The organism is Curtobacterium sp. SP.BCp (assembly GCF_051903255.1).
Taxonomy (GTDB): domain Bacteria; phylum Actinomycetota; class Actinomycetes; order Actinomycetales; family Microbacteriaceae; genus Curtobacterium.
Window position 1 is genome coordinate 553,106 of record NZ_CP194338.1, and the last position, 111,767, is coordinate 664,872.

Below are 111,767 nucleotides of genomic sequence, written 5' to 3' on the forward strand. Positions count from 1 at the left end.
GATCTCCGGGAACCACGTGCCCACGTCCCAGATCTCGCGGCGCCCGGGGCGTCGGGTCGCGATCGGGCCGCGGCGCCAGGACGTCGGCCGTCCGACGGACCAGTGCTCCGGTGCGCCGTGGTACATCCGTGGGACGACGAACCGCACCGCCAGTCGCTCGTCCGGTGGCGTGGTGGGATCCTCGAGTGCGTGCTCGACGAAGTCTGCCAACGCGGCCAGACCGCCCCCGAGCGCCTGCGAGGTCCGGTACTCCGGGACGATCAGGGCGATGGTCTTCATGCGTTGATCCTGTCGTGTTCGGGTGAGGTGCGCTGGGGAAGGTGTCCTCGGGTCCGGTACAGGGCGGCGACGCTGCACCACTGCACGACCGCGCCGGTGGCGGTGGTTCCGAGCGCGGCTCCCAGGACGGCGCCGAGCCCGAACGGAGCCACGAGTGCCACGCTCGCGACCCGGACGGCAGCGAGTGTCGCTCGGATGGCCAGGATCCTCCGATCGGACGCGGAGACGCGGTGGAGTGCCTCCGCGGGAGCCGCGGCGACCTGCAGGAGGAGCTCAAACGCCACGAGCGGCATCACCGGATGGACGATGCTCCAGGTCTCACCGAGCAGCGACTCTCCGACGCGGTCCGGGAACAGCGCCAGCAGGACGAGGAACGGTGCGGCGAGGGCGGTCATGCCGAGCGTGTCCCGCACGAGCCGTCGGAGTCCGTCGGGCGCCGACGAGTGAGCGACAGCGCGTGGGAGCAGGACGGATCGGATCGCGGTGAGGACGACCGTCACCGGTCCGGCCAGGGTGCCGGCGCCACGGGTACCGGCCGCGATCGGGAGACCCCCGACGGCCGTGGCGATCCACGTCGAGGCCTGGACCGTCCCGCTGCCGATGAGAGTGTCACCCATGAAGGACGCGCTTCGCCAGGCGTTCATCGGCGAGCGCTTCCAGACGGGAGCGACGTCAGAACGGTGGACGACCGCTGAGGCGTACCCGAGTGTCGAGCCCACCACGGCCCACACGGTGAATGCGGTGAAGGCGTCCCAGGCGCCGCACAGCGCGCCAGTCGCTGCGATTCCCGCGCCGACGGTGGTTCCGAGTTCGATGAGGGCTACGAGACGCACCCGGCCTCGCGCGATCTGGGCAGCACGTACACATTCACGGAGGACGGCCCCGTGAGCGGCGACTGCGACTACTCCGAGCCACGGGAGAGCGAGCGCCGTTGCAGCGATCGCGATGATCGCAGCACCGACGAGTGCGATGCAGGATGCTCGACCGAGGCTCCGGATGTCCTCGGGTCGACGTGCGAGCACGACGAGCGGATCGACACCGCCGGAGCGTGCAACCGCCCCGAGGAGGAGCAGCACCGATGCCGCGATGCCGAACCGTCCTGTGTCCGCCACCGTCGAGCTCCGTGCGACGGCTACGGCGATCACGAGCCCCGAGGCGCTGGTGAGACAGGTGATGAGCAGCGAACCAGCCGCGCGGCTCCGGAGGACCCGCGCGGCCACGGACCTCACACGCACAGCGATTCCCGGGTGTCGTGCGATCGCTCCGGCGGCGCGGCCGGCTCGATGCTCGAGGGTCGCCGGGCCCAGAGCCGCAGGGCTAGGAACACCGGCGTCACGGAGACCAGTGTCTGCAGAGCGTTGATGGGTGCATCGGGCGTCGTGACGAACCACCCCAGCGGGCCACCGAGCACGATCGCGAAGGTCACGATCGCGAAGGGACGGTCGACGAGCCGGTGCCACGGCCGGAGGCCCAGCACGATCACCGCGTAGCCGGCGTAGATCAGGGCTGTGGCGAGGCCGCCCCAGAAGAACCACGCGGTCGCCACCGGGAGGAAGTGGTCGGCCGAGAACGAGGATCCGCCCATGAACACGTTGACCAGGAAGCCCGAAGAAACCGAGGGCCGGTCCGGGTCGAGGAAACGAGGGACGAGTCCGTAGCGGAGCACGTCCCACAGCCCGGGCTGTCCGAGATCGTGGCCCGGGCCGTACTGCTGGGCACGCACGATCAACTCGTCGAAGCGGACCCGGTCGAACGCCGAGACGGAGTCGTCGACATCCACACCGTTGGCCACTCGCTGCTCGTTCCGGATCGCGAACACGGTTGGCCAGATGACCGCGAGGACCGCCACGCTCGCCGCGATCCACGTCCACGGTACGAGACGTGTGAGGAAGAGCAAGGTGAGGAGCAGTACCAGGAACGCCGTTGGACGTGCGGTCAAGTTCGAGAGGTACGCCGCGAGCGCCTGGGTCGCGACGAGCAAGGTCATCCACCGGAGCGCCGCCCAGCGGCTGAGGCCGCCCAGACTGTGCGCCGAGATGATCAGCGCGACCGAGACCCATGCCCATGACACGAACGGAGACAGGAGCGAGAGGACGGCGGTCGGCCCTGCGCCAGCCACCTGCGATGAGAGCGTCCCACCGCCGAGTCTCAGAGACGACAGGTTGGCGAGGACGGACACGACCGTCACGATCCTCGCGACCACGGCGACTCGGCCCCCGTGCCACGGAGGAATGCTGGGACCGGTGTCGGTGACGATGCGGCCCGAGCTCCGCCCGGCGATGAGGACGAGCGCGACGGCGAGCTCCACGACGAACGCGGAGCCGACGGCGAGCGCGCCGGTCTGTACGAGGAAGTCGAGCTCCGGGTTGTCGTTCAAGATCGCGAGTGGCAAGAAGAGGAATGCGTACGGGGCGGCGACGGCCGAGCTGGTCGGGAACCGCAGCGCGAGCCGCACCCCGAGCGAAGCCGCGCCCGTCACGACTTCCGTCGCAGACCGAGCGTCTCGTGGTGCGCGTGCGCCGTGCCGAGGATGAACGCGACGACCCGTCGCGCGGTGTCGGTGATCGCGTACTCCGCCGGACCGGTGACCGGTGCCGCGCCTCGCAGAGCGCGGACGAGGCGAGTCGCCTCGAGCACGGCGGTCCGCTTGACACCCGCCGTGATCATGTCGCCGGTGTCCAGCGCCTCGGGCCGCTCGATGCGGTCGCGCAGGGTCACCGCGGGGAACCCGAGCACCACGGATTCCTCACTGATCGTGCCGGAGTCCGAGAGGACCACGAACGCAGACCGCTGCAGGGCGTTGTAGTCGTGGAAGCCGAAGGGCTCGTGGAAGCGCAGGCAGGGGCGGCGGTCCGCCTCGTCGTCACTGATCCATCGTCGGGTACGCGGGTGCGTCGACACGAGGACCGGCACGTCGTATTCATCCCCGACGGCCTGCACGGCGTCGAGCAGGGCAGTGAGGCGCTCCGGATCGTCGACGTTCTCCTCCCGATGAGCACTCACCAGCACGTAGCCTTCGGGGGCGAGCCCCGTGCGGGTCAGGATGTCGTTCGAGGCGATCGCATCCTGGTGCTCGGCGAGGACCTCCCGCATCGGCGATCCGGTCAGGACGATGCGCGACGGGTGGATGCCCTCGGCGAGCAGGTTCCGGCGTGCGTGTTCGGTGTAGACGAGGTTGTAGTCGGCGATGTGGTCGACCATCCGACGATTGGTCTCCTCAGGGACGTTCTCATCGAAGGAGCGGTTCCCCGCCTCCATGTGGAAGACCGGGATGCGCATCCGCTTCGCGATCAGTGCGGCGACGGCACTGTTCGTGTCGCCGAGGATGAGCACGGCGTCAGGCCGCTCGGCACGGAGTACCTGCTCAACGCGCACGAGGATGCTCCCGAGCACGGCTCCGAGCGACGAGGTGTCCACGTCCAGGTAGTGATCGGGCGAGCGAAGACCGAGGTCATCGAAGAAGACATCGCTCAGCTGGTGGTCGTGGTTCTGACCGGTGTGGACGAGCACGTGCTCGCAGGTGCGGTCGAGCAGCTTGATCACAGCCGAGAGCCTGATGATCTCGGGGCGGGTCCCGACGATCGTCATCACCTTGGTCGGGCGGTCGGTGCTCTGCCTGGAGGCTGTGGTCACGTCGGTCATGCGATGTCCTGGTAGGTGTCGGGTCGGGTTGGGTCGAAGAGGTCGTCGGTCCAGAACGCCGTGATGAGCGGTTCGTGGCCGATGTTGGTGATCGAGTGGCTCCACAGGGTCGGCATGTCGATCGCGACGGGGTCGTCACCGGACACATCGAAGACGCGGCGCTCCTCACTCAGCACACGACGGGTGACGATGCGAGCACGCCCGCTGATCACCACGAAGCGCTCGAGCTTGCGACGGTGGAAGTGGTTGCCCCGTGTGATGCCCGGGATGGTGGTCGATATCCCGGTCTGCCCGGTTCCGCCGTGGACTCGGACGAGTTCCGTGAAAGCCCCTCGAAGGTCGCGCGAAGACCGCAGGGGCATCTCCGGACGCACGTCGAACGCGAAGGAACGGTACGTGTTCAGGAGGTCTCGATCGAAAGCGGTGAGCAGCTCGGGGATCTCCCCGGTGTCGTAGATCGACGCGAGGTTCGTGAGCCGATCGGCGAGTGCGGGGATCGAGAGACGGGTGCCGCGGGCCTCGAGTTCTCTTGCGTCGATCACGCCGGCCAGGGCCTCGGCGACGTCTTGCGCATGGACGAACACGCGCTCCGCATCCGAGCCGACGGGCATCTCGAGTCCGCGAGCGAGTCGGTGGCAGAACGTCGAGGTGACCGTGTTGTGCTCCGGCGCGCCGTGCTCGCCGAACACGTTCTCGATGATGACGTCGACGAATTCGGCACCCCATCGCTGTGCAGCTTCAGCCAGGATCTGCGCGGCTCCTGCCTTGCCTTCGCCGTACGGCGTCGGCTGGGATGCCTGCACGGAGTTCGCGTGGACGACCCGAAGGGGGCGGGCGCCTGCATCGTCGAGCGTGCGGACGAAGCGCTGTGCCAGGTCGACGTTGCCCTCGCGGAGCGCCGCGTCAGGGCCGCGCGTGATGCCCGATACGTGGATTGCCTCCGCCGTTGCAGCGAGACCGACGTGTGTCGGCAGCGATGATCGGAGATCGACGTCCTGGAAGGGACGTCCGAGTGCGTGCAGGAGCGCGCGGAGGTGCCAGCCGACGAGCCCGCCGCGTCCGCTCACGGCAACGAGGCCGCTGTGGCGGGCACGGGTGCCGCTCACGCCGCGATCCTGCTGACGACCCGGCCGGCCTCCTCGAGCTGGTCGCGCACCTGCGGGAGGCTCAGGAGCAGCTCCTCGACACCGGCGACGTCGAGCCGCTCGGCCGTGTGCGAGTCGTAGGCGACACGATCGGTCTGCGACGGGTCGCCCTCTTCCATGTAGGCGGCGTAGTTGAGGTCACGGATGTCGGCGGGGATCCGGTAGTAGCCGCCCATGTCCTCAGCCCGCGACAGCTCCTCGCGGCTCGCGAGGGCTTCGGAGAGCTTCTCGGCGTGGCGCGTGCCGATCACGCGGAAGGGCTCTCCCTCGAGGCCGAAGAGGTTTGCGAGTGCAGCTGCGAGAGCGCCGATGGTGCAGGACGCGGCCTTCTTGACGAAGAGGTCGCCCTGGTTGGCGTGCACGAAGGCGTGTTCGACGAGGTCGACCGACTCGTCGAGCGACATCATGAAGCGCGTCATCTCAGGGTTGGTGATGGTGAGCTGCTGTCCGCGACGGATCTGCTCGATGAAGAGCGGGATGACCGATCCGCGCGAGTACATGACGTTGCCGTACCGCACGCACGACACCGTGGTCGACGCGTCAGGGTTGTTCAGGCCGTAGGACAGCGCGACCTTCTCCATCATCGCCTTGCTGATGCCCATCGCGTTGACCGGGTAGACCGCCTTGTCGGTGCTGAGGCAGACGACGGACTTGACGTTGGCAGCGACGGCCTCGGTGACCACGTTCTGACTGCCGAGGACGTTCGTCCTGACGGCTTCGAGCGGGAAGAACTCGCACGACGGAACCTGCTTGAGCGCGGCGGCGTGGAAGACGTGGTCGACCCCGCGCATGGCGCGACCCACGCTCTCCGGCTCGCGGACGTCTCCGAGGTAGAAGCGGGCGCGCGGGTCCGAGAGCTCGTGGCGCATCTGGTCCTGCTTGGCTTCGTCCCGGCTCAGGATGCGGACCTCTCCGACGCCGCGAGCGAGCAGGCGCTTGGTGACGGTCTTGCCGAAGGAGCCGGTACCGCCCGTGACGAGCACGCGCGAGCCGATGAGCGAGTCGGTGTTGAGGGTCATGTTGGGTCCTGTCTCGAAGAAGGGCCGCCTGTCGCGGCTGTCATTATTCTAGCATTTGACATTTCAACTCGGGAAGCCCTACGTCGCGACTCGTGATCCGCGGTTCATCGAGAGATCGGCTTGGGACAGCTCGGGTGAGTCGCCGTACCCGTACCCGTACCGGTTCTGCTTCGGTTGCACCATGCCGACGACGACGCCGAGTGTCCGGGCGCCCGCTCGGTCGAGGATCTCCGTCGCTTCGCGGAGCTCGGTCGTCCGGGACTTGCCGGCCGCGGTGACGAGCAGTGCGCCGGACGTCGCCGCGGCGAGGATGGCTGCGTCTGTCACCGGTAGCAGCGGGGGTGTGTCGATGAGCACGTGGTCGTACTCCTGCCCGAGCACCTTGAGGAGCTCCGCCATGCCTTCTGAGGCGAGCAGATCGGCCGGGTTCGGAGGAGTCGGACCCGCTGGGAGGACGCTTCCCTTCGAACCCCATGGCTGCAGGACGTCTTCGAGTTCAGCGCGACCGATGAGGACATCGGTGAGCCCTGCACCGTTCTCGATGTCCAGACGTGAGCCCACTGCGGGCCGCCGCAGGTCGCAATCGACGACCACGACTCGCGACCCGCCCTCCATGAGTGCCGCAGCGAGGTTCAGGGTCGTGGTGGTCTTGCCCTCGCTGGCTTGGGCTGACGTGACGACGAACGCATGTTGATCGTGTTCGGTGTCGACGAAACGCAGGCTTGTCCGGAGCTCACGGAACGACTCTGCGAACTGGCTCCGCGTGTTCCCCTGTACGTACACCGGCGCGCGGCTCATCTCCCGGTTCTTCGGGATGACGCCGAGGAGCGGGCGGTCAGTGCTGTTCTCGACTGAGGTCCGGTTGCGGACCTTGGTGTCGGTCAGGTCCCGGAGCAGCGCGGCGAGGATGCCGGTCGCCAGCCCGCCGCCGATGCCGAGCAGGAGAGAGCGGGTGGTCTGCGGCGTGGCAGGTTCCGTCGGCTCGAGTGCGGGCTGCACGGTTCGGACCGAGACGGGGCTGGGTGCGTCAGTCTTCGGTGCTTCGAGGTCGTCGGTCACGAGTTTTGTGAAGCTGGCGGCGATGGCGTTCGCGGTGTCGGCGGCGCGTCGGGGCGAATCGTCGCGCACCGTGATGTTCAGGAGGACGGATTCGTTCGGGGAGAAAGCGCGTACGGAGCGCGCGAGGTCGTCCGCAGTCATGTCGAGTCCGAGCTCGTCGATGGCCGGCTGGAGTACCCGTGGCGTGGAGACGATGTCGACGTAGGAGTGCACGCGCTGCTGGGCCGCGTTGCCGCCCTGCACGAGGTCGGTCGCCGACCCGCTGTCTGCTGATGCGACGGTGATGTAGAGACGGGTCGTCGCGTCGTACTCGGGCGTAGCGAGGCTGATCGACCCCCCGGCCGCGGCGAGGCCGGCGGCGAGGAAGCCGATGACGACGGCCCAGCGACGGCGGAGGGAGCGGAGGATGTCCGGGATTTCCATGAATGCTCCAATCGAGAAGGTTGAACTATTCTAGCATGTGATATTTCAAACTGGCTGGTCGCAACGAAAAGGGCCACCCTCACGGGTGGCCCTTGCTCGCGCCTCAGGTGGTCGGATCGATCAGTCGATCGTGTTGCCACTGCCCTGATCGTCGACGGCGGGTTCGCCGTCAGTCACGTGCACCTTGTTGTTGGCTCCGAGGAGCAGGATCTTGTCGACCTTCTCGACTCTGATGTCGAGGTTGTCCCCCTCGACGGTCAGGGTGTTCGTCGCGCCGATCGTGTACTTGCTCCCGGACCCGACCACGGAGACCGACTCGCACCCGTCTTCGAGGGAGTGTTCCCCGCCCTCGTGGTCCAGGACCGCCTGCGTCCCGTCGCAGGCGTTCTGGTAGGCGGCCGGCGTGTACTCGTCGCTCGGCGCCGCCTTCTCGGAGGCGGTCGGCTTCGGGGAGGGCGAGTTGTCGGAGTCCGCGGTGCACCCTGCCAGCAGGAGTGCGGCAGACGTCGCGAGAACGACGGCGGCGATGGATCGGGTGTTCATGATCGGGTCCTCTGATCGTTGTGTGTCCAGGCGTCCGGGCGGGGTGGGTGTGGCCCCGCCCGGGCGGGTGGTGGGTGTTAGTTGGTGGTGGGGGTCATCGTGTGTTCGATGCGGTCGGTCTGGCCGTCGGCGTTGTCCTGGGTGATGACGACGGGGAAGACCTGGTTTCCGAGCTGGCGGGTGATGGACCAGGTGCCGGTGGCCTTGACGGTGGTGGTCAGGGCGTAGTCCGGGTAGTCGGTGCCGAACGGGTAGAGCGTCACGGTCGTGCCGGGGCGGGCGGTGCCGGTGAAGGTGAACGCCTGACCGGGGGTGTGGGTGAACGACGTGGTGGTGTCGGTCAGGTCAGCGGGGTCGCCGAGCCAGCCGGTGGGGGCGAGGAAGATGTTCTCGATGAGGTTGACCTTCGACGCGTCGGGGCTGTCCTGCTTGACGGCGAGTTCACGGTAGGTGGTGTTGCCCAGGGTGCGGGGGATGCTCCACTGACCGGTGCTGTCGGCCACGACGGTGATGTTGTAGCCGGCGTAGGCGGGGTTGGTGAACCCGAACGGGTTCAGGGTGACCTGCGCGCCCGGGGTGGCCCGGCCGGTGAAGGTCTGCATGCCCGGGGTGAAGAAGTCACCGGCGGTGAAGTTCATCGTCAGGTCCGCGGGCTCGCCGACCTCGGCGAAGGGGCGCATGTTGAGCTTGTTGAGCTCGTTCGTGACGCCCTGCTGCGCGGTCTGCTTGATGGAGAACATCGCGTAGGTGGTGTTGCCCAGGCCGCGGCTGATCTCCCACTCACCGAACTGGTTCACCGTGGTGGTCAGGTTCGCGGACGCGTAGCCGGCTTCCCAGCCGAACGGGTTGAGGGTGATCGTGGTGCCCGGGGTGGCCTTGCCGGCGAAGACCTGCGCGCCGGGGGTGAAGGTGCGGTCCGGGTGCGAGGTGAACGTCACCGACGCGGCCGTGACCGGGAGGGACAGGCTCGCGGTGTCGGTCGAGGACAGCGCGCCCTTGCTCTTCGCGGTTGCGGTGATCACGATGTTGCCCTGCCCGAGGCCGGTCAGGGTGCGGCTGAAGGTGCCGTCGGTGTTCGTGACGTCGAACGAACCGAACTCGCGGCCGCCCGAGGTCAGGGTGATCTTCGCGCCCCGCGACGAGGTGCCGGTGACGGTGACGGTGCCGTTGGTGTTGGTCGCGGTGACCTCGACGGCCTGACCGAAGTCCGCCGTGACGGGCGTCTCCGGCGAGGTCTCGCCGTCGATCGACTGCGTGATCGTGTAGTCCTGCAACCCGAACGCGCCGGTCAGTGCCAGCTCGAACGCTCCGTTGACGACCTGCGGGGCGCCGATCACGGCGTTGCTGCTGTCACGGATCGTGACCGTCGCGCCGTCCCGGGCCGTGCCGACGATCTTCGCCTTCTGCGTCACGTCCGCATCGAACACGACCTCCGCGGCCGGAGCCGGCACCGCGGTCTCACCCTCGTTCAGTACGACCGTATCGGTCTGGACGTTGCCGCCCTTGGACTTCTGCGTGACCGTCAGTGTGTGCTCCGAAGCGTTGAGGTCCTCGGTCGTGGTGAGGTTCCACTGCGAGCTCTGGAACACGTTCGCGCTCCCGACCAGCTTCGATCCTTCGTGCACCTCGACTCGCGAGCCGGGCTCACCGGTACCGCTCATCTTGAGCTTGCCGCCCGTGTGCGCGAACCCGTCTTCAGGGCGGGTCACGACGAGCTGCTTGCCGTAGTCGATCGAGACCGCGGTCTTGCCGGTCTGCTCACCGCCGTAGGACTGGACCACATCGAAGTCGTAGGCGCCGGCCTTGTTCGGAGCCGGGAGTTCAACCGCCCAGTCACCCGAGTTCGGCACCTCGTCCGAAGCGACGATCATGTTCCCGTTCTCATCCAGCGCCTGCACGATGGCACCGGGCTGCGCCGTGCCTGAGAGCGTGACGAGGTCGTCGCGGTCCGCACCGAACTCGTGCTCGACGGTCAGATCGGCGATCTTCAGCTCGACGTCGAGGTCGAACTCGCCGGTCTTCTTCTGGTCGACGTACTGCTCGAGGTGCACGGGGTTCTTGCCGAGCTTGAGGCGCTCGAGCTCGTACGTCCACTCGCCGTCCTCACCGACCTGGACCTCGACGGTCTCGTCGGCGCCCCAGGAGATCGTGACGAAGGATCCGGCCTGTGCGCGACCAACGAGGACCGCGGTACGACCATCGACGTCACGCGACTCGATCTGCGCCGAGAGCCCGGGGGCGGCGACGATCTCCCAGGGGGTCGTTCCGGAGTTGGTGAACTCAGGATACCCGACGGATGACGCTCTCCAGTTCGTGATCTCGCGTCCTGGTTGACTTGCGACGTGGAGATGCCCGTCCTCGAACGAGAACGTCGTGCTGGCCGATGGGTTGGTGCAGTAGGAGGGAACGCTCACGGTGAGCAGATTGTTGCCCTCGACGATGCAGCTCCCCGAGCGGGCGTCGCGCAGTGTCTTATTGAGCGAGTTGTAGATCCACTGCGCGCTGTGACTCTTCGCTTCCTCGAAGGTCGAGAAGAGCCGGCTGCCCGAGGTAATGCCGCTGTTGGACCAGAATCGTCCGTCCGGCAGCTTCCCCACAAGCGGGGCGGGCGCCGAGTCGAACTCGGTGTCGATCGCCCGTGCCGAGGGCCTCGAGTCGGCTGCAGGGGCAGCGGACGCCGAAGCGGCACCGAAGGACAGGCCGGAGGTCAGGGTCGCGATGGCGAGCGCTCCAGCGCCCAGGCCCTTCGCGAGCTTCTTGTTGCGTGACATGGAGGGGTCCCTTTCAAGGGGATCGGGGCCGCGTGGGTTGTACGGGGCGATCGGGTCGCCCGCGGCTCGCGGTCTTCAGCTTGGCGGGAGAACCCCGCATCTCGTTAAATATATCCCATTGGCATCTGAAATACAAACCGCCGCGATAGCTGCGAATTGAGCCACTCGGACGCAGCTTTCAGTCACTGAGCGTCAACACATGGGACGTGCAGTAGGCATCGACCTCGGAACCACCAGCTCGGTCGTCAGCGTGCTCGAGGGCGGCGAGCCCACGGTCATCGCGAACGCCGGGGGCCTCCGCACCACGCCGTCGATCGTCGCCTTCACGAAGGACGGCGAGGTCCTGGTCGGCGAGACCGCCAAGCGCCAGGTCGTCTCGAACGTCGACCACACCGTCGCTGCCCACCGTCTCGGACTTCGTCCCGACGTGGAAGGCCATGGAGGAGCTCTACCGCGCCGGGACCGCCCGCTCGATCGGCGTCAGCAACTTCCAGGCGCACCACCTCAACCGCCTCGCGGCCGAGACGACCATCACCCCGGCGGTGAACCAGATCGAGGTGCACCCGTACCTCACGCAGGACGAGCTGCGCGCGTACGACCGCGAGCACGGCATCGCGACCGAGGCGTGGTCCCCCATCGCGCAGGGACTCGTCCTCGACGACGAGACCATCACCCGCATCGCCGGCAACACCGGCAAGACCCCGGCGCAGGTCGTCCTCCGCTGGCACATCCAGCGCGGCGACATCGTGTTCCCGAAGTCGGTCACCCGCACCCGGGTCGAGGAGAACTTCGCGATCTTCGACTTCGAGCTCTCCGACGAGGACATGACCGCGATCACGTCGCTCGACAAGGGCCACCGCACCGGCCCGGACCCGGACACGTTCGACTACGTCCCGGCCTGATCCGGGACGACGCCAGGTCCGGAATGACAGAGGGGCGGTCGGGAGACCGCCCCTTCGTCATTTCGCCCGCGAGGCGGTGACGGTGAACTTGTCGGTCCGGACCACCTGGCGCGTCGCGCCGACGACACGCTCCAACACCGGCCGGTAACGCAGGTGCGAGTTCCAGACGCACCACAGTTCCCCGCCGGACTGGAGGATCGTGGCCGCGTTCCGGAACATCGCCTCGGCGGCGTCGGTGGTCACCGTGGTGTCCGCGTGGAACGGCGGGTTGCACAGCACGAGCTGGGCGCAGCCGTCCTGGAGCTCGTCGCCCGCGTCCGTCCGCACGACCTGCACGCGGTCCGCCACACCGTTCGCCGCCGCGGTCGCCTTCGTCGACGCCACCGCGGTCTGCGACACGTCCGTCGCGATGAGCTTGATGCCGGGCCGCTGCCGCGCGAGCGACACCGCGATGACGCCGTTCCCGCAGCCGAGGTCGACAGCGGTCCGCGCGGTCGGGACGGCGTCGCGCACCACGTCGAGGAGCACGCGCGTGCCTTGATCGAGCGACGTTCCCGCGAAGACCCCGCCGTGCGCGACGAGCGTCAACCCGAGTTCGTCGTTGTGGACCGAGCGCGGCCACGGGTTCGACGTGTCCGCGCGGACGGCCGAGGCACGAAGAGGGTCCTGCGCGACGAGCAGCCGCGACTTGCCTCGCCCCCGCGAGGCCGTCACCTCGCCGAAGTACCGACGGAGGACGTCGTTCTGCCCGAGGTTCATGTGCTTCGACACCCCGCCGCAGAGCAGCACCACGTCGGGTGCGGCGTACCGGGCGACCGCGCGGGCGATCTCGTCGAGCCGGTCGTTCGACTTCGAGAGGCGCAGCAGCACGAGCCGTGCGTCGGTGAACGCCCGTTCGAGGGAGTCCGGATGGTGGAAGCCCCGCCGCCCGAAGACGCCGGCGTTGGCCTCGAGCGCGCGGACCCCGACGAGGGAGTCCTGCACGACCCGGACGTCCGACGCGCCGTGCACCGAGATGACCCCGAGCGTGAGCACACCGTTCCGGTCGTCGACGACCGCGACCTCACCCGGCTGCCGGAGCGCATCGCCGTGGACGTGCGGCGCCTCGTCGAGGATGAAGCGGTCGGTGCCGTCGATCGTGATCAGGTCCGGCGCGTCGTCGTCGCGACGGCGGAAGAGGTCGGCGAGGTCCGGTGGCACGGCGCCACCCTACCCAGTGCGCCCTAGTGCGGAGGACGCCAGAGGACGATCTGCGTGTTCCGCTGCGGGCGCATCCCGGCGCGCAACGGCACCGCACCGCCGGTCGCCGAGGCCGCGAACACACGCGCGCCCGGCCGGTTGATGAGCTGATCGGCGAGGGCCGTCTCGAGTTCCGACACCCGCGAGCGCAGCGCCCGGTTCTCGTTCTCGAGTTCGAGCACCCGACGGATGCCCTCGAGCGAGACGCCCTCGGAGCCGAGCCGCGCGATCTCCCGCAGCTGGGCGATGTCGCGCATCGAGTACCGCCGCGAACCACCGCGGGTGCGGCCGGGCACGACGAGGCCGAGCCGGTCGTACTGCCGGAGCGTCTGCGGGTGCATCTCCGCGAGCTCGGCCGCCATCGCGATGGCGAAGACGGGCGAGTTCTCGTCCATGTCGGTCATCGACCGCCCCTCTCGTTCTCCTCGTGGTGCACAACAGTGTGGAGGCTCGGTGCGGCTCCGTGACGGAGCCGCACCGAGCCTCCCGACCGGTTCATGACGCTAGCCGCGCGCCTTGGCGAGGAGGTCCTCGCGGGGGTCCTCGTCGGGCAGCGCAGCTGCCAGGGCCTCGACGGCCTCGCGCTGCTTGTCCGACAGGTGGGAGGGCACCGCGACCTGCACGGTGGCGAGCAGGTCGCCCGTGCCCTTGTTGCTGGCGACGCCGCGACCCTTGACCCGCAGGACGCGACCCGACGGGGTGCCGGGGGCGACCCGCAGCTTGACGGGCTCGCCGCCGAGCGTCGGGACCTGGATCGTCGCGCCGAGCGCCGCCTCGACGAACGTCACGGGGACGTCCACGCGGAGGTTGAGCCCGTCGCGCTCGAAGACCGGGTGCTTCCGGACCGAGACCGTGACCACGAGGTCGCCGGCCTCACCGCCGTCGGGGGACGGCTGCCCGCGCCCGCGGAGACGGATCTTCTGCCCGTCCGCGACCCCGGCCGGGATCCGGACGTTCACCGGACGACCGTTGCCCTGCGAGAGCTTGACGGTGTCGCCGGCGATCGCGGTCGCGAAGTCGAGCGTCGTGGACGCCGTGACGTCCTGACCCTTCGATGGTCCACCGAAGCCGCGGTAGCCGCCGTTCGACTGACCGAAGCCGCCGCCGCCGAACATGCCGCCGAGGATGTCCTCGAAGCCGCTGGCGCCTCCGCGACCGTTGCCCGGCTGCCCGAAGCGGACGCGCTGACCGCCTCCACCGCCGCCGAACATGCCGCCGAAGACGTCCTCGAAGCCGCCCTGGGCACCCGGGCCGCCCGCCGTGAAGCGGGCGCCCGAGCCCATGGCGCGGACCTGGTCGTACTCGGCGCGCTGCTCCTTGTCGGAGAGCACCGAGTAGGCCTCGCTGATCTCCTTGAAGCGGGCCTCGGCGGCGGCGTCACCCGGGTTGGAGTCCGGGTGGTACTGCCGCGCGAGCTTCCGGTAGGTCTTCTTCAGCTCAGCGTCGCTCGCCGTCTTGTCGACGCCGAGGACCTTGTAGAAGTCCTTGTCGAACCAATCCTGACTGGCCATCCGTACCTACCTCCTCCCGCGCTCAGGCCGGGACCGCGACCGCGACCTTGGCCGCACGGAGGACCCGCTCGCCGAGCTTGTAGCCCGGCTCGACGACGTCCGCCACGGTCTGCGCGGTCGCACCCGGCGTCGGGAGCTGCACGATCGCCTCGTGGATGTTCGGGTCGAAGGCCTCACCCTTCTCACCGATCTGCACGAGCTTGAACTTCTCGAAGCCGCCGCGGATCTTCTGACCGATGACCTGCATGGGCCCCTCGGCGAGGTCGCCGTGGGCCTCGGCGCGGGTGAGGTCGTCGAGCGCCGGCAGGAGCGCCCGGACGACCTCGGCGATGGCGACCTCGCGGTTCGCCTCACGGTCACGCTCGACGCGCTTCCGGAAGTTCACCAGCTCGGCCTGCGCACGGAGCATGTCCGCCCGCATCTCGGCGACCAGGTCGCGGTCCTCGGCGCTCAGCTTGTCCTCGGCGATGCCTCGGGCGGCGTCGTCGAGCAGCGCCTGGTCCTCCGGGGAGAGGTCGCTCTGCGGCCCGCCGGCGGCGGGGCCGTCCGTGGGGACTTCCACGTCCGGCCCCTCCGCCTCGATGAGGTCCTCGGGCTCCTGCGCGTTGGTGGCGTCGCCCTCGACCTGGGGCTCTGCATCCTCGGGCACGTTGTCCTTCGGTGCGTTGTCCTCGGGGTTCGGCATCGTTACTTCTTGTCCTTGTCGTCCTCGTCGTCCACGACCTCGGCGTCGACGATGTCCTCGTCGTCCTGCGTCGCCTGGTCACCCGCGGGCTGCTCGCCACCGGCCGCGGCACCCGCGTCCTGCTGGCTGTAGATCGCCTGGCCGAGCTTGCCCTGCGACTCGTTGAGCTTGTCGAACGCGGCCTTCACTGCGTCGTCGTCCTCACCCGCGAGCGCCGACTTCAGGGCGTCGACGTCGGCCTGGACCTCGGACTTGACGTCCGCGGGGAGCTTGTCCTCGTTCTCCTTGATGAGCTTCTCGATCGAGTAGACGAGCTGCTCGGCCTGGTTGCGACGCTCGTTGGCCTCACGACGGGCCTTGTCCTCGGCCGCGTGCTCCTCGGCCTCGCGGACCATGCGCTCGATGTCCTCCTTCGGCAGCGACGAACCGCCGGAGATGACCATCGACTGCTCCTTGCCGGTGCCCTTGTCCTTCGCGGACACGTGCACGATGCCGTTCGCGTCGATGTCGAACGTGACCTCGACCTGCGGGACGCCACGGGGCGCCGGCGCGATGCCGGTCAGCTCGAAGGTGCCGAGCGGCTTGTTGTCGCGGGTGAACTCGCGCTCGCCCTGGAAGACCTGGATCGCGACCGACGGCTGGTTGTCGTCGGCGGTCGTGAACGTCTCGCTCCGCTTGGTCGGGATCGCGGTGTTGCGGTCGATGAGCTTCGTCATCAGGCCGCCCTTGGTCTCGATGCCGAGTGACAGCGGCGTCACGTCGATGAGGAGGACGTCCTTGCGCTCGCCCTTCAGGACACCAGCCTGCAGCGCGGCACCGACGGCCACGACCTCGTCCGGGTTGACGCCCTGGTTCGGCTGCTTGCCGCCCGTGAGCGACTTGACGACCTCGGCCACGGCGGGCATGCGGGTCGAGCCACCGACGAGGACCACGTGCGCGATGTCGCTGACCGAGACACCCGCCTCCTTGATGACGTCGTTGAACGGCTTCTTCGTGCGGTCGAGCAGGTCGGAGGTCATCTGCTCGAACTGCGCACGCGAGATGGTCTCGTCGAGGTTGAGCGGACCCTCCGCCGTGAGCGTGAGGTACGGGAGCTGGATGCTCGCCGACATCTGCGACGAGAGCTCCTTCTTCGCCTGCTCAGCGGCCTCCTTGAGGCGCTGCTTCGCGATCTTGTCGGTCGAGAGGTCGACGCCGTGCTCGTCCTTGAACTTCTTGATGAGGAAGTCGACGATGCGCTGGTCCCAGTCGTCGCCACCGAGGCGGTTGTCGCCGGCGGTCGCGCGGACCTGGATCGTGGAGAAGTCGTCGTCCTTGCCCACCTCGAGCAGGGAGACGTCGAACGTGCCGCCACCGAGGTCGAAGACCAGGATGAGCTCGTCTTCCTTGCCCTTGTCGAGGCCGTACGCGAGCGCTGCCGCGGTCGGCTCGTTGATGATGCGGAGGACGTTGAGACCGGCGATCTCACCGGCGTCCTTCGTGGCCTGGCGCTCGGCGTCGTTGAAGTACGCCGGGACGGTGATGACCGCGTCGGTCACGTCCTCGCCCAGGTACTGCTCGGCGTCGCGCTTGAGCTTGCCGAGGGTGCGGGCCGAGATCTCCTGCGGCGTGTACTGCTTGCCGTCGATGTCGACCTTCCAGTCGGTGCCGATGTGGCGCTTGACCGAGGCGATGGTGCGGTCGACGTTCGTGACGGCCTGGCGCTTGGCGGTCTCGCCGACCAGCACCTCGCCGTCCTTCGTGAAGGCGACGATCGACGGCGTGGTGCGGAGGCCCTCGGCGTTCGCGATGACCGTGGGCTCGCCGCCCTCGAGCACGCTGACGACCGAGTTGGTGGTTCCGAGGTCGATGCCTACTGCACGTCCCATGTGTTGGTGCTCCTTCGTTTGGTGCGGAAGTGGTTGGACTTGCGTCCGATGGACTCAACCCTACTCCGGACTGGAGGCGCGTCAAGCGCGCCAGCTGAAAGTTGCGTCCGAAGCACTCATGTTTCTCGTTCGTCGATATCGCGGAACCCGTTCGCTCGTCGCCTGTAGCATCCGGAATGCCACATGACAGTGAGCGATACCCGGGGGGCCTTGTTGACCAATCTTTCTCGTGTCCCAGGACTCCTGGCGACCACAGTGGCCGTCGCTGGGCTCATCGGCCCCGTGACGATGAGCGGTCCGGCCGCCGCATCCGATGCGCCTGCGTCGGAGTCGGCGAAGGGCACCCGTGTATCGGGCGGGATCAGGAACTTCTCGGTGACCCCGAACGAGCGGAGCGTGCTGATCAGTGCCGATCCGCAGGTCACCCTGAACCCGTTCGGGTTCACCAACCCCGCCTACGCCGGCTACAACATCACCGTCGTGGCCGACAGCACCGGTCAGTGGAGCATCCCCCGCACCCTGGGCAACACCACCTACCGTGAACTCGCCGTCAAGCAGGACAGCCCCGACGCGTCGAAGGTCAACCTCATCGAGAACATCTTCCTCGCCCCCACCGGCTGGCTCGGCGACCCCGCTGACCTGACCGACACCACCACGTCGTTCACCCACACCCCCGGTCAGGCGTTCACCTTCACCGGCACCGCCCGCCCCGGCACGACCGTGACGCTCTACCCGTTCGGCACCGACTACCCGGACTACGCCCTGACCACCACCGTCAAGGCCACCGGCACCTGGTCCATCACCCGCCAGCTCGGAAACCAGGTCTTCCCCGTCGTCATCACCCAGGACAACGCCGACGGCCAGACCGACCGCATCGAACACACGATGACCCCCACCACCAACTAACACCCACCACCCGCCCGGGCGGGGCCACACCCACCCCGCCCGGCCCGCTCACGCTTCGCATGCTGAACATCGTTGGCGAACGTGAAGTTTTGGTTGAGCAGCGGGGTCTCCCTCGATCAACACGACGGTGCGTTCGACGTTCGTGGGAACCGCGACTCCGGGTCGGTTCCTCGCGGACCACGGTCGCGACCGCGGCGGCACGCACGCGGGCCTCGAGGTGAAGCAGACCACGAAGTCGGGGAAGACCTCCACAATCTGCTCGACCTTCACTGTCGACCGCAACGCCCAGTAACACCCTCGCAGCTCCGCACGGTGCCTGCGCGAAGGTGGCGGTGTCGGGCAACGACTCGATCGTGCACCTCGGTGTCGTCGACGAGCTGATCGTCGAGAGCGCCATCAGCCGCATCACCGTTGGGACTGTAGGGAAGGTCACGATCAGCGGCAACGCGAACGACGTCCTCTGGACAAGGGGACTTCGAACCTCGTCCAGGCCCTCGAGGCGGAGTGGTTCAGGTCAATGTCGAACGGCCGTGCGGCAACCACTGGTTGCCGCACGGCCGTTCGTGTTGGTACCGGATCAGGCCGGGACGTAGTCGAACGTGTCCGGGTCCGGGCCGGTGCGGTGGCCCTTGTCGAGCGACGTGATCGCGGTCATGTCCTCGTCGGAGAGCTCGAAGTCGAAGATCGCGAAGTTCTCCTCGACCCGGGTGCGGGTGACCGACTTCGGGAAGACGATGTCGCCGCGCTGGATGTGCCAGCGGAGGACGACCTGCGCCGGGGTCTTGCCGGTGTTGCCGGCGATGCGGGTGATGGTCTCGTCGTCGAGGACGAGTCCCTGCGCGATGGGGGACCACGCCTCGGTCGCGATGCCGTGCTCGCGGTCGTACGCGCGCAGCTCGTCCTGCGTGAGGTACGGGTGCACCTCGATCTGGTTCACCGCCGGGGTGATGGTCGTCTCGGCCGCGAGGCGGTTGAGGTGGTGCGCCTGGAAGTTGCTGACGCCGATCGAGCGGGCGGTGCCGGCGCGGTAGAGCTCCTCCATCGCCTTCCACGTCGGCACGAAGTCCGAGACGGTGGGCAGCGGCCAGTGGATGAGGAAGAGGTCGGTGTAGCCGCCGAGGAGGTCTGCCGACTTCTTGCCGTTCTCCAGCGCTGCCTCGGGGTCGTGGAAGCCGTTGTTGAGCTTCGAGGTGACGAAGATCTCCTCACGAGGGATGCCGGACGCCTCGATGGCCTCGCCGACCTCCTTCTCGTTGCCGTACATCTCGGCGGTGTCGATGTGGCGGTAACCGACCTCGAGTGCTGCGAGCGTCGCCTCCTTGGTGTCGGAGGGGTCGATCTGGAAGACGCCGAAGCCGAGCTGCGGGATGGTCTTGCCGTCGTTCAGGGTGATGTTCGGAACGGTCATGTCGCCATGCAACCAAAGCCCGCCCAGCGTGCATTCCAGCAACTCCCAGCCGGGCGCGTCACCCGGTCCGGGGGCGGTCAGTCCAGCGCAGAACGGATGTAGGCGAGGAGTGCGGCACCGTACGCGTCGGCCGCATCGGGAGCGTCGAAGGTCTGCGGGGCCCCGTCGATGGTCGCGGTGACGGTCAGCGACGAGCCCGAACTCGCGAGCGACACGAAGGCGCTCCCGAGCAAGGACCGCAGCTGGTCCTCCCGCGGCAGCCACAGCGACTCGGCGGCCTCGACCGAGTCGAGCGCCCACTCCGTCGTCCCGTTGAACCCGAGCACGGTGCCGGAGGGGTAGTCGTGCCGCTCGACGGTCATCTCGGAGACGGTGTAGACGTCGTCGTCGACCCCGGGCTTGTCGATGACGAAGCGGTCCCCGGTCGACGGGTGCCAGCGGAGTCCGGCGTCGCGGAGGGCTGCGGCGAGAGCAACTGTGATCACGCGCCCCAGCCTGCCACCCACCCCCGTGCAAGCTCCGCGTACTAGCATCGCCGGGCACCCCCTCGTGTGATCGCCCAGGCGGTCGCGCGCGCGACGTGACGACGCCCGGCTGACCGGTGTCGTGCCTCCAGGCCGGTACCCGGCCGCCTGGCGGACACGCAGCCGGCGTCCCGACCGAGCGGACCACCGGTCCCGCCCGCCCAGAGAAGGACCCGCATGACCCTCGACCGCGAGGAACTCCGCGACGACTGGACCGTGACGATGGCAGGCGGCAGTGGCGCCCCTGACGGCGTCGCCGGTCGGAGCATCCCGGCGACGGTGCCGGGGCAGGTGCACACCGACCTCGAGCGGGAGGGCCTGCTCGCCGACCCCACGTTCGACCGCAACGAGGCGGACGGCAAGTGGGTCGGACGCGCTGACTGGGCCTACCGGCGCACGGTCGACGTCGATCCGCGGGGGCACGAGCGCGTCGACCTGGTGTGCGACGGACTCGACACGGTGTCGACGCTGACGGTCGACGGTGTGACCGTCGGGGCCACCCGGAACATGCACCGGCGCTACCGGTTCGACCTGCGCGACGCGACCGGTGGGTCCAACACGCGTACGGAGCGGGAGCTCGAGATCCTGTTCGAGTCGCCCTACCGCGAGGCCGGACGCGTCGCGGCCAGGGCCGGGAGCATGCCGGGCCCGTACGACGAGCCGTTCCCGTACGTGCGGAAGATGGCGTCGAACTTCGGCTGGGACTGGGGGCTGACGGCGGTGACCAGCGGCCCGTGGCGGCCGGTGGCGATCGAGCGCTGGTCGACGGCGCGACTCCGAGAGGTGCGTCCGCTCGTCGACGTCGAGGCGGGGGAGGGCGTGCTCGACGCGCACATCACCGTCGAGCGGTCCGGGCCGTCCACGAGCGGGACGAGCACCGCCGACCTCGACCAGGACGGCGAGGACGACGACCTCGTGCTCGTCGTGACCGTGAGCGGCCCGGACGCCGAGGGCGGGACGACCCGGCAGCGCTCGCGTGCGCAGCTGACCCCGAAGGACGACGAGACCGTCGTGACCGTGCGGGTCCCGGATGCGCAGCGGTGGTGGCCGCGCGGCTACGGCGAGCAGCCACTCTACGACGTGACCGTCGAGCTGCAGACGGTCGAGGGCGAGGTCCTCGACCGCGACGTGTTCCGGACGGGCTTCCGGTCGACGCGGATCGACACGGCGTCCGACACCATCGGCAAGCCCTTCGGCGTGTACGTCAACGGGACCCTCATCGACGTCCGCGGGGTGAACTGGATCCCCGACGACGTCATCGTCTCGCGTGTGACGCGGGACCGCTACGAGTCTCGACTGGGCACCGCTGCCGCGCTGCGGGCGAACCTCGTGCGCGTCTGGGGCGGCGGCATGTACGAGTCGCGCGACTTCTACGAGGTGTGCGACGAGCTCGGACTGCTCGTCTGGCAGGACTTCGCGTTCGCGTGCTCCGCCTACCCGGAGACCGAGCCGATCCGGAGCGAGGTCGTCGCGGAGGCCCGGGACAACGTCGCCCGGCTCTCGCGGCACCCCTCGCTCGTGGTCTGGAACGGCAACAACGAGAACATCTGGCTGCACGACGTCGACGGCTGGGCCGAGGCGCTCGGGGACCGCGGCTGGGGCCTGGACTACTACCTCGACCTCCTGCCGACGATCGTCGACGCGGTGGACCCGACGCGCTTCTACACGGTGGGCTCGCCGTGGTCCGGTGACGAGGACCTGCCGGCGAACGACGTCGACCACGAGACCCACCACTCGTGGGAGGCCTGGAACCGCCTGCCCGACAGCGCGTACCGCGTGTCGGTGCCGCGGTTCGTGTCCGAGTTCGGCTGGCAGGCGCCGCCCGCGTGGCGGACGCTGCGTGACGCGGTGTCCGACCCCGAGCTGACCGTGGGCGCACCCGGCGTCGTCCACCACCAGAAGGCGGACGACGGGATGGGCAAGTTGGCGCGGGGGATCGCTCCGCGCTTCGGCAGCGTGGACGCTGCCTCCTTCGACGCGTGGCACTACCTGACGCAGCTCCAGCAGGCGCGCGCGATCGCGACGGGCGTCGAGCACTGGCGGACGCACTGGCCACGGAACACCGGGGTCGTCCTGTGGCAGCTCAACGACCTGTGGCCGGTCGCGTCGTGGTCGGCCGTCGACTCGTCGGGGCGCCTCAAGCCGCTCGCGCACGAGCTGCGGCGGCTCTACGACGACGTGCTGCTGACGATCCGGCCCGTCTCGTCGGTCGCCGGCCCGCGGCCGGCGGCTCCGGCCGGCGCGTCGCCGGACGACCAGCCTGGAGGCACGGATCGCCCGTCCTCACCGGCGCACGTCGACGAGGCGGCTGAGCTGGGCGAGCTGGCGGACACGCTGTCGCTCGGGTCCGGGGGCGTCTCGCTCGGGGTGTCGCCAGGAGCGTTCGGTTCGTCGCCCGTCGAGGTCGCGGTCCGGTCGACCAGGTCCGTCGGCGACGGGGTCGTGCGGGTCCGCCGCATCACGCTCGCCGGTGCGGTGCTCGCCGAGGTGACGCTGCCGGTGCACCTGTCCGCCGGGGTCGCCGTCGTCGCGCTGCCCGAGTCGGTCGGGGTCGTGGACGATCCGCGGAACGAGCTGATCGTCGCCGACCTGGACGACCACCGCGCCGTGTGGACGCCGGCGCCCGACCGTGAGCTGCGGTGGGAGCCCGCGCGCTTCTCCGCGTCGACCGAGGTCGACGGAGCGACGATCCGGGTGGTGGTGGAGGCCTCGACCGTCGTGCGGGACCTGCTGCTCCAGCCCGACCGGGTGTCGCCGGACGGGGTCGTCGACCGGGGCTTCGTGACGCTGCTCCCTGGCGAGCGGGCGGTGTTCCGCGTGCGCGGGGTCGAGCCGGCGGACGCGGGGGCGCTGCTCGACCGTCCGGTGCTGTGGTCGCTCGCGGATGTCCTCGCTCCCTGACGCCCTCACTCCCCGAGCCTGTGCGAACGGTGTCCGTTCGGGCCCCTCGCCTGTGATTCCCGGAGAGACCGAGTTACCATGAACGGACCACGAGCTTCCGCCGCGTGTGTCGAAGAAGACCCGAGCACGGCGACCAGTTCACCATCGAAGGAGTCATGATGTTCGCAGGCCTCACCGGCATCCATCTGCTGATCATCCTCGGGATCGTCATCCTGCTGTTCGGGGCGACCAAGCTCCCGGCGCTCGCGAAGGGTCTCGGCCAGTCGATCAACATCTTCAAGAAGGAGATGGGCACCGAGGACAAGCAGGCGTCCGACGCCACCGCCCAGAACACGACCGCGCAGAACACGGCTGCGCAGCCGGCGGCCCCGGTCGTGAACCCCGGCCCCTCGGTCCAGCCGAACGCCGACTCCAAGCAGTAGGACTCCCAGCCCCGTCCTGTCGGCAGCCCCCGCGACCACTCCGGTCGCGGGGGCTTCGTCGTGCGTGCGGTCGTGTGCGCGACGTCGGCGGTGCGGGGTTGGATGAGCGCATGACGACGCCCGCCGCTCCGCTCCGCGACGACCGCCGCGTGGTGCTCGTCGTCGCGATCCTCGCGTCGTTCGTGGTGGGGTTGGACGCGAGCGTCGTGAACGTCGCGCTCCCGGCGATCCGGCACGAGCTCGGGGGCGGCCTCGTCGTGCAGCAGTGGGTCGTCGACGCCTACATGGTGACGCTCGGGTCGCTCATCCTCGTCGCCGGCTCCCTGTCGGACCTGTTCGGCCGGGTGCGGATCATCACGCTCGGGTTGATGGTCTTCGGGGTGGCCTCCATCGTGTGCGCGGCGGCGCCGACGGGCGAGGTGCTCATCGTCGCGCGGGCACTGCAGGGTGTCGGGGGTGCGCTCGTCACACCGAGCTCGCTCGCGCTCATCATCGCGGCGTACCGCGGTGCGGCGCAGGGCAGGGCGATCGGCTCGTGGACGGCGTGGTCGAGCGCCGCCGTGATCGTCGGCCCGGTCATCGGCGGGGTGATCGTCGACGCGATCGGTTGGCGGTGGATCTTCGTGCTCACCGCGGTGCCGATCGCGGTGACCATCCCGCTCGTGGCCCGGATCTCCGGTGACGTCCGGCCTCCCGGCAGGCCGCGGGTCGACGTGGTCGGGGCGGTGCTCGCGGTGGTCGGCATCGGCGGGGTGGTGCTCGGGCTGATCGAGCAGGAGCGCCTCGGCTGGTCGTCCCCGATCGTGCTCGGCGCGCTCGTGCTCGGCGGGCTGGCGCTGGCGGCGTTCGTGCCGTGGGAACGGCGGACCCCGCAGCCGCTCGTGGACCTCGGGCTGTTCCGGGCGCGGAACTTCGCGGTCGGGAACCTGGCGACACTGTCGATCTACGGTGCGCTCGGCATGGTCGGCTTCGTCGTGACCCTGTTCCTCCAGGAGGTCTGGGCGTTCCCGGCCTGGGTCGCCGGGATCGCCACGCTGCCGCCGACGATCCTGCTCCTGCTGCTCTCGACGACGGTGGGCTCCTTCGCCGGCCGGTACGGGCCGCGGTGGTTCATGGCCGCGGGTCCGGCGATCGCAGCAGTGGGTTCGTTCCTCATGGTGCTCGTCGGCGACGACCCGGCGGCCTACTGGTGGACGGTGCTCCCCGGGCTCGTGCTCGTCGGCGTCGGGATCTCGCTCATGGTGACGCCGCTGACCAGTGCGGTCCTGGGATCGGTACCGGAGTCCGAGGCGGGCATCGGCTCGGCGGTCAACAACGCCGTGGCCCGGATCGCCAGCCTCGTCGTGGTGGCGCTCGCCGGTGTCGTGCTCGGCGGCGCGATGAGCACGGTCGGGTTCCACCGTGCGGTCGTGGTCATGGGCGTCCTGCTGCTCGCCGGCGCGATCGTCAGCGCGGTCGGGATCCGGAACCCGGTGCGGGAAGAAACCGTGCCGAACGGAAGTTGAGTGCAGTAGACTCAACCTCAGACCAACGCAACGAAAGGACGGAACGCATGGCGAACCTCCAGGGCGCTCCTGACTCGCAAGAGCGACAGAAGACCGCCCTCGAGCAGTACGGCGTCGACCTCACCGCGATCGCCCGGAGCGGCAAGCTCGACCCGGTGATCGGTCGCGACGCCGAGATCCGGCGCGTGTCGCAGGTGTTGACCCGCCGGACGAAGAACAACCCCGTGCTCATCGGCGAGCCCGGCGTCGGCAAGACCGCCGTGGTCGAGGGGCTCGCGCAGCGCATCGTCGCCGGGGACGTCGCCGACTCCCTCAAGGACAAGCGGCTCGTGTCGCTCGACATCTCCGCCCTCATCGCCGGCGCGAAGTACCGCGGCGAGTTCGAGGAGCGGCTCAAGGCCGTGCTCAAGGAGATCAACGACTCCGACGGGCAGGTCATCACCTTCATCGACGAGCTGCACACACTCATGGGCGCCGGTGGCGGCGAAGGGTCCGTCGCAGCGTCGAACATGCTCAAGCCGATGCTCGCGCGCGGTGAGCTCCGGCTCATCGGTGCCACGACGCTCGACGAGTACCGCCAGTACATCGAGAAGGACGCCGCACTCGAACGACGGTTCCAGCAGGTCTACGTGGGCGAGCCCAGCGTCGAGGACGCCGTGGCCATCCTCCGCGGGCTCAAGGAGCGGTACGAGGCACACCACAAGGTGACGATCAACGACTCCGCGCTCGTCGCCGCTGCGAGCCTGTCGAACCGGTACATCTCCGGTCGTCAGCTGCCCGACAAGGCGATCGACCTCATCGACGAGGCGGCGTCGCGACTCCGGATGGAGATCGACTCGTCGCCGGTCGAGATCGACGAGCTCAAGCGCACGGTGGACCGGTTGCGCGTCGAGGAGTTCGCACTCAAGCAGGAGAAGGACGACGCCTCGAAGGCGCGGCTCGAGACCCTGCGTGCCGAGCTCGCGAGCCGCGAGACGCTGCTCGCGGAACTCGAGCAGCGGTGGCAGGCCGAGCGCGCGTCGCTCAACCGGATCGGTGAGCTGAAGCAGCAGCTCGACGAGCTGGGCATGCGTTCGCAGCGGGCACAGCGAGAGGCCGACTACGAGACCGTCAGCCGGCTCGAGTACGGCGAGAAGCCGCGCATCGAGGCCGAGCTGGCCGCCGCCGAGCAGGCCGAGAGCGCCGAGCGGATGGTGAACGACAGCGTCACCGACGAGGACATCGCGGCCGTCATCGCGCAGTGGACCGGCATCCCGATGGGGCGCCTGCTCCAGGGCGAGACCGAGAAGCTGCTGCACCTCGAGAACGAGCTCGGCCGCCGGATCATCGGGCAGCGCTCGGCGGTGAACACCGTGTCCGAGGCCGTCCGCCGCACCCGCGCGGGCATCTCGGACCCGGACCGCCCAACGGGCTCGTTCCTGTTCCTCGGACCCACCGGCGTCGGCAAGACCGAGCTGGCCAAGGCGCTCGCCGAGTTCCTGTTCGACGACGAGAAGGCCCTCGTCCGGATCGACATGAGCGAGTACGGCGAGAAGCACTCGGTCGCGCGGCTCATCGGCGCCCCGCCCGGCTACGTCGGGTACGAGGCCGGTGGGCAGCTCACCGAGTCCGTCCGGCGTCGGCCCTACTCGGTCGTGCTGCTCGACGAGGTCGAGAAGGCCCACCCGGAGGTCTTCGACGTGCTCCTGCAGGTGCTCGACGACGGCCGGCTGACCGACGGGCAGGGGCGGACGGTCGACTTCCGGAACACGATCCTCATCCTGACGTCGAACCTCGGGTCGCAGTTCCTCACCGACACCTCGTTGACGCCGGAGCAGCGCGAGGAGGGCGTGCGCGAGCTCGTGTCACAGGCCTTCCGGCCGGAGTTCGTCAACCGGCTCGACGACATCGTGGTGTTCCAGGCGCTCACCTCGGAGGACCTCGGGCAGATCGTGTCGCTGTACGTCGACCGCCTCGCGCGCCGGCTGTCCGACCGTCGGCTCGAGCTCGCGGTGACGCCGTCGGCACGGACGTGGCTCGCTGAGCGCGGGTACGACCCGGTGTACGGCGCGCGTCCGTTGCGGCGGCTCATGCAGCGGCAGATCGACGACCGGCTGGCGCGGGCCATCCTGGCCGGCGACGTCCGCGACGGCGACACCGTGCGGGTGGACGTCGCTGCGGGTGGCGACGAGCTGACGGTCGAGCCGTTCGACCTCGGTGAGGTCGTCGAGGGCGAGATCGTCGAGGAGTAGCGGGAGACAGCTCGTGCGCTCCGAGGGAACCAGGATCCGGGCGCAGCACCGTGGAACGGCGCGGTGTGGTGTCCGGAACCTGGTTCCGTGTCGGCGTGGCCAAGGGTGACCGCCTGGAGGCCCGGGGAACGTTCCTGGAACGCGCCCCGCCTCGCTCGCAGGCTCGCTCGGCGAGACCGGGGCACAGCGCTGGCGCGCTGTGAACGCCCCCGCCTCGCCCGGCCTAGATTCCAGGGCATGCCTGAGATCCGCGCCATCCGTCGCCTCACCGACGCCGTCGAGCACGCGGACGTGCTCGACAAGGCCGTCGACATCGACCGCAGCGTCGTCCGCGCGCTCGCACGCCCGAAGGCGCTGCGACAGCTGCTGCACGGCGTGCCCTTCGGGCACCCGCTCCACCCCCTGATGGTGCAGGTGCCGCTCGGGGCCTGGATCTCGGCGGCGGTGCTCGACCTGATCGGCGGGAAAGGCAACGCGAAGGCCGCGAAGACCCTCGTCGGTGTGGGGCTGGTGTCGTCCGGGAGCGCGTCCGTTGCCGGGTACGTGGACTGGTCCGAGCTCGACCGCGAACAGCTCCGGACCGGATGGGTGCACCAGGCGGTGAACTGGGTCGGGATCACGCTCTACGGGCTGTCGTGGATGCAGCGGAAGCGCGGGAACCACGGCGCCGGGAAGCTGCTCGGGTTCGCGGGGCTGACGGTCGTCGGGGTCGGCGGGTACCTCGGTGGGCACCTGGCCTACCGGCAGCGTGCGGGTGTCGGGTCGAGCGAGCACGTCCCCTTCGACGACTGACCACTCTGTCCTGACGGGTCGCTCCGGCGACGGACGGGAGGCCCGTGGCGGGATCGCCACGGGCCTCCCGTCCGTCGTGTCCGGCGGGTGCAGATCATGCCTGGTCATGACCAGTTCGTCAAGGCTGCGTCCCGATCTGTTCGACATCCGTGATCGCCCGGAAACATGCGGATCGCGACTGTCCACAGGCTTGCGATCCGGTGTTGACATCCCTGCGTGATGGGTCTTTACTCACCATTACGCAACGTCCTTTCATAAAGGTCGGACCAAGGGAGTCAACGTGACACGCACGCGTTTCGCCGCACTCGGTGCGCTCGCCCTCGCAGGCGCGCTCGCCCTCACCGGGTGCTCCGCCGGAAGCAACGGAGCTTCCGACGGCGGCACGAAGTCCATCGGCACACCCGACGGCAAGGGCAAGACCATCACCGTGTGGATCATGAACGGCGACCTCAGCCCGAAGATCCTCGACGTCGCCGAGAAGCAGTTCACCAAGGACACCGGCGCCAAGGTGAAGCTCCAGCTGCAGCAGTGGGACGGCATCACGACCAAGCTCACGACGGCGCTCGCGCAGCAGGACGCCCCGGACGTCGTCGACCTCGGCAACACACAGGTGCCGGTGTACGCCGCGACCGGCGGCCTGATGGACCTGTCGCCCTACAAGAAGGAGCTGCAGGACGGGCAGACGTGGCTGTCCGGGCTCGAGGGCCCGGCGACCGTCGACGGGAAGCTCTACGGCGCCCCGCTGTTCGCCGGCAACCGCGCGGTCATCTACAACAAGAAGACGTGGGCGGACGCCGGGGTCACCGACGTGCCGAAGTCGTACGACGAGCTCACCGCCGACCTCGACAAGGTGAAGGCGAAGAACCCGCAGGCCGACTTCTCCGCGTTCTACATGCCCGGCCAGTACTGGTACGGCGGACTGCAGTGGGTGTGGGACGCCGGCGGACAGATCGCCACCGAGAAGGGCGGCAAGTGGACGGGAGCGCTCGACTCCGCCGCCGCCGTCAAGGGGCTCACGGCGTGGAAGGACTTCCAGAACAGCTACTCGGCGAAGTCCACGCAGGACATCAACACCGACAAGCCCGCCGAGTCCGACGTCTTCGCCCAGGGCAACACCTCGGCGATCCTCGGGTCAGCGTGGGAGATCGGGTCGATCACCACGGCCAAGCCCGAGCTCAAGGACCAGATCGGGACGTTCCCGATGCCCTCCGCGACCGAGGGGAAGACCCAGCCGGTGTTCCTCGGCGGGTCGGACCTCGGCATCCCGTCGAAGTCGCAGAACCAGGACCTCGCGCTGTACTACACGAAGATCCTGACCTCGAAGGAGTTCCAGAAGGACCAGGTCTTCGGCGTCGACGGGTGGGAGCCGAACTCGACGCAGCTGCTCGACGCGGTCGCCGGTGACGTGGACGAGCTCCACAAGCCGTACTTCGAGGCCGCCTCGACGAGCCGTCCGACCCCGGCGACACCGGGCTGGGCCACGATCGAGGGCGACTCGAGCTTCCAGACGATGTTCGCCGACATCGCCACGGGGCGGAAGACACCGCAGCAGGCAGCCGAGGGCTTCTCGGAGCACCTCACGTCCGCGCTCAACGCGCAGCAGTAGTCGATGACCTCCACTGCAGAGCGGGTGTCCGGTCCGGCCTCGGCCGGGCCGGACACCCGGCGTGGCGGTCTGCGACGGGGCCGTCCGGTCGGAGCGGGTCCGTCGGGGTCGGGCTCGGCGGGCGGTCGCGGTGGCCGGCGGCGGTCGCTGACGGCGTCCCGGGCCCCGCTCGTGCTGCTGGCGCCGGCCGCGGTCCTGTTGCTCGCGCTGGTCGTGTACCCGCTCGTGCGGCTGCTGGTGATCTCCTTCCAGGACTACGGCCTCCGCGCGATCTTCACCGGGCAGGCCGGGTTCGCCGGGATCACGAACTACACGAACGTCCTCACCGACGCCAGCTTCTGGCCGGTCATCCTCCGGACGGTGCTCGTCACGGGGGCGATGGTCGTCGGGACGATCGGCATCGGCATGGCGGTGTCGCAGCTGCTCACCCGGCTCGGCGTCGTCATGCGCACGGTGGTCAGCGTCGTGCTCGTGCTGGCCTGGGCGATGCCGAACGTGGCGTCCAGCCTGGTGTGGCAGTGGCTCTTCCAGCCGTTCTACGGTGTGCTCAACTGGATCATCACACAGCTCGGCGTGTTCGGGGACCACACGCAGGACAACTGGGCCTCGACCCCGGGGCAGTCACTGGCGATCGTGCTCTCGCTCGTCATCTGGCAGGCGGTCCCGTTCGTGGCGCTCACGCTGTACGCGGCGCAGTCGCAGATCGCGCCGGAGTACTACGAGGCCGGTGCGCTCGACGGCGCTTCGGCGTGGGCCATGTACAGGGCGATCACGCTCCCCGCGCTCGTGCCGACGCTGCTCCTCGTGACGATCCTGTCGGTGATCTGGGACTTCAACGTCTTCAACCAGATCTGGCTGCTCACCAGGGGCGGACCGGAGGACACCACGCTCACGCTCGGCATCTGGACGTTCGTGAAGTCGTTCGTCTCGAACGCGTACGGGCAGGGCGCCGCGATCGCCGTCATCTCGACGCTGATCCTCGGTGCGCTCACCAGCTACTACATCCGCCGGCTCGTCCGCAGTGGAGAGGAAGACCTGTGACGACGACCACCACCCCCGGGGTGACCGGGGTGACCGCCTCCGAAGCGCAGCCCCACGTGGCGGGGGCGAGGCGTGCCTCCAGGCCGGGCGGGCGTGGTCGGGGCGGTGAGCCGGGCGGCGCGCGTCGGCGGAAGCCGCGAATCGTCGCGAACACCATCGCGGTGGTGTTCTGCCTGGTCTGGGTGTTCCCGATCTACTGGATGGTGAACACGGCGTTCAAGCCCGCGGACGAGGTCACGACGCTGACGCCGATCTGGCTGCCGCTCCGACCGACGCTCGAGAACTTCACCCGGGCGCTGACCCAGGACGGGTTCCTCGTGTACCTGCGCAACTCGGCGATCGTCGTGGTGGCTGCGGTGCTGCTGTCGATCGTGGTCGGGTTCCTGGCCTCGGCGGCGCTGTCGCGGTTCCGGTTCCGCGGGCGGCGCGCGATCCTCGTGGCGATCCTGTTCGTGCAGATGATCCCGTCCGGGGCGCTCCTCATCCCGCTGTTCCTGTCGTTCCAGACCCTCGGGCTGCTCAACAGCTACATCGGGCTGATCCTCGCGTACGTCGCGAGCGTCCTGCCGTTCTCGATCTGGGTGATGCGCGGGTTCTTCGTGGCCGTGCCCGTCGAGATCGAGGAGGCAGCGAAGGTCGACGGCGCGGGGACGTTCCGCATCCTCTGGAGCGTCCTGTTCCCGCTCGTGATGCCGGGGGTGATCGCGACGAGCGTCTTCGCGTTCATCGCCGCGTGGAACGACTACCTGACGGCGTACGTGATGCTCAAGGACCAGGGGATGTACACGCTGCCGGTGTGGCTCGCCGGGTTCTCCACGAACAAGGGGACCGACTTCGGCGGGCTCATGGCGGCGTCCGTGCTGTTCTCGATCCCGGTGGTGGTGTTCTTCCTGATCGTGCAGCGGCGGCTGGTGAGCGGGATGACCGCGGGGGCCGTCAAGGGGTAGCCGGCACCGGTGCTCGTACCCGAACGCCCCGTCCTGCTCCCTGCAGGGCGGGGTGTTCTCGTGCGCCCGGGTGCTCGCGTGCGGGTGCCGCACCGACGCCAGCTGGTCGCAGAACGTGTCGGCCCGCTCGGCCCCGGGCGGCGTGTTGTGCGCCCAGTGCGGGTGGCGCGGGCGCCCGGGGAAGCCTGCGGACGTGTTGGTTTCGCAACGAAACGGTTGCGAACGTGTGACTTTGCGGCGTACAGTGCTCGAAACCCACGGGAACGAAGGAGTTCGGGCATGTACGCAACCGAGCGGCACGACGCCATCGCCGCCTCGCTGCTGTCGGCAGGGCGCGTCTCCGTCGCCGAACTGGCCGAGCACTTCGACGTCACGACCGAGACCGTCCGACGTGACCTCGACGCCCTCGAGTCCGCCGGCGTCCTGCGCCGTGTGCACGGGGGAGCGGTGCCGGTCGGCCGGTCGAGCGTCGTCGAACTGAGCGTCGCCGAACGTGAGGGGCAGCACGGCTCCGCGAAGACCGCGATCGCCCGCGCTGCCATGCGTCTCGTGCCGCCGACGTTCACCGGGTCGATCGCCCTCGACGCCGGCACGACCTGCGCCGCCGTCGGCGCCGAACTCGCCCGGTGGGAACCCGCCACGGCCGGGGCGACGATCACCGTCATCACGAACTCGGTCCCGATCGCCGGCGTCCTGCAGCACAGCGAGCACGTCGAACTGCACCTCCTCGGCGGCCGGGTGCGCGGCGTCACCAGCGCCGCGGTCGGCACGGCCACGGTCGAGCAGATCGGCGCGCTGCGACCCGACATCGCCTTCGTCGGGACGAACGGCCTCTCCGCGGGCTTCGGGCTGAGCACCCCGGACGAGTACGAAGCAGCGGTCAAGGGCGCCTACGTCCTGGCCGCTCGGCGGAGCGTCGTCCTCGCGGACGCGGCCAAGCACGGGGTCGAGGCCCTCATGCGCTTCGCCCGGCTCGACGAGGTCGACACGATCGTCACCGACCAGGAGCCCCCGGCGGACCTCGCCGGTGCGCTCGCCGAAGCGGACGTCGAGGTGGTCGTCGCATGAACCAGAACCCGAGCCACGACGCGCGGACCAGCACGCGCATCGTCACGGTGACGCCGAACCCGAGCCTCGACCGCACGATCGAGCTCGCCGGTGAACTCCAGCGCGGCGCCGTCCAGCGCGCCACGCGGTCCACGGCGGAGCCGGGCGGCAAGGGCGTCAACGTCTCCCGCGTCGTCGTGGCGAGCGGTGGCGACACGATCGCGGTCCTGCCGGGCGACGAGCTCGACCCCGTGCTGCTCGGCCTCGCGACCCGCGGCATCCCGACGGCCGCGATGCCGATCGGCGCGCCGCTCCGCTCGAACGTCACGGTCACCGAGCCCACCGGCACGACCACGAAGCTCAACGAGCCCGGGCCGTCCCTCGCCGGACGCCTCGAGGAGTTCGCCTCGCTCGTCGCCGACGCCGCGGGGCCGACCCCGACCGGACCCGGTGCACGCTGGGTCGTCCTCGCCGGGTCGCTGCCGCCGGGACTCCCGGACGACGCGCTCGCCGAGCTGGTCCGGGCCGTCCGCGCCCGCCACGGTGAGGACGTCCGGATCGCCGTCGACTCCTCGGGCGTCCCGTTCACGGCCCTGCTGCAGTCCGGCGAGCGGATCGACCTCGTCAAGCCGAACGCCGAGGAACTCGCCGAGGTCGTCGGCGGCGACCCCGACGAGTACGAGCGGGACCTCGACGCCGCGGCCGCCGCAGCGGAACGACTCCGGTCGCGGGGTGTGGACACCGTCCTGCTCACCCTCGGCAGCGCCGGCGCCGTCCTCGTCGGCCCCGACGGAGCGCACGCCGCCGCCGCCCCGACGATCGTCGCCCGCTCGACCGTCGGGGCGGGGGACTCCTCCCTCGCCGGGTACCTGCTCGCCGAGGTCGCCGGAGCGCGGCCGGAGGAACGCCTCGCCCAGGCCGTCGCGACCGGAGCGGCGGCAGCCGCACTCCCGGGCAGCGACGTCCCCGCACTCGACCACACCGATCCCACCGCCATCGCGGTCCGAGCACTGCGGCCCGCGACACCGACGGCACCGGCACCAGCTGCACCGGCACCGGTCTGAACCGCGACGACCACCCGCACGACAACCCGTCCGACCCCCACCCACCAGCACGAAGCACGGCCCGCGCCCCCGGCGCCACTGCAAAGGAGCAACCCATGTCCGCAGACACGACGCAGCGCCTCATCAGCGCTGAGCTCGTCGGCCTCGACGAGGACCTCGGAGCGACGTCGAGCGACGTCATCCGCGTCCTCGCCGACCGCGTCGCCGCCACCGGCCGCGCAGCCGACGGCGCCGCCCTCGCCGAGGACGCCATCAAGCGCGAAGCCAGCGTCGGCACGGGCGTGCCCGGCGGCATCGCCATCCCGCACGCACGGTCGGCCTCGGTGTCGAGCCCGACCCTCGCGTTCTCGCGCCTCGCCCGGAAGGTGCCGTTCGGCGCTCCGGACGGCGACGCCGACGTCGTCTTCATGATCGCCGTGCCCGAGGGCGCCGACAAGGACCACCTCACGGTCCTCTCGACCCTCGCCCGGGCGCTCATCCGCGAGGACTTCACCGCGGCGCTCCGCGCCGCGTCGACCCCGCAGGAGATCGTCGACCTCGTCGAGCGCGAGGTGGGCGGCGAGGTCGCCGCAGCCGGCGTCGGGAACGCGAGCAGCGCCTCCCGGCCGGCCGCAGCACCGTCGACGCAGGCCGCGTCCGGTGACGCGACCACGAGCAACACCGCCGCGGGTGCCCGCAAGGTCATCGTCGGCGTCACCGCCTGCCCGACCGGCATCGCGCACACCTACATGGCTGCCGACGCCCTCGTCGCCGCCGCCCAGCGGGCCGGTGCCGAGATGCACGTCGAGACCCAGGGGTCCTCGCAGGTCGAGCCGCTCGACCCGGCGCTCATCGCCCGGGCCGACGCCGTCGTCTTCGCGGTGGACGTCGACGTGCGCGACCGCGGCCGGTTCGCGGGCAAGCCCCTCGTGTCCGGACCGGTGAAGCGCGGCGTGGACGAGCCCGACAAGATGATCGCCGAGGCCCTCCGAGCCGCCGACGACCCCAACGCCGCGCGCGTCCAGGGCGGTGCGGCGACCGCCGAGACCACGAAGACCGACGAGCACTTCGGTCAGGCGCTCAAGCGCTGGCTCCTCACCGGCGTCAGCTACATGATCCCGTTCGTCGCGGGCGGCGGTCTGCTCATCGCGCTCGGCTTCCTGCTCGCGGGCTACGGCATCGCGCTGCAGCACGGCGACTCCGGCCAGAACAACGCCGTCTACACGCTGACGAACTACACCCTCGTGAACCTCCCACCGGAGGGGCTCGCCTACTACCTCGGTGCGGCCGCGTTCCAGATCGGTGGCGTCTCGCTCGGCTTCCTCGTCGCAGCACTCGCCGGGTACATCGCGTACGCCATCGCCGACCGTCCGGGCATCGCGCCGGGCTTCGTCGCCGGTTCGATCGCCGTCTTCATGAACGCCGGCTTCCTCGGCGGACTCGTCGGTGGCCTCATCGCCGGTGGCGCTGCCTACTGGATCGGGCGCATCCCGACCTGGCGCTGGCTGCGCGGCCTCATGCCGGTCGTGATCATCCCGCTGTTCGCGTCGATCATCGCCTCGGGCCTCATGCTCCTCGTGCTCGGCGGTCCGATCGCCTGGGTCATGACGCAGCTCACCGCGTGGCTGAACTCGCTGTCCGGCGCCTCCGCGATCCTGCTCGGCATCATCCTCGGCCTCATGATGGCGTTCGACCTCGGTGGCCCGGTCAACAAGGTGGCGTACGCGTTCGCGGTCGCCGGACTCGGTGCCGGTTCGGCCACCAACGTCGTGCCGTTCGAGATCATGGCCGCCGTCATGGCCGCAGGCATGGTCCCGCCGCTGGCCCTCGCGCTCGCCTCGACCGTCCTCTACCGCCGCGGCTTCACCAAGCCGGAGCGGGAGAACGGCAAGGCCGCGTGGCTGCTCGGTGCGTCGTTCATCTCCGAGGGTGCGATCCCGTTCGCCGCGGCCGACCCGCTCCGCGTCATCCCGGCGTCGATGATCGGTGCCGCGGTTACCGGGGCGATCTCGATGGCAGCCGGCGTGACCTCGCGGGCACCGCATGGCGGCATCTTCGTCTTCTTCGCGATCGGCAACATCTGGATGTTCATCGTCGCGATCCTCGCCGGAACCGTGGTCTCCGCGCTCGTGCTGGTCGGGCTGAAGAAGTGGGTGCGTCGTCGTCCGGTGGACGAGGCCGCCGCGGGCTCCGAGGCCGCGGTCGCGGCCGAGACGGTGGGGCAGCACGCGCCGGTCGCGGCGTAGTCGACGTCACCGGGTGACGGAGGTCACCACGTGACGGACGTCACCACGTGACGGACGGGAGGCACGGTGCCAGCTGGCACCGTGCCTCCCGTCCGTCCGTGGGTGCGTCGCGCACGGGGCGCGACTCTGCCCCGTACTCGCAGCGCGGAGCGGTCGCGACGCCCCGCGGGCCGCAGGTCGAGCGGTCACGGAACGTCGCTCTCGCGAGTGGGGCGCGACGATTCGCGACCTATCGGGGGAGCTGAGCGGGGAGTCGTGACCGATCGGCGCCCTCCGCGTCCGGTCGGTCCAGCCCGCCCCGCGCGCTACTCCGCGATGTTCGCCGTCACCGCGTCGATGTACGCCGCGCGTTCCTCTCGTGAGGCCGGCCGCCCCGGCACCCCCGGCCGCTGCTCCCACGGGAACGGCCCGGCCTCGTGCCGGTACTCGATCCCCATCGCCTCGAGCCGTGCCGTGTGCTCCGCCAGGCGTCCGCGGAACTCCGCGACGTCCCGTGGTCCGGCGACGTCCGCCGACCACAGCGCCTCGGACAGCGCCGCCACGCGGGGGAAGAGCTGGTAGTCGAGCTTCCGGGCGGTGTCGACGTGCTCGGTCCACATGTTGCCCTGGCCGCCGATGACGTGCGCGCGCTCGACGTCGGTCAGGCCCGAGGGCACCGGGTCGAACGCGAAGACGTCGTCGACGGAGAGCACGATCGACACCGGGATCGGCTCGGTCGGCAGGTCGCTCTGGCGGTAGTCGAGGTACGCCTGGTCGTCCGGGGACGAGATCACGTCGTGGCCCCGCTTCGCCGCCGTCCGCGCACCCGTGAGCCCGCGCCACGACAGCACGGTGGCCGACGGGGACAGGGTGCCGCCCTCGAGGATCTCGTCCCAGCCGAAGGCACGTCGGCCCCGCGACTCGACGTGTGCCGCCAGTCGGCCGATGATCCACGCCTGGAGCTGCTCCTCGTCTGCCAGCCCGAGCTCCCGCATGCGCTCCTGCGTGCGCGGGTCGTGCTCCCACTGCACCTTCGGGCACTCGTCGCCGCCGATGCCGATGTACGGGCTCGGGAAGAGGTCGACGAGCTCGTCGAGGACGTCCTGGAAGAACGCGATCGTGGACTCCTCGGCGTTGAGGACGTCGTCGGCGATGCCCCACTCCGTCCAGACCTCGACCGGGCGGTCCGGGTGGACGCCGAGCTCCGGGTACGCGGCGAGGGCGGCGCGGACGTGACCAGGCGTCTCGATCTCGGGCACGACGGTGACGAAGCGGTCGGCTGCGTAGGCGACGATCTCGCGGACGTCGTCCTGCGTGTAGTACCCGCCGTGCGGGCGTCCGTCGAACCCGGCGGGACGGAGCGCCCCGTCGGCGTCCGCCACGTGCGCGCCGACCTGGGACTCGCGCCGCCACGAGCCGACCTCGGTCAGGCGCGGGTACTTCCTGATCTCGATCCGCCACCCCTGGTCCTCGGTGAGGTGGAAGTGCAGGCGGTTGATCCGGTGCGCGGCGAGCTGGTCGACGACGCGCATGACCTCGTGCTTCGTGCGGAAGTGGCGGCAGACGTCGAGCATCACACCGCGCCAGGCGAAGGCGGGGGCGTCCTCGACGACCGTCGCGGGGACCGTCCACGGCCCCGTCCCGACGCGTCCGTGCCGGTACACGTCGGCCGGCAGGGACTGCAGCAGGGCCTGCACACCGTAGAAGACACCGGCAGCCGAACCGCCGACCACCTCGATCCGCTCGGGCGTGACCGTGAGCCGGAACGCCTCGCTGCGGGCGCCCGGAGCCGACGCGGGTCCGCTGGGCGCGGTCGCGGGTCCGGCCGGCAGGGTCTCGAGCTCTGCCGGGGAAGCGACCCGCAGCGCGATGACGTCGGCCCCCTCGTGACGTTCCGCGTCGCGCACCGGCAGGCCGGTCGAGCCGCGCAGGGTCTGCTGCAGGTACAGTCGCACCGACGCGGTGTCGTCGTCGGCAGCGATGCGGGTCGACGCGGTGATCTCGAAGGCGCCGGTTCCCGCTTCGGTACGGCGCGGGCGGGGGATGAGCATGTCAGGTCCACCATTCCTCAATGGTCTTTCGTAATATGGAGGCTATGGCCGTGGAAGAGACCGTGTCAACGCTCCCGAGCACCGTTGTGGGGACGACCCCCGGTGTGCTGCGGCTGATCAACTCGCGCGCGATCCTCGACGAGCTCTTCCGCGAGGACGCCTCCCGGACGGTCACGGAACTGAGCCGGACGGTCGGGCTCTCCCGTCCGACGGTCGAGGCTGCGCTCGCCGACCTCGTGGACGAGGGGTGGGTCGCCGAGGCCGAGGCCATCGCGACCCCGAACAAGGCCGGGCGTCGGGCCAAGCGCTTCGCCGCCGACGCGTCGGCCGGCGCGGTCCTCGGCGTGGACCTCGGGCTGCACGGCATCGTCGGTCTGCGCGCGGACCTCCGGGGCGCGACGACCGTCCGGGTCGAGGAGCGCTACGCCGACCTGACGAGCGCCGAGCAGGCCTGGACGAGCGTGCAGGACGTCGTGCAGCGGCTCACCGAGGGCGTCGCACCCGACCGGGTGCTCGCCGCCACGTTCGGCGTGCCGGCGGTCGTCGACCGCTCGGGCGCGATCGACTACACGGTCGCGGTGCCCCAGTGGGTGGAGTCGCGGGTGCCCGGCCGCATCCAGGACCTCTTCCCCGGGGCGGCGACCTTCTTCGACAACGACGCCAAGCTCGCGGCGACCGCCGAGGCGATGTGGGGCCGGTTCCGCGGTGTCGACGACGCGCTCTACCTCGTCATGGGGCGGCAGATCGGAGCGTCCTACCTCGTCGACGGATCGCTGGCGCGCGGGGCGCGCGGCGCGGCGGGTGAGATGGGAGGCCTCGCCTCGACCGGGTGGCCGTCCGCGCCGACCCGCCTGGAGGCACGGATCGCCCCCGGCACGGACCTCGAGTCGGTCTTCGCGTCGGCCGGGCACGGTGACCCCGAGTCCGTCGAGGTCGTCCGCGCGTTCGCGGCCGACGTGGCCCCGGGCGTGGTGCAGCTCGTCACGACGCTCGACCCGCAGGTCGTCGTGGTCGGTGGAGAGGTCCTGCCCGCCGCAGACGTCTTCGCCGCAGCCCTGCAGGACCTCGTGACGCCCGAGCTGCGGCACCCGGTCGAGGTCGTGCCGTCGACGGTCGGTCGCGACGCGGTGGCGCGAGGTGCGCTCGCTCGGTCCCTCACCCACGTGCGGACCTCGCACATGGGCCTCGGCTGACGTTCAGGTCCCGCGCCGGAGTCTGACAGGCCGCTCAGGGATGATCGGCGGATGACGACTGCCCTGCCCCGTCCCGTGGCTGCCGCCGATCCCGAGATGGGCGGGCTCTCCGGGCTCGTCCTGCAGCTCATCGACGCCCTCGGCGAGTGGGGCGTCGCGCTCATGCTCTTCGTCGAGACGGTCTTCCCGCCGATCCCGTCCGAGGTCATCCTGCCGCTCGCCGGGTTCCTCTCCGGGGCGGGGCAGATGAACCTCGTGCTGGTGCTCGTCGCGGCGACGCTCGGGTCCTACCTCGGAGCACTGGTGCTCTACTGGCTCGGCGCGGTCATCGGCTTCGAGCGGACCGTGCGCCTGCTCGGTCGGCTGCCGCTCGTCGACGAGGACGACTTCCGCAAGGCTGCGGACTGGTTCCACCGACACGGCAAGAGCGCGGTGTTCTTCGGCCGCTTCGTGCCGATCGTCCGCAGTCTCATCTCGCTCCCGGCGGGAGCGGACCGCATGCACCTCGGTACGTTCTCGGTCTTCACGATCATCGCGAGCGGGATCTGGAACGGCGCGCTCGTCCTGCTCGGTGCGGCGTTCGGGACGCAGTACGACAAGGTCGAGCAGTACACCGAGTGGATCGACCGGGTGCTCTACGTCGCCATCGCCGTCGTCGTCGTGACGTTCGTCGTGCGCCGGGTCCGACGAGCCCGCGCCGGACAGGGTGCTCGCGGGCGGCGCCGCGCCACCCCGGCCGGCGACTGAGCCGCACCGGGACCGGTTCAGGCCTTCGTCAGGGCCGACTCCTTGTGGGCGGCCTTGTTGCCCGACTTCTCCGACTCGACGATCCAGTACGGGTCGTCGTCGGTCGGCTTGAAGTCCTGACCGTCGAACGTGAAGTCCCTGGTCTTCTTCTCGACCAGCTTGCCGGTCGTCTTGCCCTGCGAGGTGTTCCAGTGCACCTCGTCACCCTTCGACAGCGCCATCGTGTCCTCCTTGCGCGTGAACGTCCAACTGTCCCGCCCATGCGTACACCCGATGCAGCCGCATGAACACAGGGAAGTACGGCCCATCACGATGTCGTAACGAGCCCGCGGGATCGTTCGCGGGCGCGTACCGTACGAGGTGAGTCAACCCGAAGGCAACTGCTGCTCCCGACTCCCGACGGAATGACGTGCACATGACCCTGCTGGACAGCCCTCGGGCGGAGACGGTCCTCGCTGGCCGCTACCGCCTCCTGCGGCTCATCGGCACCGGTGGCATGGGCACCGTCTACGAAGCGCGCGACGAGCACACCTACCGGCTCGTCGCGGTGAAGCTGTTCGCGACGCCGGACACCATGACGACCGCCGACCGCGTCCGTCAGGAGCGCGAGATCCGCCTGCTGAGCATGCTGTCGCACCCCGGACTCATCCCGCTCTACGACGCCGGGACGCACGACTTCGAGGACGGCCCGCACCGCTTCATCGTGATGGAGCTCATCGCCGACACGACGCTGCTCCGGCGGTTGGCCGAGGGCGCGCTGCACAACTACGAGGTGGCCGACCTCGGGGCGCAGCTCGCCGACGCGCTCGCCTACGTGCACTCCCGCGGCATCGTGCACCGTGACGTCAAGCCGGCGAACATCCTCATCAGCGACGAGGGCTCCTCCGGCTTCGCGCGGACCGTCAAGCTCACCGACTTCGGCGTCGCGCACTTCGTCGACGGCTCCCGGCTCACCAACGACGGCACGATCATCGGGACCGCCGCGTACCTCAGCCCGGAGCAGGTGGCCGGCGAGCCGATCGGGTTCGCGACGGACGTCTACTCGCTCGGGCTCGTGCTGCTCGAGGCCCTGACCGGCAAGCAGGAGTACTCCGGCACGCTCATCGAGGCCGCCCTCGCCCGACTCCGGCGCGACCCGGAGGTCCCGGAGGGCATCGCATCGGAGTGGCGCGACCTCCTCGAGCGCATGACGGCCCGGGACCCCGAGCGTCGGCCGACCGCGGTGGCCGTGGCGAACGCACTGCGCGGCGGGTCGACGCAGATCACCGGGCCGGTGCCGCTGGGCCCCGACCGTGAAAAGCACCTCCGCGCGTACAAGCTGCACCGTGCCGCACACCGACACGCCAAGCGGGGCACGTTCGACTCGGTGAAGCGGTGGCGTCGCCGGAACGTGCTGCTCGGCGGGTTCGCGATGTTCGGACTGCTCGCCGCGTGCGGGGCGTCGTACCTGGCGGGCATGCTGCACTGACACGGGTGCGACCGCGTCTGTGCGCCCTGGCAGGATGGACGGCATGACCGATCAGCGCTGGATCAAGATCTGCGGCCTCTCCACCCCCGAGACGGTGGACGCCGCCGTGGACGCCGGCGCCGACGCGGTCGGGTTCGTCTTCGCCGCGAACAGCCCCCGCACGGTGACGGCCGACCTCGCGAAGGAACTCGTCGAGCGGGTGCCCGAGGGCATCGACGCCGTCGGGGTGTTCCGCGACCAGCAGATCGACGAGGTCGTCGGCATCGCCTCGGCGGTCGGACTGACCACGCTCCAGCTCCACGGGGGCGAATCCGTCTCGGACTTCGCCCGCGCGCGTGACGCCGGCTTCTTCACGATCCGGGCGGTCAGCACCGAGGACTACCTGCGCGAGACGCCCGAGCAGCGTGCCGCGTTCGACCACGACCTCCTGCTGCTCGACGCCGCGGTGCCGGGCAGCGGTCGACTCGTGGAGCCCTCGACGATCGCGGGCAAGGTGGACGAGGCCTGGATCCTCGCGGGCGGCCTCACACCCGCGAACGTCGTTGCCGCGGTCGAGGCGCTCGACCCGGACGGCGTCGACGTGTCGAGCGGCGTCGAGTCCGAGCGCGGCGTCAAGGACGCCGCGAAGATCCGCGCGTTCGTCGAGGCGGTCCGCAGCATCCCTTGACGCCGCGCCCCGCGCGCGACGCTCTGCGCCAACGGGTTCGCGAAAGCGACAGTGGCGACGTGTCGCTCCCGCGGAAGCGACAGAGCAGCGCGGCCCGACGCGCGCGTTTTGTCGCTCCCGCGGAAGCGACCGAGCAGCGCGCCTCGCGCGCGACGCGACCAGACGGACGGACGGGAGGCCCATGGCGGATCCGCCACGGGCCTCCCGTCCGTACCGGTGCGCGTCAGCGCAGCGTCGGGATCAGCTCCGTGAGGAACGCGTCGGTGTCCTCCCAGCCCTCCACGGCGTGGCAGGGGACGCCGAGCGCCTTCACCGGGTAGTCGTTGCCCTCGGGGTCGAGGCGGTCGCCGACGAACAGCATGTCGTCGAGCGCGATGCCCGTGAGCTCGGCGAGCCGACGCATCCCGTAGGCCTTGTCGATGCCCTTGCGGGTGATGTCGATGCTCGTGGAACCGCCGGAGCGGACCTCGAGGTCGGCCAGCTGCTCCTGCACGAGGCGACGCAGGTGGTCCTTCTTCTCGCCGGTCGGGTCCCACTGCTTCTTCACGTCGACCGGTGCTGCCTGGCCGAGGGCCGAGAACGTGATCTGCGAGCCACGGTCCTCGAGGATGTCACCCCAGGTCCGGGTCTCCCAGTAGCCGGCCTGCTTCGCCTGGTCCTCCACGGCGGCGAGGGCGCGGGCCTTCTGCTCGTCGGTGAGGTCCTCGGCGTACTGCAGTGCCCAGTCGTCGTCCTGCCAGCGGTAGTACCGGGTGCCGCAGGTCGGCAGGAGGTGGAGGTCGTCGAGCGTCAGGCCGTCGCGGTGCCGGAGCGGCGTGACGAGCTGCTGCTCGAACTGGTGGAAGTTGCCACCGGAGATCACGGCGACCGGCACGACCTCGAGCAGGGACGCGAAGGTCTCGAGCATGCGGGGGTCGAGCGGCGACTTCGACGGGGCGAGGGTGTCGTCCAGGTCGAAGGCGACGAGGTGGGGCGTGGTCATGGGTCCGATCCTGCCAGAGTCGGGCCGAGCAGACGGTCCGTGCGGGGGAGCGGTGCGGATCGGATGCGGACCACCGCGACGTGCGGGCAGCGGACGGCGGCCGGTGGGCGGTGCAGCGTGCGGCGGGCGGCGGGCGGCCGGTCAGGCCCGGTGCGTGGCGGGGACCCGGTCGCGCGCGTAGGTGATGTCCGTGTAGCCGTGCGGTGCCGGGTTGCCGTCCTCGTCGAGGTTCACGAAGACGACCTCGTCGATGGTGAGGATGCTGCGGTGCGTGAAGAGGTTGCGCGCCTCGGCCCGCATCGTGAGCGACGTCCGGCCGAAGCGGGTGGCGACGAGGCCGATCTCGACGATGTCGCCCTCGCGCGCGGACGACACGAAGACGATCTCCGACATGTACTTCGTCACGACCTTGCCGTTGCCGAGCTGGATGATCGCGTAGACCGCGGCCTCCTCGTCGATCCAGCGGAGGAGGCTGCCGCCGAAGAGCGTGCCGTTGGCGTTGAGGTCCTCGGGGCGGACCCACTTGCGGGTGTAGAAGTTCATTGCGTTCTGCATGTCAGTACATACTACGACGGCCGGGCCCGTGCGGACCCGGCCGTCGGTACGACGTGCTGCCGACTACTCCTTGACGAGGACGACCTCGTCGAGCGGCAGGCGGGTGCGCGGCGCGACCTCGCGCTCGGCGGCCTTGTCGTCGAGCTGCGACGGGTCCGCGACCGTGCCGATCGCCGTCACGGTGTAGGGCAGGAATCGCTCCGGCAGGTCGAACGCGGCGCGGAGCCCCTCGGCGTCGATGCCCGCCATCTGGTGCACGTGCAGGCCCTCGGCGTGCGCCTGCACGGTCAGCGCGGCGAGCGACTGGCCGAGGTCGTACTGCGCGAACGGCCGCTCCTCGCCGTCCTCGGTGACGGTCTCGAGCACGCCGACCACGAGCGCGCTGGCACGGAACGCCCACGCGGCGTTGAAGCCGAGCAGGTTCTCGTTGATCTTCCGGAACGTCTCGGTGCCACGGCGACCGGCGATGAAGCGGCGCGGCTGGTGGTTCATGGCCGAAGCGGCCCAGCGTGCAGCCTCGAGGACGGCGTCGAACGCGGCGTCGTCGATGGTTGCGGTCTCGTCGTAGGAACGCGGGCTCCACCGCTCCTCGAGGAGCGGCACGAGGGGCTGGCTGGAGTCGGTCGAGCGGGTGAGCGTCTGCGAGGTCATGGTGCCGTCAACGGTATTCGATGCGTTCGCATTTCCCGGCTGTACGACGTCACATGAAGCCGAGGTGCCAGGATGGACGGGATGGGTGGCGTCTTGACCGGGTTCGCGATCATCGGCGCGATCATCGCTGCCGGGTACGTCGTGGGGCGCACCGGCCTGCTCGGTCCGCACGCCCAGTTCGTGATGAGCCGACTCGCGTTCTTCGTGCTCATGCCGTGCCTGCTGTTCCACACCATCGCGACCGCCGACATCGCCGCGCTCCTCTCGCCCGTGCTCTGGGTGTCGCTCGTCAGCGCGCTCGTGGTCGCGCTCGGAGCGGCGATCGTCTTCCGGGTGGTGCTCCGGCGTCCGCTCACGACGACGACGGTCGGAGCACTGGCGTCGAGCTACGTCAACGCGAACAACATCGGCCTGCCGGTCGCCGTCTACGTCCTCGGGCAGGCCACCGCCGTCGTCCCGGTCATCCTGCTGCAGCTCATCGTCCTCGCGCCGATCGCCCTGACGGTCCTCGACACCGCGACGGCCGGTTCGGGCAGCCTCGGGCGTCGGATCGCCGGGCCGTTCCGGAACCCGATCATCATCGCGTCGCTCGTCGGGCTCGTGTGCAGTGCGCTGCACGTGGAGCTGCCGGCGCCCGTCCTCGAGCCGTTCTCCCTGGTCGGGGCCGCGGCGGTGCCGGTGGTGCTGCTCTCGTTCGGGATGAGCCTGCACGGCGCGACACCGCTGCGGGACCCGGCGATCCGGACCGACGTCGTCGTCGCGTCGGCGATCAAGCTCGTGGTCATGCCCGCCGTGGCGTTCGTGTTCGCGCGGTACGTGTTCGGCCTCGGCGCACAGGACGTCTTCGTGCTCACCACGCTCGGGGCGCTGCCGTCGGCGCAGAACGTCTTCAACTACGCGCAGCGCTACGGCGCCGCCGTGCCGGTGGCGCGGGACGTCGTGCTCGTCTCGACCGTCGGGTCGGTTCCGGTGCTCGTGGCGATCGCGGCCCTGCTGCACCCGTAGCGCGCTGTCCGGCGTGACCCACCGACGGCCTGGAGGCGCGGGTCGGGCCCGCACCGTGCCTCCAGGCCGGCGTGGGGTCGCGAACGGGCGGGCACTCGCGACGCGCTCGGTGCGCGGGACCGCGAGTGGGCGTGCGCTCGCGACATGCGTGCACCCGCGACGCCGCGTGCGCTCGCGACGCCGCGCGCGTCAGAAGATCATCGGCCGGTCGTCGTCGAGCGAGGTGTCGAGGTCGAGGTCGACCGTCACGGGCACGTGGTCGCTCGGGGCGTCGCCCTTCCGCTCGTTGCGGTGGATCGCCGCGTCGGTGACGACGTCCGCGAACGCCTGCGAGCCGAGCACGAAGTCGATGCGCATGCCCTCGTTGCGGGGGAACCGGAGCTGCTTGTAGTCCCAGTAGGTGTAGCCGTCGGGGACGATCGGACGCACCACGTCCTGCAGGCCGCGCTCCTCGAACGCCCGGAACGCCGCGCGCTCCGGCTCACTGACGTGGGTGGCGCCCTCGAACACCGCCATGTCCCAGACGTCCCGGTCGAACGGCGCCACGTTCCAGTCGCCCATCAGCGCGAGGGGGAGGTTCGGGTCCTCGATGAGCCACTCCGACGTGCGGTCGGCGAGCTGTGCCAGCCAGTCGAGCTTGTACGTCCAGTGCGGGTCGCCGAGCTCGCGGCCGTTCGGCACGTAGAGGCTCCAGAGGCGCACGCCGTCGACCGTCACGCCGATCGCGCGGGCCTCGACCGGGAGGTCCGGCCCCTCCTCGCCCTTGAGGAAGCCCGGCTGGCCGGGGAAGTCCCGCGTGACGTCCTCCATCGGCAGCCGGCTGGCGAACGCGACCCCGTTCCACTGGTTCAGCCCGTGCGCCTCGACCTGGTAGCCCGCGGCCTCGAACGCCTCGGTCGGGAACTGCTCCGGCTTGCACTTGATCTCCTGCATGCCGAGGACGTCGACGTCCTCGCGCACCAACCAGTCGACGATCCGCCCCACTCGGGTGCGGACGGAGTTCACGTTCCAGGTCGCCACGCGCATGGGTCCGAACCTACCGGTCCCTCCCCGGTGGGATGGTGTTCGCTGGGGTGCACCACCGGATCAGCGGATCAGATCGGAGACCACCCATGGCATCCACCACGGACCGCGTCGACGGGACCACCACCGGGACCACGACGACGCAGGTGACCACCAAGGGCAAGACCCTCATCGACGACGCCGTCGTGGCGAAGGTCGCCGGCATCGCCGCGCGCGACGTGCCCGGCGTGCACGCCCTGGGTGGCAACGCGGCGCGCGCGTTCGGAGCGATCCGGGACGCCATCGGGTCGAGCGACCTCGGGCAGGGCGTCCGCGTCGAGGTCGGCGAGACCCAGGCGGCGGTCGACATCACGATCGTCGTCGAGTACCCCGTGCCGATGATGCAGGTCGCCTCTGCCGTGCGCGAAGCCGTCACCGCCGCGGTCACCGACCTCGTCGGGCTCGAGGTCACCGAGGTCAACGTCGCGATCAACGACGTCGAGATCCCGGGGCTGCCGGCCGCGACCGAGGACTCCGAGGGTCGCGTGCGATGAACGGGACCGTCGTCGGGGCGGGCGTCGGGGCGGTCCTCGCGATCGTCGCCGTGACGCTCGGGTTCTGGGCGTTCGTCGTCGTCGCCGTGTTCATGCTCGTCGGGGCCCTCGTCGGTCGGATCGTGAGCGGCGACCTCGACGTGCGCCGACTCGTCGACGTGCTGCGCGGACGCCGGAGCTCGTCGTGACCGGCGCCGTCGTCGCCGGCGGGACCGGCAGCGGCGGCGTCGTGCCCGGGTGGGACCGCATCGGTCCCGCCGCACTCGTCCACACCGCGCAGGCGGTCGCCTCCGAGGCGCTCCGTGCACCCCTCCGCGAGGTCCGTGCCCGGATCGCCGACGACGGGCACGGTTCGCTCGCGGTCGAGATAACGGCCCCGCTCGTCGTGCCCGCGCTCGGATCCGGCACCGTCCCGTCCGAGCCGGTGCTGCGGACCGCACACCGCGCCCGCGGAACGATCGCCGAGCGGCTGCACACGATCACCGGGCGGCAGGTCGACCGCGTCGACGTGACATACGGATCGTCGGTCGTCGACACGCCGAGGAGGGTGCGGTGAGCGCGGCTCCGGACGCCAGCGCGGCCCGCGGACTCGACGCGTCGTCGGCGGGGAACGAGCGGGTGTACCGACGGGTCCTCCGCCGCGAGACCTCCGCGTCGCGCTCGGGCACCGTCGTCGTCGCGATGCTGCTCACCGTGCTGCTCGCCGCTGCGGTGGTCTTCGCCGCCGCCGTCGTCCTGCTCGGCCAACGCGTGGCCGGTGTCGACCCCCGAGCCCTCGTCGACACGGCCGTGCGGGCACCGGACGGCCTCGACACGACCGTGGTGGTGACCGTCGGCGCGATCGTCGTCCTCGTCGGGCTGACCTTCCTGCTCCGCGGACTCCTGCCGCAGCGCCGACCCCGTCACACCCTGCCGTCCGACCGGCTCGCGGTGGTCGTCGACGACGAGGTGCTCGCGTCCGCGGCCGCCCGTGCAGCCCGCTCCGCCACGCGCCTCGGGCCGGACGCCGCCGTCGGCACCGTCGGACGCCGGACCGTCGAAGTGGTGCTGCGGCCTGCCGCCGGGGTGGACGTGCCCGTGCTCGACGCCACCGAGGCCGTCCGGCGGGAGCTCGACGCCGTCGCGGCGCAGCCCACCGTGACACCGCACGTCCGGGTGCAGCCGACCGGGAGGGTGGACGGGTGAACGCCACGAACCGCGTCGTCGGACGCATCGCCCTCGTCGTCGTCGGGCTCGCCCTGCTCGTCGCGGGAGCCGGAGCCGTCCTCGTGCAGACCGTCCCGGCCGCCGCCGGCATCTGGCACGACCTCGCACGACCGGGCCTGACCGACCTCGGCACCCGCGCGGCCGAGGAAGCGTCGCTCGTCGCGTGGACCGCGGTCCTCGGCGGCGCGGTCGTCGTCGGGGTGCTCGCGCTCGTGGTGCTCAGCACGCTCGGCGGCGGACGGACCGGCACGGTGGTGCAGGACGACGGTGGTGCCGACGGCGTCGCGGGATCGGTGCGGATCGATGCCGCGGCCGTGCAGCACGCCCTCTCGTCGGCGATCGGTGCGCTGCCGCAGGTGGCGTCGCTCGCCGTGGACGTCTACCGGGTACGTGGTCGCCGTGCCGTCCGGATCCGGGTGCGTCCTCGTCGCGGGGCCGGGCCGCGTGAGCTCGCCGAGCGGGTCGAGGCGGTCGTCGCTGACCTCGACGCGCTGCTCGGCGAGCGGCTGCCGGTCCTGCTCGAGATCGCCCGCGGGGGCGTCGGGTCGGGGAAGCCGGACCGCGTGCACTGACGCCAGGTGCCGGTGCGGGCGTCGGTGCCGGTGCCGGCGCGGGTGCCGGTGCGGATTGGTGGCGCACAACCGAAGGCACCTCGAACCGCGGATGCGCGCGGTTCGAGGTGCCTTTGGTTGTGCGAGCGCGAACGCGCGAGAGCGCGAAGACGCGAGAGCGCGAAGACGCGAGAGCGCGAGAGCGCGAAGACGCGAGAGCGCGAGAGCGCGAAGACGCGAGAGCGCCGCCGGTGCGCGGCCGCGCGGGTCCGCTAGATGCCGACGCCGCGAGCGCGGAGGAACGGCACGGGGTCGATCGTGGCGCCGCCCGTGTGGACCTCGACGTGCGAGTGGCACCCGGTCGAGTTCCCCGTGGAGCCCACGAGCGCGATGAGCTGCCCGGCCGAGACGCGTTGCCCGGGCGACACCCGGAAGCCGCCGTTCACGATGTGGCCGTACGCGGTCGTGATCCCGCCGCCATGGGAGATCCGCACGTAGTTGCCGTAGCCGCCGTACCAGCCGACGTACTCGACCGTCCCGGCGGCCGCCGCCACGATGGCCGACGAGCACGGGCTGCCGAGGTCGACGCCGTCGTGGAAGATGACGCCGCCGTGGATCGGGTGCACACGGTAGCCGTACGGGCTCGTGATGCCGCCGCTCGCCGGTCGGACCCAGCCCGTACCCGAGCCGGACCCCACGGAGCCGCCCGAGGACCCGCCGCTCGACCCGCCGGAGGCACCGGAGCCCCCACCCGACGAACCGCCGCTGTTCGCCGCGGCGGCTGCAGCGGCCGCGGCAGCAGCGGCGCGGGCGGCAGCTTCGCGTGCAGCCTTCTCCTCCGCCGCCTTGCGGATCGCCTCGCCCTTCGCGAACTCCTTCTCGGACCGGACACGACCCGATGTCAGGGTCGCGAGCTGTGCGTCGAGCCGGGCCTTGTTCGACTGCTGTTCCTCGTACGCTGCCTGGACCTTGTCGGACGCGGCCTGCGCGACGTCCATCCGTTCCTTCGCCTCGTCAGCGAGTTCGTCGAGCTTCTTGGCCGCGCGGTCGGCCTGTGCGGTGAGGGACCGCGCGACGGAGGCGTCCGCGGAGGCGGCGGCCTCGACGCGCTCGGCCTGCTCGGAGAGCTTGCTCAGGGCGCCGAGGTTGTAGAGCAGGTCGGAGGCGTCCTCCGAGCTGCCGACGACCGACGCGGTGACGTCCGCTCCGCCGGAGCGAGCCATCTGGGCGGCGAGCTGCCCGGCCTGGGCGGCGCTCTGCTCGGCGGTCTCGGCGTGCTCGTCGGCCTCGGCGCGGAGCTTCTGTTCCGTCTCCGCTTGTCGCTGCGCCGCGGACTGCGCCTCCTGGAACTCGTCACCGAGGCGCTGGGCCTCTGCCTGGGCTTCCTCGAGGTCGTCGGACAGCCCGTCGATGATGCCGCGGATCTTCGTGATCTGCGTCTGCTTCTCGGATTCCTTGCCACGGGCGGCGAGCAGGTCGTCCCACGACGGGTAGGTCTTCGCCTGCGCCGCCGGGGCGTCCAGCACGACGGTGCCGACGAGTCCCGCGAGCGCCAGACCGGTGACGGCGAGGCGGAGCGGGAGGGTCCGGCGGGGTCGGGGGCTGGTGGCGCGGGTCACAGGGGGAAGCCTATACATCCGTACAGGCAGATCGGGTCGCGGGCGCGCCGCTGTGGATGGAACACCGCGCGACAGGGTGGAGCTCAGAAGCCCCGGTCGCGCAGGGTCTGCTCCGCGCTCTGCACGACCCGGTCCCGGAGGACGGCCGCGCCCGCGGTCCCCGCGTAGTCGTAGACGTCGAAGCCCGTGCAGTGCGTGATCGACGCCGGAGCGCCGAGCGAGTCCTCCACGGCCCGGGTCCAGACGTCCCCGGAGCCGATGACCACGAAGGTCGGTCGGGCCCCGCGGTAGGCGCCGAGGTCGACCAACCACGGGTAGGTGTCGAACGTGTCCCGGACCTGCAGCAGCTCGACGTTCGGCGCCGCGTAGGTCGCGAGTGGCCGCACCGTCCAGAACTGCCCGACCCCGGTGACGTCCCGCCCCGCTGCCCAGCGATCGAGGCAGCCGGCGGCGGAGTAGCGGGCGTCCGACACGGTGCGGACGGTCCCCGGGACGGCAGCCACCCCCGCGACGAGGACGGCCGCCGCACCGATCGCGAGGACCGTACGGACCGCCCGTGACGGTCGGTGGACCCGGGTCGCGCGGACGGCGGTCCGGGTGAGTTCGGCGACCGCGATGAACGCCAGGAGCGGCGCGGTCACGATCGGCTCGAGGTACCGCGGGGTCTCCGACCCGGCGACCACGACCCCGACGGACACTGCGACCACGGTCACGAGCGGCAGCACCGTGGCGACGAGCACCGTGCGGGAGGTCCGGATCCGCCAGGCCCACACCGTGCCACCAACGGCGAGCAGGACCCCGACGAAGAGCAGGAGCAGCCCGGCGTCGCCCGCCGCGGTGGCCGCCCGGTCGTCGGTGAGCTGCGCGAAGAACGCCAGGGTGTCGAACGCCCGCGATGGGTGAACGTAGGTGGACGGGTCGAGCGACACGAACGGGCGCAGCGGGATCCGCACGAGGTACCCGACCACGGAGCCGACGACGAGCACCCCGCCGAGCAGCCCGGCCGGCCGCCACGGCACCCGGCGTGCGAGTGCGAGCAGCCCGAGTGTCACGATGACCGGGCCGGCCGACCACGGCACGTACAGCGGGTTCGACGCGGTCGTCAGCGCCGCGACGAGGCCGAGCGTGACGAGGACCGGGACCGATGCCCGTCCGGTCCGCACTGCCCGGAGCACGAGCACGGCGGTCGCGAGCATCGCCAGCACGGCGCCGTAGTAGTAGGTGGTCGTGAGGAGCAGCGACGCGAGTTCGAGCGAGGTGGCCGTCGCGGTCGACTCGGTCAGGACGAGCGCCGTGACGAACGCGAGCGCCAGCCCGGACACTGCGATCCGTGCCGGACGTCCGGCCGAGGGCATGAGCTCGTTCGCCGCCGCGCGGAGCAGTGCGTACACGGCGAGGAGCACGAGCACGCCGTTCAGCGCGAGCGCCTGCTGCGGGGTCGCCGTCACCACCGAGCAGAGCAGGTAGACCGGCAGCTCGGGGAAGAAGAACAGCGCGGGGGACATCGCCCACTCGAACGGCTGCCCGGCGTCGAGCGAGCGCCGGACCAGCGGCAGGAGCACCGAGTCGCCGTCGTACCAGAGCAACGCGACCCGCGGTGTGGCGACGACGTGCCGCAACGCGATGACGGACAGGGCCAGCGCGACCAGGGCGCCCAGTGCCTCCCGGCCGATCGCGACCCACCTGCCCGCGGTGGCCGCGCTGCCCGCCTCGACGGCTGGCGGCGGTGCGGAGCGGGGCATGCTCCGGAGCGTACCGAGCGCGCCTCGGCGGGGGCCGCCCAGGTGCACAGGAGCGCCCGATCACCCCGACCGGCTACTCTGGTGCGCTGTGACTGACGTGCGTGACCAGTTGATCGACCACATCAAGGCCGATGCCGTGTTCCACGGCGACTTCACCCTGACCAGCGGCAAGCAGGCGTCGTACTACATCGACCTGCGGAAGGTCAGCCTCGACCACCGTGTGGCACCCCTCATCGGGCAGGTGATGACCGACCTCATCGCCGAGGTCCCGGACGTCGCCGCCGTCGGCGGCCTCACCATGGGAGCCGACCCGATCGCGAGCGCCGTGCTGCACCAGGCCGCCGCCCGTGGCCTCGCGTACGACGCCTTCGTCGTCCGCAAGGAGCCGAAGGACCACGGTCGCGGCCGTCAGGTCGAGGGCCCCGACGTCCGTGGCAAGCGCGTCATCGTGCTCGAGGACACCTCGACCACCGGCGGCTCGCCGCTCAAGGCGGCCGAGGCGCTCGAGCGTGAGGGCGCGATCATCGCCGCGGTCGCCGTCGTGGTCGACCGCGACACCGGCGCCAAGGAGAAGATCGAGGCCGCCGGATACCCCTACTACGCCGCCATCGGGTTGGCCGACCTGGGGTTGTCCGCGTGACCGGGGAGCGTCCGGACGACGCGCAGGGCCCCGAGGACACCGCCGGTCCCGGAGACGGGGACGACGGCCTGGAGGCACGGCGCGCGTCGGAAGCGGACGCTCCGTTCCACGGTCTCCGCAGTGCCGCGGACATCTTCGGCGCTCCCCGCTCGGCCGACGAGTGGCCGTCCCGACGGGAGCGTCGCGAGGCCATCAAGGCCGCGCAGGAGACCGGTGCGCCGCTGCCCGAGCCGTTCACGGCGCCCTCGGAGGAGGAATCCGCCGGCGCGGACACGAGCCCGGCCGAGGCGGCTGCGCGTGACGAGGCGGCGGCGCGTGACGAGGCGACCGCGCGTGACGAGGCGGCGGGCGACGCCGGTGCCACGCAGGCGATCTCGATGCCCGAGGAGCTCCGTGCGCCGTCGCAGCAGGCGCACCCGAGCTCGATCCAGCTGCCGACCGCGCAGTCGAACCGGGACGCCCGCGCCGCCGAGGCCCGGGCGCTCGACGAGGAACGCCGGCGGACCGACCCCACCGGGACCGGCCGCGACGACGTCGACTGGCTCGGCCGTGCGACCGGCACCGGCACGGGAACGGTGACGGTCGGCGAGCCGATGGCCCGCCAGCCACTCGGTGTCGAGGACGCGTTGCCCTCCGCCGACGAGCCGCCGAGCTTCACCGACCTGCTGCGGGTGCAGTCGTCCTCCGACGACGACGCGGCTGCCGGGTCGGACCGTCCGTTCGACTGGGCCGTGCACGACGACGAGACGGGCGAGGTCCCGACGACGCTGACCTCCGAGGCGTACGACACGGCTGGGTCGTGGACGCTCGCGGACGAGGCGGAGGACGAGGCGGAGGACGAGGACGAGGTCGCCACCGGAGCGGTCCCCACCGCGGCGCCCGGACTGCCGACCGCCGCCGCACTCGGCGCTGCCGGTGCGGTCGCTGCCGGGGCTGCGGCCGCCGCACCGACGGGATCCGAGCCGGACGCCCCGACGACGCGACTCTCCGTACCGGACGCGGCCACGGGCCTCCCGGTCGAACCGACGCGACCGTCGACCCCTGCCGAGCCGGCGCTTGCCGAGCCGGCGCCTGCCGACCCGACCCCTGCCGAGCCGGCAGCGGACGGGGCCGCCACGACCAGGTGGTCGCTCTCCGACGAGGCCGAGGAGACCCCGACCGTCGCCTTCGAGCCGCCACGCTCCGCGTCCGCGACGCCGTGGTGGGCCGAACCCGACGACGCCGTGTCGCCGACCGCCGCCCCGCCGCTCGTCGAGCCGACCCCCGAGTCGTACCCGGCGCACCTCCCGCCCGCGGTCGGGCAGGACTTCGACGGACTGCTCTCCGCTCCGGAGGACCGCCCCGACCCGGAGCCCGCCGCGACGACCGACCCCGCAGCAGCAGCGGGGCGCCCGGAGGACATCGACCAGTCGGAGTGGACCGACCGCGAGACGAGCGACACGAGCGCGATCAAGGACCTCTTCGGGACCGCCGCCGTCGACCAGCTCGGCACGACCGGCTACGACCCGCACGACACCGGCACGGCGATGATGCCCGCGGTCCGGTCGTCCTCGGCCGCCGCTCCCGCGAGCCGCGCACCGGAGACCCCGACGCCGTCGCCGTCCCAGCAGGGGCTCATCAACCAGCAGTTCGCGAAGCTGCAGGGCGAGGGGACGCGCGGCAAGCAGCTCCTCATCGGCGGCGCGATCGTCCTCATCGTCGTGCTGCTCGTCCTCGTGTTCCTCTTCGCGAAGTGGATCATGGGCAACACGGTCGCCGACCACCTCGTCCCACCCACGAAGTCACCGACCGCCGCCGCGCAGTCCGCGGCGCCGTCGTCGACGCCCTCCGCCGAGGCCGAGCAGGCGCAGACGCCCGCGACGGGGCTCCAGTTCGCGACCACGCCGGCGGCTCCGGGCGAGCACGCGTGGACGGACCTCGCGGGCGGGGAGTGCCTGTCGCCGTTCACGAACGCGTGGGCGCAGACCTTCACGGTCGTGGACTGCGCGACGCCGCACGCGGCGCAGCTCACCGCACGGCTGCCCGTCCAGGCGGACGCGTACCCGGGGGCGGACGCACTCGCGGCGCAGGCTGCGGAGCAGTGCCAGACCTCGGCGGCGCTGGACACGGCCGCGGCGGGTTCGGTCGGGGACGTGCAGGTCCAGGGGGCCTACGCGCCGGACGAGTCGACGTGGCAGCAGGGCGACACGTTCATCTCGTGCTTCGTCACGCGGTCGTCGGGGCAGGAGCTCACGGGGTCGCTCGCGCCCGCGGCGTAGGCGGCGCGGGCGGCGTCGAGCGTGCGTTCGCCGTCGGCGTCGTCGCGCGGCCGGCGTCAGCGGCGCTGGAGCGACGAGCCTGGGAGCGCGGCTGTCGAATGACGCGGTCGTCGTCGTACGACCACCGCGGAGTCGCTCCGTGCCCGCTCGGGTTGCCCGCGTGCGCGACGAACGACGTTGCCTTCGTCGTACGACAGCGGCGACGTCGTCCAGCAGCGGCAGCGCGGGGCGCCGCCGCCGCGGTCAACGTGCGGCGGGGACCTTCGCGGACGCGTCCGACAGGGTGCGCAGCTCCTCCGCGCTGAGCTCGAGCTCCGCCGACGCGAGCAGCGCCGGCAGCTGGTCGGTGTTCCGCGCGCTGGCGATCGGCGCGACGACGTCCGGCTGTGCCTGGAGCCACGCCAGGGCCACGGTCGCGATCTCCACGCCGTGCTCCCGGCCGATCGTGTCGAGGGCGTCGACGACCGCGAGCCCCTCGTCCGAGAAGTAGCCCGACACCTGCCCCTCGCGGTCCTTGCCGGCGAAGTCCTCCTCCGAGCGGTACTTCCCGGTGAGGAACCCGGCGGCGAGGGCGAAGTACGGCACCACCCCGAGGTGCTCGGCGGCGGCGAGCGGCGCGATGTCCGACTCGTACGGCTCCCGCGTCACGAGGTTGTAGTGCGGCTGGATCGCGACCGGCTTCGCGAGGCCGTGCTCGTCCGCGATGCGGATCCACTCCTCGGCGCGCTCCCGCGAGTAGTTCGAGATCGCCGTGAACCGGACGAGGCCCTCGCGCACGAGCTGGTCGAACGCCCGGACGGTCTCCTCGAGCGGGGTCGACTCGTCGTCGAAGTGCGCGTAGTACAGGTCGATCCGGTCGGTGCCGAGCCGTTCGAGGCTGGCCCGGGCAGCCGCTGCGACGTTCGACGCCGAGAGGCCCTGGAACTCCGGGTGCTGCGACACCTTCGTCGCGATGACGACGTCGTCGCGCTTGCCCGAGGCGCGGAGCCACGAACCGATGACCCGCTCGGACTCACCGCCGCTGTTGCCCGGCGCCCAGGCGGAGTACACGTCGGCCGAGTCCACGAAGTCCCCACCGGCGCCCGTGTACGCGTCGAGTACCCGGTGCGAAGTCTGCTCGTCGGCCGTCCAGCCGAAGACGTTGCCGCCGAGTGCGAGGGGGAACACGGTGAGGTCGCTGGTACCGATGCGGGGCATGGTGGTCCTTTCGTGGTCTGGTCGTCGCGGTCACGGTGACGGCCGCGACACTCCCACGCTATGCCCGGCCGCCTGTCGCCCGGCCAGGGGCTTCGCAGTGTTGCATGAGGGGATGAGCACGCTGACCGACCACCTCGCCGACCCCCGTTCCTCCGCGCGCCTCCGCGCCGTGATGGCGGCCGGCACCGCGGCGGACCCGGCCGACCTCGACGTCCTCCTCGAGCAGTGCGCGGTCGACCCCGACCTGCAGGTCCGCGAGGCCCTGACGTGGTCGCTCGTCCGGCTGCCGGCGGAGGTCGTCGTGCCACGGCTCGTCGCCGAGCTCGACCGTCCGGAAGCGCAGGCGCGGTCGCAGGCGCTCCACACGCTGTCGAAGATCCGCGACGGGTCCGTGTACGCCGAGGTCGCGGACCGGATCGGCGACACCGACCCCGGTGTCCGGCGAACGGCCTGGCGTGCCGCCGCGGTCCTCGCCCCCGAGGGGGAACGACCCGCGCTGGCCCGACGGCTCGCCCGGGAACTCGGCGAGGGCGACCGGGACCGCCGCCTGGCCCTCAGTCGCGCGCTGGTGTCCCTCGGTGAGGACGTCGTCGCGCCGGTCCTCGCGGACGCCGCCGCGCGACGCGGCGAGTCGGTGCGCGAACACGTCGCCGACACCGAGCGGCTGCTGCACGACCCGGACGCCGCGTCCTCGCTCGCGCTGGAGCGCGCGCGACGCGAGATGGCGCTGGGACGCAGCAAGCGCGCATCCGGCTGACGCGACCCGCAGCGAGCGCGACGGCCGCCGACGTGAGCGGATGGCGGCCGGGAGGTGCGTGGCGGCGCCGCCACGCGCCTCCCGGCCGTCCGCACCAGCGCTGGGCGGGCGCCGGAACCCGCGGATTCGGCGTCTCGAAACCCTCGGATCGGCTTGCGCGTCGGGAACGACACCGGCCAAGGTGGGTGTCGAAGGGGAGTAGCTCCCAGCGCGTGCATCGACACACTGGCCATCACGACGATCGGCCCGGTGCACCACCTGCCGGTCCCACCCGGCGGGCGAGCGAGACCTTCGGCCGTTCCGCCGTGCCGAAGCGCTCCCCACCCCTGCGCGATCGGTGCGGCCCGACCAAGGGACCACCCTGTGATCGACACCTCACCCGTCCGCGTCGTCGACGCCGCCGCACCGCCCGCCCGCATGGGCCGCAGCGCCTGGGGACGCATCGCGATCTGCGTCGTCCTCGCACTGCCCGCCGTCGTCTTCCGGTTGACCGGCTCCGCGCCGAACCCCGTCGTCGACCTGCTCGTCTTCGGCGGCGCGGTCGTCGCTGCCTCGTTCCTGCTCGCCTGGGCAGCCGAGGCCGCGCAGAAGGACATCGCGGGTGCCCTGGCCATCGCGATCCTCGCGCTCATCGCCGTGCTGCCCGAGTACGCGGTCGACCTGTTCTACGCGTTCCGCTCCGGCTCCGACCCCGCGTTCGAGCAGTTCGCCGCCGCCAACATGACCGGCTCGAACCGGTTGCTGCTCGGGTTCGGCTGGCCGCTCGTCGTGGTCATCTCGCTGCTCGTCACCCGGCGGTACGTGCGCGCCGGTTCGCTGCCCGCGTCGGCCACGCGGGTGCTGCAGCTCGAGCAGTCGTCACGGCTCGACATCGGGTTCCTCGCGCTCCTGGCGGTCGTGGCGTTCCTCATCCCGCTGTTCGGGTCGATCCCGCTGTGGTTCGGGTTCGTGCTCCTCGCCGCGTTCGTCGCCTACCTGTGGCGCGCGTCGAAGGTGTCCGACGATGACGACGACGAGGAACTCGTCGGCATGGCGGGCAACATCGCCGCGATGCCGACCCGTGCGCGTCGATGGACGATCGTCGCGCTGTTCGTCGTCGCGGCCGCGGTGATCCTGTCGTCCGCGGAGCCCTTCGCCGAGGCCCTCGTGTCCTCCGGCAGCGCGCTCGGCATCGACAGCTACTTCCTCGTGCAGTGGCTCGCACCGCTCGCGACCGAGGCGCCGGAGTTCATCGTCGCCGCGCTCTTCGCCCTGCGCGGGATGGGCGGTGCGGCGATCGGGACGCTCATCGCCTCGAAGGTGAACCAGTGGTCGCTGCTCGTCGGGTCGCTGCCGATCGCGCACGTGCTCGGCGGCGGGACCACGGGCGGGCTGCCGCTCGACGGTCGGCAGGTCGAGGAGTTCATGCTCACCGCCTCGCAGACCGTGCTCGGCGTGGCCATCATCATCGCGCTGCGGTTCCACCGGTGGTCGGCGATCGCGCTCGTGGCGCTCTTCGCGGTCCAGTTCGTGGTGACGGACACGAGCGGGCGGTGGGTGCTCAGCATCGTGCACCTCGTCGCGGCGGTCGTCGTGTTCTGCATCAACCGGCGGGAGATCGCGTCGACCCTGGCCGCGCCGTTCCGGCGGCAGTCGGTGGTGGCGCGCGGCTGACGCCGGGCTCGCTCGCGCGCTGCGGGTGCTGCGGCCGTCACGCCGGGTGCCGCGGCCGTCACGCCGGGTGCCTGGTCGCAGAACGTGTCGGCTTGTGGACGCCCGCGCGGCATGTCATGCGACCAGGGCGGACGTGAGCAGCACGTCGTGCGACCAGCGCGGGGTCGGACGGGATGCGCGGCGCGGGCTGACCCCGCGCCTCCCGTCCGGCGGGGACGTGCGGGGGGCCCGGCGCGTGGTCACAGAACGTGTCGGGTCGCGCGCGCGGGGGCGGCCTGTCGTGCGACCAGGGCGGACGTGAGCGGCACGTCGAGCCACCAGCGCGGGGCGGGACCGGACGAAGCGGGGCGGGGTCGGACGGGCGGACCGCGCCGGTCAGTCGTCGTCGGGGGCGAGCCAGATGGCGGTCGCGGCGGCGGCCGGCAGGTCGACGAGGGACTCCGAGCCGTCGGCGGAGCGGCGCGCCACCGCGATGACGCCCGCGTAGTCCCGGACCTGCTCGACCCGGAGGTGCGTGCCGAGCGCCACCCCGAGCTCGTCGAAGTACCGCAGGAGCGAGGGATCGTCGTCCGACACCCGGTCCACCGTGCCGCACGTGCCCGGTGTCACAGTGCCCAGGAGCGCCCCGGGAGAGTCCGGCACGGAGCCGTCCGCGCGGGGGATCGGGTCGCCGTGGGGGTCGTGCGTCGGGTGCCCCAGGTCGGCGTCGACGCGGTCGAGGAAGGTCTCCGACACCGCGTGCTCGAGTGCCTCGGCCTCGGTGTGCACCTCGTCCCAGCCGTACCCGAGCCGCTGGACCAGGAACGTCTCGATCAGCCGGTGTCGGCGGACCATCGCCACCGCGACCTGCTGCCCGAGCGGCGTGAGGACGACGCCGTAGTACGGGGTGTGCTCGATCAGGCCGTCGCGGTCGAGCTTCCGGAGGTTGCCCGACACCGTGGAGGCCGAGACCCGGAGCGCCGCCGCGATGTCGCGCGTCGCCAGACCGGCACCGCCGCGCTCGCCCGCCTTCCAGATGAGCTTCACGTAGTCCTCGGCCATGGTGCTGAGGGAGGGAAGCCGCATGCGTCAATGGTACAAACGCAAGGGTGACGTCAGCAGCCCCTGCTCGCAGACGGCGCTGGCCGGTTCCCCCCTCGCTGCTGGTCGGCGTCGCGCCCCTCGTCGTCTTCGCCGTGGTGAGCGCGGTCCGGGCCCGCCCGAGCGACGACTACCCGAGTCTCGGGCAGACGGTCGACAGCGTCGTCCGCTCCCTCGTCGTGCCGGAGGGGATCGCGGTCGCGGCGCTCGCCGTCGTCGTCACCGCGCTCGGCTGGTGGCGGATCGCGACCGTCGACCCCACCCGGACGCCCCTGCGCTGGACGATGATCGCGCCGCTCGGGGTCCTCCTCGTCTGCCTCGTGCGGCTGCCGCTCGTGGACTGGAGTGCGCTGCCCGTCCGGTACTTCCTGCTGCTCACGGTCGGGGTGCTGTTCGTCGGCGTCTTCGAGGAGCTGATGACCCGGGGCGTCCTGCTCGTCGGGCTGCGTCGACGTCTGCCCGAGTTCGCGGTGTGGGCGGTGTCGTGCGTGCTGTTCGGGCTGCTGCACCTGCTGAACATCCTCGCCGGAGCCGGTGTCGGGCCCACGCTCCTGCAGGTCGTGTTCGCGGCGTCGTTCGGCTCGACGCTGTACGTCGCGCGACGGCTGACCGGGTCGTTGCTCGCGCCCGTGCTGCTGCACGCGTTCTGGGACTTCGGGTCGATCGGTTACTCGACCACGGCGGACCCGTCCGACCTCTCGGCGCTGACGGTCGCCGGGGTGATCGGCCTGTTCTCGTTCGGCCTGCTCGCGTTCGGGATCGTCGCGGGCGGCATGGTGGCGTGGCGGGACGACCGCCCACGTCGTACACGGCGGCGGTGGGTCGGGGTGCCCCCGATGGCGGCGTTCGTCGTGCGCGGTGGCGAGCCGCGCCTCCAGTCGGTCTGACGCGCAGCGGCGAACGACGCGTCAGCGCTTGCGGCCCACCGCGAACACCCGGCGGAACGGGTACACCGTGCCGTGCGGTCCGGCCGGGTACGCGGTACGCAGCAGGGCGGCGTACCGCTCGGTGAACGCGGTCGTCAGCGCACCCGTCGGGTCCGCGGCGTCGAGGGCGGCGACGGCGGGCCGCAGCCCCGTGCCCCGCACCCACGCGAGCACCGGGTCGTCGCCGGACAGCAGCTGCGCGTACGTCGTCTCCCACGCCCGGGCCTCGAGTCCGGCGTCGAGCATGAGCCCGAGGTAACCCGCCGGGTCGAGGACCGGATCGGCTCGCAGCACGCCGTCGAGCGCGGGCGCCCACGGTCCGTCGGCCGCGACCGACCGCATGAGCGCGTGCGACGGGGAGTCGAAGTTGCCCGGCACCTGCATCGCGAACCACCCGCCCGACGGCATCGCGGCGAACCACCGCGGCAGGAGCTCGACGTGCGACGGCACCCACTGGAGCGCGGCGTTCGTCACGACGACGTCGTCCGTCGCGCCCGGCGTCCAGTCCTCGATCGCGCCGAGCTCGAACGCCAGCCCGGGGACGTCCGACGGCGCCGTGGCGAGCATCTCCGCGGAGCTGTCGATCCCGACCACCTGCGCGCCCGGCCAGCGGGCCGCGAGGGTGGCGGTGAGGGTCCCGGGGCCGCAACCGAGGTCGACGACGCGACGCGGTGCCTCCCGGCCGTCGCCCGCCGACCACGCGACCTGCGCGACCAGGTCGTGGAAGGGGCGTGCGCGGTCGTCCGCGAAGGCGGCGTAGCGGTCCGGGTCCCAACGCACGGTGCTCCTACATCTCGACTTCGAACGGCTCGGTGCGCACGAGCTCGTGTACGCCGGAGATGACCTCGCTCGGTCGGAACGGGTACTTCTCGATCTCGGCCTGGTCGCTGATGCCCGTCATCACGAGCACGGTGTGGAGCCCGGCCTCGATGCCGGCCTGGACGTCCGTGTCCATGCGGTCGCCGATCATGCCGGTGTTCTCGGAGTGCGCCCCGATGCGGTTCATCGCGGAGCGGAACATCATCGGGTTCGGCTTGCCGACGACGTACGGCTGCTTGCCGGTGGCCTTCTCGATCATCGCGGCGATCGCACCGGTCGCCGGCAGGACGCCCTCGGCGCTCGGGCCGGTCGCGTCGGGGTTGGTGACGATGAACCGCGCGCCGTCGCGGATGAGCCGCACGGCCTTGGTGATCGCCTCGAACGAGTAGTTCCGTGTCTCGCCGACGACCACGTAGTCGGGGGCGGTCTCGGTCATGATGAAGCCGGCCTCGTGCAGTGCCGTGGTCATGCCGGCCTCGCCGATCACGAAGGCGGAGCCGCCGGGCATCTGGGACCGGCAGAAGTCCGCGGTCGCGAGCGCGCTCGTCCAGATGCGCTCCTCGGGCACGTGCAGGCCCGAACCGCGGAGCCGGGCGCTCAGGTCGCGCGGCGTGAAGATCGAGTTGTTCGTCAGGACGAGGAACTCGGTGCCCTCGTCGAGCCACTGCTGGATGAGCTCCGGTGCCCCGGGCAGGGCCTGGTTCTCGTGGACGAGCACGCCGTCCATGTCCGTCAGCCAGCACTCGACCTCGTCGCGGGTTGCCATGGCCTCACCCTAGTGCGAGCGGATGGTCGCGCCGGCTGCGCGTGCGGTCGCGCCCGGCACGGGCTGGGAGCAGGCCGGGAGGCACGGATCGGCTCTTGCGCGTCGGCGTCGGTTCCCGGGATGGTCGAGTCACCGAATGACACTCGCTTTTGCCCTAGGCTTTTCGGTACACGTACTGGATCAAGGAGTCCCACCGTGCTCGTCGACCCCCTCGCCCACGCCGCCACCCCCCGACCCGCTGCTGATGGTGCCGTCTCCGGTGCTGCCGGGAACGCGTCCGTCGGCGAGGCCGAGGTGGCGCCGCGGCGACGACGCGGTCGTCCGAACGTGCTCTCGCGCGAGCAGGTGATCGACGCCGCGACCCGGATCGCGAACGAGGAGGGGCTCGACCGGCTTTCCTTCCGCGCGCTCGGGGCGGCGCTCGGCGTGGCCCCGATGACCGTGCACCGGACGATCGGCGGTCTCGACGACCTGCACGCCGAGCTCGTCCGACGCACCGTCGACGAGTTCGCGTCGACGTTCGTGTGGCCGTCGGACTGGCGCGAGGTCGTCCGGGTCTTCGCCTGCACCTTCCGCGACCTCATGACGACGCACCCGCTCGTCCTCGAGTCGCACAGCCAGCACGCGCCGCTCGCCTCGACCGAGTCGGACGGCGTCGTCCGGACCGTCGTCTCGGCGCTCCAGGATGCCGGCTTGCCGGACCGCGAGGCGATGTACGCGTTCTTCGTGGTCTACGACTTCGTGGTCGGGCACGTCGGCGTCCTCGTCGGCCGGGGCTCGTCCGAGGCCGGCCGGCCGGAGCGGCACGCGCTCGTGGGGGAGATCCTCGGGTCGCACTCGTACGACGACCGCTTCACGCTCGGCGTCGAGGTGCTGCTCGCCGGCATCGAGGCGCGGGTCGCAGCGTCACGCGCGTCCTAGTCTGGAGGGCGTGACCGCCGCCCAGCCCGAGCCCTCCCACGAGCGCACGACCAACGGCGTCGGCCCCCACCCCGAGCCGTGGCCCGACGATCCCCGGCTCGACCCGGAGCTCCTCGCGGACGGCGACCCCCGCAACGTCGTCGACCGCTTCCGGTACTGGTCGATGGAGGCGATCGTCGCCGACCTCGACACCCGCCGCCACGCGTTCGACGTCGCGATCGAGAACTGGCAGCACGACCTCAACATCGGGTCGATCGTGCGGAGCGCCAACGCGTTCCTCGCCGGCACCGTGCACATCATCGGGCGCCGCCGCTGGAACAAGCGCGGCGCGATGGTCACCGACCGGTACCAGCACGTCCGGTACCACCCGGACGTCGCGGCGTTCCTCGAGGCCATGCACGCCGAGGGGCGGCCGGTCGTCGCGATCGACAACACCGACGGTGCCGAACGCATCGAGACCGCGGCGATCCCGGAGCGCTGTGTGTTCCTCTTCGGCCAGGAGGGCCCGGGGCTGACCGCCGAGGCCGTGGCCGGGGCGGACGCACACCTCGAGATCACCCAGTACGGGTCGACGCGGAGCATCAACGCCTCGGCCGCCGCTGCGATCGTCATGCACAGCTGGATCGTGCAGCACGCGATCGCGGACTGAGGTCCGTCCGTTCAGGTGGGTCGTCCGGGTGCCCACACGGGCGCCGGGCCGATCGCCTCGGCGACGGCACGTGCGGCTGCACCCAGGTGCTGCGCCTCCCGCTCGCCGATGGTGTCGAAGACGAGGCGCCTGACCAGCGCGCGATGCCCGGGGGTCGCTGCCAGGACCTGTGCGTGTCCGGTGTCGGTGAGGACGCCGAGGGTGAACCGGCCGTCGGTCGGGTCGACCACCCGTTCGACCCAACCCTGCCGGTGCAACCGTGTCACCGCCCTCGACAGGCGTGACAGCGTGCAGCTGGCGTACGCCGCGAGGGTGCTCAGTCGGAGCGCGCGATCGGGAGCGCTGTCGAGCGCGAAGAGGACCCCGTACTCGAAGTGCGTCAGGCCGCTGTCGTGTTGCAGCTGGGCGTCGAGTGCGGCGGGGAGTCGCTCGAGCAGCGTCGCGAGTGACGACCAGGTCGCGAGTTCGTCGTCGGTGAAGTCCACGTCGACACGCTACCTGCTCGCACTTGCTCAGGAAAGTCATCTGCCGTACCGTCGCTTGCCCAAGCAAGTCACGACGAACGGAGTGCCTCATGGACCTCGGACTGCGCGGCCGGACCGCGTTCATCAGCGGCTCGACGGCGGGCATCGGCTACGCCGTCGCAGCAGCGTTGGCAGCGGAGGGCGTCGACGTCACCATCAACGGCCGGTCGCCGGACCGTGTCGCCGCGGCGGTGGAGCGGCTCGCAGCAGCGGCACCCGACGTCCGGGTCGCCGGCATCGCGGCGGACTTCGCCGACGCGGCGGCCGTCGACCGTCTCCTCGACGAACTCGGCGAGGTCGACGTCCTGGTCGCGAACGTCGGCGTGTTCGGCCTCGACCGCTTCGAGGACGTCGGCGACGACGACTGGCAGCGCTACCTCGACGTCAACCTGATGAGCGCCGTCCGGTCGGCCAGGAGGCTGCTCCCCGGGATGCTCGACCGTGGGCACGGGCGGATCGTGCTCGTCGGCAGCGAGTCGGGTGTCGACGTGCCCGGCGACATGGTCCCGTACGGCGTCACGAAGGCCGGCCTCGTCGCACTCGGCAACGGGCTGGCGAAGCGCACGAGGGGCACGTCGGTCACGGTGAACACCGTCCTCGGCGGACCCACCTGGTCGGACGGGGTCGCGGCCGCCGTCACGTCGGTCGCCGCTGCCCAGGCAGCGCCCGTCGCGACGGTCCGGGACGCGATCATCGGGCAGAACACCACGAGCCTGCTCGGTCGCTTCATAGAGCCGTCGGAGATCGCCGACCTCGTCGTCTGGCTGGCCAGCCCGCGGGCATCGGCGACGAACGGAGCTGCCCTCCGTGCGGACGGGGGCGTGCTCACGACGATGTTGTGACGCGAGGTCGGGTCAGGCGTCGCGGGTCAGCAGCACCACGGTCACGTCGTCCTCCGCACGCTCGGCGGCGCGGAGTCGCACGGTCTCGAGGAACGCGTGGTGGTCCCGCGTGCGCTCGAACGTGCGCGTGAGCTCGGACAGGGTGTCGATCGTGCCGTCGCCGAGGTCGAGTGCGCCGTCGCTCGCCACGAGGAGTGCGTCACCGGGGGCCAGCGTGACGGTCGTGACCGACCGCGCGGCGCCGACCGGGTGCAGGCCGAGCGGCAGGTCGTGCGAGCGCAGCATCCGGTGCCGGCCGTCGGCGCCGAGGTGCACGACGAGACCGTGTCCGGCGTCGACCGCCTCGACCGCTCCCGTGCCGAGGGCGACCCGGGCGTGGAACAGCGTGGCGAACGCGCTCGCGGCGACGAGGTCCTCCGCGACCGCCGGCTCGACGGCCCGCACGGCGTCCTCGGGTGCGCGGTCGCGGTGCTGTCGGAGCGCCGAACGGATCCCGGCAGCGAGGATCGCCGCGGGCTGCTCCTTGCCCATCACGTCGGCGAGCGTCACGGTGAGGTGCTGCCCGTCGGTCGACCAGTCGTGCAGGTCCCCGCTCGTGTCGCCGTACGGTACCGAGGTCGCGGAGACGTGCAGGTCGCCGACCCCGAGCGGAGCGGGCGTCAGTGCGGCCACGACGTCCTGCAACCGGTCGTGGTGGAGGCCCTGGCCGAGGGCGCGTTCCGCCCAGCGGCCGAAGTCGATCAGCGCGGCCTCGTCGGCGAGCGAGAAGTCCCGCGGCCGCGTGTCCATGAGGCAGAGCGTCCCGACGGGCACGCCACCCGGCATCGTCAGCGGGACGCCGGCGTAGAAGCGGATGCCGCGGTTCGTCACCCCGGGCAGTCCGGCCGTCCGCGGGTCGGCGGTCGTGTCGCAGATGACCGTCGGTTCGACCTGCCGGATCGTCAGCTGGCAGAACGACCAACCGATGGGTCCGGACACGATCTCGTCGGGCACGTTCGGCGTCAGGGTGTGCAGCAGGTCGTCGTCGAGGACGTTGACGTAGGACAACGGGACGTCGAAGACCTCCCGGGCGACGCGGACGATCCGTTCGAACCGCTCGGACGGCGCCGCTCCCACGACGTCGAGCGCCGCCACCAGTGCGGCACGTGCCGACGTCCGGCCCTCGTCCTCCATCGGCACCGCTCCAGATCCTCCGTGACCGGACTCCGCCCCGTTCGGTGGCGGCCGCCGCGTGGTCGGTGCGGTGGACCGGTTCGGCCTGCAACGCTACCCGCTGACCACCGGGGGGGGAGTCGAACGCCGTCCGGAGGACGCGCCCGGCCGTGCTCGCCACACCGCCGGACCTGAGCGCGGCCACAGGAACCCGGGCACCATGGTCGGCATGGCGACTCCTCACCCCACCACGACCCCGCGACTGAAGCGCTGGGTGTTCTGGCCGGCAGCGGTCGTCGTCCTGGGCTTCGTGGCGTGGACCCTCGTCGCCCCGGCATCGGCAGAGGGCGCCTTCGACACACTGCAGGACGCGATCGTCCAGAACTTCAGCTGGTACTACGTCCTCGTGGCGGCCTTCTTCGTCGCGTTCAGCATCTTCGTCGGCTTCAGCAAGTTCGGCGACATCAAGCTCGGGAAGGACCGCGATGAACCGGAGTTCTCGACCGGCTCGTGGTTCGCGCTGCTCTTCGCGGCCGGCATGGGGATCGGTCTCGTCTTCTACGGCGTCTCCGAGCCGCTGAGCCACTTCGCGGACCCGCGCCCCGGCGTCACCGGGAACGAGGCGTCGCTCGCCCAGCAGGCGATGACGCAGACCTTCCTGCACTGGGGCCTGCACGCCTGGGCGATCTACGTCGTGCTCGGGCTGGCGCTCGCGTACGCGATCCACCGCCGCGGGCGCCCGGTCTCGATCCGGTGGGCCCTCGAGCCGCTCCTCGGGGCCCGCGTCAAGGGCGGGTGGGGCAACACCATCGACGTCGTCGCCCTGATCGGGACCCTGTTCGGCGTCGCGACCTCACTCGGTCTCGGCGTCCTCCAGATCGGTGCCGGCCTCGAGAGCGCCGGCATCGCCGAGAGCACCACGGTCAGCCAGATCGCCATCATCGCCGTGATCACCGCGCTCACGATCGTCTCGCTCGTCACCGGCGTGACGAAGGGCATGAAGTTCCTGTCGAACTTCAACCTGCTCCTCGCGGCCGCGCTGCTGCTGTTCATCCTCGTCGTCGGCCCGACGCAGTACCTCCTCCGGGACCTCGTGCAGTCGATCGGCGCGTACCTGCAGGACCTCGTCGGGCTCTCCTTCACCGTGAGCGCGCAGCAGGGCGCAGCCGGCGAGGCCTGGCAGGCCGCCTGGACCACGTTCTACTGGGGCTGGTGGATGTCCTGGGCGCCGTTCGTGGGCATCTTCATCGCACGCATCTCGAAGGGCCGGACCGTGCGGCAGTTCGTGTTCGGCGTCCTGCTCGTGCCGACCGCGCTCACGATGCTCTGGTTCGCCGTGCTCGGCGGGGCCGCCATCCACCAGCAGGTGAACGGCGGGGGCCTGGTCGGCAGCGACGGCTCGGTCGACGTCGAGGGGGCGCTGTTCACCCTGCTCGGGGACCTGCCTGCCGGGACCGTCCTGACCTTCGGCGCGATCCTCCTGATCGGCGTGTTCTTCGTGACCTCGTCGGACTCCGGGTCGCTCGTGATGGCCATGCTCGCCTCCGGTGGGGACATCGAGCCGAAGAACTGGCTGCGGGTGTTCTTCGCGGGCGTGACCGCACTGCTCGCCATCGCGCTCCTGCTCACCGGCGGCCTCAACGCTCTGAAGACGGCGGCGATCACGACCGCACTCCCGTTCAGCATCGTGCTCCTGCTCACCTGCTGGTCGACCGTCATCGCGTTCACCCGCGAGCGCCGGGCGTACGACCGGGCGGAACGGGCGCTGCTCCTGGAACGCGTCGGCGAGTACTACGGCCTCGAGGTCGACGCACCAGCGGAGCGCGGCGTCCAGACCGGACTCGGTCGACCGTGGCGGGTCATCCGGCAGCGGCTCCGCCCGACCCGGAGCACGGCACGGCCGGAGGTCGCGCACGAGCCGGACCCGCCGGTGAGCACCGCCGCGGTGTCCCCGGACCCGGCACTCGACCCGCGGCTCGACGTGGCGGTCGCCCGCGACGAGGGCACGACCGCGGACCGCTGAGGCACCGTTGCGGCGGGAGCGACGAGCTGCGCTCCCGTCCCAGCTTCAGCGCCGTGCGGTCGTGCGCCGCGCGACGAGCCGCGGCTCGACGAGGATCTCCCGTGCCGGGGCGTCCGGGTCCGCGATGCGCGCGAGCAACCGCTCACCAGCACCCCGGCCGATCTCGACGCTCCGGTCGTCGATGCTCGTCAGGCCCACGTAGCGGGTGGCGGCGACCGGGGTGTCGTCGTACCCGATGACCGAGACGTCCTCGGGCACCCGCAGGCCCCGCTCGGCGAGGCCCGAGAGCGCCCCGAGCGCCATCACGTCGTTCGCGGCGAACACCGCCGTGACGTCGGGGTGCTCGTCGAGGAGGACCCCGACGGCACGGACGCCGGCGTCCTCGGTGGGCTCACCGGGGAGGACCGCACTGACGACGGAGGCGCCGGACCCGGCGGAGGCGACCCGTGCCTCCAGGCCGGTCCGTCGTTCGTCGGAGGCCGCGGAACGCGCGCCGACGAAGCCGATGCGCGTGTGCCCGAGGTCGAGCAGGTGGTCGGCGGCGATCGCGCCGCCGGTGCGGTCGTCGTTCGCGACCGTGTCGGCGCGGGGGATCGCGACCCGGCCGCCGGCGATGACCAGCGGCATCGACGCGGGGACCGCCAGGTCGGTGTCGGGCTCGCCGGCGATCACGATGCCCTCGACGCGCATCGAGAGGAAGCCCTCGACGGGCGAGGCGTCCAAGCCGGTGTTGAGGAACCGGTCGGCGACGACGAGCCGGTGCCCCTGGTCCTGCAGCGACTCGCGGAGGCCGGTGAGGAGGTCGACGAACCACTGGTTCCGGAAGTCGTCGAGCACCACCCCGATCGTTCGGGAACGCGTGCCCGCGAGGGCGACGGCGGCCGTCGACGGGCGGTAGTCGAGCTCCTGGATGGCCTGCAGCACGGCCGAGCGGCGCTGGTCGCTCACCCGGGGCGAGCGCTGCAGCACGAGCGAGACGAGCGACTTGGAGACGCCGGCACGGGCCGCGACGTCGTAGATGGTCGCCGGCTTGCCGCCGGCGGGCTTGCCGTCGCCCATGATCGGCATCGACCTCCTGGTGTCCTCGTCGATCCTAGCGGTGGTCGCGTTGGTGCTGTTGTCAGGACATTTAGCCTGGAGGCCCGGCGCCGGTCCGCCCCGTCCGACCGGCCCGGTGGCCGGTGCGGTCACGTCGACCGGCGACCGAGCGGCAGGTCCGCCATGCCGCCGCCGAGGAACCGGATGTCCTCGTCCGGCAGGGCCGCACGCTGGTCCGCGTCGAGCACGGCCGAGGCGTCGTCCACGGGGTGGAAGCCGATCGCCTCGCCGGCGGACAGGTCGGCGGGGGACCCGGTGTTCCGCGAGACCGCCCACACGACGTGGTGGCCCGGCTCCCGCAGGTCGACCGTCGCCTGCACGAGCCGCGCCAGGTCGTCCGGCGAACTCCACATCAGCAGCGCCCGCCGGCTGCTCGGGCGCTCGCCGAAGGCGCCGATGCGGGCCGAGACGACCGACATGTCGTACCGGTCGGCGAACAGGCTGCCGAGGAGTTCCATCGCCGCCTTGGTGAACCCGTAGTACAGGTCGGGACGCGGGAGCCGGTCGCCCGGGACGCTCCCCGGGGCGGTGTCGCCCTCGGGGACCCGGCCGACCGCGTGGATCGAGCTCGCCTGGACGACACGTCCCACCCCCTCCGCCGCCGCTGCCTCGAACAGGTTCTTGGTGCCCGTGACGTTCGCGGCGAGGAGGGTGTCCCACTCGTCCTCGGTCGGGATCCCGGCCAGGTGCACGATGGTGTCGACGCCGGGCAGGGCGGCCGCGAGGGCGGAGCGGTCGTTCACGTCCCCCTCGACGAAGCGCTCGCGGTCCCCGACCGCCGGGTCCGGGCGGCGGGTGTCGAGCAGGACGAGGTCGTGTCCGGCGGCCGTGAGCCTCGGGCGGAGGGCCGTCCCGATGCGTCCGGCCGCTCCGGTGATGAGCAGCGTCGCCATGTGCGCGACGGTACGCGGGGGTGGGTGTGCGGGGGCGCGGGTGTGCGGCGGCGCGGGTGCGGCGGGGCGGGTGTGCGGCGGCGCGCCGGCGATGAACCACGATCCCGACATCGAACCGCGCACGCCGCCTGGTTCGATGTCGGGATCGCGGTTCGACGCGGGGCCGTTCGCCCGCGCTGTGCCCGCCGCTCGGGCCGATGGCGCTAGCCGATGAGGCTCGGCCGGAGGTCCCGCAGCGTGCGACTCCGGGTCTGCCGGGCGGTCACGACGTACGACACGAGCAGCGCGCCGAGGAGCCAGCAGAGCAGCACCCCCGTGTCCGACCACGCCGCCGCCGCGGACCCGCCGTACATCGTCTGCCGGATGGCGTCGACCGAGTACGTCATCGGCAGCGCGAAGTGCAGCGCCGCCAACGGTCCCGGGAGCGTCTGCCACGGGAACGTCCCGCCGGCGGTCACGAGCTGCACGAGCATGAGCACGAGGCCGAGGAACTGCCCGACGGACCCGAGCAGCACGTTGAGCGCCATGATGATCGCCGCGAAGGTGGCCGAGGCGAGCACCATGATGCCGATCGTCGGGCCGGCCTGCACCACGTTCAGGTCGAGCGCGAACCGGACGATGAGGAACAGCGCCACCATCTGCACGACCCCGAGGAGCACGGGGGTGAGCCAGCCGCCGAGCACCACCCGGAGGGGCTTCCGCACCGCGGTGATCGCCCGCTTCGAGATCGGCTTGAGGATGAGGAACAGCGCGTACATGCCGATCCAGGCCGCGAGGGAGATGAAGAACGGAGCGAGGCCGGCGCCGTAGTTCCCCGCCGAGGCCACGTTGTCGTCGCCGACCTTCACCGGGTCCGAGATGACGGACGCCTGGTCCTCGCGCGAGGACGCGGTCGACGCCGGGATCTTCGTGCGGCCGTCGTCGAGCTTGTCCGCGAGCTCCTTCGAGCCGCTCTCCAGCTTCGTCAGCCCGGAGGCGAGGGACTTCGCCCCGTCGTCGGCCGAGGCCGCTCCGGTCGCGAGCTGGGACGCGCCGCTCGACAGGGTCGGGGCCGCGGCCGCGAGCTTCGACGTGCCCGCGGCGACCTGCGACGCACCACCGGAGAGCGTCGATGCGCCGCCCGCCGCGGTCGCGATCCCGTTCGCGAGGGTCGGCGACGCGTCGGCGAGCTGCTGTGTCCCTGCGGCGACCTGGGCCGAGCCGTCGCGGAGCTGGTCGATCCCGGTCAGGGCCTGCTTGATCTTCGCCAGCTGCTCCTGGTTGCCGGAGTCCGCCAGCTGCTGCTCGACGGTCTGCTTGATGACCGCCTGCGCCTCGGGTGAGAGCTCCACGCCCTGCTTCGCCGCCGCCGCGGTGATCGCCGCGTCGACGGTGTCGGGGGAGAGCGCCTCGAGTGACTCCAGCGCGGGGTCGGTCGAGTCCGACAGCGTCTGCAGACCCGACGCGACCTGCTGCGCGCCCGTGTTCAGCTGCTGTGTCTGCGACGGCAGGGCGGCCGTCTGCTGCTTCGCGTCCGACAGGCCCGACGCCAGCTCGGACGCGCCGGCCGAGACCTGCTGTGCCCCGCTGTCCAACTGCTGCGTCTGCGACGGCAGGTCCGCGGTGCCGGCGGCGAGCTGTGCCGCCCCCGAGGAGAGCTTGCCCGTCCCGTCGGCGAGTCGGTCGGCCCCGTCCTTCGCGGTGGTGGCCCCGGAGGCGAGCTGACCGGCCCCGTCGACGGCGTCGCCGAGGCTGTCGCGGACGTCAGCGAGTCCGACGAGCAGCGTCTTCGCCGCCTGCTTGCCGACCCGCTCGGCGACGGCGGTCCGCATGGTCTTGCCCGCCTGCTCGGCGATCGTCGACGCGAGGTAGGAGTTCGTGTCGGCGGTCGTCATCGTGAGCTTCGCCTGCTCGGGGTCGTCCGACTGCGCCGAGACGAGCGAGGACGAGAAGTCGTGCGGGATCGTCACGACGAAGTCGTAGGTGCCGTTGCGGACGCCGGCGCGGGCGTCGGCTGCGGTCGTCTCGGTCCACTTGAAGTCATGGCCGTCGATCGCCTCCTTCGTGACGTCCTTGCCGTAGTCGACACGGTCGCCGTCGAGGGTGGCGCCGGCGTCCTGGTCGACGATCGCGGCGGGGACCTGGTCGAGCTTGGCGTAGGGGTCGCGGTTCGCCCACAGGTAGGCGCCGCCGTAGAGCAGCGGCACGCACATCAGTGCGATGAAGGCGAGGCGGGCGAGGGGCGTGGCGGTGAGGCGCGCGAGCTCCGCGCGGACGAGCGAGGTGGTGGTCACGTCAGGACGCTTCCTGGAGGCGCGGGTCGTCTCCGTCGGTGGCGGTCGCGTCGTCGGGGCCGTCGGTCGGGTACTGGGAGGGGGCCGGCGCCGCTTCGGACGTCGGGATGGTGTCGAGGAGGGCTGCGGCGGTCTGCGCCGCGGCCTTCGACGTCACGAGGAGGACGGTCACGCCCCGGAGGGCGACGTCGCGCACGACGGCGAACCAGTCCTCGACGGCGCCGCCGTGCCGCTCGGGCGAGGTGACCACGAGTCCGGCGACACCGTCGCGGAGCAGGGCGAGTTCGACGAGCAGGCGGATGCGGACCTCGGTGGGGACGCGCTGGACGTGGGTGTCGGCGTACTGCGCCATACCGAGCGACTCGAGCACCGTGTCGACGTGCTCCCGCGACGGTCGCTGGCCGGCGTAGGCGAGTTCCTCGCGGACGATGCGTCGGCAGCTCATCACGGGGAAGGGCTCGGCGACGCCGGGGGTGTCGACGAGGGCGAACGCGCGGCGCACGGCTGCCGGGTCCTCGTGCCCGTCGACGAGCACGCGACCCAAGTCGGGTCGCATCCGGCCGCCGGCGACGAGCGACGCGAGCACCGGAGCCTGTTCGGTCTCGACGGCGACGATGCCCGGTCGGCCAGGTCCGGCCACCGCGGACACGGGGGGCAGCGCGGCGCCGGGCTCGTCGCCGATGCCGACGTGGTCCAGTTCGAGGGTGGTCATGCGGAGGGCTCCTCGGTGCTGGTCGGCGAGCTGGTGGTCGGCGACGCGGTGGTCGACGGCGTGGGTTCGGAGAGCAGGGCGGTCCGCCAGTCGATGCCGGTCACGCCGAGCGCCGACAGGACGACCATCCGACGTCCGGCGGCGTCGGAGGTGCCGGAGCGGGTCGCCTCGTCGAGCACGGCGATGCACGCGTCCTCGACGAGCCGGCCGAGTGCGTCCGGCGTGACGTCGTCGCGCATGGTCCCGTCCGCGATGCCGAGCGCACAGGCCTCGCGGACGCGGGCCCGCACCGGAGCGAACTCGGCCGCGACCGACTGGATGAAGGGTTCCCGGACGGCGACGGCCGCCATCGAACGGACGTGGGAGACCTCGGCCCAGAGTGCCACCGCGATCGATGCGATTCGCGTGGCGGGCGGGACGTCGACGAGGTCCGTGGTTGTCGGCATCGCGTTGGCGATCCGGGCGGCGCCGATGGTGACGACCTCGCGGACGAGGTCGTCACGGGAGGGGAAGTGTCCGTAGACCGCACGGCGCGACAGGCCGGCGGTGGCGGCGATCGTCTCGAGCGAGGCGTCCGGGTCGCGTTGGAGTTCCGTCTTCGCGGCCTCGATCAACGCCGCCCGGTTCTCCGCGGCGTCCCGCCGGGGGGCGCGAGTGGATGCAGCAGGCGAGGGCATGATCCCCATCGTAATAACCTGCACACACGTGTGCAACTTATCCACCGTGTACCCCCGAACGAGGGGCGGTCCTCCGAAGAGGGGACTAGGCGGCCTGAGAGGAACCGCATAGCTTCACAGGAATTCCACGAGAACCACGGACAGAGCCAGGAGTGCGCCCTTTGAACCGTGCAACACCGAACCAGAACCCGACACCACGCCGCCTCGCACGCGTCCTGACCGCCGGCATCGCCGCCGCGGCCCTGACGTGCGCCGGGCTCGCGGTCGGCGGCACCGCCGTCGCAGCTCCCGCAGGCGTGTCCATCCCCGAGCTGAAGCTCGCGCAGCCGCTGCGTGACGCGAAGCCCACCAAGACGGTCAGTGCATTCGTGCGCACGACCGGGAAGGGTGCGCTCGAGGTCGACGCGCAGGCGAAGGGCGGGGACCTATCCCGCTCGAAGTCCCCGTCGACGCAGGCGAAGCAGCGCGTCCAGTCGATCCAGTCGACCACCGCAGCCGTCCGAGCAGCCATCAAGAAGGCCGACTCCGGGTCGAAGGAGCTGTACTCGACCGAGTACACCGTCCCCGGGGTCGCGGTCGTCGCCGACGTCGATGCGCTCCAGCAGATCGCGAAGCGCTCCGACGTCGAGAGCATCATCCCGCTCACGCCGAAGAAGATCGTCGAGCCGACCGTCAACGCCGACGCGTCCGCCGCCCCCTCCGGCGTCGACCCGAGCACGGCGGGGGCGGGCGCCGACGGCGTCGCCCCGAAGAACGCCGCGAGCGACGTCTACACCCGCGCGCTCAACGCCTGGACCCAGACCGGACACACCGGCAAGGGCGTCAACGTCGCGGTGCTCGACACGGGCCTCGACTACACGCAGGCCGACTTCGGCGGCCCCGGCACGGCCGAGGCCTACGCCGCGGCACTCGCCTCGACGAGCGCACCGGCCGCCGGTTCGTACGACCCGCAGAAGTTCCTCGGCGGCTACGACTTCGCCGGACCGACCTACAACGCGGACCCCTCGAGCGCCGCCTACCAGCCGGTGCCCGCGCCGGACGACAACCCCATCGACGGCAAGGGCGGCGACCACGGCACCCACGTCTCAGGCACCGTCGCGGGCTACGGCCTCACCGCCGACAAGAAGACCTTCGACGGCGACTACACCAAGCTCACCGCCCAGCAGGTCCAGGACATGTGGGTCGGTCCGGGCACCGCGCCCGAGGCCGGGCTCTACGCGCTCAAGGTGTTCGGCGACGGGGGCGGTTCGACCGACCTCACCGGTGCCGCACTCGACTGGGTCGGCCAGGCGCTCACCCAGGGCAAGGACATCAACGTCCTCAACCTCTCCCTCGGCTCCGACTACGGTGCGCCGGACGACCCCGACAACGCGAAGATCGACGCCCTCACCGATCGCGGTGTCCTGCCGGTGATCGCCTCGGGCAACGCCGACGACTTCACCGACATCGGGGGATCCCCCGGGACCGCCGAGGGTGCGCTGACCGTCGCCGCGAGCGCCACCGGCCAGTCGCTCTTCGACGCCGTCGCCGCCACTGCCCCGAGCTCGGTCGCGAAGAACTGGCGTGCGCAGTACTCGCAGAACTACACCGGCACGCTGCCGGTCGAGGGCGACGTCGTCGTCCCGACCACGAACATCGACGGCTGCACCGCGTTCAGCGGAGCGGACGCCGCCGCGATCAAGGGCAAGGTCGTCTGGCTGAAGTGGACCGACGGTGCGCTCGAGTGCGGCTCGGGCGTGCGCTTCGGCAACGTCGCCGCCGCAGGCGGCGTCGGCGTGCTCCTCGCCGGCACGGTCAACACGTTCGACTCGGGCATCGCGGGGAACGCGACCATCCCGGGTGCCGAGCTGACCAAGGACAGCGTCACGGGCCTCCAGGCCGCCGCGAAGGCGGGGACCCTGCAGGTGCGCTTCGCGGACGAGCTCAAGGGCACCGAACTCGCGACAGACCCCGAGGCCGTGAACACCCTCGCGTCGTTCACCAGCCGTGGTGTCCACGGCTCGTTCGACGACATCGTCAAGCCGGACATCGCCGGACCCGGTGTCAACGTCATCTCCGCTGCCAACGGCACCGGTGACGGCCGCATGTCGATGAGCGGCACCTCGATGGCCACGCCGGACGTCGCGGGCATCGCGGCACTGACGTTCGAGTCGCACCCGAACTGGGCCGCGGACGACGTCAAGGCAGCGCTCATGAACACCGCGACGCACGACGTCAAGGACGGCAACACCTTCGCGACCCAGCTCCGTCAGGGCACCGGCCGCGTCGACGCCCTGCAGGCCGTGAACGCCGACACCACCGTGGTGAGCGCCGAGAACGGCAAGCTCGTGACGGCGTCGTTCGGTGTCGTCGAGGTGGCGAACAAGAACACCACCGACAAGCGGTCCCTGATCATCACGAACAAGGACTCGGTCGCCCACACCTACGACGTGGCCTACCAGTCGCGGGTCGCCCAGCCGGGAGTCACGTTCTCGCTGGACCAGTCCCGCGTCACGGTCCGTGCGGGTGGGCGCGCGGTGCTCACGCTGACGATGAAGGTCGCCGACCCGACGCAGCTGCGCCGAGTGATCGACCCGACGCAGGAGGCCGTGCAGCAGGGCTACCAGCGTGAGTTCGTCGCCGCGGCCACCGGCCTCGTGACCTTCACGCCGACCGACAAGACCCTCGAACCGCTCCGACTCGGCACCTACGCCGCGCCGAAGCCGGTCAGCGCGGTCAAGGGCGGCACGGCCACCTTCACGAAGACGCGCACCGCTGACGTCAAGCTCACCGGGCGGTCCGTCGACCAGGGCGGTCTGACCACCGGCTACCACGCCGTCGTCGCACCGTTCGTGCTCGGCGGCACTGACACGGCCGAGTCGTTCCCCGCCGGTTCCGCCGAGCAGTCGCTCCGTGCGGCGGACGTCCGTTCCTACGGCGCCAGCTACGACAAGGCCTCGGATGTGCTCGCGTTCGGCGTGCAGACCGAGGGCCCCGACGCCAACCCCGGCGCGGTGACCAACGTCGAGGTGTACATCGACGTGGACGGCGACGGCGTGGACGACTACCTCGTCTACGACGCCAAGTCCTCCGTCGTCGACGCGACGTTCGTCACGACGATCGACCTGCACGCGGGCGAGGACGACGACCCCGTGGTCGACGCCTACCCGCTGAACGCCGGTGCGCCCGGCCAGGACGTCAACACGTTCGACAGCGCCGTGAAGGTCCTGCCGGTCACGGCCGGTCTGATCGGTGCCACGGGCAAGGACGTCAGCTACCGCATCGTGACGGAGTCCGCCTACGCGACCGGTGTCACCGGTTCCTCGGTGGTCGACGAGACCCCTGCGGTGACCTTCGACCTCGGCAAGCCCGCGCTCACCTTCGCCCAGTCGGGCAAGGGCGGGACGCTCTTCGCGGACAAGGGGTCGCTCCAGGTGACGCGCGCCGGTGGGGTCACCGACGCGAAGGTCCTGCTCCTCCACCTCGGCAACGCGGTCGGGGACCAGGCGCAGACCGTCGCGACGAAGGTCGTCCCGAAGCTGTCGCTCAAGAAGGGCAGCGCCGTGACGATCAGCGGTGCCGCCAAGGTCGGCAAGACCCTGACGGCGAAGCACGGGACCTGGAACGCGTCGGGCGTGACCTACTCGTACCAGTGGTCCCGCGACGGCAAGCCCGTCCGGAACGCCACGGGCTCGACCTACAAGGCCGGTTCGGCCGACGTGGGGAAGAAGCTCACGGTGACCGTCGTCGCCAAGGCCAAGGGGTACGTGGACGGGTCTTCGACCTCGAAGCCGACCGCGAAGGTCGCGAAGAAGTAGCGCGATGGGGTCCGCCCGGAGTGCGCTGACGGGACAGGTAGTTAGACAAACTAGTTGTTTCGTGGAATGGTGATCACATGCGACAGCAGAGCGACATCAAGCAGCTCCGGGCGAACCCCACGGAGTGGCGTCGACGCGGTCTCACCCCGCCCGACGTGATCCAGGCGATGGTCGAGGAGCGGCTCCGCGAGCCGGGCCACAGTCAGCCGGTCGGGGATCCCGCGTACGCGGACTTCTTCCGCAGCTAGCTGCGAAGGCGGGCGCGATTCGGGCGCGACCGAGCAACGAACGGGAGGCACGGTGCCAGCTGGCACCGTGCCTCCCGTCCGTCTGTCCGGACGGTGGCGTGGAGGTGACCAGCCGATAGACTCGGGTGGACCACCGACCGAGCCGGTCGCGTGCGGTCCTCCGCCAACGTGAGGAGAACCAGATGCCCGCAGCAGTCATCATCGGCGCCCAGTGGGGCGACGAGGGCAAGGGGAAGGCCACCGACCTCCTCGGGTCCCGCATCGACTACGTCGTGAAGTTCAACGGGGGCAACAACGCCGGGCACACGGTCGTCGTCGGCGGCGAGAAGTACGCGCTGCACCTCCTGCCGTCCGGCATCCTCACGCCCGGGGTCACCCCCGTCATCGGCAACGGCGTGGTCGTCGACCTCGAGGTCCTCTTCCAGGAGCTCGACGCGCTGAAGGCCCGCGGCGTCGACGTCTCCCGGCTGCTCGTGTCGGCCAACGCCCACGTCATCACCCACTACCACCGCACCATCGACAAGGTGACCGAGCGGTTCCTCGGCAAGCGGCAGATCGGCACCACCGGCCGGGGTATCGGCCCCACCTACGCCGACAAGATCAACCGCGTCGGCATCCGCATCCAGGACATCTTCGACGAGAACATCCTGCGGCAGAAGGTCGAGGCTGCCCTCGACCAGAAGAACCACCTCCTCGTGAAGGTGTTCAACCGACGCGCGATCGACGCCGACGAGGTCGTCGAGTCGCTGCTCTCGTTCGCCGAGCGACTCCGTCCGATGGTCGCCGACACCGCACTCGAGATCCACCGGGCACTCGAGCGCGGCGACACCGTGCTCTTCGAGGCCGGCCAGGCCACCATGCTCGACGTCGACCACGGGACGTACCCGTTCGTGACGTCCTCCTCCGCGACCGCCGGCGGTGCCGCCACCGGCTCCGGCATCGGCCCGGGCAAGCTCGAACGCATCATCGGCATCGTCAAGGCGTACACGACCCGCGTCGGCGCCGGGCCCTTCCCGACCGAGCTGTTCGACGAGTCGGGGGAGTTCCTGCGCGCCAACGGCTTCGAGTTCGGCACCACCACCGGACGTCCGCGCCGCTGCGGCTGGTACGACGCCCCGATCGCCCGGTACACGGCGCGCATCAACGGCGTGACGGACTTCGTGCTCACCAAGCTCGACGTCCTCACCGGGCTGGACACCATCCCGGTCTGTGTGGCGTACGAGGTCGACGGCCAGCGCGTCGACGAGGTCCCCGTGAACCAGTCGGACTTCCACCACGCCAAGCCGATCTACGAGGAGTTCCCCGGCTGGACCGAGGACATCACCGGCGCCCGGTCGTTCGAGGACCTGCCACAGGCCGCGCAGGACTACGTGCTGGCCGTCGAGCGGATGTCCGGCGCCCGGATCTCGGCCATCGGCGTCGGCCCCGGCCGTGACGCGATCGTCGTCCGGCACGACCTCCTCGGCGCCGCAACGACCGCGTCCTGACGATGCGCGTCCTGTTCGTCTGCAGCGGCAACCTCTGCCGGTCTCCGCTCGGCGCACAGGTCCTCACCGCTCGGCTCGGCCGTGACGCCCCGGCGTTCACGGTCGAGTCGGCGGGCACCATCGCGCAGGACGGCGCCCCGATGGACGAGGCCGCTGCCGCGCAGTCGCGTCGGCTGGGCGGTTCGCCGGACGACCACCGTGCGCGGTACCTCACCCCCGCGATCGCCGGTGCCGCCGACCTCGTGCTCACCGCGGAGCGAGCGCATCGGGCCGCGGTGGTCTCCCTCGCTCCCCGTGCCACGAAGCGGGCGTTCACGATCGTGCAGTTCGCGCGGGTGCTCGGCGCGCTGGAGCCGGCCGACCTCTCCGGTGTCTCGACCGTGCCGGAACTCGTCGAGCGGGTGGCTCGGCTCCGGGGTTCGGTGCCGCCCCCGGTCGATCCCGCGGACGACGACGTCGACGACCCCTACCGTCGGTCGACGGCGACGCACGCCCGGGTGGCGGACGAGATCGGGGCCGCCGTGGCGACGATCGCGGACGCCCTGCGCGCGGTGCGCTGAGCGCTGCCTGCTGCCTGCTGCCTGCTGCCCGCGACTGGGTGCTGCCGAGTCTCGTGCTGAGCGACCAGTCTCGCGGCCGCGAGCGCGAACGTCGTCGCCCACCACGAGTCTCGTGGGCGTGCCGCCGAGTCTCGCGGCCGCGTCATCGGCGCTGTACCCCAGGAACCGGTTCATCCACGGAACGAGTACCCCGTCGGGGGACGTGTACCCCGAACTGTCGTCATCAGCCCCCGGAAACCCGGGCCTCGGCGATGGAGAGCATTGACGCAACCCGTGAATGCACGCGGGCGGGTGGCGTGTGGGCCGTGCTGTCTCGTAGCGTTCTGGTGTCAGCAGATGTACCCCGGAACGCGAAGGAGCACGACATGAGCACGACCGTCCAGACCGACACGCGAGCCGAGGTCACGCTCGACACCGACACCGTCGACACGATCGCGATCCTCGAGGCTGACGCTGCCGTCCACGGGCGTGCAAGCCGCGCCAAGCTCACCTGGACCCAGGAGGACGAGGACGAGTGGGTCGCCAACTACGGCGGCTACTTCGGGGGCTCGGTCGACAAGCGCGACGGCCGGTACGTCGCGTCGGACACGTTCGGCCTGGTCGTCGGCGACTTCGGATCGCTCGAGGAAGCCCAGGGCCGACTCGCCGACCAGCTGCACGTCATGCTCCCGGCCGTCATCCGGCCGGTCGCGTAGTGCCGGGCGACCATCCGCACCCGTCATCGGACGGGGCCACCGACAACAGCACACCGCACAGCACCACGGCGCACCGCGCCACCAGCACCAGGAGCACCACCATGAGCACCCCCGTCGCGTCCGGCCAGCACACCGAGGTGGACGTCGACACGGCGACCATCGAGCTCATCACCGGGATCGGCGACGGGATCGTCTCGCCCGAGGCGCCGGCCCGAGCGCACGTGGTGTGGTCCGAGGCGGACGCCGGACTCTGGGCAGCGAACTACGGCGGGTACTACGGGGGCGTCGTCGACCAGCAGGGTGCGCACTTCTTCGTGTCGGACACCTTCGGTCAGTACGTCGGAGACTTCCGGAGCCTCGAGGAGGCCCAGGACCGCCTCGCCGAACGGCTCCACGTGCTCCTGCCGGACGTCCGGCGGACGCTGGACTGATCTGCGTCCCACCCACCGACACACCACGAGAGACCCCGCCCGCGAGGCGGGGTCTTCGTCGTCGGCCCGACGATCGTCAGCCGACGGGGTCGATCAGGTGCGGTCCCTGGTTCCGGACGCTGTTCACGGTCCGTGCGACCTCGTACTGCTCGAGCCCGGCTGCGACCGCGAGCGACTCGTGGTCGAGCAGGGCGAGCAGGTCGTCCGTCCCGAGCTCGCCGTCGAGCCAGTCGTCGTAGCCGTCGGGCGTGAGGAACGCCGGCATCCGATCGTGTACCTCACCCGGGGCGACGTGGGCGTCCCGCGTGATGATCGCGAGCGACAGCCGCCACTTGTCCGGGTCGTCCTCGGGCTTCGTCGGGTCGGGCCAGGCGCTCACGACGCCCGCCATGGCGAGGGCGCCGCCGGGCTCGTGGACGAAGTGCGGCTCCTTGCCGTCCTCGCGCACGACCCACTCGTAGTAGCCCTGCGCGGGCACGATGCACCGGTTCGTCGCGAACGCCCGCTTGAACATGCCGCTCGTCGCGACGGTCTCGATGCGGGCGTTGATCGGCTTCGGGCGCTGCTTCTGGAAGTCCTTCGCCCAGCTCGGCACGAACCCCCAGCTGATCTGCGGGAGTTCCCTCTGCCCGTGCCGCTGTCGGACGGCGTACACGGGGTCGGTCGGGGCGACGTTCCAGCTCGGGGCCAGGCCAGCGCGGACCTCACCGGTGTCCTCGTCGACGTGTTCGGTGCGCGCGGCGAGCTCACCGACGAGTTCCGGGAGCAGGTCGGCGGTGGTGTCGGAGACGACGAACCTTCCACACATGCCGCCAGTCTGCCCGGGACCGCCGACAGGCGCCCGTGCCCGCGCGCCCACGCCCGCGCGCACCGCCCGCGCCGAGCGTCAGCCTCGCGCGCCCACCGTCTCCCGCGACCCTCCGCCGTCCGGCACACCCGCGAGCATCCGGTCCGCCGTCCGCAGCGACAGCGCCATGATCGTCAGCGCCGGGTTCGCGATCACGGCACTCGGGAACACCGAGTTGTCGCAGACCCAGAGGTTCGGCACGTCCCACGACCGGCCGTCCCGGTCCACGACGGACGACGAGGCGTCGGTCCCCATCCGGGCCGTGCCGATGGTGTGCGCGGTCCGCTCGAGCACGCGGACGTCGCGTCCACCGGCGGCCTCGACGATCGCGGTCATGGTCTTCACGGCGTGCCGCTCGATCGCGTCCTCGTTCTCGCCGGGGCTGAACGTGACCCGTGCCCGAGGCACCCCGTGGACGTCGAGCTCGTCGGTCAGCTCGAGGCGGTTCCCGTCGTACGGCAAGCACTCGGCGTTGATGCCGACCCCGGCCATCCGCGGGTAGTCCCGCATGGCGTCGACGAGCGCCTTCCCGCGCAGCCCGCCGCCCCGGACGAGCGTCGTCGCGAAGGTCAGCGGCTGCACGCCGAGGCTCTGGATGAGGTAGCCGCCCGCGAAGTCGGCGTCGGTCGGCCGCACGAAGTCCTCGGTGATGATCGACGACGGGTATCCGCGGTAGGACCGCATCGACTCGTCGAACGTCGCCCACACCTGCGTCGCCCCGTGTGCGGTGAAGTTCCGCCCGACCTGACCGCTGGAGTTCGCGAGCCCGGTGTGCAGCAGGAGTCGCGGCGTCTCGACCCCACCCGCTGCGAGGACGAGCGAGCGGCACCGCTGCCGGTGGTCCCGGCCGCCCTGGTGGTAGACGACCGCTTCGACACGGCCGAGTGCGTCGAGCTCGATGCCGTGCACGAACGCCTCCGGGCGGATCTCGGCACCGAACGCCACCGCTGCCGGCAGGTACGTGGTGTCCATCGACACCTTCGACCCGTTCCGGCAGCCCTGGTGACACGACCCGCACGAGACGCAGGCCTGACGGAGGCCGTGGTGTTCCTGGTGCCGGTCCTCGGTGGTGAGGCCGACGGGGGCGTCCGTCGCGGTGATGCCGAGCGCCGCGGTGCCGCGCATCATCATGTCCGAGGACGCGTTCCGCGCCGGCGGGCGCATGCGGTAGCGACGGGACGGGTCCCACGGGTAGTGCTCGGGTCCGGCGACGCCGACGTCGTGCTCGACCTGCTCGATGTACCCGGTCAGCTCGTCGTGGTCGATCGGCCAGTCCTCGCCCTTCCCGGTCTCGGTCCGGAGCTGCAGGTCGTGCCGGCTCGGCCTCGGCGTGAACGCGCCCCAGTGCAGCGTCGACCCGCCGACACCGGTGCCGCTGTTGTTCGGCCCGAACGCGGTCGGGGCGTCACCGCCGCTGATCCGCTCGTCCATCCAGTTGACGTCCGCGGGGGCCAGCACCTCGTCGGGGGTGTGGTCGCCCGGCTCGGTGTTCCGTCCGGCCTCGAGCGCGACGACCGAGAGCCCGCGTCGTGCGAGGGCCGCGGTGAGCGGTGCGCCGCCGGCCCCGGTCCCGACGACGACCACGTCGACGACATCGTCCTCGTCCCAGTGCCGCTGTCCGTCGAGTCTCATCGCGTCGCACCTGCTTCCGTCGTGTCCGTCCGGGGGACCGCAGACGGGGCCCCCGGTTCCCACGCCTCGCGCTGGCCGGCCCCGAGCAGCTGGAAGCCCTGCTTCCGCACCCCGTCGCCGCCGTTCGCGTAGCCGTCGTAGTCGATCGCCGCCATGGTCGCCGGGTGCGCGAGCCACTGCTTCGCCAGATCGACCGCCACATCCTCGGCCCAGGCGGACAGCTGCGCGACCGTCATCGGTCCGGCCGGCTCGTAGGAGCCGTCGTCGATCGCGGTGAGGACGGCAGCGAGCACGTCGCCGCCGACGGGCCCGTCGACCGGGCCACGCGAGACCGCCCCGCCGAGCTCGTCGAGCGCCGCCCGGTACGCCTCGACGTCCGTCGGCAAGCCGTCCGGCCGCCATCCGTCGCCGACGCCGTCCGCCAGCTGCGCGTCCACCCGGAGCGCGACGTCGACCGTCCGCTCGCCCGTCTGCGGCACCACCACCGCGGCGACGGCACGGAGGGTGTCGAGTTGCGCGCGGGACAGCGCCAGGGGGTCCGCGTCGGGGTCGTCCGCGAGCGCCCGGACCGCCAACGCACCACGGGTGGTCGCGCTCACCCGCGGGGAGGCGATCACCCGGGCGTGCTCCTCCGGCACGACCGGACCGTTGGCGGCGTGCCGCTCCCAGAACGCGCGGATGCGGTCGGCGACGTCGTCGGGCTGCTCCCAGGGCAGCAGGTGCGCGGCACCCGGAACGACCGCGAAGGTCCCGTTCGACCAGTGCGGCAGCACGAGTTCCTGCTGCGCCGTCGGTCCGAGGTCGCCGTCCTCGGCGCCGGCGAGCACGAGCGCGGGTACCGGGTTCGTGGTGTCGTCGGACCAGTCCTCGCGACTGCCCCGTTCGAGCCAGGCGCGCCAGGCCTCGGGGTCCGCGCGCTCGACGTCGTGCACGGCAGACCGCAGCCGGTCGGACGGCAGCGTCGTCGCGGTGTTCGCGTCGACGAACTCGCCCCCGTGGTCGGTGGTGATGTGTCCGGCGGCCGCCCAGTCGAGCATGGCCGCTCGGCGGTCTTCGCCCATCGGCTCGGGGGAGCGCGGCGACGCGGCGAGCAGCACGACACCACGGAGGCCGAACAGTCCGTTCGCGCCCGACACCGTCCGGTCCGCGACGATCGCCGCGACCTTCCCGCCCATCGAGTGCCCGACCAGCGCCCACTCCGTCACGCCGCTGCGGCCGATGGCCCGCTCGACCCGCTCGACCATGTCCTCGACGGTCGTGCCGGAGGACGCCGGGCTCGACCCGAAGCCGGGCAGGTCGATGCCGACGAGGTCGATCGTGTCCTCCAGCCGGTCGTGCAGCAACGCGAACTCCTCGGAACTCGAGCCGAGGGCGTGGAGGCAGAACGCGGTGGCGGGCATGCGTTCGTTCCTACGCGCCGCGCCATGTGGACACCGACCAGCCCTGTACCCCGCCCCTCGAACCGGGTGACATGGGGTAGGACATGAGGAGTGTTCCGACTCGGGTGCTCCGTCTTCCACCGCCACGCCGGCGACGTCTTCGACCGCGCCCGCGTCCGCCGAGCGGCGAGGATCGCGGGAGCGGCGACCGTCGTCAGCGTGGTCGCGCTCTCCGCCCTGGAGGCACGGTTCGGCTGGGCCGGCACCGGTCTCGTCCGCAGCGTGGTCGCGATCGCCCTCCTCGCGCTCGGGGTCGGGCTGCTGGTCTTCGGCTGCGTGCCGACCCGCCGCCCGCTCGACCCCGCCGCGACGATCAACGGCCGGCCGGTCCGCGTGGACCTGCGGTTCGCCGCCCGGCCGACGACGAAGCGGTACCTCCGTCGACGCGCCGTGCCCGTCGCGCCCGAGGACCGCGACGCCGTCCTCGCCGACACGATGCTGCTCCGCCGGGGACTCATCGCCCTGATCGGCCGAGCCGGCCCGCTCCTCGGCGGGGGTGTCGCCGCCGCGGTCGCCTGCGTCGTCGCGGGCTGGGCGCAGTGGTTCCCCCTGCTCTGGGTCGCGGGCTACGTGCTGTCGGCCCCCGGGTACCTCGCCGACCTCGGGCGGACCGAACGCGCTCGGCTCGCGGCACTCGACGCGCCGGAGCCCACGACGACCGACTGACGGGTCACTCCCCGGGCAGCGCGAGCTTGCTGCCGCTCGGACCTCCCGGACGACCGCGCTTCGGGGGCACCGGGGGCACCGGCGGGAGCGCGGACGCCTCGACGCGCAGCTGCTCCTGCCGCCCGAGCGTGCGGAACCCGATGACCCCGTACCCGCCGGCGATCAGGGGCCAGACCGGGGCGTACAGGAACACGGGGCCGTGCGCCGTCGAACCGGCGAGCCCGAGCACGACCGCCCCGAGCAACCCGAACACCCACGATCCGAGCAGGAAGGAGCTCTGCAGTGTCGTGCGGACGACCGGGTCGCGGTGCACCGCGATGCTCTGCAGCACGATGTCCCGGTGCTCCGGTGTGACCGCCGGAGGGTTGCGACCGTAGTAGCGAGCGACCGCCTCCTGCGTGCGCCAGCCGATCGCCGGCACCGGCGGGATCGCCCAGCCCTTCGGTCCGATGCGACAGAACACCATCGCGAACCCGCCGGCCGCGACCCCGAACAGCAGCGCCACGACCACGCCGACCACGGTGATCCCCTCGGTCAGCGCGGCGACGACGAGCAGCCCGACCGTCACCACCGGCGCGACGATCGACGCCACCACCACGAGGCGCCGCCGATCTCGGTCGGAGACGAGCTCGGGCAGCCGCGTGCGGAACACCTGCCAGCCCAGTCGGAACACCGCTCCTGCCTACACGCGCTACCGTCGTCCGGTGATCGCCGACACCGACCGCTGCCCCTGCCTGAGCGGCAACCCCTACGGCGAGTGCTGCGGCCCGCTGCACGCCGGTGCTCCCGCGCCCACCGCCGAACGGCTCATGCGCTCCCGGTTCACCGCCTTCGCGCTCGGGCTGCCGGAGTACCTGCTCGCGACCTGGCACCCGAGCACCCGGCCGGCGTCGCTCGACCTCGACGGCTCGCAGCGGTGGACCCGGCTCGACATCGTCGCCACCCGCGCCGGCGGGCCGTTCGACACCGCGGGCACCGTCGCGTTCCGGGCGTACTGGCGCGCGGAGGTCGAACGCGGCGTGCTCGAGGAGACGAGCGACTTCGTCCGCGAAGACGGTCGGTGGCTGTACGTCGACGGCGTGGTCAGCGCGGGCTGATCGACGGTTCCAGGCCGACCGCGGACCGCATCGCCCGACGCACCGCGGCCTCGTCGGGGAGCAGCTGGTCCTGGTCGCCGGTCAGGAAGAACCGGATCTGCCCGATCGCCTGCTCGGTCAGCATGTCGAGCCCGTTGAGCACCCGGCCGCCAGCGTCGGACCACCGGGTGGCGGCAGCGGTCGGCCACGGCTCGTACGCGACGTCGAACAGCACCGCGTCCGGGTCCGACGGCGTCAGGTCGAGGCCGTCCGCGGCGCCACCGGGGAGCGTCGAGAGGACGAACCCGTGGCGCGTCCCCGGGAGGTCCGTCAGCGGGTGCACCTCGAGCGACACCCCGAGCCGGACGGCGAGGTCGACGAGCCGCCGCGACTTCGCAGGATCGCGCAGGAACACCCGCACGAGGACGGCGCCGAGCCGGACCGCCGCGGTGACGGCGCTCGCCGCGGTCGCACCGCCGCCGAGGACGCTGGCCTCGCCCGGCAGGTGACCGAGCGCCTCGACCGGTCGGACGAGCCCCTCCACGTCGGTGTTCGCCCCCAGCCGCTCGACACGGTCACCGGCCGTGCGGAAGCGGACCGTGTTGGCGACCCCGAGCTCGTCGACCAGGGGGGTCGTGTGGTCGAGGAGCGGCAGCACCTCGCGCTTGAGCGGCATGGTCAGGCTCAGCCCGCGCCACTCCGGACCCAGCCCCGCGACGAACGCACCGAGCCCGCCGGACGCCACCTCGTGCCTCCCGTACGTGAAGGGCACCCCGAGCACGTCGTAGGCCGCTGCGTGGAGGGTGGGCGAGAGGGAGTGTGCGATGGGGGAGCCGAGCACCGCGAGGTGGGAGCGGGCCGGATCGGAGTACTGCACCCCGTCAGCGTACCCAGGCACACCGCCCGGATGACTTAGGGTAGCCTTACCTCTGTGACCCGCTCCTCTTCCCGACTCCGCCGCGCGCTCGCCGCCGCGGGCGCCGTCGTCGCAGCATCCCTCGTCCTGGCCGGCTGCGCGTCCGGCTCCGGCACCTCCACCGATGACACGTCGTCCTCCGCCAAGGCGGACGGCCAGTTCCCCGTCTCGATCACGACCGCGCTCGGCACGACCGAGATCAAGAGCGCGCCCGAGCGCGTCGTCGCCCTCGGCTGGGGTGACGCCGAGACGGCCCTCGAGCTCGGTGTGCAGCCGGTCGGCGCGAGCGACTGGCTCGGCTTCGGCGGCGACGGCGTCGGCCCGTGGCTGAAGGGCGCGTACACGAAGTCGCCGAAGATCATCCAGACGCTCGAGCCGAGCTACGAGGACATCATCAAGCTCAAGCCGGACGTCATCCTCGACGTCAAGAGCTCGGGCGACGCCGACCGCTACGCGAAGCTCTCGGCGATCGCGCCGACCGTCGCGGTGCCGAAGGGTGGTGCGAACTACCTCGCGACCACGGAGCAGCAGGTCGACATGATCGCGAAGGCGCTCGGCAAGGAGTCCGAGGGCAAGAAGCTGCTCTCCGGCCTCGACGACGCCTACGCCGCGGCCCGCAAGGCGCACCCGGAGTTCGAGGGGAAGACCGCCGTCGTCGGCTCGTACTCCTCGGAGGGGTTCGGTGCCTACGCCTCGTCGGACAGCCGGTCGCAGTTCATGGAGAACCTCGGCTTCACCATCCCGAAGGCCATCGACCAGCAGGCCGGCAAGCAGTTCGCGGTGAGCCTCTCCGACGAGAACCTCGACCTGCTCGACGCCGACCTGACGCTCATCCTGCCGATCTTCGTCGATGCGTCGGAGGCGTCCTCGAACAAGCTGTTCCAGAAGGTGCCGTCGGTCGAGGCCGGCCACGACATCGTGTTCGACGACAAGGACGTGTCCTCCGCGTTCTCGCTCGGCACCACGGCCGCGATCGAGTGGGCGCTCGACAAGCTGCCGTCGCAGTTCGCGGAGAAGCTCGGCTGAGACCTGGCCGCACGCACGACGCCCCCGCCGGGATCCGGCGGGGGCGTCGTGCGTGCAGGGGCGTCGTCGCGCTGGCGTGGCGCCGTCCTTGCGGGGGCGTGCCGTCCTGCGGGGGCGTGCCGTCCTGTAGGGGCGGTCAGGCGCCGAACGTCGACCCGAGCAGCGCGGACAGCAGCGCGAGGAACGGCAGCGTGCCCTGCGCCAACGCAGCGCGGAGGTACCGGCGACCGGACCCGAGCAGGACGACCGCGGCCCCGAGCATCGACGCGGTGGCGAAGACCGTGATCGGCCACCCGACCGCGCCGTTGCCCGCCGCGATCAGGACCACACCGAGGATCGCGCCGATCGCGAGGAAGAGGTTGTAGAAGCCCTGGTTGAACGCCATCGACCGGGTCGCGAGCGCGTCGGACTCGGTCTCGACGCTGAAGATGCGTCGGACGCGCGGGCTCGTCCAGGCGATCGACTCGAGGAAGAAGATGTACACGTGCACGAGTCCGGCGAGGACCGCGCACACGCTCGAGATCACGAGGAGAGCCGTCATGGCTCCCATTCTGGCAGCCTCGTAACCGACGTGGGTGCCGCCAGCCGCGGCCAGTAGGCTCGGTGCATGAGCGACGACCAGACGCCCGCGCACGACCAGGCTGCGGTCGCCGAACTGCAGAGCATCCGGCAGAGCATCGACAACATCGACGCCGCCGTCATCCACATGCTCGCCGAACGCTTCAAGTACACGCAGCGGGTCGGCTACCTCAAGGCCGCCGCAGGCATGCCCGCGGCCGACCCCGCTCGCGAGCAGGTGCAGGTGTCACGCTTGCGCGACCTCGCCGCCGAGTCGCACCTCGACCCGGCCTTCGCGGAGAAGTTCCTGAACTTCATCGTCGCCGAGGTCATCCACCACCACGAGCGCATCGCGGGCGGCGGCGAATGAGCGGCGATCTGCCCGACCTGCCCGACCTGCCCGACCTGCTCGTCGGCTCCTACACCGCGACGGGCGGTGGCACCGCGACCGGGATCTCCCTCGTCCACGACGGCGTCGCCCAGACCGTGGCCGTGATGGACGACCCGTCGTTCCTGGCCGTCTCCGGCGACCGGGTCTACGCCGTCTCCGAGACCGCCGACGGCAGCGTCTCGGCCTTCCGCCGGACCGCCGGTGGTCTGGAACACCTGTGGGACGCCACCGCCGGCGGCGACGCGCCCTGCCACGTCCGGGTGGACCCGTCGGGCGCCCTCGTCGTGGCGAACTACACCTCCGGCACCGTCACGGCCGTGTCCCTCGAGCGCGCCGAGTCGTACGCCGCCTCGGTGCTCGCCAGCGACGGCATGGTGGGAGCACACGGCACGGCCGACCGCATCGTCGTGCCCGAGTCCGCCGTGGCCACCGCGGTGCTCCCGGACGTCACCGGCCCGGTCGAGGACCGACAGGAGGGACCGCACGCCCACCAGTCGATCGCGACGCCGGACGGCACGGTCCTCGTGGCCGACCTCGGTGGCGACGCCCTGCACGAGTTCCGCGTGACCGCCGGACCCGCCGTCGAGTCGGTACGGGTGCACCACGTCGCGCCCGGCGTCGGCCCGCGGCACATGGCCTGGCACGACGGCGACCTCATCGTCGCGGGCGAGCTCGACGGTCGGGTGCACCGTCTCCGCCGTGACGACTCCGGTTCGTTCACGGTCGTGGCCTCCGCGCCGACCTTCGACGGTGCGGTCGGGGAGTCGCTGCTCAGTCACATCGAGGTCGACGACGACGGGCGCGTGGTCGTCGCGGTCCGCGGGCGGGACGTGATCGTGGTGCTCGACGCCTCGGGCGAGGGACTCACCCTGATCGGCACGGCCCCGGCAGGTGGCACGTGGCCGCGGCACTTCGCCCGCGTGCCGGGGTACCTACTCGTTGCGAACCAGATGTCGGACGCGATCGCGGTGCTGCCCGTCGGCGCCGACGGAGTGCCGGGTGAGGCAGTTGCGCAGATCGCGGTGGGCACGCCGGCCTGCATCGTCCCGGTCTGATCGCTCGTGCCGGGTCGCGTGCGCTGCGCGGCCGGGAGGCGCGGGTCGTGTCGGCGGGGTCGGCCAGACTGAGCGCATGGATGCGTCCTACACGATCGTCGCCGGTCCGCCACCGCTCGCCGACTACCTGCGGCTGCGCCGCGACTCCGGGCTGACGCCCAAGACGCCCGAGCAGGGGGCCGGTGCCATCGCCGGGAGCTGGACAGCCTGTCACGTCGTCGGTCCCGCGGGGGACGTCGTCGCGATGGGCCGGGCGATCGGCGACGGCGGCTGGTACTTCCACATCGCGGACATCGCCACCGACCCGGCGCACCAGCGGCACGGGATCGGCCGGGCGGTGGTGGAGTGGCTCGTCGCCGACATCCGCTCACGCGCTCCCGAGGGCGCGTACGTCACCCTCGTCGGGGACCCACCCGGGCAGCGGCTCTACCGGTCGCTCGGCTTCGAGGACGTCGCACCGAGTCTCGGGATGGCGCTGCCCGTCGACTGAGCGGCGGTGTGCCGACGGCCGACCCCGTCAGCGTTCGATGACGTTCTCGAACGGACGGTGTTCCACGAGCGCGGCCACCTGACGGCGCACCAGCTCGATCGAGCGCGGGACGCTGAGGTCGGTGTTGCCGCCGACGTGCGGCGTGAGGACGGTGTTCGGGGTCGTCCAGAGCGGGTGCCCGGCCGGGAGCGGCTCGGGATCGGTGACGTCGAGCGCGGCCGAGAGCCGGCCGGAGCGCACCTCGGCGACCAGGGCGTCGGTGTCGACGACCCTGCCGCGTGCGACGTTCACCACGAGGGCCCCGTCCGGCAGCGCCGCGAGGAGGGCGGCGTCCACCAGCCGTTCGGTCTCGTCGGTCAGCGGGGTGATCAGCACGAGCACGTCCGTCGCCGCCGCGAGCGCCGGGAGCTCGTCGAAGCCGTGCACCTGGCGGCCGTCCTGCTCGCGCGCGGTCCGGGCCACGACGGTGACCTCCGTGCGGAAGGCCTCGAACCGTGTCGCGATGGCGGAACCGATCGCCCCGTAGCCGACGACCGTCACCCGTCGATCGGCGAGGGACCGCGTGGTGCGGGCGTCCCACACGCCGTTCGCGCGGTCGGCCTGGAACGCCCCGAGCTCCCGGAGGCTCGTCAGTGCCAGGCCGACAGCGAGTTCGGCGGTCTCGTCGTCGTGGATCCCACGCCCGTTCGCGAGCAGGGCGTGCTCGGGGACGTGCGGGACGGCGTGCTCGTAGCCGGCGCTCGGGAGCTGCAGCAGCCGGAGGTTCGGCAGGTCGTGCACGAACTGCCAGCGGTGCCGACCGCCGAAGTAGAACGGCAGCAGGGCGATCGCGACCTCGTCCGGGCGGTCGAACGGCTGCTCGACGTCCCACACGGCGAGCTCGACGCCGTCGGGCACCGGGCCGAAGCGGTCGACGAGCTCCTGGAACGGCAGGGTGACGACGGGCATCAGGCGATGCCCGTCGTCACGCCGGCCGAGGCGGTCAGGAGTCGGCCCGCGGCGAGAACGACCCGTGGTCGTCGAGCGGACCCCGGCCGACGTAGCCCTCGGTGACGTCCTCGGTGATGACGTCACCGAACCGTGCCGGGAGCGTCGCGGCGTGCGTGCCGCGGAGCTCGTCGATCGTGGCCTCGAACGCGCCCTGGACCTCGAGCGAACCGCTCGTCGCGTCGGTCACGCCGATGCGGAGCACCGGGAACCCGCGACCCTCGCAGAGGCCCTGGAAGCGCACGTCGTCCTCGCGCCGGACGGTCACGATGACGCGGCCGGTCGACTCCGAGAACAGCGCGGTCGCCGTGTCGACGCCGTCACGGTCCTCGAGCTCGTCGAGGACGATCCGGGCGCCGATGCCGAAGCGCAGGACGGACTCGGCGAGGGACTGACCGAGGCCACCGTCCGCGAGGTCGTGTGCGCTCGTCAGGAGCTGCTCGCTCGCTGCCGCGTGCAGGAGGTCCGCCAGGGCCTTCTCCTGCTCCAGGTCGACCGCCGGCGGACGCCCGCCGAGGTGCCCGTGCACGGTGCCGGCCCACGCCGAGCCGTCGAGCTCGAGCGAGGTCGTGCCGAGCAGATACACGTTGTGGCCGTCGTCCTGCCAGCCGGACGGCACGCGGAGGGCGACGTCGTCGATGATGCCGAGCACGCCGACCACCGGCGTCGGGTGGATCGGGGTCGTGCCGGTCTGGTTGTAGAACGACACGTTGCCGCCGGTGACCGGGATGCCGAGCTCCATGCAGCCGTCCGCGAGGCCCTCGACGGCCTCGGAGAACTGCCACATGACCTCGGGGTTCTCCGGCGAACCGAAGTTGAGGCAGTCGGTGACCGCGGCCGGGACCGCACCCGTGACGGCCACGTTCCGGTAGGCCTCGGCCAGGGCGAGACGTGCGCCCTGCTTCGGGTCGAGTTGGCAGTACCGACCGTTGGCGTCGGTGGCGATCGTGACGCCGAGCCCGGTCTCCTCGTCGACGCGGATCATGCCGCCGTCGTCCGGGAAGGACAGCGCGGTGTTGCCGAGGACGTAGGTGTCGTACTGGTTCGTCACCCAGTTCTTCGACGCGAGGTTCGGCGAGCCGAGGAGCTGCAGGAACTGTGCCTTCAGCGCAGGACCGTCGGCCGGCCGGTCGAGCGAGGCAGCCGAGTCGGCCTGCAGCGCGTCGATCCAGGTCGGGTACGCGACCGGGCGGTCGTACACGGGGCCGTCGACCGCGACGGTGCGCGGGTCGACGTTGACGATCTCCTGGCCCTGCCAGTCGATGACGAGGCGGCCGGTACCGGTGACCTCGCCGAGGACGCTCGTCTCGACCTCCCACTTGCGGACGACGGCCAGGAACTCGTCGAGCTTCTCGGGGCGGACGACCGCCATCATGCGTTCCTGGCTCTCCGACATGAGGATCTCCTCTGCCGTGAGCGTGGGGTCGCGCAGCAGGACGTCGTCGAGCGAGATGTGCATGCCGCCGTCGCCGTTCGACGCGAGCTCGCTGGTCGCGCACGAGATGCCCGCGGCGCCGAGGTCCTGGATGCCCTCGACGAGCTCCTCCTGGAAGAGCTCGAGGCAGCACTCGATGAGGACCTTCTCGGCGAACGGGTCGCCGACCTGCACGGCCGGACGCTTGGTCGGGCCGCCCTCGGTGAAGGTGTCGGACGCGAGGATCGAGGCACCGCCGATGCCGTCGCCACCCGTGCGGGCACCGAAGAGCACGACCTTGTTGCCCGCGCCCGAGGCGTTCGCCAGGTGGAGGTCCTCGTGCCGCAGCACACCGACCGCGAGGGCGTTGACGAGCGGGTTGCCCTGGTACACCGGGTCGAAGTAGGTCTCGCCGCCGATGTTCGGCAGGCCCAGGCAGTTGCCGTAGAACGAGATGCCGCCGACGACGCCGTGCACGACGCGCTGCGTGTCCTCGTGCTCGATCGCACCGAAGCGGAGCTGGTCCATCACGGCGACCGGACGGGCCCCCATGGAGATGATGTCGCGGACGATGCCGCCCACGCCCGTCGCGGCACCCTGGTACGGCTCGACGTAGGACGGGTGGTTGTGGGACTCCACCTTGAAGGTGACGGCCCAGCCGTTGCCGATGTCGACCACGCCGGCGTTCTCACCCATGCCGACCATGAGGTTCTTCGTCATCTCCGGCGTGACCTTCTTGCCGAACTGCCGGAGGTAGTTCTTGCTCGACTTGTACGAGCAGTGCTCCGACCACATGACGGAGTACATGGCGAGCTCACCCGAGGTGGGGCGGCGGCCGAGGATCTCCTTGATGCGGGCGTACTCGTCGGCCTTGAGCCCGAGCGCCTCGTACGGCTGCTCCTTGTCGGGCGTCGCGGCGGCGTCCTGCACGGTGTCGGGCTTCGGGCGAACGGTATTCGTCACGGTGGTGTCGTTCCCTGTCACTGAGGTCGTGGGCGCTGGGGTCGTGGGCGCTGGAGTCGTGGCCGTCACTTGACGAGCGTCGACTCGATCACGGAGGTGAAGAAGGTGAGGCCGTCCGTGCCGGAGGCCATCGCCGCGGGGGTGTCCGGGCCGAAGCCGGGCTCCGTCGCGTGCTCGGGGTGCGGCATGAGGCCGACGACGTTGCCGCGCTCGTTCGAGACGCCCGCGATGTCGTCGATCGACCCGTTCGGGTTCACGCCCACGTAGCGGAACACGACCTGGCCGTTGTCCTCGATGCGCTTGATCTCGTCGGCGTCCGCAACGAAGCGTCCGTCGGCGTTCTTCAGCGGGATGGTGATCTCCTGCTGGGCGGTGAACCCGGAGGTCCACGCCGTGGCGCTGGTCTCGACGCGGAGCTTCTGGTCGCGCCGGATGAACTGCTGGTGCGCGTTGCGGGTGTGTGCTCCGGGCACCAGGCGGGCCTCGGCGAGCATCTGGAACCCGTTGCAGATGCCGAGCACGGGCACGCCCTTGCCGGCCGCGTCGATGACCTCGGCCATGATCGGGGCCTTCGCGGCGATCGCTCCGGCACGGAGGTAGTCGCCGTAGGAGAACCCGCCGGGGAGCACGATCGCGTCGACACCCTGGAGGTCGTGGTCGCCGTGCCAGAGCGCGACGGGGTCGGCTCCTGCCAGGCGGACCGCGCGCTGGGCGTCGCGGTCGTCGAGCGAGCCCGGGAACGTGATGACGCCGATGCGCATCCGCGTCACGCGTCCTGCACGGTGACGGAGACGACGTCCTCGATCACGGCGTTCGAGAAGACGTCGGCCGCGATCTCGCGGACCTCGGCGAGCTTGGCGTCGTCGACGGGGCCGTCGACGGCCACCTCGAAGCGCTTGCCGATGCGGACGTTGGTCAGGTCGGCCTTGCCGAGACGGGCGAGCGCGTTGCCCACCGCCTTGCCCTGCGGGTCGAGGATCTCGGCCTTGGGCATGACCTCGACGACGATCGTTGGCACGTGTTCACTCCAGCACTTCGGGGATGGGTGGGACGAGAACAGTCTAGGCGGCGGGCGCGGCGCGCCCGACCGGTTGTGGAGAACTCGTCCAAGGCGTATATTCCAAGTCGAATAGTCGCACTCGAACATCGGACTGGAGGCACGGATGGCGTCGCTCACGCCGCTCGCGTTCGCCGCGCTCGGGCTCCTCGCCGAGGCCCCGATGCACCCGTACGAGATGTTCCAGACGATGCTGCAGCGTCGCGAGGACCAGAACGTCAAGGTCCGGCCGAGCACGCTCTACCACCAGATCGGCCGCCTCGTGGAGCTCGGGTACGCCGAGGCACTCGGGACCGCGCGCGAGGGCAACCGTCCGGAACGGACGACCTACGCGATCACCGACCACGGCCGTGCTGCGCTCGAGGACGGCCTCCGACGGATGATCGCCGAGCCGGCCGACGAGTACCCGGAGTTCCAGCTCGCGGTGTCCCACGTCGACAACCTGAGCGCCGAGGACGCGGCGACCGCCCTCCGCGCACGCGCCGAGGCACTCCGCGCGGAACGCGAGGGGTACGACGAAGCCGCCACGGGCCTCCAGGCCAAGCGCCTGGCCGATCGCTTCTGGCTGGACGTGTCGTACGTCCGTGCCATGCTCACCGCGCAGATCGAGTGGCTCTCGGCGACCGCCGACCGCATCGAGCGCGGCGACCTCCCCTGGGACGGCCCGGCCGTCCCCACCACAGCAGACGACGAGACGAAGGAACACACTCGATGACCACCACCGGCGCGACGCCGACCACCCGGAACACGGGCACCGAGAAGAAGCCGTGGCCCGCCCTCTGGGCACTGGTCGTCGGCTTCTTCATGATCCTCGTCGACTCGACCATCGTGTCGGTCGCGACCCCGACCATCGCCGCGAAGCTCGACGCCGACATCAACTCGGTGATCTGGGTGACGAGCGCCTACCTGCTCGCGTACGCGGTGCCGCTGCTCATCACGGGGCGGCTCGGTGACCGCTTCGGCCCGAAGGTGCTGTACCAGACCGGCCTCGTGGTGTTCACGCTGTCGAGCCTGTGGTGCGGCCTCGCCGGGTCGATCGAGGTGCTCATCCTCGCCCGCGTCGTCCAGGGCCTCGGTGCCGCGATGATGACCCCGCAGACGATGGCGGTCATCACGCGCATCTTCCCGCCGCAGAACCGCGGCGCGGCGATGGGCCTCTGGGGCGCCGTCGCCGGTGTCGCGTCGCTCGTCGGCCCGATCGTCGGCGGGCTGCTCGTCGACGGCTTCGGCTGGGAGTGGATCTTCTTCGTGAACGTCCCCGTCGGCGTCGTCGCGTTCGTGCTCGCGCAGCGCTTCGTCCCGTCGTTCGAGCGGCACGGGCACCGGTTCGACTACCTCGGCATCGTCCTGAGCGCGGCCGGCATGTTCCTGCTCGTCTTCGGCATCCAGGAGGGCGAGACCTACGACTGGGGCACCATCACCGGTCCGATCTCGGTCTGGTCGCTGATCGTCGCCGGCGTCGTCGTCCTCGCCGCGTTCGTCGTGTGGCAGGGCGTGCAGAAGGGCGAGCCGCTGCTGCCGCTCGGGCTCTTCAAGGACCGCAACTTCACGCTCGCGAACATCGCCATCACCTCGGTGGGCGTCGCGATCTCGTCGTTCGCGCTGCCGATCATGCTGTGGGCCCAGGACGTCCTGACGTTCAGCCCGACCCAGGCGGCGCTCCTGCTCGTCCCGCAGGCCGTCCTGTCCGCCGGCCTCGCGCCGCTCGTCGGCAAGAACCTCAACCGGTGGAGCCTCCGCTGGGTCGCGGCGTTCGGCCTCGCGTGCTTCTCGGGCGCCCTGTTCTGGTTCGGCTCGCTGCTCGCATCGGGCGCGGCCTGGGGTTGGGTGCTCCTGCCCTCGACGTTGCTCGGCCTCGCGAACGCCTGCATGTGGGGTCCGCTGTCCGTCTCGGCGACGCGCAACCTCCCGCCGAAGCTCGCGGGCGCCGGCTCGGGCGTCTACAACACCACGCGCCAGATCGGTGCCGTCCTCGGTTCGGCCGGCATCGCCGCGCTGATCGAGGCCCGGATCACGGCGAACTTCCCGTCCGGCTCGGGCGGCTCGACGGGTGGCGTGGCCGAGCAGCAGGTCGGCACGCTGCCGGACTTCCTGCAGCAGCCGTTCGCGACGGCGATGGGGCAGTCGCTCGCCCTGCCGGCGCTGGTGCTGCTCGTCGGCATCGTCGCGGCACTGTTCCTCGCGAAGCCGAAGCAGACCGTCGCGTGGCACCAGACGGGCTCGGTCGCGACGCAGGACGCCCAGGCGACCGTCGCCGCGCCGTCGTCCGCGGCCGCCGCTGCGGGCACGGAGCGCCACGGTGTGCATTCGGCCGCTGCCGCCCCGGAGACCCCCGAGGCCGAGCTCGCCGCGACCGACCGCCACGGGCGGCACGCCGAGGCGTAGCCCGGGCCGGACCGAGCCCCCGCGAGCGACCGATCCCGAACGACGTCGCCGTTGTCGAACGACAGCGGCGACGTCGTTCGTCGTTCGTCGTGGTGTCGCCGAGCGAGTCGGTGACCGTGGGCAGCCGCGTCCGTCGGTGGCCGCACGCCGCGGCGGGTCGGTGGCCGCTCGCCGCGGTGCGGGAGCGACGAAGCACGCGTCGATCGACACGCGCGGCGTCGAAAGATGCCCGTGCATCGGATGCGGGCGCATCGAGCGACGAAACACGTGTCGATCGACGCACACGATGTCGATCAGGTCGCACGACCGCGACCGCCGCCGTGACCGTGGATCCGCGGCCGTGCCCGTGCCCGTGCCCGCGGCCGTGCCCGTGCCCGTGCCCGCGTCCGCGGCCACGGCACCGACGGCCGACTACCCGCGCCGCTCGAGGTGCGCCCGGGTGAGCGCCGCCATCTCCTCGTCGGTGAGGTCGTCGACGGCGCGGGCCTCGCGGCGGTCGGTCCGCTGCCACCGGACGAAGAGCGAGATGAGGACCGGGATGTCCGCGACCTCGGCGATGAACCACAGCAGGTCGCCGGCGAGGTGCTGGTCCTGCAACGGCGACGGGTACCAGGCCTTCCCGACGAGCACCGTGGTCGCTCCGTCCAGCACGTGGTTCGTGATCCGCAGGACGATGCCCGGGATCGCGTCGAGCATGAGCTCCACGAACGCCAGCAGGAACTCCACGGTCACGAACGTCGACGACCGCAGGATCCCGGGCTCGGACAGGGGAGCGAGCAACCCGAACCCGAGCACCGGAACGAGCACGGTGATCGCCACCGCCCACACCGGCGACGTCCGGATCGCCGCCGACAGTGGGGTCAGGAGCACGCAGAACATCGCGAGGGCGACCAGCGGCGACACGATCGCGTTGCCGAGGACCCGGACCGGACGCGACCGGAGGGCGGCCGTGGCTGCCTGCGCGAGGCGATCCGGGCCTCCCGTCCGGAGCAACGAGACGGGCGCGGCCAACGCGGCGAAGGTGGGGACCGCGAAGAAGAGCACCGCCAGCCGGAGCACGAACGCCCACCGGAGGTGCTCGGCGTAGACGCCGACGATGCCGAACTGCGCGACCCCGAACAGTGCGAGTGCGACGACGAACGCGAGGGTCCGCCACCACGGCCACCGGACTCCGCGGCGGACGGCGCCGACCAGCCACCAGCCGTAGGCGACCGCGGCGACGCAGATCATCGCGGCCGCGAGCGGATCGAACCGCCACGTGGACCAGAACTCGGGTGTCGACGGCGTTGGGTGCCTCCTGCGGATCGTGCTGCCGCATTCATCCTCCGCCCGGCGTGCGCGACCGAGGTCCCTCCGGGGCTCCCCGGTGGTGAGAACGGGTTCAGATCCGGGTGACGCCCACCGCCGGCGTGGTCCGCGTCAGCAGCCAGACCCCGAGCGGTACGAGGAGTGCACCCGCCAGGGCGACCGGGAACGAGAGGTGCAGCTGCATGACCGTGAAGGCCGGCCCGACGGTGCAGAGCGCCGCGACGACGAGGACCGGCCAGGCCGGACGGTCGGTCCCGGGCACGAGGCGGGGGAGTGGGCGGTCGAACCACCGGAGCGCCCGGGCGACGGCGATCGCGACCCCGAGCAGCACCACGAGCGCGACGGGGCGGGTCGCCCACCAGACGGTGCCGCCCGGCTCGGGGAAGGGCAGACCGACGAGGAGCGCCACACCGTTGAGCGCGATGAACATCGGCAGGTGCCAGAGGTAGATCGCCATGCCGTCCCGGCCGACGAGGAACACCGAGGCCTGCGCCGCACGCGTCCGCATCAGACGTGTGAGCGGCCCGTGGACGAGGTGCACGAGGCACGCCTGGGCGACCGCGAGGAACGCGAGCGGCAGCATCGGCGGGTTGAGGTCCTGCAGCATGTCCGGTGCCCAGAGCCCCACCGAGGTCATCGGCACGAGGGCCAGGTACGCGGCGGCCGCGACGGCGACGAGCAGCACGCGAGACCTCCGGGCGAACCAACCGTCCGCCCAGAGGAACCCGAGCTGCTGCGCGAACAACCACACCGGGCCGAGGTTGAGCAGGCCGACCTCCGCCACGCCGGTCGCGAGACGGACGGCGTCGACCGCGGCCGCGAGCACGAGGAGGGCGGCGAGGGTCCGCCACGGAGCACGTTCGTGCAGGCGGACCATGAGCGGCACGCAGCACTGCGTGATGCCGTAGGCGGCGAGGAACCAGAGCGGGGAGCCGATGCCGAACGCGACCTCGGCCAGGAGGTCGGCGGGCGTACCGGCGGCGGTGGCGGCGCCGAGTCCCGCGGCGAGCACGACGAAGAGCGGTACCGCGGGTCGGAAGAGCCGGACGAGCCGGGTGGCCCACCAGTCCCGGGCTCCGCCCCCGCGGGTCATGGTGCTGCGCCAGCCGACGATGCTCGCGAAGCCACCGACGACGAAGAACAGCGGCATGACCTGACCGATCCAGGTCGCGGCGACGTACCAGTCGAGCTCCTGGAGCGGGCTCGTGACCGCGATGCCGCCGTCCGACGTGCCGACCCCGACCATCGTGACGTGCACGAAGACGACGAGGACGACGCACGCGGTCCTGATGAGGTCGACGACCAGGTCCCGCTGCACGATGATCCCCCGGACGTCCTGTGCGGTGTGTGCCCGTTCCGGCACGCTCTGCTGCGAGGACATGCTCGGACGCTACCGCCGCCGAGGGCGTCCACAGCTCCGCCCCAGCTGATCGCCGCCGTTTCGTGACCCGTTGCATGCCGCCACCGGCATGCAACGGGTCACGGCTCCCGACGGTCCGTGGTCGGCCGCTCGTCGCCCGGGGCCTACGCGCGCCTCAGTACCCGGGCACCGAGCCCGGCGAGGACCGCGCCGAGGACGGGGAACACCAGGAACACCCACCACTGCGTGAGCCACTCCGGACCCGCGAACACCGCGGTGGCGAACGAGCGTGCCGGGTTGAGGGAGGCGTTCGACACCGGGATGAGTGTGAGGAGCAGCACCGTGAGCGTCGCCCCGATGACCAGGGGTGCCGGTACCGCGCTGCCCGCGCTCCCGGTCACCCGCAGGATGACGGTGACGAACAGGGCCGTCGCCAGGGTCTCCCCGACGGCGACGCCGAGCAGCGAGAACCCCGCGGGGCTCTGCGACCCGAAGCCGTTCGAGGCGAAGCCCCCGTCGAGCGTCGCGGCGAGGAAGTCCCCGCTGCCCTGACCCGCGATGAGCAGCAGCGCGCCGGCTCCGATCGTCCCGCCGACGACCTGGGCGATCGCGTACGGCACGACCTCGGCCCAGCGGTGTCGCCCCGCGACCGCGAGACCGACCGTGACCGCGGGGTTGAAGTGCCCGCCGCTGATCGGGCCGAAGGCGCTCGCCCCGATCATCACGGTGAGCCCGAGCGTCAGGGCGACGCCGAGCAGGCCGACGCCGAGGGTGTTGTGCTCGTCGGGGAAGACGGCCGTGTAGTTCGCCGCGCCGATGAGCCCGAGGACGAGGAGGAACGTGCCCGCGGCCTCCGCGGCGAGGCGCACCGGAAGGCGCGGCGAGGGCGGGACGGCGGAGGTCGCGGTGTCTGGTGTTGCGTTCATGTCCGACCGTTCGGTCCCTGGTCGGCCGGGGACTGGTGCTACGCTGGACGAGTTGTCTTGACTGCTGCAAGAGAAGGAGTGCGTGTGGAGGATGCAGAGCTGCTGCGCTCCGCGGGCCTGCGCGTCACGACTCCGCGCCTCGCGGTGTTGCGCGCGACGGAGCGGATGCCGCACGCCACCGCGGACGCCATCGTCTCCGCGCTCTCGGCCGAGCTCCCGACGACGAGTCACCAGGCGGTGTACGGCGTGCTCGCCGCACTGGCCGGGGTCGGGCTCGTCCGCCGCATCGAGCCCGCCGGCAGTCCCGCACGCTACGAACGGCGCACCGGCGACAACCACCACCACATCGTCTGCGCCGTGTGCGGTGCCATCGAGGACGTCGACTGCGCCGTCGGGCACGCGCCGTGCTTGACGCCGTCGGAGACGCACGGCTTCGCGGTCACCACGGCCGAGGTCACCTACTGGGGGATCTGCGAGCGCTGCGCTGCGGCCGAGCGGGACGACGCACCGGTCGAGGGCGGCCTGGCCGAGGGCGCACCGGGCGACGACGCCCCGGCCCCCGTCGACGCAGGCACCGCGACCAACCGGCCCTGACAGGCGACCCCCCGGCCCGGCTCCGAACCGGGACCACGAGCAACCCGAGCACCCTGACCGAACCAACGTTCCGAGGAGGAACCGTGTCCGACCAGAACACGACGACCGGCCAGCCGGCCGGCACCCCCACAACCACGACCAACAGCGGGGCTCCGGTCTCCAGCGACCAGCACTCGATGGGTGTCGGCGCCGACGGCCCCCTCGCGCTGCACGACCACTACCTCGTCGAGAAGCTCGCCCAGTTCAACCGTGAGCGCGTCCCGGAGCGTGTCGTCCACGCCAAGGGCGGCGGCGCGTTCGGGACGTTCACCGCCACGCACGACGTGTCGCAGTACACGCGCGCCGCGTTCCTCCAGCCGGGCAAGCAGACCGAGACGCTCGTGCGCTTCTCGAGCGTCGCCGGGGAGCAGGGCTCCCCGGACACCTGGCGCGACCCCCGCGGCTTCGCGCTGAAGTTCTACACCGAAGAGGGCAACTACGACCTCGTCGGCAACAACACCCCCGTGTTCTTCATCCGCGACGGCATCAAGTTCCCGGACTTCATCCGCTCGCAGAAGCGCCTGCCGGGTTCGCACCTCCGCGACCACGACATGCAGTGGGACTTCTGGACGCTGTCGCCCGAGTCGGCGCACCAGGTGACGTGGCTGATGGGCGACCGCGGCCTCCCCGCCTCGTGGCGTGAGATGGACGGCTTCGGCTCGCACACCTACCAGTGGATCAACGCCGACGGCGAGCGCTTCTGGGTGAAGTACCACTTCATCACGCAGCAGGGCCACAAGACCCTCACGCAGGAGGACGCCGACCGCATCGCCGGTGAGGACGCCGACTTCCACATCCGCGACCTCCACGCTGCGATCGAGCGCGAGGACTTCCCGAAGTGGACCCTCAAGGTGCAGGTGATGCCGTACGCGGACGCCGAGTCCTACCGCTTCAACCCGTTCGACCTGACGAAGGTGTGGCCGCACGCGGACTACCCGCTCATCGAGGTCGGCGAGCTCGAGCTCAACCGCAACCCGGAGAACTACTTCGCGCAGATCGAGCAGGCGACCTTCGCCCCGTCGAACTTCGTGCCCGGCATCGCGGCGAGCCCGGACAAGATGCTCCTCGCGCGCATCTTCAGCTACGCGGATGCCCACCGCTACCGCGTCGGCACGAACCACGCGCAGCTGCCGGTGAACGCCCCGAAGAACGAGGTGCACTCGTACTCGAAGGACGGCGCCATGCGCTTCGACTTCCAGAAGTCGGAGGTGCCGGTGTACGCGCCGAACTCGCTCGGTGGCGCCCACGCCGACCCCGCCGCCACCGACGAGGTTCCGGGTTGGGAGTCGGACGGTGCGCTCCAGCGCTCCGCGGCGACCCTGCACCCGGAGGACGACGACTTCGGACAGGCCGGCACCCTCTACCGCGAGGTGCTCGACGACGCCGCGCGTGAGCGCCTCGTCGGGAACATCGCCGGTCACGTCTCGAAGGTGACCCGCGACGACCTGCGCGAGCGCGTCTTCGCCTACTGGACGAACGTCGACGCCGACCTCGGGGCGCGTGTGCGCGCCGCCGTCGCGCCGAGCGCGCCGGGATCGAACGAGGACCCGGAGAAGGTCGCGGTCGAGGCGTAAGCCCGGCCCAACCACCTGACGGACGGGAGGCACGGTGCCAGCTGGCACCGTGCCTCCCGTCCGTCGCGGGGCCGCGTGAGGCCACGAAACGCGCGCGTTCCGACCCCGCGCGCGTCGATCGACGCGCGTCGCGTCGAAACGCGCGCGTTTCGTCGAGCCGTGGGAGACCCTCGCTAGACCTGCTGGGCGTTCAGGTGGACCGGTCCGGCGGGCCAGTCCTCGAGGGGCGCGGCCACGGGGAGGACCATCCAGCCGCCCTGTTCGGTCATCGGCATCCCCGCGCCCTCCGCGGTGAACGCGGTGTAGTCGGTCACGACGTCGTCGAACACCTGCCAGCCGACCTTCGCGTAGAACGGGACGCGGTCCTCGCCGGTGCCGAGGAAGCCGAACGGGACCGCGAGTCCCTCGAGGACGCCCCGCGCGCGTTCCATCAGGTCGCGGCCCATCCCGGTGCCCTGGAGGCGCGGACTCACGGCGACGAGACCGGTGTCGCCGACGAGGACGTCGCGGCCGCCGACGGTGACGAACATCCGTCGGATCCCGACGTGCGCGAGGACCACTCCGTCGTCGTCCCGGGCGATCACCCGGCGTTCGGGCTGCATGCCGCTCCAGCTTCGGCTGCCCACGAACCAGTGCGACCAGTCCGAGAACGCCTGCGCCAGCAGTGCCGTGATCGCCTCGTGGTCGGCGAGCGTCAGTGCGCTCTCCTCGACCACCTCCCACCGGGTGTCGTCAGTCACGGGGCCAGTCTGCCGGAGGGGCGGTCGGCGGTGCTCAGCCGTGACCGGGAGTGGTCACCTCGATGCGGTTCGCCCACGGGTCCTCGAACGCGACCGTCCGTCCGTCGTCGGCCAGCTGGACACCGTGGTGGCGCATGCGCTCGGTCAGCGAGCCGAGGTCGTCCGTGCCGGGGACCTCGATGCGCACCAGGCCGAGGCCGAGGGCCAGCTGCCGACGGCCGGCGCCGCGGGAGTTCCACGTGTTCATCGCCATGTGGTGGTGGTAGCCGCCGGCCGACACGAACAGCGCTTCGCCCCACCCGGCGGTCGTCGCGAAGCCGAGCTGCTCGACGTAGAAGGCCTTGGCCGTGGCGACGTCGCCGACGGAGAGGTGCACGTGGCCGACGCGTCCGGGCCGTGCGGCGGCGTCGTCGAGGGCGTCCTGGGTGAGGTGCTCGCGGAGGAACGCGTTCGGGTCGAGGAAGATCGTGGCCATGTCGACGGTGCCGTGCGTCCACGACCACTCGGTGCGGTCCCGGTCCCAGTAGAGCTCGACGCCGTTCCCCTCGGGGTCGGCGAAGTAGAACGCGTTGCTGACGAGGTGGTCGGCGCTGCCGGTGAACGACTGCGGGTACCGCGTGGCGACGGAGTACAGCGCAGCGGCGAGGTCGGCGCGGGTGTCGAACAGCACCGCGGTGTGGAAGAGTCCGGCCTCGTGCGCGCCGGCGTGCTGCAGTTCGGGCGCGTGCTCGAGCACGAGGATCGGCACGACTCCGCGGCCGAGGACCGTCCGCCCGTGGTCCGACGTCAGGATGCTGAGCCGGACGCCCTCGGTGTAGAAGGCCGTCATGCGGTCGAGGTCGGCCACGCGGAGCGTGACCGCGCCCATGCCGGTGTCGGCGGCGAGGAGGTCCTGGGTCTGCATGGATCAAGTCTCGGACCCATTTGGTTGACGCGTCAACCAAATGGGTCCGAGACGGCGACGGATCGCATCGCACTCGGCGTCCTGTCGGCGAGGACCGGTGCGGTGAGGCCATGATGGACGGATGCCACGACGTCCGGACCCGCGAGACCTGCCGGTCGAGCACGTCCGCGATCGGATGTCGTCGTACATCTACGGCAACATCACCGTGCTCAGCGCCGCCATCGCCGTCGGTCCGGCCGAGATCGAGCACGGCGCGGCGGTGCTGACGGTGCTCGCGACGGCGGTGCTGACCTACCTGGCACACGTCCTGGCGCACCTCGTCGCACACGGGATCGGCGCGGACCGCGACACCGACGACGACGTCCGACGCGAGAGCGCGGTGGTGATCGCTCGGAACGCCAACCCGATCGCGACCTCCGGCCTCATCCCGGCCGTGCTGTACGCCGCGGCCTGGGTGGGGTGGCTCCCGGCGGAGTGGGCGCAGATCGCCGCGGTCGTCATCCTCGTCGTGCGCATCGGGCTCGTCGGCGTGTTCATGCAGCGGTTCTCGGGGGCGCGTCCGACGTTCCTCGGGCTCTGGGGCGGCATCGTGCTCGCCGCGGTCGCGTTCGTGATCGGACTCGTGAAGGTGGTGCTGACGCATTGAGTGACGCGACGAGTGGTGCGACGACCGAGGGCAACGCGAAGCAGCGGAGCGGCTGGCGCTTCCTCCGCGACCTGGCGATCATCGTCGTCGCGGCGCTGATCGCCTCGTTCCTCGTCAAGACGTTCCTGGTCCGGTCGTTCTACATCCCGTCGGAGTCGATGGAGAACACCCTCCTCGTGGGCGACCGGGTGCTCGTCAACGAACTCGTCCCCGGGCTCGTGCCGTTGCAGCGCGGTGACGTCGTCGTCTTCACGGACCCGGGCGGCTGGCTCGGGACCGGCCAGGGCGACGACCTGATCAAACGGGTGATCGGGCTCCCGGGCGACCGGGTGTCCTGCTGCGGGGCCGACGGGCGGCTCTCGGTCAACGGGAAGGCCGTGGACGAGCCGTACGTCGTCCGCGAAGCCGGATCCGACCGGGTCTCCGGGACCGACTTCGACATCACGGTGCCGAAGAACCACATCTGGGTCATGGGCGACAACCGGTACGACTCCGCGGACAGCAGGGCGCACGGCTCGGTGCCCGTCGACGACGTGGTGGGCCGCGCGTTCATCACGACGTGGCCGGTGTCCCGGTGGACCGTGCTGTCCCGCTACGGCGACGAGTGGGACCGGGTCCCCGACCGGGCGACGCGCTGACGGGACAGGGCAGGCAGCGCCGGTCGTGCCTCGTGCGACCGCACTGCGGCGCGTTCGGGGGTGTCGTGGTCGGAGCGCCCACCCGGTAGCGTGCTCCCCATGCCGACGGACGATGCTGCGTTCGAGTACCAGACCGGCGGCGACGACGAACTCTCGGTGCGGCGCATCCGGACGAACGGCCCACAGGCCGGCACCATCGGACCGCGCCCCGACCACGTCGTGTTCTGGCTCGCGGACGGGCACGCCGTCGTCACCGCGGACGACGGCGAACGCTGGGAGGTCCGTCCCGGGCAGCCCGTGGTGCTCTCCGCGTCGGTGGCCTACGCCTTCGAGACGGACGCCACGGCCATGACGCTCCTGCACGTCGCACCGGCGTTGCTCGGCGACGCGGACGAGTCGTTCCGGTTCGTGCAGCCGGACCCCACCGACAACCGGACCGAGCCCCTGCGGACGCTGCTGCGCGACGCCGTCGACCGGGTGCTCGACGACGAGCTCCCGGACGCCGAGCGTCGAGCGCTCAAGCGCCGCGTGGCCAGGGTCGTCCTCTCCACCTACACCCGTGCGCGGTCGGACGTCGAGCAGCGCATGCACCGCGCGATCGCCTTCGTGCACGAGCACGCGAGCGACCCGATCACGGTCGCGGACATCGCGGACGCGTGCGGGTTGAGCGAGCGGGGCCTGCAGGACCTCTTCCGCCGGCGGCTCGCGATCACGCCGATGCACTACCTGCGCGAGGCCCGGCTGGACCGGGTGCACCTGGAGCTCGCGACGGGCGGCCGCCGGATCGTCACCGTGCGTGAGGTCGCACACCGGTGGCAGTTCGCGCACCTCGGGCGCTTCGCCGCGGCGTACCGAGCCCGCTTCGGGGAGAGCCCCCGTGAGACCCTCGCCCGGACGGCCGGTCGGCGCGGCTGACCGCTCCGCAGCGTGGCCGCGGGCGGGACGATCGGCTGACAGCCGCTCAGCAACCCGTCGTCGTCAGAGTGACGGTCGCCACCGATCCGTTCGACACCGTCGCGTGCTGCGTGCAGAGGTCCGCCGCACGGACGGTGACCTCGCCGAGGGGGACCCCGGCGAACGCCGCAGTGCCGCCCGGGAACACCCGCTGGTGCTCGGCGAGCTTGCCCGTCGCGGCGAACACCTTCACCTCGTAGGGGCGCTGCGCGGCGTTCCCCGACACCGTGACCGTGATCTGCCCGGTCGAGTCGTGGGCACCGCAGCCCGCCAGGGTCAGCGCAGCGGCAGCACCGAGCACGAGCGACGTGGCGACACGGCGGAGCGGACGGCGGACGACGGGGCGGAGCACCGACCCAGGCTACGCCGTCCCGAGGAGCCACCCGTTGTCCGCGGCCACCCGGAGCGCCTCGGTGGCGTTCCGGGCGGTGGTCTTGCCGATGGCGGCGGACAGGTGGTTCCGCACGGTGCCCTCGGACAGGTGCAGTGACGCGGCGACCCCGGCGACCGTGGGGCTCGTGCGGAAGGCGATGAGGACGTCCGTCTCGCGCGGGGTGAGCGGTGAGGGGCCGGCGGCGAGCGACTCGGCGGCGAGCACGGGGTCGACCACGCGGAACCCGCCGGCGACCCGTCGGACGGCGTCGGCGAGCTGTTCGGCTGGTGTGTCCTTCACGACGAAGCCGGCCGCCCCCGACTCGAGGGCACGGCGGAGGTACCCGGGCCGTCCGAAGGTCGTGACGATGAGGGAGCGGCAGCTCGGGAGGTCCCGGGCGAGCGCGGCAGCGGCGGTGAGGCCGTCGGCGCCGGGCATCTCGACGTCGAGCAGGGCGACCGTGGCACCCGATGCCCGAGCCGCCTCGACGACCTCGTCACCGCGGGCCACCTGGGCGACGACGTCGATGTCGGGTTCGAGGGAGAGGAGCGAGGCGAGGGCGCCGCGCACGAGAGCCTGGTCGTCGGCGAGCAGCACCCGGATCGTGTCGGTCATCGTCGGCCCTTCCGTTCGACGCGCAGCAGGAAGCCCCCGAGGTCGCTCGTGCCGGTGGTGACGGTCGCGCCCACCGCGTCGGCCCGCTCCCGCAGCCCGCGGAGCCCGTTGCCGCCGACACCGGCCACGAGCGACGCCCGCCCGGCCCCGGCGCCGCCGGCCCCGGCGCCGCCGGTCTCGGTGCCGCCGGCTCCGGCGGCCCCGGCCCCGTCGTCCTCGATCGTCAGCGCCGTCCGGGTCAGGGTCACCCGCACTTGGGTGGCCGCCGCGTGCCGCAGGACGTTCGTCACACCCTCCCGGAGCACCCAGGCGAACAGGCTCCGGACGTCCCGCGCCGCCGCCGTGCCGTCGGCCGGCAGATCGGCCTCGAGTTCGGCGGCCGTCAGCGCGGCGCGGGCGGACACCAGCTCGGCGTCGAGGTCGGCCTCCCGGTACCCGCTGACCGCCTGGCGCAGCCCCTGCAGCGCCTCGCGGGAGAGCCGTTCGACGTCCTGCATCTCCGCCTTGGCCCGCGCGGGGTCGACGTCGACGAGCCGGCCTGCGAGCTCGGACTTCATCGCGACGACGGTGAGCGAGTGGCCGAGCACGTCGTGCAGGTCGCGCGAGAACCGGGTCCGTTCCTCGACGACGGCGAGCCGGGTGAGTTCGTCCTGTGCGACGTCGAGCTTGTCCTCCGCCTCGCGCTGCCGACCGAAGAACAGCATCGATGCCCCGACCGAGACCGTCACGACCGGCGCGAACAGGAGGCCGCTGGCCACCGCGCTGTCCCACCCGAGCGACGCGGCCACGACGACCTGGGCCACGATGACGGTGAGGATCCCCACCCCGGCGACCCAGAAGCGCTCCGCGACGAAGCCGGTCAGCGCGGCGACGAGGAGCCACGTCCAGACCGCGAGCGGCCCGACGACGAGCAGCAGCAGCCCGGCGAGGGCCGCGACCCCGGCGAGCACGAGGACCCGGGTGCGCATCCCGCTCCGCCACATCAGCTCGGGTGCGAAGAGGTACGCCGCGTACAGGACGAACAGTGCGAGCGTCGACCAGACGTGCGCCTCGAACGACCGGCCGTCGTTCCAGACGGCGACGAGTTCGAGCACCTGCCACAGCAGCGCGAACACGGCGCCGCCGTACCAGCGGCGCCGGCCGGCGCGGATGACGTCCTCGGTCGCGCCCGGCGGGACGGCCCACGGGAACGAACGGGGCGACGGCCTGGAGGCACGGCGCGCCTCCGCCCCGTCGCTCACGGCGACGGGGCGGGTGCGGGAGTCGGTCATGTCGGTCAGCGTAGGGCCACCGCTCACTGGCGCGCCGCGTCGCGGCGGTAGCGCCACACGATCACGGCGGCCAGGGCGACCGCCCAGCCCGTCAGGACGAGCGCCGGCTCGACCATGCCGGTGCTGCCGGTGGCACCGGCACCCATCTGGCCGATGCGGTTGAGCCAGAACGACGGCAGCAGGTGCGCGACCGAGCCCATCCAGCTCGGCATGATCGACAGCGGGACCCAGAGACCACCGAGGATGGCGAGCCCCATGAACACGACCATGAAGAGCGGCTGTGCGAACGACGGCTTCGCGAACTGTCCGATGAGGATCGCGATGAGGGCGAACGGGACGACGCCGCACCAGATGCCGAACGCCGCCGCGAGCCAGTGCCCGGGGTCGAGGGACGCGTGCAGGGCCACCACGGACACCGTGATCGTGATGCCGATGGACAGTGCCGCGAACGCCATCGCCGCGATGACCTTGGACACCATGAAGCCCCAGCCGGACAGCGGCGTGACGCGGAGCTGGCGGTTCCAGCCGATCGAGCGCTCGTTGACGATGGCGAAGGCCTGGCTGAGCGCGGCCATCATCGCGCCGTACGACGCCATCTGCAGCGTGGTGACGGTCAGGTAGCGCAGGCCGGTGGACTGGTCGAGCTGCGACCCGTAGGCGGCGCCGAACACCAGGAGCATCACCACCGGGATCGCGAAGGTGAACACCATCGCCTTGACGTTGCGGAGCTGACGGGCGGTCTCGAGGGCGACGTAGCGGATCGGGAGGCGACCCCGGACGGTGCGGGCGAGGGGACGGAGGGCGGGAGCGGCGACGGTGGTCGCGGTCGTGCTGGTCATGCGGAGACCTCCTGTGGGTCGGCGGTGAGGGCGAGGAAGGCGTCGTCCATGGTCGAGGCGACCACCTGGACGTCGTGCGCCTCCGGGAACGAGGTGAGGAGTGCCCGGAGCGTGTCGTCGCTGCGGTCGGTGCGGAGCGTGACGGATTCGTGCCGTGCCTCCAGGCCGGTGACGCCCGGCAGGGCGCGCAGGGCGACGTGTGCGTCGGGGCCGACGCCGGCGAACCGGACCGACCGGCTGGACGCGATGGCCTTGATCTCGGTCGGGGTGCCGTCGGCGACGACGCGACCGGACCGCATGATGACGATGCGGTCGGCGAAGGTGTCGGCCTCGTCGAGGTAGTGGGTGGCGAAGACCACCGTGCGACCCGCGTCGGTGAACTCGTGCATCGACGACCAGAAGGTGTGCCGGGCCTCGACGTCCATCGCCGCGGTCGGTTCGTCGAGCACGAGGAGCTCCGGGTCCGAGACGACCGCGACGGCGAACCGCGCCCGCTGCAGCTGCCCGCCGGAGAGCTTGTTCACCCGTCGTCCGGCGATCTCGGTGCACCGGGCCCGCCGGAGGGCCTCGTCGACGGGCATCGGGGTGCGGTGCGCGGCGCCGACGAGGGCGACCACGTCGCGGACCGTCATGTCCGGCAGCAGCGCGCCGCCCTGCAGCATCGCCCCGACCCGCCCGTCGACCACCGCCGCACGGGGGTCCTCACCGAAGAGACGGACCTCGCCGGCGGTGGGCGTGGAGAGCCCGAGTGCCAGGTCGACCGTCGTGGTCTTGCCGGCGCCGTTCGGCCCGAGGAGCGCGACGACCTCGCCGCGACGGATCGTGAGGTCCACGCCGTCGACGGCGTGCACGGCGCCGAAGCGCTTGTGGAGACCGCGCAGTGCGATGACCGCGTCGTCTGGGAGTCCTGTGCTGTTCATGGGCACCAATCTCGCGCCGATCGGGTCGCCGCACCGCTGCCGTCCGTCACGACGTCACCGTGACAATCGTCACGGCCGGACCCCCTCGCCCACGCTCTGGGGGTGCGCGTCCTCCGTTGTGGGGACACGCGGGCGCTCGCGGGCGGCGTTACCGTGGAGGGCATGAGCCTCACCACCTCGACGTCGAACGCCACCGCCCCGGACGCCGTGCGGCGGGCGGCGCTGCTCGCGGCGCTCGACGTGGTCGAGAGCGGTCCCGAGGAGCGGTTCGAGCGGATCACCCGCATCGCACGGGAGGCCTTCGGGGTCACCGGCTCCTTCCTCAACCTCGCGGGCGACTCCGTGCTGACGATCAAGTCGCAGCAGAGCGACACCCCGTTCGACCCGACGATCCCGCTGCAGGACACCT

General features: G+C 71.4%; 107 protein-coding genes and 1 pseudogene (2 of these 108 running past the window's edge). 53 read left to right on the plus strand and 55 right to left on the minus strand.

Annotation, left to right across the window (positions count from 1 at the left end; translation table 11 throughout):
- From ACRQ4C_RS02890 to ACRQ4C_RS02930, 9 genes are all read right to left on the minus strand, one after another.
- Positions 1–279: the 5' portion of a glycosyltransferase family 4 protein gene (locus tag ACRQ4C_RS02890; RefSeq protein ID WP_439690057.1), read on the minus strand. It extends 951 nt beyond the left edge of the window; 279 of the gene's 1,230 nt are visible here — the first part of the coding sequence; it begins with the start codon at positions 277–279; the stop codon falls past the left edge of the window.
- Complete coding sequence (locus tag ACRQ4C_RS02895) at positions 276–1,391, minus strand: hypothetical protein (RefSeq protein WP_439690058.1); 1,116 nt, start codon at positions 1,389–1,391, stop codon at positions 276–278. The genes ACRQ4C_RS02890 and ACRQ4C_RS02895 overlap by 4 nt, the downstream gene beginning before the upstream one ends.
- A 113-nt stretch (positions 1,392–1,504) precedes the next feature.
- A complete protein-coding gene (locus tag ACRQ4C_RS02900) occupies positions 1,505–2,758 on the minus strand; it encodes a hypothetical protein (RefSeq protein ID WP_439690059.1) in 1,254 nt (417 codons plus the stop codon).
- Positions 2,755–3,921, minus strand: a complete 1,167-nt coding sequence (gene wecB / locus ACRQ4C_RS02905) for a non-hydrolyzing UDP-N-acetylglucosamine 2-epimerase (protein WP_439690060.1) — start codon at positions 3,919–3,921, stop codon at positions 2,755–2,757. Before wecB ends, ACRQ4C_RS02900 begins: the two co-directional genes overlap by 4 nt.
- Positions 3,918–5,027, minus strand: a complete 1,110-nt coding sequence (locus tag ACRQ4C_RS02910; RefSeq protein WP_439690061.1) for a polysaccharide biosynthesis C-terminal domain-containing protein — start codon at positions 5,025–5,027, stop codon at positions 3,918–3,920. The genes wecB and ACRQ4C_RS02910 overlap by 4 nt, the downstream gene beginning before the upstream one ends.
- On the minus strand, positions 5,024–6,085 hold the full coding sequence (locus tag ACRQ4C_RS02915; RefSeq protein WP_439690062.1) for a polysaccharide biosynthesis protein: 1,062 nt from the start codon (positions 6,083–6,085) through the stop codon (positions 5,024–5,026). Before ACRQ4C_RS02915 ends, ACRQ4C_RS02910 begins: the two co-directional genes overlap by 4 nt.
- 78 nt (positions 6,086–6,163) lie before the next feature.
- On the minus strand, positions 6,164–7,567 hold the full coding sequence (locus ACRQ4C_RS02920) for a polysaccharide biosynthesis tyrosine autokinase (protein ID WP_439690063.1): 1,404 nt from the start codon (positions 7,565–7,567) through the stop codon (positions 6,164–6,166).
- Positions 7,568–7,687: 120 nt separating this feature from the next.
- On the minus strand, positions 7,688–8,110 hold the full coding sequence (locus ACRQ4C_RS02925) for a DUF3060 domain-containing protein (RefSeq protein WP_439690064.1): 423 nt from the start codon (positions 8,108–8,110) through the stop codon (positions 7,688–7,690).
- 77 nt (positions 8,111–8,187) lie between these two features.
- Complete coding sequence (locus tag ACRQ4C_RS02930) at positions 8,188–10,881, minus strand: hypothetical protein (RefSeq protein WP_439690065.1); 2,694 nt, start codon at positions 10,879–10,881, stop codon at positions 8,188–8,190.
- A 199-nt stretch (positions 10,882–11,080) separates the two neighbouring features.
- Here ACRQ4C_RS02930 and ACRQ4C_RS02935 point away from each other — a divergent pair.
- Both ACRQ4C_RS02935 and ACRQ4C_RS02940 read left to right on the plus strand, forming a co-directional pair.
- Positions 11,081–11,284: pseudogene (locus ACRQ4C_RS02935) on the plus strand (Hsp70 family protein); the annotation flags it as partial.
- Positions 11,285–11,318: 34 nt separating this feature from the next.
- The gene (locus ACRQ4C_RS02940; RefSeq protein WP_439690066.1) at positions 11,319–11,783 is read left to right on the plus strand and encodes an aldo/keto reductase; all 465 of its coding nucleotides are present in this window, start codon (positions 11,319–11,321) and stop codon (positions 11,781–11,783) included.
- A gap of 57 nt (positions 11,784–11,840) precedes the next feature.
- Here the strand turns inward: ACRQ4C_RS02940 and ACRQ4C_RS02945 are convergent, their stop codons facing one another.
- The 5 genes from ACRQ4C_RS02945 to dnaK form a co-directional block, all read right to left on the minus strand.
- A complete protein-coding gene (locus tag ACRQ4C_RS02945; RefSeq protein ID WP_439690067.1) occupies positions 11,841–12,983 on the minus strand; it encodes a class I SAM-dependent methyltransferase in 1,143 nt (380 codons plus the stop codon).
- A 23-nt stretch (positions 12,984–13,006) separates the two neighbouring features.
- Entirely contained in the window at positions 13,007–13,417 is a 411-nt protein-coding gene (locus tag ACRQ4C_RS02950) for a heat shock protein transcriptional repressor HspR (protein ID WP_290134151.1), read from the minus strand.
- A 108-nt stretch (positions 13,418–13,525) separates the two neighbouring features.
- On the minus strand, positions 13,526–14,533 hold the full coding sequence (locus ACRQ4C_RS02955; protein ID WP_439690068.1) for a DnaJ C-terminal domain-containing protein: 1,008 nt from the start codon (positions 14,531–14,533) through the stop codon (positions 13,526–13,528).
- A gap of 22 nt (positions 14,534–14,555) precedes the next feature.
- Positions 14,556–15,218 (minus strand): nucleotide exchange factor GrpE, encoded by a 663-nt coding sequence (locus ACRQ4C_RS02960; protein WP_439690069.1) that lies wholly within the window; start codon positions 15,216–15,218, stop codon positions 14,556–14,558.
- Between the two features lie 2 nt (positions 15,219–15,220).
- A complete protein-coding gene (gene dnaK, locus ACRQ4C_RS02965; RefSeq protein WP_290132906.1) occupies positions 15,221–17,086 on the minus strand; it encodes a molecular chaperone DnaK in 1,866 nt (621 codons plus the stop codon).
- A 375-nt stretch (positions 17,087–17,461) separates the two neighbouring features.
- On the opposite strand from dnaK, the gene ACRQ4C_RS02970 reads away from it, so the two are divergent.
- Positions 17,462–17,992 (plus strand): hypothetical protein, encoded by a 531-nt coding sequence (locus tag ACRQ4C_RS02970; RefSeq protein WP_439690070.1) that lies wholly within the window; start codon positions 17,462–17,464, stop codon positions 17,990–17,992.
- 577 nt (positions 17,993–18,569) lie between these two features.
- On the opposite strand, the gene ACRQ4C_RS02975 is transcribed toward ACRQ4C_RS02970, so the two are convergent.
- Both ACRQ4C_RS02975 and ACRQ4C_RS02980 read right to left on the minus strand, forming a co-directional pair.
- Complete coding sequence (locus tag ACRQ4C_RS02975) at positions 18,570–19,400, minus strand: aldo/keto reductase (RefSeq protein ID WP_439690071.1); 831 nt, start codon at positions 19,398–19,400, stop codon at positions 18,570–18,572.
- A gap of 77 nt (positions 19,401–19,477) precedes the next feature.
- Positions 19,478–19,885 (minus strand): pilus assembly protein CpaE, encoded by a 408-nt coding sequence (locus tag ACRQ4C_RS02980; protein ID WP_290132902.1) that lies wholly within the window; start codon positions 19,883–19,885, stop codon positions 19,478–19,480.
- A gap of 216 nt (positions 19,886–20,101) precedes the next feature.
- Here ACRQ4C_RS02980 and ACRQ4C_RS02985 point away from each other — a divergent pair, with 216 nt between their 5' ends.
- From ACRQ4C_RS02985 to ACRQ4C_RS03035, 11 genes are all read left to right on the plus strand, one after another.
- A complete protein-coding gene (locus ACRQ4C_RS02985; RefSeq protein WP_439690072.1) occupies positions 20,102–22,825 on the plus strand; it encodes a glycosyl hydrolase 2 galactose-binding domain-containing protein in 2,724 nt (907 codons plus the stop codon).
- A gap of 155 nt (positions 22,826–22,980) precedes the next feature.
- On the plus strand, positions 22,981–23,247 hold the full coding sequence (gene tatA / locus ACRQ4C_RS02990; protein ID WP_400410686.1) for a twin-arginine translocase TatA/TatE family subunit: 267 nt from the start codon (positions 22,981–22,983) through the stop codon (positions 23,245–23,247).
- Positions 23,248–23,357: 110 nt separating this feature from the next.
- The gene (locus ACRQ4C_RS02995; protein ID WP_439690073.1) at positions 23,358–24,752 is read left to right on the plus strand and encodes an MFS transporter; all 1,395 of its coding nucleotides are present in this window, start codon (positions 23,358–23,360) and stop codon (positions 24,750–24,752) included.
- A gap of 47 nt (positions 24,753–24,799) precedes the next feature.
- On the plus strand, positions 24,800–26,983 hold the full coding sequence (locus tag ACRQ4C_RS03000) for an ATP-dependent Clp protease ATP-binding subunit (protein WP_290132898.1): 2,184 nt from the start codon (positions 24,800–24,802) through the stop codon (positions 26,981–26,983).
- A 237-nt stretch (positions 26,984–27,220) separates the two neighbouring features.
- Entirely contained in the window at positions 27,221–27,775 is a 555-nt protein-coding gene (locus ACRQ4C_RS03005; protein WP_439690074.1) for a DUF2231 domain-containing protein, read from the plus strand.
- Positions 27,776–28,055: 280 nt separating this feature from the next.
- Positions 28,056–29,381 (plus strand): sugar ABC transporter substrate-binding protein, encoded by a 1,326-nt coding sequence (locus tag ACRQ4C_RS03010; RefSeq protein ID WP_290132896.1) that lies wholly within the window; start codon positions 28,056–28,058, stop codon positions 29,379–29,381.
- Between the two features lie 3 nt (positions 29,382–29,384).
- Positions 29,385–30,422, plus strand: a complete 1,038-nt coding sequence (locus ACRQ4C_RS03015; protein WP_439690075.1) for a carbohydrate ABC transporter permease — start codon at positions 29,385–29,387, stop codon at positions 30,420–30,422.
- Complete coding sequence (locus ACRQ4C_RS03020) at positions 30,419–31,369, plus strand: carbohydrate ABC transporter permease (RefSeq protein ID WP_439690076.1); 951 nt, start codon at positions 30,419–30,421, stop codon at positions 31,367–31,369. Before ACRQ4C_RS03015 ends, ACRQ4C_RS03020 begins: the two co-directional genes overlap by 4 nt.
- Before the next feature lie 279 nt (positions 31,370–31,648).
- Positions 31,649–32,437 carry a DeoR/GlpR family DNA-binding transcription regulator gene (locus tag ACRQ4C_RS03025; RefSeq protein ID WP_400410673.1) on the plus strand — a complete coding sequence of 263 codons (789 nt, stop codon included), beginning with the start codon at positions 31,649–31,651 and terminating at the stop codon, positions 32,435–32,437.
- Positions 32,434–33,480: a 1-phosphofructokinase family hexose kinase gene (locus ACRQ4C_RS03030; RefSeq protein WP_439690077.1), complete on the plus strand. Its 1,047-nt coding sequence runs from the start codon at positions 32,434–32,436 to the stop codon at positions 33,478–33,480. The genes ACRQ4C_RS03025 and ACRQ4C_RS03030 overlap by 4 nt, the downstream gene beginning before the upstream one ends.
- Positions 33,481–33,575: 95 nt before the next feature.
- Positions 33,576–35,705, plus strand: a complete 2,130-nt coding sequence (locus ACRQ4C_RS03035) for a PTS fructose transporter subunit IIABC (RefSeq protein ID WP_439690078.1) — start codon at positions 33,576–33,578, stop codon at positions 35,703–35,705.
- A 305-nt stretch (positions 35,706–36,010) separates the two neighbouring features.
- On the opposite strand, the gene ACRQ4C_RS03040 is transcribed toward ACRQ4C_RS03035, so the two are convergent.
- Positions 36,011–37,735: a beta-N-acetylhexosaminidase gene (locus ACRQ4C_RS03040; protein ID WP_439690079.1), complete on the minus strand. Its 1,725-nt coding sequence runs from the start codon at positions 37,733–37,735 to the stop codon at positions 36,011–36,013.
- Between the two features lie 50 nt (positions 37,736–37,785).
- Here ACRQ4C_RS03040 and ACRQ4C_RS03045 point away from each other — a divergent pair, with 50 nt between their 5' ends.
- Both ACRQ4C_RS03045 and ACRQ4C_RS03050 read left to right on the plus strand, forming a co-directional pair.
- A complete protein-coding gene (locus ACRQ4C_RS03045; protein ID WP_439690080.1) occupies positions 37,786–38,928 on the plus strand; it encodes an ROK family transcriptional regulator in 1,143 nt (380 codons plus the stop codon).
- Between the two features lie 51 nt (positions 38,929–38,979).
- Positions 38,980–39,675 (plus strand): DedA family protein, encoded by a 696-nt coding sequence (locus tag ACRQ4C_RS03050; protein ID WP_439690081.1) that lies wholly within the window; start codon positions 38,980–38,982, stop codon positions 39,673–39,675.
- Positions 39,676–39,692: 17 nt separating this feature from the next.
- Here ACRQ4C_RS03050 and ACRQ4C_RS03055 read toward each other — a convergent pair whose 3' ends face one another.
- Entirely contained in the window at positions 39,693–39,896 is a 204-nt protein-coding gene (locus ACRQ4C_RS03055; RefSeq protein ID WP_439690082.1) for a DUF2945 domain-containing protein, read from the minus strand.
- Positions 39,897–40,090: 194 nt separating this feature from the next.
- Between ACRQ4C_RS03055 and ACRQ4C_RS03060 the strand changes: the two genes are divergently transcribed.
- Together ACRQ4C_RS03060 and ACRQ4C_RS03065 are read left to right on the plus strand one after the other, a co-directional pair.
- Entirely contained in the window at positions 40,091–41,143 is a 1,053-nt protein-coding gene (locus tag ACRQ4C_RS03060) for a serine/threonine-protein kinase (RefSeq protein WP_439690083.1), read from the plus strand.
- Between the two features lie 43 nt (positions 41,144–41,186).
- Positions 41,187–41,810, plus strand: a complete 624-nt coding sequence (locus ACRQ4C_RS03065; protein WP_290132885.1) for a phosphoribosylanthranilate isomerase — start codon at positions 41,187–41,189, stop codon at positions 41,808–41,810.
- Between the two features lie 223 nt (positions 41,811–42,033).
- Here the strand turns inward: ACRQ4C_RS03065 and ACRQ4C_RS03070 are convergent, their stop codons facing one another.
- From ACRQ4C_RS03070 to ACRQ4C_RS03080, 3 genes are all read right to left on the minus strand, one after another.
- Positions 42,034–42,792, minus strand: coding sequence for an HAD-IIB family hydrolase (locus tag ACRQ4C_RS03070; protein WP_290132884.1), 759 nt, complete (start codon positions 42,790–42,792; stop codon positions 42,034–42,036).
- A gap of 141 nt (positions 42,793–42,933) precedes the next feature.
- Positions 42,934–43,347, minus strand: coding sequence for an acyl-CoA thioesterase (locus ACRQ4C_RS03075; RefSeq protein ID WP_290132883.1), 414 nt, complete (start codon positions 43,345–43,347; stop codon positions 42,934–42,936).
- Between the two features lie 63 nt (positions 43,348–43,410).
- Positions 43,411–43,998 carry a nitroreductase family protein gene (locus ACRQ4C_RS03080; RefSeq protein WP_290132882.1) on the minus strand — a complete coding sequence of 196 codons (588 nt, stop codon included), beginning with the start codon at positions 43,996–43,998 and terminating at the stop codon, positions 43,411–43,413.
- Between the two features lie 81 nt (positions 43,999–44,079).
- Here ACRQ4C_RS03080 and ACRQ4C_RS03085 point away from each other — a divergent pair, with 81 nt between their 5' ends.
- Positions 44,080–45,003 (plus strand): AEC family transporter, encoded by a 924-nt coding sequence (locus ACRQ4C_RS03085; RefSeq protein ID WP_290132881.1) that lies wholly within the window; start codon positions 44,080–44,082, stop codon positions 45,001–45,003.
- Positions 45,004–45,192: 189 nt separating this feature from the next.
- On the opposite strand, the gene ACRQ4C_RS03090 is transcribed toward ACRQ4C_RS03085, so the two are convergent.
- Positions 45,193–46,029 carry an exodeoxyribonuclease III gene (locus ACRQ4C_RS03090; RefSeq protein WP_439690084.1) on the minus strand — a complete coding sequence of 279 codons (837 nt, stop codon included), beginning with the start codon at positions 46,027–46,029 and terminating at the stop codon, positions 45,193–45,195.
- Positions 46,030–46,115: 86 nt separating this feature from the next.
- Between ACRQ4C_RS03090 and ACRQ4C_RS03095 the strand changes: the two genes are divergently transcribed.
- From ACRQ4C_RS03095 to ACRQ4C_RS03115, 5 genes are read left to right on the plus strand one after another with little or no spacing between them, the layout of a single operon-like run.
- Complete coding sequence (locus tag ACRQ4C_RS03095; RefSeq protein ID WP_290132879.1) at positions 46,116–46,559, plus strand: Asp23/Gls24 family envelope stress response protein; 444 nt, start codon at positions 46,116–46,118, stop codon at positions 46,557–46,559.
- Positions 46,556–46,747 (plus strand): DUF2273 domain-containing protein, encoded by a 192-nt coding sequence (locus ACRQ4C_RS03100; RefSeq protein ID WP_058725186.1) that lies wholly within the window; start codon positions 46,556–46,558, stop codon positions 46,745–46,747. Before ACRQ4C_RS03095 ends, ACRQ4C_RS03100 begins: the two co-directional genes overlap by 4 nt.
- Positions 46,744–47,115, plus strand: coding sequence for a hypothetical protein (locus ACRQ4C_RS03105; protein WP_290132878.1), 372 nt, complete (start codon positions 46,744–46,746; stop codon positions 47,113–47,115). Before ACRQ4C_RS03100 ends, ACRQ4C_RS03105 begins: the two co-directional genes overlap by 4 nt.
- The gene (locus tag ACRQ4C_RS03110; protein ID WP_439690085.1) at positions 47,112–47,744 is read left to right on the plus strand and encodes a hypothetical protein; all 633 of its coding nucleotides are present in this window, start codon (positions 47,112–47,114) and stop codon (positions 47,742–47,744) included. The genes ACRQ4C_RS03105 and ACRQ4C_RS03110 overlap by 4 nt, the downstream gene beginning before the upstream one ends.
- Complete coding sequence (locus ACRQ4C_RS03115; protein ID WP_439690086.1) at positions 47,741–48,337, plus strand: hypothetical protein; 597 nt, start codon at positions 47,741–47,743, stop codon at positions 48,335–48,337. Before ACRQ4C_RS03110 ends, ACRQ4C_RS03115 begins: the two co-directional genes overlap by 4 nt.
- 251 nt (positions 48,338–48,588) lie before the next feature.
- On the opposite strand, the gene ACRQ4C_RS03120 is transcribed toward ACRQ4C_RS03115, so the two are convergent.
- Together ACRQ4C_RS03120 and ACRQ4C_RS03125 are read right to left on the minus strand one after the other, a co-directional pair.
- Positions 48,589–49,935, minus strand: a complete 1,347-nt coding sequence (locus ACRQ4C_RS03120) for a peptidoglycan DD-metalloendopeptidase family protein (protein ID WP_439690087.1) — start codon at positions 49,933–49,935, stop codon at positions 48,589–48,591.
- An 83-nt stretch (positions 49,936–50,018) separates the two neighbouring features.
- Positions 50,019–51,677, minus strand: coding sequence for a hypothetical protein (locus ACRQ4C_RS03125; protein ID WP_439690088.1), 1,659 nt, complete (start codon positions 51,675–51,677; stop codon positions 50,019–50,021).
- Positions 51,678–51,765: 88 nt separating this feature from the next.
- On the opposite strand from ACRQ4C_RS03125, the gene pyrE reads away from it, so the two are divergent.
- Both pyrE and ACRQ4C_RS03135 read left to right on the plus strand, forming a co-directional pair.
- The gene (gene pyrE / locus ACRQ4C_RS03130) at positions 51,766–52,317 is read left to right on the plus strand and encodes an orotate phosphoribosyltransferase (RefSeq protein WP_290132873.1); all 552 of its coding nucleotides are present in this window, start codon (positions 51,766–51,768) and stop codon (positions 52,315–52,317) included.
- The gene (locus ACRQ4C_RS03135) at positions 52,314–54,575 is read left to right on the plus strand and encodes a septum formation family protein (protein ID WP_439690089.1); all 2,262 of its coding nucleotides are present in this window, start codon (positions 52,314–52,316) and stop codon (positions 54,573–54,575) included. Before pyrE ends, ACRQ4C_RS03135 begins: the two co-directional genes overlap by 4 nt.
- 243 nt (positions 54,576–54,818) lie before the next feature.
- On the opposite strand, the gene ACRQ4C_RS03140 is transcribed toward ACRQ4C_RS03135, so the two are convergent.
- Positions 54,819–55,772: an aldo/keto reductase gene (locus tag ACRQ4C_RS03140; protein ID WP_439690090.1), complete on the minus strand. Its 954-nt coding sequence runs from the start codon at positions 55,770–55,772 to the stop codon at positions 54,819–54,821.
- 112 nt (positions 55,773–55,884) lie between these two features.
- Here ACRQ4C_RS03140 and ACRQ4C_RS03145 point away from each other — a divergent pair, with 112 nt between their 5' ends.
- Both ACRQ4C_RS03145 and ACRQ4C_RS03150 read left to right on the plus strand, forming a co-directional pair.
- Entirely contained in the window at positions 55,885–56,529 is a 645-nt protein-coding gene (locus tag ACRQ4C_RS03145) for a HEAT repeat domain-containing protein (protein ID WP_290132870.1), read from the plus strand.
- A 363-nt stretch (positions 56,530–56,892) separates the two neighbouring features.
- Positions 56,893–58,182 carry a sodium:proton exchanger gene (locus ACRQ4C_RS03150; RefSeq protein ID WP_439690091.1) on the plus strand — a complete coding sequence of 430 codons (1,290 nt, stop codon included), beginning with the start codon at positions 56,893–56,895 and terminating at the stop codon, positions 58,180–58,182.
- A 375-nt stretch (positions 58,183–58,557) separates the two neighbouring features.
- On the opposite strand, the gene ACRQ4C_RS03155 is transcribed toward ACRQ4C_RS03150, so the two are convergent.
- Positions 58,558–59,247: a metal-dependent transcriptional regulator gene (locus ACRQ4C_RS03155; protein ID WP_290132868.1), complete on the minus strand. Its 690-nt coding sequence runs from the start codon at positions 59,245–59,247 to the stop codon at positions 58,558–58,560.
- A 23-nt stretch (positions 59,248–59,270) separates the two neighbouring features.
- Between ACRQ4C_RS03155 and ACRQ4C_RS03160 the strand changes: the two genes are divergently transcribed.
- Complete coding sequence (locus ACRQ4C_RS03160; protein WP_439690092.1) at positions 59,271–60,149, plus strand: lysostaphin resistance A-like protein; 879 nt, start codon at positions 59,271–59,273, stop codon at positions 60,147–60,149.
- Between the two features lie 21 nt (positions 60,150–60,170).
- Here ACRQ4C_RS03160 and ACRQ4C_RS03165 read toward each other — a convergent pair whose 3' ends face one another.
- The gene (locus ACRQ4C_RS03165) at positions 60,171–60,968 is read right to left on the minus strand and encodes a methyltransferase domain-containing protein (RefSeq protein ID WP_439690093.1); all 798 of its coding nucleotides are present in this window, start codon (positions 60,966–60,968) and stop codon (positions 60,171–60,173) included.
- A 7-nt stretch (positions 60,969–60,975) separates the two neighbouring features.
- Positions 60,976–61,773: an HAD-IIA family hydrolase gene (locus tag ACRQ4C_RS03170; protein ID WP_058725198.1), complete on the minus strand. Its 798-nt coding sequence runs from the start codon at positions 61,771–61,773 to the stop codon at positions 60,976–60,978.
- Between the two features lie 195 nt (positions 61,774–61,968).
- Here ACRQ4C_RS03170 and ACRQ4C_RS03175 point away from each other — a divergent pair, with 195 nt between their 5' ends.
- Positions 61,969–62,694, plus strand: coding sequence for a TetR/AcrR family transcriptional regulator (locus ACRQ4C_RS03175; RefSeq protein WP_439690094.1), 726 nt, complete (start codon positions 61,969–61,971; stop codon positions 62,692–62,694).
- A 10-nt stretch (positions 62,695–62,704) separates the two neighbouring features.
- Positions 62,705–63,343 carry a TrmH family RNA methyltransferase gene (locus tag ACRQ4C_RS03180; protein WP_439690095.1) on the plus strand — a complete coding sequence of 213 codons (639 nt, stop codon included), beginning with the start codon at positions 62,705–62,707 and terminating at the stop codon, positions 63,341–63,343.
- 11 nt (positions 63,344–63,354) lie between these two features.
- Here ACRQ4C_RS03180 and ACRQ4C_RS03185 read toward each other — a convergent pair whose 3' ends face one another.
- Positions 63,355–63,828, minus strand: coding sequence for a MarR family winged helix-turn-helix transcriptional regulator (locus ACRQ4C_RS03185; RefSeq protein WP_290132863.1), 474 nt, complete (start codon positions 63,826–63,828; stop codon positions 63,355–63,357).
- 89 nt (positions 63,829–63,917) lie between these two features.
- Here ACRQ4C_RS03185 and ACRQ4C_RS03190 point away from each other — a divergent pair, with 89 nt between their 5' ends.
- Entirely contained in the window at positions 63,918–64,709 is a 792-nt protein-coding gene (locus tag ACRQ4C_RS03190) for an SDR family NAD(P)-dependent oxidoreductase (protein ID WP_439690096.1), read from the plus strand.
- A gap of 12 nt (positions 64,710–64,721) precedes the next feature.
- On the opposite strand, the gene ACRQ4C_RS03195 is transcribed toward ACRQ4C_RS03190, so the two are convergent.
- Positions 64,722–65,882, minus strand: a complete 1,161-nt coding sequence (locus tag ACRQ4C_RS03195) for a PP2C family protein-serine/threonine phosphatase (protein WP_439690939.1) — start codon at positions 65,880–65,882, stop codon at positions 64,722–64,724.
- 208 nt (positions 65,883–66,090) lie between these two features.
- Here ACRQ4C_RS03195 and ACRQ4C_RS03200 point away from each other — a divergent pair, with 208 nt between their 5' ends.
- Positions 66,091–67,884 (plus strand): BCCT family transporter, encoded by a 1,794-nt coding sequence (locus tag ACRQ4C_RS03200; RefSeq protein WP_439690097.1) that lies wholly within the window; start codon positions 66,091–66,093, stop codon positions 67,882–67,884.
- A gap of 45 nt (positions 67,885–67,929) precedes the next feature.
- Here ACRQ4C_RS03200 and ACRQ4C_RS03205 read toward each other — a convergent pair whose 3' ends face one another.
- The 5 genes from ACRQ4C_RS03205 to ACRQ4C_RS03225 form a co-directional block, all read right to left on the minus strand.
- Complete coding sequence (locus ACRQ4C_RS03205) at positions 67,930–68,952, minus strand: LacI family DNA-binding transcriptional regulator (protein WP_439690098.1); 1,023 nt, start codon at positions 68,950–68,952, stop codon at positions 67,930–67,932.
- 119 nt (positions 68,953–69,071) lie between these two features.
- Positions 69,072–69,875, minus strand: coding sequence for an NAD-dependent epimerase/dehydratase family protein (locus tag ACRQ4C_RS03210; protein ID WP_439690099.1), 804 nt, complete (start codon positions 69,873–69,875; stop codon positions 69,072–69,074).
- Positions 69,876–70,078: 203 nt separating this feature from the next.
- The gene (locus ACRQ4C_RS03215; RefSeq protein ID WP_439690100.1) at positions 70,079–72,148 is read right to left on the minus strand and encodes a YhgE/Pip family protein; all 2,070 of its coding nucleotides are present in this window, start codon (positions 72,146–72,148) and stop codon (positions 70,079–70,081) included.
- Position 72,149: 1 nt separating this feature from the next.
- Positions 72,150–72,860, minus strand: coding sequence for a hypothetical protein (locus ACRQ4C_RS03220; protein ID WP_439690101.1), 711 nt, complete (start codon positions 72,858–72,860; stop codon positions 72,150–72,152).
- Complete coding sequence (locus ACRQ4C_RS03225; RefSeq protein ID WP_439690102.1) at positions 72,857–73,537, minus strand: TetR/AcrR family transcriptional regulator; 681 nt, start codon at positions 73,535–73,537, stop codon at positions 72,857–72,859. Before ACRQ4C_RS03225 ends, ACRQ4C_RS03220 begins: the two co-directional genes overlap by 4 nt.
- A 161-nt stretch (positions 73,538–73,698) precedes the next feature.
- Between ACRQ4C_RS03225 and ACRQ4C_RS03230 the strand changes: the two genes are divergently transcribed.
- The 6 genes from ACRQ4C_RS03230 (at position 73,699) to ACRQ4C_RS03255 (ending at position 80,755) form a co-directional block, all read left to right on the plus strand.
- Positions 73,699–77,334 carry a S8 family serine peptidase gene (locus tag ACRQ4C_RS03230; RefSeq protein ID WP_439690103.1) on the plus strand — a complete coding sequence of 1,212 codons (3,636 nt, stop codon included), beginning with the start codon at positions 73,699–73,701 and terminating at the stop codon, positions 77,332–77,334.
- A 77-nt stretch (positions 77,335–77,411) separates the two neighbouring features.
- Positions 77,412–77,582, plus strand: coding sequence for a hypothetical protein (locus ACRQ4C_RS03235; RefSeq protein ID WP_290132854.1), 171 nt, complete (start codon positions 77,412–77,414; stop codon positions 77,580–77,582).
- Positions 77,583–77,764: 182 nt separating this feature from the next.
- Positions 77,765–79,069 (plus strand): adenylosuccinate synthase, encoded by a 1,305-nt coding sequence (locus ACRQ4C_RS03240; RefSeq protein ID WP_439690104.1) that lies wholly within the window; start codon positions 77,765–77,767, stop codon positions 79,067–79,069.
- 2 nt (positions 79,070–79,071) lie between these two features.
- Positions 79,072–79,629 carry a low molecular weight phosphatase family protein gene (locus tag ACRQ4C_RS03245; protein ID WP_439690105.1) on the plus strand — a complete coding sequence of 186 codons (558 nt, stop codon included), beginning with the start codon at positions 79,072–79,074 and terminating at the stop codon, positions 79,627–79,629.
- Between the two features lie 365 nt (positions 79,630–79,994).
- Positions 79,995–80,324 (plus strand): hypothetical protein, encoded by a 330-nt coding sequence (locus tag ACRQ4C_RS03250; protein WP_290132850.1) that lies wholly within the window; start codon positions 79,995–79,997, stop codon positions 80,322–80,324.
- 101 nt (positions 80,325–80,425) lie between these two features.
- A complete protein-coding gene (locus ACRQ4C_RS03255; RefSeq protein ID WP_290132849.1) occupies positions 80,426–80,755 on the plus strand; it encodes a hypothetical protein in 330 nt (109 codons plus the stop codon).
- Between the two features lie 76 nt (positions 80,756–80,831).
- Here ACRQ4C_RS03255 and ACRQ4C_RS03260 read toward each other — a convergent pair whose 3' ends face one another.
- From ACRQ4C_RS03260 to ACRQ4C_RS03270, 3 genes are all read right to left on the minus strand, one after another.
- Entirely contained in the window at positions 80,832–81,563 is a 732-nt protein-coding gene (locus ACRQ4C_RS03260) for an SOS response-associated peptidase (protein ID WP_439690106.1), read from the minus strand.
- 78 nt (positions 81,564–81,641) lie between these two features.
- Positions 81,642–83,234, minus strand: coding sequence for a GMC family oxidoreductase (locus tag ACRQ4C_RS03265; RefSeq protein WP_439690107.1), 1,593 nt, complete (start codon positions 83,232–83,234; stop codon positions 81,642–81,644).
- Positions 83,231–84,634: an alpha/beta fold hydrolase gene (locus ACRQ4C_RS03270; RefSeq protein WP_439690108.1), complete on the minus strand. Its 1,404-nt coding sequence runs from the start codon at positions 84,632–84,634 to the stop codon at positions 83,231–83,233. The genes ACRQ4C_RS03265 and ACRQ4C_RS03270 overlap by 4 nt, the downstream gene beginning before the upstream one ends.
- Positions 84,635–84,724: 90 nt before the next feature.
- Between ACRQ4C_RS03270 and ACRQ4C_RS03275 the strand changes: the two genes are divergently transcribed.
- Positions 84,725–85,339: a hypothetical protein gene (locus tag ACRQ4C_RS03275; protein WP_439690109.1), complete on the plus strand. Its 615-nt coding sequence runs from the start codon at positions 84,725–84,727 to the stop codon at positions 85,337–85,339.
- A 4-nt stretch (positions 85,340–85,343) separates the two neighbouring features.
- On the opposite strand, the gene ACRQ4C_RS03280 is transcribed toward ACRQ4C_RS03275, so the two are convergent.
- Positions 85,344–86,012: a hypothetical protein gene (locus tag ACRQ4C_RS03280; protein ID WP_439690110.1), complete on the minus strand. Its 669-nt coding sequence runs from the start codon at positions 86,010–86,012 to the stop codon at positions 85,344–85,346.
- A gap of 31 nt (positions 86,013–86,043) precedes the next feature.
- Here ACRQ4C_RS03280 and ACRQ4C_RS03285 point away from each other — a divergent pair, with 31 nt between their 5' ends.
- Positions 86,044–86,436: a YchJ family protein gene (locus ACRQ4C_RS03285; RefSeq protein ID WP_290132843.1), complete on the plus strand. Its 393-nt coding sequence runs from the start codon at positions 86,044–86,046 to the stop codon at positions 86,434–86,436.
- Here ACRQ4C_RS03285 and ACRQ4C_RS03290 read toward each other — a convergent pair.
- A complete protein-coding gene (locus ACRQ4C_RS03290) occupies positions 86,423–87,292 on the minus strand; it encodes a shikimate dehydrogenase family protein (protein ID WP_290132842.1) in 870 nt (289 codons plus the stop codon). The two genes, ACRQ4C_RS03285 and ACRQ4C_RS03290, sit on opposite strands and share 14 nt — an antisense overlap.
- A 54-nt stretch (positions 87,293–87,346) precedes the next feature.
- On the opposite strand from ACRQ4C_RS03290, the gene ACRQ4C_RS03295 reads away from it, so the two are divergent.
- Entirely contained in the window at positions 87,347–88,357 is a 1,011-nt protein-coding gene (locus tag ACRQ4C_RS03295) for an iron-siderophore ABC transporter substrate-binding protein (RefSeq protein ID WP_290132841.1), read from the plus strand.
- Positions 88,358–88,493: 136 nt separating this feature from the next.
- On the opposite strand, the gene ACRQ4C_RS03300 is transcribed toward ACRQ4C_RS03295, so the two are convergent.
- Positions 88,494–88,898, minus strand: coding sequence for a DUF1304 domain-containing protein (locus ACRQ4C_RS03300; protein WP_290132840.1), 405 nt, complete (start codon positions 88,896–88,898; stop codon positions 88,494–88,496).
- 66 nt (positions 88,899–88,964) lie between these two features.
- On the opposite strand from ACRQ4C_RS03300, the gene ACRQ4C_RS03305 reads away from it, so the two are divergent.
- The 3 genes from ACRQ4C_RS03305 to ACRQ4C_RS03315 all read left to right on the plus strand — a co-directional run bounded on the left by ACRQ4C_RS03305 (position 88,965) and on the right by ACRQ4C_RS03315 (position 90,851).
- Positions 88,965–89,285, plus strand: coding sequence for a chorismate mutase (locus ACRQ4C_RS03305; RefSeq protein ID WP_290132839.1), 321 nt, complete (start codon positions 88,965–88,967; stop codon positions 89,283–89,285).
- Positions 89,282–90,361 (plus strand): lactonase family protein, encoded by a 1,080-nt coding sequence (locus ACRQ4C_RS03310; RefSeq protein ID WP_290132838.1) that lies wholly within the window; start codon positions 89,282–89,284, stop codon positions 90,359–90,361. Before ACRQ4C_RS03305 ends, ACRQ4C_RS03310 begins: the two co-directional genes overlap by 4 nt.
- A 76-nt stretch (positions 90,362–90,437) precedes the next feature.
- A complete protein-coding gene (locus ACRQ4C_RS03315; RefSeq protein WP_439690111.1) occupies positions 90,438–90,851 on the plus strand; it encodes a GNAT family N-acetyltransferase in 414 nt (137 codons plus the stop codon).
- 27 nt (positions 90,852–90,878) lie between these two features.
- On the opposite strand, the gene ACRQ4C_RS03320 is transcribed toward ACRQ4C_RS03315, so the two are convergent.
- The 4 genes from ACRQ4C_RS03320 to purS form a co-directional block, all read right to left on the minus strand.
- Positions 90,879–91,799, minus strand: a complete 921-nt coding sequence (locus ACRQ4C_RS03320) for an NAD(P)-dependent oxidoreductase (RefSeq protein ID WP_439690112.1) — start codon at positions 91,797–91,799, stop codon at positions 90,879–90,881.
- A gap of 34 nt (positions 91,800–91,833) precedes the next feature.
- Positions 91,834–94,215 (minus strand): phosphoribosylformylglycinamidine synthase subunit PurL, encoded by a 2,382-nt coding sequence (gene purL / locus ACRQ4C_RS03325; RefSeq protein WP_439690113.1) that lies wholly within the window; start codon positions 94,213–94,215, stop codon positions 91,834–91,836.
- 65 nt (positions 94,216–94,280) lie between these two features.
- The gene (gene purQ, locus ACRQ4C_RS03330) at positions 94,281–94,976 is read right to left on the minus strand and encodes a phosphoribosylformylglycinamidine synthase subunit PurQ (protein ID WP_290134146.1); all 696 of its coding nucleotides are present in this window, start codon (positions 94,974–94,976) and stop codon (positions 94,281–94,283) included.
- A 5-nt stretch (positions 94,977–94,981) separates the two neighbouring features.
- Positions 94,982–95,233: a phosphoribosylformylglycinamidine synthase subunit PurS gene (gene purS, locus ACRQ4C_RS03335; protein WP_290132834.1), complete on the minus strand. Its 252-nt coding sequence runs from the start codon at positions 95,231–95,233 to the stop codon at positions 94,982–94,984.
- A gap of 145 nt (positions 95,234–95,378) precedes the next feature.
- Here purS and ACRQ4C_RS03340 point away from each other — a divergent pair, with 145 nt between their 5' ends.
- Positions 95,379–95,987, plus strand: a complete 609-nt coding sequence (locus ACRQ4C_RS03340) for a PadR family transcriptional regulator (protein ID WP_290132833.1) — start codon at positions 95,379–95,381, stop codon at positions 95,985–95,987.
- Positions 95,984–97,657 (plus strand): DHA2 family efflux MFS transporter permease subunit, encoded by a 1,674-nt coding sequence (locus ACRQ4C_RS03345; RefSeq protein WP_439690114.1) that lies wholly within the window; start codon positions 95,984–95,986, stop codon positions 97,655–97,657. Before ACRQ4C_RS03340 ends, ACRQ4C_RS03345 begins: the two co-directional genes overlap by 4 nt.
- 411 nt (positions 97,658–98,068) lie before the next feature.
- Here the strand turns inward: ACRQ4C_RS03345 and ACRQ4C_RS03350 are convergent, their stop codons facing one another.
- The 3 genes from ACRQ4C_RS03350 to ACRQ4C_RS03360 all read right to left on the minus strand — a co-directional run bounded on the left by ACRQ4C_RS03350 (position 98,069) and on the right by ACRQ4C_RS03360 (position 101,251).
- Positions 98,069–98,887 carry a cytochrome c oxidase assembly protein gene (locus ACRQ4C_RS03350; protein ID WP_439690115.1) on the minus strand — a complete coding sequence of 273 codons (819 nt, stop codon included), beginning with the start codon at positions 98,885–98,887 and terminating at the stop codon, positions 98,069–98,071.
- 151 nt (positions 98,888–99,038) lie between these two features.
- On the minus strand, positions 99,039–100,346 hold the full coding sequence (locus ACRQ4C_RS03355; RefSeq protein WP_439690116.1) for an acyltransferase family protein: 1,308 nt from the start codon (positions 100,344–100,346) through the stop codon (positions 99,039–99,041).
- A gap of 143 nt (positions 100,347–100,489) precedes the next feature.
- Complete coding sequence (locus ACRQ4C_RS03360; RefSeq protein WP_439690117.1) at positions 100,490–101,251, minus strand: aquaporin; 762 nt, start codon at positions 101,249–101,251, stop codon at positions 100,490–100,492.
- 84 nt (positions 101,252–101,335) lie between these two features.
- Between ACRQ4C_RS03360 and ACRQ4C_RS03365 the strand changes: the two genes are divergently transcribed.
- The gene (locus ACRQ4C_RS03365; RefSeq protein ID WP_439690118.1) at positions 101,336–101,845 is read left to right on the plus strand and encodes a Fur family transcriptional regulator; all 510 of its coding nucleotides are present in this window, start codon (positions 101,336–101,338) and stop codon (positions 101,843–101,845) included.
- An 83-nt stretch (positions 101,846–101,928) separates the two neighbouring features.
- The gene (locus ACRQ4C_RS03370) at positions 101,929–103,458 is read left to right on the plus strand and encodes a catalase (RefSeq protein WP_439690119.1); all 1,530 of its coding nucleotides are present in this window, start codon (positions 101,929–101,931) and stop codon (positions 103,456–103,458) included.
- A 173-nt stretch (positions 103,459–103,631) separates the two neighbouring features.
- On the opposite strand, the gene ACRQ4C_RS03375 is transcribed toward ACRQ4C_RS03370, so the two are convergent.
- Together ACRQ4C_RS03375 and ACRQ4C_RS03380 are read right to left on the minus strand one after the other, a co-directional pair.
- Positions 103,632–104,198, minus strand: a complete 567-nt coding sequence (locus tag ACRQ4C_RS03375; protein WP_439690120.1) for a GNAT family N-acetyltransferase — start codon at positions 104,196–104,198, stop codon at positions 103,632–103,634.
- Between the two features lie 34 nt (positions 104,199–104,232).
- Positions 104,233–105,102, minus strand: coding sequence for a VOC family protein (locus ACRQ4C_RS03380; RefSeq protein ID WP_439690121.1), 870 nt, complete (start codon positions 105,100–105,102; stop codon positions 104,233–104,235).
- A gap of 121 nt (positions 105,103–105,223) precedes the next feature.
- Here ACRQ4C_RS03380 and ACRQ4C_RS03385 point away from each other — a divergent pair, with 121 nt between their 5' ends.
- From ACRQ4C_RS03385 to ACRQ4C_RS03395, 3 genes are all read left to right on the plus strand, one after another.
- Complete coding sequence (locus ACRQ4C_RS03385; RefSeq protein ID WP_439690122.1) at positions 105,224–105,748, plus strand: hypothetical protein; 525 nt, start codon at positions 105,224–105,226, stop codon at positions 105,746–105,748.
- Positions 105,745–106,386, plus strand: coding sequence for a signal peptidase I (gene lepB / locus ACRQ4C_RS03390; protein WP_290132819.1), 642 nt, complete (start codon positions 105,745–105,747; stop codon positions 106,384–106,386). The genes ACRQ4C_RS03385 and lepB overlap by 4 nt, the downstream gene beginning before the upstream one ends.
- 99 nt (positions 106,387–106,485) lie before the next feature.
- On the plus strand, positions 106,486–107,301 hold the full coding sequence (locus ACRQ4C_RS03395) for a helix-turn-helix domain-containing protein (RefSeq protein ID WP_439690123.1): 816 nt from the start codon (positions 106,486–106,488) through the stop codon (positions 107,299–107,301).
- 46 nt (positions 107,302–107,347) lie between these two features.
- Here ACRQ4C_RS03395 and ACRQ4C_RS03400 read toward each other — a convergent pair whose 3' ends face one another.
- The 5 genes from ACRQ4C_RS03400 to ACRQ4C_RS03420 are packed head-to-tail and all read right to left on the minus strand — an operon-like array spanning position 107,348 to position 111,358.
- Entirely contained in the window at positions 107,348–107,692 is a 345-nt protein-coding gene (locus ACRQ4C_RS03400; RefSeq protein WP_290132817.1) for a hypothetical protein, read from the minus strand.
- Between the two features lie 9 nt (positions 107,693–107,701).
- A complete protein-coding gene (locus ACRQ4C_RS03405) occupies positions 107,702–108,328 on the minus strand; it encodes a response regulator transcription factor (protein WP_290132816.1) in 627 nt (208 codons plus the stop codon).
- Positions 108,325–109,599, minus strand: a complete 1,275-nt coding sequence (locus ACRQ4C_RS03410) for a sensor histidine kinase (protein ID WP_439690124.1) — start codon at positions 109,597–109,599, stop codon at positions 108,325–108,327. The genes ACRQ4C_RS03405 and ACRQ4C_RS03410 overlap by 4 nt, the downstream gene beginning before the upstream one ends.
- Positions 109,600–109,622: 23 nt before the next feature.
- On the minus strand, positions 109,623–110,438 hold the full coding sequence (locus tag ACRQ4C_RS03415; RefSeq protein ID WP_439690125.1) for an ABC transporter permease: 816 nt from the start codon (positions 110,436–110,438) through the stop codon (positions 109,623–109,625).
- A complete protein-coding gene (locus tag ACRQ4C_RS03420; protein WP_439690126.1) occupies positions 110,435–111,358 on the minus strand; it encodes an ABC transporter ATP-binding protein in 924 nt (307 codons plus the stop codon). Before ACRQ4C_RS03420 ends, ACRQ4C_RS03415 begins: the two co-directional genes overlap by 4 nt.
- 162 nt (positions 111,359–111,520) lie before the next feature.
- On the opposite strand from ACRQ4C_RS03420, the gene ACRQ4C_RS03425 reads away from it, so the two are divergent.
- Positions 111,521–111,767, plus strand: partial view of a PP2C family protein-serine/threonine phosphatase gene (locus tag ACRQ4C_RS03425; RefSeq protein ID WP_290132812.1) — the 5' portion only. The gene runs 950 nt beyond the window's last position; 247 of the gene's 1,197 nt are visible here — the first part of the coding sequence; its start codon is at positions 111,521–111,523; the stop codon falls past the right edge of the window.

What these genes read in the sequence shown, in the direction of transcription:
- wecB (WP_439690060.1), bottom strand. Translation starts at nt 3,921, where the DNA reads ATGACCGACGTGACCACAGCCTCCAGGCAGAGCACCGACCGCCCGACC.
- ACRQ4C_RS02915 (WP_439690062.1), bottom strand. Translation starts at nt 6,085, where the DNA reads ATGACCCTCAACACCGACTCGCTCATCGGCTCGCGCGTGCTCGTCACG.
- ACRQ4C_RS02920 (WP_439690063.1), bottom strand. Translation starts at nt 7,567, where the DNA reads ATGGAAATCCCGGACATCCTCCGCTCCCTCCGCCGTCGCTGGGCCGTC.
- ACRQ4C_RS02925 (WP_439690064.1), bottom strand. Translation starts at nt 8,110, where the DNA reads ATGAACACCCGATCCATCGCCGCCGTCGTTCTCGCGACGTCTGCCGCA.
- ACRQ4C_RS02930 (WP_439690065.1), bottom strand. Translation starts at nt 10,881, where the DNA reads ATGTCACGCAACAAGAAGCTCGCGAAGGGCCTGGGCGCTGGAGCGCTC.
- ACRQ4C_RS02940 (WP_439690066.1), top strand. Translation starts at nt 11,319, where the DNA reads ATGGAGGAGCTCTACCGCGCCGGGACCGCCCGCTCGATCGGCGTCAGC.
- ACRQ4C_RS02950 (WP_290134151.1), bottom strand. Translation starts at nt 13,417, where the DNA reads ATGGACGAGAACTCGCCCGTCTTCGCCATCGCGATGGCGGCCGAGCTC.
- ACRQ4C_RS02955 (WP_439690068.1), bottom strand. Translation starts at nt 14,533, where the DNA reads ATGGCCAGTCAGGATTGGTTCGACAAGGACTTCTACAAGGTCCTCGGC.
- ACRQ4C_RS02960 (WP_439690069.1), bottom strand. Translation starts at nt 15,218, where the DNA reads ATGCCGAACCCCGAGGACAACGCACCGAAGGACAACGTGCCCGAGGAT.
- dnaK (WP_290132906.1), bottom strand. Translation starts at nt 17,086, where the DNA reads ATGGGACGTGCAGTAGGCATCGACCTCGGAACCACCAACTCGGTCGTC.
- ACRQ4C_RS02975 (WP_439690071.1), bottom strand. Translation starts at nt 19,400, where the DNA reads ATGACCGTTCCGAACATCACCCTGAACGACGGCAAGACCATCCCGCAG.
- ACRQ4C_RS02985 (WP_439690072.1), top strand. Translation starts at nt 20,102, where the DNA reads ATGACCCTCGACCGCGAGGAACTCCGCGACGACTGGACCGTGACGATG.
- tatA (WP_400410686.1), top strand. Translation starts at nt 22,981, where the DNA reads ATGATGTTCGCAGGCCTCACCGGCATCCATCTGCTGATCATCCTCGGG.
- ACRQ4C_RS02995 (WP_439690073.1), top strand. Translation starts at nt 23,358, where the DNA reads ATGACGACGCCCGCCGCTCCGCTCCGCGACGACCGCCGCGTGGTGCTC.
- ACRQ4C_RS03000 (WP_290132898.1), top strand. Translation starts at nt 24,800, where the DNA reads ATGGCGAACCTCCAGGGCGCTCCTGACTCGCAAGAGCGACAGAAGACC.
- ACRQ4C_RS03005 (WP_439690074.1), top strand. Translation starts at nt 27,221, where the DNA reads ATGCCTGAGATCCGCGCCATCCGTCGCCTCACCGACGCCGTCGAGCAC.
- ACRQ4C_RS03015 (WP_439690075.1), top strand. Translation starts at nt 29,385, where the DNA reads ATGACCTCCACTGCAGAGCGGGTGTCCGGTCCGGCCTCGGCCGGGCCG.
- ACRQ4C_RS03025 (WP_400410673.1), top strand. Translation starts at nt 31,649, where the DNA reads ATGTACGCAACCGAGCGGCACGACGCCATCGCCGCCTCGCTGCTGTCG.
- ACRQ4C_RS03030 (WP_439690077.1), top strand. Translation starts at nt 32,434, where the DNA reads ATGAACCAGAACCCGAGCCACGACGCGCGGACCAGCACGCGCATCGTC.
- ACRQ4C_RS03035 (WP_439690078.1), top strand. Translation starts at nt 33,576, where the DNA reads ATGTCCGCAGACACGACGCAGCGCCTCATCAGCGCTGAGCTCGTCGGC.
- ACRQ4C_RS03040 (WP_439690079.1), bottom strand. Translation starts at nt 37,735, where the DNA reads ATGCTCATCCCCCGCCCGCGCCGTACCGAAGCGGGAACCGGCGCCTTC.
- ACRQ4C_RS03050 (WP_439690081.1), top strand. Translation starts at nt 38,980, where the DNA reads ATGACGACTGCCCTGCCCCGTCCCGTGGCTGCCGCCGATCCCGAGATG.
- ACRQ4C_RS03055 (WP_439690082.1), bottom strand. Translation starts at nt 39,896, where the DNA reads ATGGCGCTGTCGAAGGGTGACGAGGTGCACTGGAACACCTCGCAGGGC.
- ACRQ4C_RS03060 (WP_439690083.1), top strand. Translation starts at nt 40,091, where the DNA reads ATGACCCTGCTGGACAGCCCTCGGGCGGAGACGGTCCTCGCTGGCCGC.
- ACRQ4C_RS03065 (WP_290132885.1), top strand. Translation starts at nt 41,187, where the DNA reads ATGACCGATCAGCGCTGGATCAAGATCTGCGGCCTCTCCACCCCCGAG.
- ACRQ4C_RS03070 (WP_290132884.1), bottom strand. Translation starts at nt 42,792, where the DNA reads ATGACCACGCCCCACCTCGTCGCCTTCGACCTGGACGACACCCTCGCC.
- ACRQ4C_RS03075 (WP_290132883.1), bottom strand. Translation starts at nt 43,347, where the DNA reads ATGCAGAACGCAATGAACTTCTACACCCGCAAGTGGGTCCGCCCCGAG.
- ACRQ4C_RS03080 (WP_290132882.1), bottom strand. Translation starts at nt 43,998, where the DNA reads ATGACCTCGCAGACGCTCACCCGCTCGACCGACTCCAGCCAGCCCCTC.
- ACRQ4C_RS03085 (WP_290132881.1), top strand. Translation starts at nt 44,080, where the DNA reads ATGGGTGGCGTCTTGACCGGGTTCGCGATCATCGGCGCGATCATCGCT.
- ACRQ4C_RS03090 (WP_439690084.1), bottom strand. Translation starts at nt 46,029, where the DNA reads ATGCGCGTGGCGACCTGGAACGTGAACTCCGTCCGCACCCGAGTGGGG.
- ACRQ4C_RS03095 (WP_290132879.1), top strand. Translation starts at nt 46,116, where the DNA reads ATGGCATCCACCACGGACCGCGTCGACGGGACCACCACCGGGACCACG.
- ACRQ4C_RS03100 (WP_058725186.1), top strand. Translation starts at nt 46,556, where the DNA reads ATGAACGGGACCGTCGTCGGGGCGGGCGTCGGGGCGGTCCTCGCGATC.
- ACRQ4C_RS03125 (WP_439690088.1), bottom strand. Translation starts at nt 51,677, where the DNA reads ATGCCCCGCTCCGCACCGCCGCCAGCCGTCGAGGCGGGCAGCGCGGCC.
- ACRQ4C_RS03140 (WP_439690090.1), bottom strand. Translation starts at nt 55,772, where the DNA reads ATGCCCCGCATCGGTACCAGCGACCTCACCGTGTTCCCCCTCGCACTC.
- ACRQ4C_RS03145 (WP_290132870.1), top strand. Translation starts at nt 55,885, where the DNA reads ATGAGCACGCTGACCGACCACCTCGCCGACCCCCGTTCCTCCGCGCGC.
- ACRQ4C_RS03155 (WP_290132868.1), bottom strand. Translation starts at nt 59,247, where the DNA reads ATGCGGCTTCCCTCCCTCAGCACCATGGCCGAGGACTACGTGAAGCTC.
- ACRQ4C_RS03170 (WP_058725198.1), bottom strand. Translation starts at nt 61,773, where the DNA reads ATGGCAACCCGCGACGAGGTCGAGTGCTGGCTGACGGACATGGACGGC.
- ACRQ4C_RS03190 (WP_439690096.1), top strand. Translation starts at nt 63,918, where the DNA reads ATGGACCTCGGACTGCGCGGCCGGACCGCGTTCATCAGCGGCTCGACG.
- ACRQ4C_RS03195 (WP_439690939.1), bottom strand. Translation starts at nt 65,882, where the DNA reads ATGGAGGACGAGGGCCGGACGTCGGCACGTGCCGCACTGGTGGCGGCG.
- ACRQ4C_RS03200 (WP_439690097.1), top strand. Translation starts at nt 66,091, where the DNA reads ATGGCGACTCCTCACCCCACCACGACCCCGCGACTGAAGCGCTGGGTG.
- ACRQ4C_RS03205 (WP_439690098.1), bottom strand. Translation starts at nt 68,952, where the DNA reads ATGCCGATCATGGGCGACGGCAAGCCCGCCGGCGGCAAGCCGGCGACC.
- ACRQ4C_RS03210 (WP_439690099.1), bottom strand. Translation starts at nt 69,875, where the DNA reads ATGGCGACGCTGCTCATCACCGGAGCGGCCGGACGCATCGGGACGGCC.
- ACRQ4C_RS03220 (WP_439690101.1), bottom strand. Translation starts at nt 72,860, where the DNA reads ATGACCACCCTCGAACTGGACCACGTCGGCATCGGCGACGAGCCCGGC.
- ACRQ4C_RS03225 (WP_439690102.1), bottom strand. Translation starts at nt 73,537, where the DNA reads ATGCCCTCGCCTGCTGCATCCACTCGCGCCCCCCGGCGGGACGCCGCG.
- ACRQ4C_RS03235 (WP_290132854.1), top strand. Translation starts at nt 77,412, where the DNA reads ATGCGACAGCAGAGCGACATCAAGCAGCTCCGGGCGAACCCCACGGAG.
- ACRQ4C_RS03240 (WP_439690104.1), top strand. Translation starts at nt 77,765, where the DNA reads ATGCCCGCAGCAGTCATCATCGGCGCCCAGTGGGGCGACGAGGGCAAG.
- ACRQ4C_RS03245 (WP_439690105.1), top strand. Translation starts at nt 79,072, where the DNA reads ATGCGCGTCCTGTTCGTCTGCAGCGGCAACCTCTGCCGGTCTCCGCTC.
- ACRQ4C_RS03250 (WP_290132850.1), top strand. Translation starts at nt 79,995, where the DNA reads ATGAGCACGACCGTCCAGACCGACACGCGAGCCGAGGTCACGCTCGAC.
- ACRQ4C_RS03255 (WP_290132849.1), top strand. Translation starts at nt 80,426, where the DNA reads ATGAGCACCCCCGTCGCGTCCGGCCAGCACACCGAGGTGGACGTCGAC.
- ACRQ4C_RS03260 (WP_439690106.1), bottom strand. Translation starts at nt 81,563, where the DNA reads ATGTGTGGAAGGTTCGTCGTCTCCGACACCACCGCCGACCTGCTCCCG.
- ACRQ4C_RS03265 (WP_439690107.1), bottom strand. Translation starts at nt 83,234, where the DNA reads ATGAGACTCGACGGACAGCGGCACTGGGACGAGGACGATGTCGTCGAC.
- ACRQ4C_RS03270 (WP_439690108.1), bottom strand. Translation starts at nt 84,634, where the DNA reads ATGCCCGCCACCGCGTTCTGCCTCCACGCCCTCGGCTCGAGTTCCGAG.
- ACRQ4C_RS03300 (WP_290132840.1), bottom strand. Translation starts at nt 88,898, where the DNA reads ATGACGGCTCTCCTCGTGATCTCGAGCGTGTGCGCGGTCCTCGCCGGA.
- ACRQ4C_RS03305 (WP_290132839.1), top strand. Translation starts at nt 88,965, where the DNA reads ATGAGCGACGACCAGACGCCCGCGCACGACCAGGCTGCGGTCGCCGAA.
- ACRQ4C_RS03310 (WP_290132838.1), top strand. Translation starts at nt 89,282, where the DNA reads ATGAGCGGCGATCTGCCCGACCTGCCCGACCTGCCCGACCTGCTCGTC.
- ACRQ4C_RS03315 (WP_439690111.1), top strand. Translation starts at nt 90,438, where the DNA reads ATGGATGCGTCCTACACGATCGTCGCCGGTCCGCCACCGCTCGCCGAC.
- ACRQ4C_RS03320 (WP_439690112.1), bottom strand. Translation starts at nt 91,799, where the DNA reads ATGCCCGTCGTCACCCTGCCGTTCCAGGAGCTCGTCGACCGCTTCGGC.
- purQ (WP_290134146.1), bottom strand. Translation starts at nt 94,976, where the DNA reads ATGCGCATCGGCGTCATCACGTTCCCGGGCTCGCTCGACGACCGCGAC.
- ACRQ4C_RS03340 (WP_290132833.1), top strand. Translation starts at nt 95,379, where the DNA reads ATGGCGTCGCTCACGCCGCTCGCGTTCGCCGCGCTCGGGCTCCTCGCC.
- ACRQ4C_RS03345 (WP_439690114.1), top strand. Translation starts at nt 95,984, where the DNA reads ATGACCACCACCGGCGCGACGCCGACCACCCGGAACACGGGCACCGAG.
- ACRQ4C_RS03350 (WP_439690115.1), bottom strand. Translation starts at nt 98,887, where the DNA reads ATGATCTGCGTCGCCGCGGTCGCCTACGGCTGGTGGCTGGTCGGCGCC.
- ACRQ4C_RS03355 (WP_439690116.1), bottom strand. Translation starts at nt 100,346, where the DNA reads ATGTCCTCGCAGCAGAGCGTGCCGGAACGGGCACACACCGCACAGGAC.
- ACRQ4C_RS03360 (WP_439690117.1), bottom strand. Translation starts at nt 101,251, where the DNA reads ATGAACGCAACACCAGACACCGCGACCTCCGCCGTCCCGCCCTCGCCG.
- ACRQ4C_RS03380 (WP_439690121.1), bottom strand. Translation starts at nt 105,102, where the DNA reads ATGCAGACCCAGGACCTCCTCGCCGCCGACACCGGCATGGGCGCGGTC.
- ACRQ4C_RS03385 (WP_439690122.1), top strand. Translation starts at nt 105,224, where the DNA reads ATGCCACGACGTCCGGACCCGCGAGACCTGCCGGTCGAGCACGTCCGC.
- ACRQ4C_RS03395 (WP_439690123.1), top strand. Translation starts at nt 106,486, where the DNA reads ATGCCGACGGACGATGCTGCGTTCGAGTACCAGACCGGCGGCGACGAC.
- ACRQ4C_RS03405 (WP_290132816.1), bottom strand. Translation starts at nt 108,328, where the DNA reads ATGACCGACACGATCCGGGTGCTGCTCGCCGACGACCAGGCTCTCGTG.
- ACRQ4C_RS03410 (WP_439690124.1), bottom strand. Translation starts at nt 109,599, where the DNA reads ATGACCGACTCCCGCACCCGCCCCGTCGCCGTGAGCGACGGGGCGGAG.
- ACRQ4C_RS03415 (WP_439690125.1), bottom strand. Translation starts at nt 110,438, where the DNA reads ATGACCAGCACGACCGCGACCACCGTCGCCGCTCCCGCCCTCCGTCCC.
- ACRQ4C_RS03420 (WP_439690126.1), bottom strand. Translation starts at nt 111,358, where the DNA reads ATGAACAGCACAGGACTCCCAGACGACGCGGTCATCGCACTGCGCGGT.